Origin of the sequence: Pseudomonas sp. SHLD1, from assembly GCF_028640935.1 — a bacterium.
Lineage (GTDB): Bacteria > Pseudomonadota > Gammaproteobacteria > Pseudomonadales > Pseudomonadaceae > Chryseomonas > Chryseomonas aestiva.
The window spans coordinates 110,830-219,908 of record NZ_JAQZAD010000011.1 but is presented as its reverse complement, the minus strand read 5'-3'; the positions used below and the strand labels follow the sequence as shown (position 1 = coordinate 219,908).

General features: G+C 65.8%; 110 protein-coding genes, 1 other RNA gene and 2 pseudogenes (2 of these 113 only partly in view). 47 read left to right on the top strand and 66 right to left on the bottom strand.

Annotation, left to right across the window (positions count from 1 at the left end):
- A protein-coding gene (locus PVZ77_RS04330) for a TerC family protein (protein WP_273810027.1) crosses the window boundary here: on the top strand, positions 1 to 1,346 show its 3' portion. The gene continues 208 nt to the left of window position 1, outside the view; only the last 1,346 of its 1,554 coding nucleotides appear in the window; its start codon lies off the left edge, out of view; the stop codon is at positions 1,344 to 1,346.
- A gap of 213 nt (positions 1,347 to 1,559) precedes the next feature.
- Here PVZ77_RS04330 and mscL read toward each other — a convergent pair whose 3' ends face one another.
- Entirely contained in the window at positions 1,560 to 2,009 is a 450-nt protein-coding gene (gene mscL, locus PVZ77_RS04325) for a large-conductance mechanosensitive channel protein MscL (RefSeq protein ID WP_273810026.1), read from the bottom strand.
- 224 nt (positions 2,010 to 2,233) lie between these two features.
- Between mscL and PVZ77_RS04320 the strand changes: the two genes are divergently transcribed.
- From PVZ77_RS04320 to PVZ77_RS04300, 5 genes are all read left to right on the top strand, one after another.
- The gene (locus tag PVZ77_RS04320; RefSeq protein ID WP_007162691.1) at positions 2,234 to 2,473 is read left to right on the top strand and encodes a YdcH family protein; all 240 of its coding nucleotides are present in this window, start codon (positions 2,234 to 2,236) and stop codon (positions 2,471 to 2,473) included.
- 93 nt (positions 2,474 to 2,566) lie between these two features.
- The gene (locus tag PVZ77_RS04315; protein WP_183633565.1) at positions 2,567 to 2,776 is read left to right on the top strand and encodes a hypothetical protein; all 210 of its coding nucleotides are present in this window, start codon (positions 2,567 to 2,569) and stop codon (positions 2,774 to 2,776) included.
- A gap of 142 nt (positions 2,777 to 2,918) precedes the next feature.
- On the top strand, positions 2,919 to 3,188 hold the full coding sequence (locus PVZ77_RS04310; RefSeq protein WP_133862128.1) for a hypothetical protein: 270 nt from the start codon (positions 2,919 to 2,921) through the stop codon (positions 3,186 to 3,188).
- A gap of 115 nt (positions 3,189 to 3,303) precedes the next feature.
- Positions 3,304 to 4,665 (top strand): DNA repair protein RadA, encoded by a 1,362-nt coding sequence (radA, locus tag PVZ77_RS04305; protein WP_017639095.1) that lies wholly within the window; start codon positions 3,304 to 3,306, stop codon positions 4,663 to 4,665.
- A gap of 86 nt (positions 4,666 to 4,751) precedes the next feature.
- Positions 4,752 to 5,462: a copper resistance protein B gene (locus PVZ77_RS04300; RefSeq protein WP_158895664.1), complete on the top strand. Its 711-nt coding sequence runs from the start codon at positions 4,752 to 4,754 to the stop codon at positions 5,460 to 5,462.
- Positions 5,463 to 5,927: 465 nt separating this feature from the next.
- Here PVZ77_RS04300 and PVZ77_RS04295 read toward each other — a convergent pair whose 3' ends face one another.
- The 3 genes from PVZ77_RS04295 to PVZ77_RS04285 all read right to left on the bottom strand — a co-directional run bounded on the left by PVZ77_RS04295 (position 5,928) and on the right by PVZ77_RS04285 (position 8,446).
- Complete coding sequence (locus tag PVZ77_RS04295) at positions 5,928 to 6,293, bottom strand: PilZ domain-containing protein (protein ID WP_273810023.1); 366 nt, start codon at positions 6,291 to 6,293, stop codon at positions 5,928 to 5,930.
- A gap of 144 nt (positions 6,294 to 6,437) precedes the next feature.
- Complete coding sequence (locus tag PVZ77_RS04290) at positions 6,438 to 7,076, bottom strand: response regulator (protein WP_273810022.1); 639 nt, start codon at positions 7,074 to 7,076, stop codon at positions 6,438 to 6,440.
- Complete coding sequence (locus tag PVZ77_RS04285) at positions 7,073 to 8,446, bottom strand: cache domain-containing protein (RefSeq protein WP_273810021.1); 1,374 nt, start codon at positions 8,444 to 8,446, stop codon at positions 7,073 to 7,075. Before PVZ77_RS04285 ends, PVZ77_RS04290 begins: the two co-directional genes overlap by 4 nt.
- Before the next feature lie 310 nt (positions 8,447 to 8,756).
- Between PVZ77_RS04285 and PVZ77_RS04280 the strand changes: the two genes are divergently transcribed.
- From PVZ77_RS04280 to yjiA, 3 genes are all read left to right on the top strand, one after another.
- The gene (locus PVZ77_RS04280; protein WP_273810020.1) at positions 8,757 to 10,814 is read left to right on the top strand and encodes a carbon starvation CstA family protein; all 2,058 of its coding nucleotides are present in this window, start codon (positions 8,757 to 8,759) and stop codon (positions 10,812 to 10,814) included.
- A 12-nt stretch (positions 10,815 to 10,826) separates the two neighbouring features.
- Positions 10,827 to 11,030, top strand: coding sequence for a YbdD/YjiX family protein (locus PVZ77_RS04275; RefSeq protein WP_007162682.1), 204 nt, complete (start codon positions 10,827 to 10,829; stop codon positions 11,028 to 11,030).
- A gap of 201 nt (positions 11,031 to 11,231) precedes the next feature.
- Positions 11,232 to 12,224 (top strand): GTPase, encoded by a 993-nt coding sequence (gene yjiA / locus PVZ77_RS04270; protein ID WP_273810016.1) that lies wholly within the window; start codon positions 11,232 to 11,234, stop codon positions 12,222 to 12,224.
- Between the two features lie 4 nt (positions 12,225 to 12,228).
- Here yjiA and PVZ77_RS04265 read toward each other — a convergent pair whose 3' ends face one another.
- Positions 12,229 to 12,687 (bottom strand): DciA family protein, encoded by a 459-nt coding sequence (locus PVZ77_RS04265; protein ID WP_273810014.1) that lies wholly within the window; start codon positions 12,685 to 12,687, stop codon positions 12,229 to 12,231.
- 234 nt (positions 12,688 to 12,921) lie between these two features.
- Here PVZ77_RS04265 and secA point away from each other — a divergent pair, with 234 nt between their 5' ends.
- The 4 genes from secA to PVZ77_RS04245 all read left to right on the top strand — a co-directional run bounded on the left by secA (position 12,922) and on the right by PVZ77_RS04245 (position 18,734).
- Complete coding sequence (gene secA / locus PVZ77_RS04260) at positions 12,922 to 15,663, top strand: preprotein translocase subunit SecA (RefSeq protein ID WP_187981174.1); 2,742 nt, start codon at positions 12,922 to 12,924, stop codon at positions 15,661 to 15,663.
- A 188-nt stretch (positions 15,664 to 15,851) separates the two neighbouring features.
- Positions 15,852 to 17,069, top strand: a complete 1,218-nt coding sequence (argJ, locus tag PVZ77_RS04255; RefSeq protein WP_273810012.1) for a bifunctional glutamate N-acetyltransferase/amino-acid acetyltransferase ArgJ — start codon at positions 15,852 to 15,854, stop codon at positions 17,067 to 17,069.
- Between the two features lie 82 nt (positions 17,070 to 17,151).
- The gene (locus PVZ77_RS04250; RefSeq protein WP_273810011.1) at positions 17,152 to 17,790 is read left to right on the top strand and encodes a glutathione S-transferase family protein; all 639 of its coding nucleotides are present in this window, start codon (positions 17,152 to 17,154) and stop codon (positions 17,788 to 17,790) included.
- Entirely contained in the window at positions 17,787 to 18,734 is a 948-nt protein-coding gene (locus tag PVZ77_RS04245) for a Nudix family hydrolase (protein ID WP_273810009.1), read from the top strand. The genes PVZ77_RS04250 and PVZ77_RS04245 overlap by 4 nt, the downstream gene beginning before the upstream one ends.
- Positions 18,735 to 19,185: 451 nt before the next feature.
- On the opposite strand, the gene PVZ77_RS04240 is transcribed toward PVZ77_RS04245, so the two are convergent.
- From PVZ77_RS04240 to PVZ77_RS04230, 3 genes are read right to left on the bottom strand one after another with little or no spacing between them, the layout of a single operon-like run.
- A complete protein-coding gene (locus tag PVZ77_RS04240; RefSeq protein WP_133862116.1) occupies positions 19,186 to 20,235 on the bottom strand; it encodes an alkene reductase in 1,050 nt (349 codons plus the stop codon).
- Between the two features lie 15 nt (positions 20,236 to 20,250).
- On the bottom strand, positions 20,251 to 21,414 hold the full coding sequence (locus tag PVZ77_RS04235) for an MFS transporter (RefSeq protein WP_273810007.1): 1,164 nt from the start codon (positions 21,412 to 21,414) through the stop codon (positions 20,251 to 20,253).
- A gap of 16 nt (positions 21,415 to 21,430) precedes the next feature.
- Positions 21,431 to 21,721, bottom strand: a complete 291-nt coding sequence (locus PVZ77_RS04230; protein ID WP_273810005.1) for an ArsR/SmtB family transcription factor — start codon at positions 21,719 to 21,721, stop codon at positions 21,431 to 21,433.
- 195 nt (positions 21,722 to 21,916) lie between these two features.
- On the opposite strand from PVZ77_RS04230, the pseudogene PVZ77_RS04225 reads away from it, so the two are divergent.
- The 4 genes and pseudogenes from PVZ77_RS04225 (at position 21,917) to PVZ77_RS04210 (ending at position 27,760) form a co-directional block, all read left to right on the top strand.
- Positions 21,917 to 22,635 (top strand): annotated as a pseudogene (locus tag PVZ77_RS04225) (OmpA family protein).
- A gap of 250 nt (positions 22,636 to 22,885) precedes the next feature.
- Positions 22,886 to 25,024, top strand: coding sequence for a putative bifunctional diguanylate cyclase/phosphodiesterase (locus tag PVZ77_RS04220; protein ID WP_273810002.1), 2,139 nt, complete (start codon positions 22,886 to 22,888; stop codon positions 25,022 to 25,024).
- A gap of 182 nt (positions 25,025 to 25,206) precedes the next feature.
- Positions 25,207 to 26,361, top strand: a complete 1,155-nt coding sequence (locus PVZ77_RS04215) for a phospholipase D-like domain-containing protein (RefSeq protein ID WP_273810000.1) — start codon at positions 25,207 to 25,209, stop codon at positions 26,359 to 26,361.
- A gap of 94 nt (positions 26,362 to 26,455) precedes the next feature.
- A complete protein-coding gene (locus PVZ77_RS04210; RefSeq protein WP_273809999.1) occupies positions 26,456 to 27,760 on the top strand; it encodes an acyltransferase family protein in 1,305 nt (434 codons plus the stop codon).
- Here PVZ77_RS04210 and PVZ77_RS04205 read toward each other — a convergent pair.
- Positions 27,687 to 28,103 (bottom strand): putative quinol monooxygenase, encoded by a 417-nt coding sequence (locus tag PVZ77_RS04205; RefSeq protein WP_273809997.1) that lies wholly within the window; start codon positions 28,101 to 28,103, stop codon positions 27,687 to 27,689. The genes PVZ77_RS04210 and PVZ77_RS04205 overlap by 74 nt on opposite strands.
- A gap of 74 nt (positions 28,104 to 28,177) precedes the next feature.
- On the bottom strand, positions 28,178 to 28,579 hold the full coding sequence (locus tag PVZ77_RS04200; protein WP_273809996.1) for a ketosteroid isomerase-related protein: 402 nt from the start codon (positions 28,577 to 28,579) through the stop codon (positions 28,178 to 28,180).
- A gap of 105 nt (positions 28,580 to 28,684) precedes the next feature.
- On the opposite strand from PVZ77_RS04200, the gene PVZ77_RS04195 reads away from it, so the two are divergent.
- Complete coding sequence (locus PVZ77_RS04195; protein WP_273809995.1) at positions 28,685 to 29,272, top strand: GNAT family N-acetyltransferase; 588 nt, start codon at positions 28,685 to 28,687, stop codon at positions 29,270 to 29,272.
- Positions 29,269 to 30,153, top strand: a complete 885-nt coding sequence (locus PVZ77_RS04190) for a carbon-nitrogen hydrolase family protein (RefSeq protein WP_273809993.1) — start codon at positions 29,269 to 29,271, stop codon at positions 30,151 to 30,153. Before PVZ77_RS04195 ends, PVZ77_RS04190 begins: the two co-directional genes overlap by 4 nt.
- Positions 30,154 to 30,199: 46 nt before the next feature.
- Here the strand turns inward: PVZ77_RS04190 and PVZ77_RS04185 are convergent, their stop codons facing one another.
- From PVZ77_RS04185 to yaaA, 5 genes are all read right to left on the bottom strand, one after another.
- Positions 30,200 to 31,720 (bottom strand): fumarate hydratase, encoded by a 1,521-nt coding sequence (locus PVZ77_RS04185; protein ID WP_273809991.1) that lies wholly within the window; start codon positions 31,718 to 31,720, stop codon positions 30,200 to 30,202.
- A gap of 230 nt (positions 31,721 to 31,950) precedes the next feature.
- Positions 31,951 to 32,925, bottom strand: a complete 975-nt coding sequence (locus tag PVZ77_RS04180; RefSeq protein WP_273809990.1) for a 2-hydroxyacid dehydrogenase — start codon at positions 32,923 to 32,925, stop codon at positions 31,951 to 31,953.
- Positions 32,926 to 32,953: 28 nt separating this feature from the next.
- On the bottom strand, positions 32,954 to 33,817 hold the full coding sequence (locus PVZ77_RS04175) for a TIGR01459 family HAD-type hydrolase (protein WP_273809989.1): 864 nt from the start codon (positions 33,815 to 33,817) through the stop codon (positions 32,954 to 32,956).
- A gap of 117 nt (positions 33,818 to 33,934) precedes the next feature.
- Entirely contained in the window at positions 33,935 to 35,395 is a 1,461-nt protein-coding gene (locus PVZ77_RS04170; RefSeq protein ID WP_187981188.1) for a mannose-1-phosphate guanylyltransferase/mannose-6-phosphate isomerase, read from the bottom strand.
- A gap of 397 nt (positions 35,396 to 35,792) precedes the next feature.
- Positions 35,793 to 36,572, bottom strand: coding sequence for a peroxide stress protein YaaA (yaaA, locus tag PVZ77_RS04165; protein ID WP_273809988.1), 780 nt, complete (start codon positions 36,570 to 36,572; stop codon positions 35,793 to 35,795).
- Between the two features lie 353 nt (positions 36,573 to 36,925).
- Here yaaA and PVZ77_RS04160 point away from each other — a divergent pair, with 353 nt between their 5' ends.
- The 4 genes from PVZ77_RS04160 (at position 36,926) to moaE (ending at position 39,589) form a co-directional block, all read left to right on the top strand.
- Positions 36,926 to 38,317, top strand: coding sequence for a PhoH family protein (locus tag PVZ77_RS04160; protein WP_273809987.1), 1,392 nt, complete (start codon positions 36,926 to 36,928; stop codon positions 38,315 to 38,317).
- Positions 38,318 to 38,403: 86 nt separating this feature from the next.
- On the top strand, positions 38,404 to 38,883 hold the full coding sequence (gene moaC, locus PVZ77_RS04155) for a cyclic pyranopterin monophosphate synthase MoaC (RefSeq protein WP_273809986.1): 480 nt from the start codon (positions 38,404 to 38,406) through the stop codon (positions 38,881 to 38,883).
- Positions 38,880 to 39,131, top strand: a complete 252-nt coding sequence (locus PVZ77_RS04150; protein WP_133862102.1) for a MoaD/ThiS family protein — start codon at positions 38,880 to 38,882, stop codon at positions 39,129 to 39,131. Before moaC ends, PVZ77_RS04150 begins: the two co-directional genes overlap by 4 nt.
- A 2-nt stretch (positions 39,132 to 39,133) precedes the next feature.
- The gene (moaE, locus tag PVZ77_RS04145; protein ID WP_273809985.1) at positions 39,134 to 39,589 is read left to right on the top strand and encodes a molybdopterin synthase catalytic subunit MoaE; all 456 of its coding nucleotides are present in this window, start codon (positions 39,134 to 39,136) and stop codon (positions 39,587 to 39,589) included.
- A 143-nt stretch (positions 39,590 to 39,732) separates the two neighbouring features.
- Here moaE and rhlB read toward each other — a convergent pair whose 3' ends face one another.
- The 3 genes from rhlB to PVZ77_RS04130 all read right to left on the bottom strand — a co-directional run bounded on the left by rhlB (position 39,733) and on the right by PVZ77_RS04130 (position 43,128).
- Complete coding sequence (rhlB, locus tag PVZ77_RS04140; protein ID WP_273809984.1) at positions 39,733 to 41,238, bottom strand: ATP-dependent RNA helicase RhlB; 1,506 nt, start codon at positions 41,236 to 41,238, stop codon at positions 39,733 to 39,735.
- A 95-nt stretch (positions 41,239 to 41,333) separates the two neighbouring features.
- Complete coding sequence (locus PVZ77_RS04135) at positions 41,334 to 42,284, bottom strand: GGDEF domain-containing protein (RefSeq protein WP_133862099.1); 951 nt, start codon at positions 42,282 to 42,284, stop codon at positions 41,334 to 41,336.
- Positions 42,285 to 42,483: 199 nt separating this feature from the next.
- A complete protein-coding gene (locus tag PVZ77_RS04130; RefSeq protein WP_273810343.1) occupies positions 42,484 to 43,128 on the bottom strand; it encodes an alpha/beta hydrolase in 645 nt (214 codons plus the stop codon).
- Between the two features lie 383 nt (positions 43,129 to 43,511).
- Here PVZ77_RS04130 and PVZ77_RS04125 point away from each other — a divergent pair, with 383 nt between their 5' ends.
- The 7 genes from PVZ77_RS04125 (at position 43,512) to PVZ77_RS04095 (ending at position 50,120) form a co-directional block, all read left to right on the top strand.
- The gene (locus tag PVZ77_RS04125; protein ID WP_187981194.1) at positions 43,512 to 44,540 is read left to right on the top strand and encodes an amino acid ABC transporter substrate-binding protein; all 1,029 of its coding nucleotides are present in this window, start codon (positions 43,512 to 43,514) and stop codon (positions 44,538 to 44,540) included.
- 100 nt (positions 44,541 to 44,640) lie between these two features.
- Positions 44,641 to 45,828 (top strand): amino acid ABC transporter permease, encoded by a 1,188-nt coding sequence (locus PVZ77_RS04120; protein WP_273809983.1) that lies wholly within the window; start codon positions 44,641 to 44,643, stop codon positions 45,826 to 45,828.
- A gap of 9 nt (positions 45,829 to 45,837) precedes the next feature.
- Entirely contained in the window at positions 45,838 to 46,938 is a 1,101-nt protein-coding gene (locus tag PVZ77_RS04115; protein WP_187981196.1) for an amino acid ABC transporter permease, read from the top strand.
- A 10-nt stretch (positions 46,939 to 46,948) separates the two neighbouring features.
- Positions 46,949 to 47,716 carry an amino acid ABC transporter ATP-binding protein gene (locus tag PVZ77_RS04110; RefSeq protein ID WP_039976153.1) on the top strand — a complete coding sequence of 256 codons (768 nt, stop codon included), beginning with the start codon at positions 46,949 to 46,951 and terminating at the stop codon, positions 47,714 to 47,716.
- 462 nt (positions 47,717 to 48,178) lie between these two features.
- Positions 48,179 to 48,871 (top strand): phosphatidylcholine synthase, encoded by a 693-nt coding sequence (gene pcsA, locus PVZ77_RS04105; protein WP_133862217.1) that lies wholly within the window; start codon positions 48,179 to 48,181, stop codon positions 48,869 to 48,871.
- Positions 48,872 to 48,873: 2 nt separating this feature from the next.
- Positions 48,874 to 49,194: a GIY-YIG nuclease family protein gene (locus tag PVZ77_RS04100; protein WP_273809981.1), complete on the top strand. Its 321-nt coding sequence runs from the start codon at positions 48,874 to 48,876 to the stop codon at positions 49,192 to 49,194.
- On the top strand, positions 49,182 to 50,120 hold the full coding sequence (locus PVZ77_RS04095; protein WP_273809980.1) for a glutathione S-transferase family protein: 939 nt from the start codon (positions 49,182 to 49,184) through the stop codon (positions 50,118 to 50,120). Before PVZ77_RS04100 ends, PVZ77_RS04095 begins: the two co-directional genes overlap by 13 nt.
- 59 nt (positions 50,121 to 50,179) lie before the next feature.
- Here PVZ77_RS04095 and PVZ77_RS04090 read toward each other — a convergent pair whose 3' ends face one another.
- From PVZ77_RS04090 to PVZ77_RS04070, 5 genes are all read right to left on the bottom strand, one after another.
- Entirely contained in the window at positions 50,180 to 50,800 is a 621-nt protein-coding gene (locus PVZ77_RS04090) for a flavin reductase family protein (RefSeq protein ID WP_273809978.1), read from the bottom strand.
- A gap of 10 nt (positions 50,801 to 50,810) precedes the next feature.
- Positions 50,811 to 51,302: a metallophosphoesterase family protein gene (locus PVZ77_RS04085; RefSeq protein WP_273809977.1), complete on the bottom strand. Its 492-nt coding sequence runs from the start codon at positions 51,300 to 51,302 to the stop codon at positions 50,811 to 50,813.
- Between the two features lie 251 nt (positions 51,303 to 51,553).
- Positions 51,554 to 52,675, bottom strand: coding sequence for a hybrid-cluster NAD(P)-dependent oxidoreductase (locus PVZ77_RS04080; protein WP_273809976.1), 1,122 nt, complete (start codon positions 52,673 to 52,675; stop codon positions 51,554 to 51,556).
- Between the two features lie 3 nt (positions 52,676 to 52,678).
- Positions 52,679 to 53,935 carry an aromatic ring-hydroxylating oxygenase subunit alpha gene (locus PVZ77_RS04075; RefSeq protein WP_273809975.1) on the bottom strand — a complete coding sequence of 419 codons (1,257 nt, stop codon included), beginning with the start codon at positions 53,933 to 53,935 and terminating at the stop codon, positions 52,679 to 52,681.
- A 125-nt stretch (positions 53,936 to 54,060) separates the two neighbouring features.
- A complete protein-coding gene (locus tag PVZ77_RS04070) occupies positions 54,061 to 54,984 on the bottom strand; it encodes a LysR substrate-binding domain-containing protein (protein WP_273809974.1) in 924 nt (307 codons plus the stop codon).
- Between the two features lie 144 nt (positions 54,985 to 55,128).
- Between PVZ77_RS04070 and PVZ77_RS04065 the strand changes: the two genes are divergently transcribed.
- On the top strand, positions 55,129 to 55,845 hold the full coding sequence (locus PVZ77_RS04065) for a TetR/AcrR family transcriptional regulator (RefSeq protein ID WP_273809973.1): 717 nt from the start codon (positions 55,129 to 55,131) through the stop codon (positions 55,843 to 55,845).
- A gap of 46 nt (positions 55,846 to 55,891) precedes the next feature.
- On the opposite strand, the gene PVZ77_RS04060 is transcribed toward PVZ77_RS04065, so the two are convergent.
- Positions 55,892 to 57,928: an NADH:flavin oxidoreductase gene (locus tag PVZ77_RS04060; RefSeq protein ID WP_273809972.1), complete on the bottom strand. Its 2,037-nt coding sequence runs from the start codon at positions 57,926 to 57,928 to the stop codon at positions 55,892 to 55,894.
- Between the two features lie 178 nt (positions 57,929 to 58,106).
- On the opposite strand from PVZ77_RS04060, the gene PVZ77_RS04055 reads away from it, so the two are divergent.
- The 3 genes from PVZ77_RS04055 to PVZ77_RS04045 all read left to right on the top strand — a co-directional run bounded on the left by PVZ77_RS04055 (position 58,107) and on the right by PVZ77_RS04045 (position 60,750).
- The gene (locus PVZ77_RS04055; protein ID WP_273809970.1) at positions 58,107 to 58,856 is read left to right on the top strand and encodes an electron transfer flavoprotein subunit beta/FixA family protein; all 750 of its coding nucleotides are present in this window, start codon (positions 58,107 to 58,109) and stop codon (positions 58,854 to 58,856) included.
- Positions 58,856 to 59,782, top strand: coding sequence for an electron transfer flavoprotein subunit alpha/FixB family protein (locus PVZ77_RS04050; protein ID WP_273809968.1), 927 nt, complete (start codon positions 58,856 to 58,858; stop codon positions 59,780 to 59,782). The genes PVZ77_RS04055 and PVZ77_RS04050 overlap by 1 nt, the downstream gene beginning before the upstream one ends.
- An 86-nt stretch (positions 59,783 to 59,868) precedes the next feature.
- The gene (locus PVZ77_RS04045; RefSeq protein WP_273809966.1) at positions 59,869 to 60,750 is read left to right on the top strand and encodes a glycine betaine ABC transporter substrate-binding protein; all 882 of its coding nucleotides are present in this window, start codon (positions 59,869 to 59,871) and stop codon (positions 60,748 to 60,750) included.
- Between the two features lie 57 nt (positions 60,751 to 60,807).
- Here PVZ77_RS04045 and PVZ77_RS04040 read toward each other — a convergent pair whose 3' ends face one another.
- The 3 genes from PVZ77_RS04040 to PVZ77_RS04030 all read right to left on the bottom strand — a co-directional run bounded on the left by PVZ77_RS04040 (position 60,808) and on the right by PVZ77_RS04030 (position 63,758).
- Positions 60,808 to 62,337 (bottom strand): apoptosis inducing factor family protein, encoded by a 1,530-nt coding sequence (locus tag PVZ77_RS04040; protein ID WP_273809964.1) that lies wholly within the window; start codon positions 62,335 to 62,337, stop codon positions 60,808 to 60,810.
- An 81-nt stretch (positions 62,338 to 62,418) separates the two neighbouring features.
- The gene (locus PVZ77_RS04035) at positions 62,419 to 63,333 is read right to left on the bottom strand and encodes a cation diffusion facilitator family transporter (protein ID WP_273809962.1); all 915 of its coding nucleotides are present in this window, start codon (positions 63,331 to 63,333) and stop codon (positions 62,419 to 62,421) included.
- Positions 63,333 to 63,758 (bottom strand): hypothetical protein, encoded by a 426-nt coding sequence (locus PVZ77_RS04030; protein WP_017639149.1) that lies wholly within the window; start codon positions 63,756 to 63,758, stop codon positions 63,333 to 63,335. The genes PVZ77_RS04035 and PVZ77_RS04030 overlap by 1 nt, the downstream gene beginning before the upstream one ends.
- Positions 63,759 to 63,885: 127 nt before the next feature.
- Between PVZ77_RS04030 and PVZ77_RS04025 the strand changes: the two genes are divergently transcribed.
- Together PVZ77_RS04025 and hrpB are read left to right on the top strand one after the other, a co-directional pair.
- A non-coding RNA gene (locus tag PVZ77_RS04025) (sX9 sRNA) lies at positions 63,886 to 63,961 on the top strand.
- Between the two features lie 43 nt (positions 63,962 to 64,004).
- A complete protein-coding gene (hrpB, locus tag PVZ77_RS04020) occupies positions 64,005 to 66,509 on the top strand; it encodes an ATP-dependent helicase HrpB (RefSeq protein WP_273809960.1) in 2,505 nt (834 codons plus the stop codon).
- Between the two features lie 88 nt (positions 66,510 to 66,597).
- On the opposite strand, the gene PVZ77_RS04015 is transcribed toward hrpB, so the two are convergent.
- Positions 66,598 to 67,101 carry an Lrp/AsnC family transcriptional regulator gene (locus PVZ77_RS04015; RefSeq protein ID WP_273809958.1) on the bottom strand — a complete coding sequence of 168 codons (504 nt, stop codon included), beginning with the start codon at positions 67,099 to 67,101 and terminating at the stop codon, positions 66,598 to 66,600.
- A 138-nt stretch (positions 67,102 to 67,239) separates the two neighbouring features.
- Between PVZ77_RS04015 and PVZ77_RS04010 the strand changes: the two genes are divergently transcribed.
- Positions 67,240 to 68,175, top strand: coding sequence for a DMT family transporter (locus PVZ77_RS04010; protein WP_273809957.1), 936 nt, complete (start codon positions 67,240 to 67,242; stop codon positions 68,173 to 68,175).
- An 84-nt stretch (positions 68,176 to 68,259) separates the two neighbouring features.
- Here PVZ77_RS04010 and PVZ77_RS04005 read toward each other — a convergent pair whose 3' ends face one another.
- On the bottom strand, positions 68,260 to 68,523 hold the full coding sequence (locus PVZ77_RS04005) for an NPP1 family protein (RefSeq protein WP_273809955.1): 264 nt from the start codon (positions 68,521 to 68,523) through the stop codon (positions 68,260 to 68,262).
- 55 nt (positions 68,524 to 68,578) lie between these two features.
- Here PVZ77_RS04005 and PVZ77_RS04000 point away from each other — a divergent pair, with 55 nt between their 5' ends.
- From PVZ77_RS04000 to PVZ77_RS03990, 3 genes are all read left to right on the top strand, one after another.
- Complete coding sequence (locus tag PVZ77_RS04000) at positions 68,579 to 69,409, top strand: oxidoreductase (protein WP_273809954.1); 831 nt, start codon at positions 68,579 to 68,581, stop codon at positions 69,407 to 69,409.
- A 12-nt stretch (positions 69,410 to 69,421) separates the two neighbouring features.
- Entirely contained in the window at positions 69,422 to 70,360 is a 939-nt protein-coding gene (locus tag PVZ77_RS03995) for an AraC family transcriptional regulator (RefSeq protein WP_273809952.1), read from the top strand.
- 112 nt (positions 70,361 to 70,472) lie between these two features.
- A complete protein-coding gene (locus PVZ77_RS03990) occupies positions 70,473 to 70,901 on the top strand; it encodes a pyridoxamine 5'-phosphate oxidase family protein (RefSeq protein WP_273809951.1) in 429 nt (142 codons plus the stop codon).
- Positions 70,902 to 70,913: 12 nt separating this feature from the next.
- On the opposite strand, the gene PVZ77_RS03985 is transcribed toward PVZ77_RS03990, so the two are convergent.
- The 8 genes from PVZ77_RS03985 to PVZ77_RS03950 all read right to left on the bottom strand — a co-directional run bounded on the left by PVZ77_RS03985 (position 70,914) and on the right by PVZ77_RS03950 (position 77,975).
- A complete protein-coding gene (locus PVZ77_RS03985; protein WP_273809949.1) occupies positions 70,914 to 72,122 on the bottom strand; it encodes an amino acid deaminase in 1,209 nt (402 codons plus the stop codon).
- Complete coding sequence (locus PVZ77_RS03980; RefSeq protein ID WP_273809948.1) at positions 72,119 to 72,892, bottom strand: IclR family transcriptional regulator; 774 nt, start codon at positions 72,890 to 72,892, stop codon at positions 72,119 to 72,121. Before PVZ77_RS03980 ends, PVZ77_RS03985 begins: the two co-directional genes overlap by 4 nt.
- A gap of 14 nt (positions 72,893 to 72,906) precedes the next feature.
- Positions 72,907 to 73,293, bottom strand: coding sequence for a RidA family protein (locus tag PVZ77_RS03975; RefSeq protein WP_273809947.1), 387 nt, complete (start codon positions 73,291 to 73,293; stop codon positions 72,907 to 72,909).
- Positions 73,294 to 73,321: 28 nt separating this feature from the next.
- The gene (locus PVZ77_RS03970; protein WP_273809945.1) at positions 73,322 to 74,086 is read right to left on the bottom strand and encodes an amino acid ABC transporter ATP-binding protein; all 765 of its coding nucleotides are present in this window, start codon (positions 74,084 to 74,086) and stop codon (positions 73,322 to 73,324) included.
- The gene (locus PVZ77_RS03965) at positions 74,083 to 74,745 is read right to left on the bottom strand and encodes an amino acid ABC transporter permease (protein ID WP_160924018.1); all 663 of its coding nucleotides are present in this window, start codon (positions 74,743 to 74,745) and stop codon (positions 74,083 to 74,085) included. The genes PVZ77_RS03970 and PVZ77_RS03965 overlap by 4 nt, the downstream gene beginning before the upstream one ends.
- Positions 74,746 to 74,755: 10 nt before the next feature.
- The gene (locus tag PVZ77_RS03960) at positions 74,756 to 75,418 is read right to left on the bottom strand and encodes an amino acid ABC transporter permease (RefSeq protein WP_273809943.1); all 663 of its coding nucleotides are present in this window, start codon (positions 75,416 to 75,418) and stop codon (positions 74,756 to 74,758) included.
- A 48-nt stretch (positions 75,419 to 75,466) separates the two neighbouring features.
- Entirely contained in the window at positions 75,467 to 76,246 is a 780-nt protein-coding gene (locus PVZ77_RS03955; protein WP_273810341.1) for a transporter substrate-binding domain-containing protein, read from the bottom strand.
- Positions 76,247 to 76,511: 265 nt separating this feature from the next.
- Entirely contained in the window at positions 76,512 to 77,975 is a 1,464-nt protein-coding gene (locus tag PVZ77_RS03950; RefSeq protein ID WP_273809941.1) for an N-acyl-D-amino-acid deacylase family protein, read from the bottom strand.
- Between the two features lie 175 nt (positions 77,976 to 78,150).
- Between PVZ77_RS03950 and PVZ77_RS03945 the strand changes: the two genes are divergently transcribed.
- The 3 genes from PVZ77_RS03945 (at position 78,151) to PVZ77_RS03935 (ending at position 81,961) form a co-directional block, all read left to right on the top strand.
- Positions 78,151 to 80,169 (top strand): methyl-accepting chemotaxis protein, encoded by a 2,019-nt coding sequence (locus tag PVZ77_RS03945; RefSeq protein WP_273809940.1) that lies wholly within the window; start codon positions 78,151 to 78,153, stop codon positions 80,167 to 80,169.
- Between the two features lie 96 nt (positions 80,170 to 80,265).
- Positions 80,266 to 80,697, top strand: a complete 432-nt coding sequence (locus PVZ77_RS03940; RefSeq protein WP_273809938.1) for a LexA family protein — start codon at positions 80,266 to 80,268, stop codon at positions 80,695 to 80,697.
- Positions 80,690 to 81,961 carry a Y-family DNA polymerase gene (locus tag PVZ77_RS03935; RefSeq protein ID WP_273809937.1) on the top strand — a complete coding sequence of 424 codons (1,272 nt, stop codon included), beginning with the start codon at positions 80,690 to 80,692 and terminating at the stop codon, positions 81,959 to 81,961. Before PVZ77_RS03940 ends, PVZ77_RS03935 begins: the two co-directional genes overlap by 8 nt.
- A gap of 15 nt (positions 81,962 to 81,976) precedes the next feature.
- On the opposite strand, the gene cycA is transcribed toward PVZ77_RS03935, so the two are convergent.
- Positions 81,977 to 83,359, bottom strand: a complete 1,383-nt coding sequence (cycA, locus tag PVZ77_RS03930; protein WP_273809935.1) for a D-serine/D-alanine/glycine transporter — start codon at positions 83,357 to 83,359, stop codon at positions 81,977 to 81,979.
- A 734-nt stretch (positions 83,360 to 84,093) separates the two neighbouring features.
- On the opposite strand from cycA, the pseudogene PVZ77_RS03920 reads away from it, so the two are divergent.
- Both PVZ77_RS03920 and PVZ77_RS03915 read left to right on the top strand, forming a co-directional pair.
- Positions 84,094 to 85,782: pseudogene (locus PVZ77_RS03920) on the top strand (ATP-binding protein); the annotation flags it as partial.
- Positions 85,783 to 86,074: 292 nt separating this feature from the next.
- Positions 86,075 to 87,271 (top strand): tyrosine-type recombinase/integrase, encoded by a 1,197-nt coding sequence (locus PVZ77_RS03915; protein WP_115946726.1) that lies wholly within the window; start codon positions 86,075 to 86,077, stop codon positions 87,269 to 87,271.
- Between the two features lie 10 nt (positions 87,272 to 87,281).
- Here PVZ77_RS03915 and PVZ77_RS03910 read toward each other — a convergent pair whose 3' ends face one another.
- The 15 genes from PVZ77_RS03910 to PVZ77_RS03840 all read right to left on the bottom strand — a co-directional run bounded on the left by PVZ77_RS03910 (position 87,282) and on the right by PVZ77_RS03840 (position 95,128).
- Complete coding sequence (locus tag PVZ77_RS03910; RefSeq protein ID WP_115946727.1) at positions 87,282 to 87,485, bottom strand: helix-turn-helix transcriptional regulator; 204 nt, start codon at positions 87,483 to 87,485, stop codon at positions 87,282 to 87,284.
- Positions 87,466 to 87,675 (bottom strand): DUF7696 family protein, encoded by a 210-nt coding sequence (locus PVZ77_RS03905; RefSeq protein ID WP_273809932.1) that lies wholly within the window; start codon positions 87,673 to 87,675, stop codon positions 87,466 to 87,468. Before PVZ77_RS03905 ends, PVZ77_RS03910 begins: the two co-directional genes overlap by 20 nt.
- Positions 87,675 to 88,334, bottom strand: a complete 660-nt coding sequence (locus tag PVZ77_RS03900; RefSeq protein WP_273809930.1) for a 3'-5' exonuclease — start codon at positions 88,332 to 88,334, stop codon at positions 87,675 to 87,677. Before PVZ77_RS03900 ends, PVZ77_RS03905 begins: the two co-directional genes overlap by 1 nt.
- On the bottom strand, positions 88,331 to 88,804 hold the full coding sequence (locus PVZ77_RS03895; RefSeq protein WP_273809928.1) for a hypothetical protein: 474 nt from the start codon (positions 88,802 to 88,804) through the stop codon (positions 88,331 to 88,333). Before PVZ77_RS03895 ends, PVZ77_RS03900 begins: the two co-directional genes overlap by 4 nt.
- Positions 88,801 to 89,061, bottom strand: coding sequence for a hypothetical protein (locus tag PVZ77_RS03890; protein WP_273809926.1), 261 nt, complete (start codon positions 89,059 to 89,061; stop codon positions 88,801 to 88,803). Before PVZ77_RS03890 ends, PVZ77_RS03895 begins: the two co-directional genes overlap by 4 nt.
- 73 nt (positions 89,062 to 89,134) lie before the next feature.
- Entirely contained in the window at positions 89,135 to 89,503 is a 369-nt protein-coding gene (locus PVZ77_RS03885; protein ID WP_273809924.1) for a hypothetical protein, read from the bottom strand.
- Positions 89,500 to 90,090, bottom strand: a complete 591-nt coding sequence (locus tag PVZ77_RS03880; protein ID WP_273809923.1) for a hypothetical protein — start codon at positions 90,088 to 90,090, stop codon at positions 89,500 to 89,502. The genes PVZ77_RS03885 and PVZ77_RS03880 overlap by 4 nt, the downstream gene beginning before the upstream one ends.
- A 25-nt stretch (positions 90,091 to 90,115) precedes the next feature.
- Positions 90,116 to 92,836, bottom strand: a complete 2,721-nt coding sequence (locus PVZ77_RS03875) for a toprim domain-containing protein (protein ID WP_273809921.1) — start codon at positions 92,834 to 92,836, stop codon at positions 90,116 to 90,118.
- A 2-nt stretch (positions 92,837 to 92,838) separates the two neighbouring features.
- A complete protein-coding gene (locus PVZ77_RS03870; protein ID WP_133863228.1) occupies positions 92,839 to 93,057 on the bottom strand; it encodes a hypothetical protein in 219 nt (72 codons plus the stop codon).
- Positions 93,057 to 93,332 (bottom strand): hypothetical protein, encoded by a 276-nt coding sequence (locus PVZ77_RS03865; RefSeq protein WP_273809919.1) that lies wholly within the window; start codon positions 93,330 to 93,332, stop codon positions 93,057 to 93,059. The genes PVZ77_RS03870 and PVZ77_RS03865 overlap by 1 nt, the downstream gene beginning before the upstream one ends.
- A complete protein-coding gene (locus PVZ77_RS03860; protein ID WP_273809918.1) occupies positions 93,329 to 93,574 on the bottom strand; it encodes a hypothetical protein in 246 nt (81 codons plus the stop codon). The genes PVZ77_RS03865 and PVZ77_RS03860 overlap by 4 nt, the downstream gene beginning before the upstream one ends.
- A 74-nt stretch (positions 93,575 to 93,648) precedes the next feature.
- Positions 93,649 to 94,005, bottom strand: coding sequence for a hypothetical protein (locus tag PVZ77_RS03855; protein ID WP_273809917.1), 357 nt, complete (start codon positions 94,003 to 94,005; stop codon positions 93,649 to 93,651).
- A gap of 2 nt (positions 94,006 to 94,007) precedes the next feature.
- Complete coding sequence (locus PVZ77_RS03850; RefSeq protein WP_273809915.1) at positions 94,008 to 94,301, bottom strand: ogr/Delta-like zinc finger family protein; 294 nt, start codon at positions 94,299 to 94,301, stop codon at positions 94,008 to 94,010.
- Between the two features lie 90 nt (positions 94,302 to 94,391).
- On the bottom strand, positions 94,392 to 94,874 hold the full coding sequence (locus PVZ77_RS03845; RefSeq protein ID WP_273809913.1) for a YmfL family putative regulatory protein: 483 nt from the start codon (positions 94,872 to 94,874) through the stop codon (positions 94,392 to 94,394).
- A gap of 29 nt (positions 94,875 to 94,903) precedes the next feature.
- Positions 94,904 to 95,128, bottom strand: a complete 225-nt coding sequence (locus PVZ77_RS03840) for a DNA-binding protein (protein WP_273809911.1) — start codon at positions 95,126 to 95,128, stop codon at positions 94,904 to 94,906.
- Positions 95,129 to 95,262: 134 nt separating this feature from the next.
- Between PVZ77_RS03840 and PVZ77_RS03835 the strand changes: the two genes are divergently transcribed.
- Together PVZ77_RS03835 and PVZ77_RS03830 are read left to right on the top strand one after the other, a co-directional pair.
- Positions 95,263 to 95,547, top strand: coding sequence for a helix-turn-helix domain-containing protein (locus PVZ77_RS03835; RefSeq protein WP_273809909.1), 285 nt, complete (start codon positions 95,263 to 95,265; stop codon positions 95,545 to 95,547).
- A 120-nt stretch (positions 95,548 to 95,667) separates the two neighbouring features.
- On the top strand, positions 95,668 to 96,123 hold the full coding sequence (locus PVZ77_RS03830; RefSeq protein WP_273809907.1) for a hypothetical protein: 456 nt from the start codon (positions 95,668 to 95,670) through the stop codon (positions 96,121 to 96,123).
- Between the two features lie 366 nt (positions 96,124 to 96,489).
- Here the strand turns inward: PVZ77_RS03830 and PVZ77_RS03825 are convergent, their stop codons facing one another.
- The 13 genes from PVZ77_RS03825 to PVZ77_RS03765 all read right to left on the bottom strand — a co-directional run.
- Entirely contained in the window at positions 96,490 to 97,764 is a 1,275-nt protein-coding gene (locus PVZ77_RS03825; RefSeq protein WP_273809905.1) for a phage late control D family protein, read from the bottom strand.
- The gene (locus tag PVZ77_RS03820; RefSeq protein ID WP_133863219.1) at positions 97,761 to 98,204 is read right to left on the bottom strand and encodes a phage tail protein; all 444 of its coding nucleotides are present in this window, start codon (positions 98,202 to 98,204) and stop codon (positions 97,761 to 97,763) included. The genes PVZ77_RS03825 and PVZ77_RS03820 overlap by 4 nt, the downstream gene beginning before the upstream one ends.
- Before the next feature lie 6 nt (positions 98,205 to 98,210).
- On the bottom strand, positions 98,211 to 101,411 hold the full coding sequence (locus PVZ77_RS03815) for a phage tail tape measure protein (protein WP_273809902.1): 3,201 nt from the start codon (positions 101,409 to 101,411) through the stop codon (positions 98,211 to 98,213).
- Complete coding sequence (locus PVZ77_RS03810; protein ID WP_027599411.1) at positions 101,401 to 101,520, bottom strand: GpE family phage tail protein; 120 nt, start codon at positions 101,518 to 101,520, stop codon at positions 101,401 to 101,403. The genes PVZ77_RS03815 and PVZ77_RS03810 overlap by 11 nt, the downstream gene beginning before the upstream one ends.
- An 8-nt stretch (positions 101,521 to 101,528) precedes the next feature.
- Entirely contained in the window at positions 101,529 to 101,834 is a 306-nt protein-coding gene (locus PVZ77_RS03805; protein WP_273809900.1) for a phage tail assembly protein, read from the bottom strand.
- 61 nt (positions 101,835 to 101,895) lie between these two features.
- The gene (locus PVZ77_RS03800; protein WP_273809898.1) at positions 101,896 to 102,411 is read right to left on the bottom strand and encodes a phage major tail tube protein; all 516 of its coding nucleotides are present in this window, start codon (positions 102,409 to 102,411) and stop codon (positions 101,896 to 101,898) included.
- A 54-nt stretch (positions 102,412 to 102,465) separates the two neighbouring features.
- A complete protein-coding gene (locus tag PVZ77_RS03795) occupies positions 102,466 to 103,632 on the bottom strand; it encodes a phage tail sheath protein (protein WP_273809896.1) in 1,167 nt (388 codons plus the stop codon).
- A gap of 112 nt (positions 103,633 to 103,744) precedes the next feature.
- Positions 103,745 to 104,440, bottom strand: coding sequence for a tail fiber assembly protein (locus PVZ77_RS03790; RefSeq protein ID WP_273809895.1), 696 nt, complete (start codon positions 104,438 to 104,440; stop codon positions 103,745 to 103,747).
- Between the two features lie 11 nt (positions 104,441 to 104,451).
- Complete coding sequence (locus tag PVZ77_RS03785; protein WP_273809893.1) at positions 104,452 to 106,755, bottom strand: tail fiber protein; 2,304 nt, start codon at positions 106,753 to 106,755, stop codon at positions 104,452 to 104,454.
- Positions 106,755 to 107,321, bottom strand: a complete 567-nt coding sequence (locus PVZ77_RS03780; RefSeq protein WP_273809891.1) for a phage tail protein I — start codon at positions 107,319 to 107,321, stop codon at positions 106,755 to 106,757. The genes PVZ77_RS03785 and PVZ77_RS03780 overlap by 1 nt, the downstream gene beginning before the upstream one ends.
- Positions 107,314 to 108,216 (bottom strand): baseplate assembly protein, encoded by a 903-nt coding sequence (locus PVZ77_RS03775; RefSeq protein WP_273809890.1) that lies wholly within the window; start codon positions 108,214 to 108,216, stop codon positions 107,314 to 107,316. Before PVZ77_RS03775 ends, PVZ77_RS03780 begins: the two co-directional genes overlap by 8 nt.
- Complete coding sequence (locus PVZ77_RS03770) at positions 108,213 to 108,557, bottom strand: GPW/gp25 family protein (RefSeq protein WP_039976470.1); 345 nt, start codon at positions 108,555 to 108,557, stop codon at positions 108,213 to 108,215. The genes PVZ77_RS03775 and PVZ77_RS03770 overlap by 4 nt, the downstream gene beginning before the upstream one ends.
- Positions 108,557 to 109,079, bottom strand: the 3' portion of a protein-coding gene (locus PVZ77_RS03765; protein ID WP_273809888.1) for a phage baseplate assembly protein V. 35 nt of this gene lie beyond the right edge of the window; only the last 523 of its 558 coding nucleotides appear in the window; its start codon lies off the right edge, out of view — the gene reads right to left on this strand; the stop codon is at positions 108,557 to 108,559. Before PVZ77_RS03765 ends, PVZ77_RS03770 begins: the two co-directional genes overlap by 1 nt.

Below are 109,079 nucleotides of genomic sequence, written 5' to 3'. Positions count from 1 at the left end.
CCCTCACCGAACCGCTGTTCGAGGTATTCGGCAAGGCCTTCTCCGGCCGTGACCTCATCATGCTGTTCGGCGGTATCTTCCTGCTGTTCAAGGCCACCACCGAGTTGCACGAACGGATCGAGGGCCATACCCACAAGACCGGTGGCAATCGTGCCTATGCGGCCTTCTGGCCGGTGGTCGCGCAGATCGTGGTGCTCGACGCCGTGTTCTCGCTGGACGCCGTCATCACCGCCGTGGGCATGGTCGAGCACCTGAGCGTGATGATGATCGCCGTGATCATCTCCATCGGTCTGATGCTGGTGGCGAGCAAGCCGCTGACCGCCTTCGTCAACGCCCACCCCACGGTGATCATGCTGTGCCTGGGCTTCCTGATGATGATCGGTCTGAGCCTGACCGCCGAAGGCCTGGGCTTCCATATCCCCAAGGGCTATCTCTATGCCGCCATCGGCTTCTCGATCCTTATCGAGTTGGCCAACCAGGTGGTGCGCTGGAAGCGCAAGCGCCAGTTGCACGAGCGCCTCGGCATGCGCGAGCGGACCTCCCAGGCCGTGCTGCGCCTGCTGGGCGGTCGCCTGCGCGAAGACGAGGTGGACGAGGACATCGCCGAGTTGATGGACGGCGAGAAGGGCGAAGGCCCGATCTTCGATCGCCGCGAGCGACTGATGATCAGTGGCGTACTGCAACTGGGCGAGCGCCCGGTGCGCACGGTGATGACCGCTCGCGCCGACGTCGACATCCTCGATGCCGACGCCGCCCCGGAGCGCCTGCGCGAGCAGTTGCTGGCCTCGGCCCACTCGCGCCTGCCGCTGGTGGTCAACGGCAATATCGATGAACCGTTGGGCTACGTGCACAAGAAGGAGCTGTTCACCGACATCCTGCAGGGCCAGACGCCCGACCTGCGCAATCGCGTGCGCACGCCCATCCATCTGCCGGCCCAGGCCTCGGTACTCGGGGCCCTGGAGCAACTGCGTGCGGCCTCGACTCACGTGGCCTTTGTGGTCAACGAATTCGGTGGCTTCGAAGGTCTGCTGACCCTGACCGACATCCTCGAGGCCATTGCCGGCGAGATGCCGGACGCCAGCGAGGAAAGCCTGCCGGAGCTGGAGAAGGTGGAAAACGGCTATCGCGCCAGCGGTGGCCTGACGCTGCATCCCCTGGCCCAGCGCACCGGCTTCCAGATCGCCGAAAACGAGGACTATCAGACCCTCGGCGGCCTGGTGGTGGACCTGCTGGGCCGCCTGCCGGTGGCCGGCGATCGCCTGGAATACCAGGGCTGGCAGCTGACGGTGGAGTCGGTCAAGGATCGGCGGATCGGCTGGATCCGCCTGGAGCGACCCGCCTCCTAGCGAGGCGGGCGTTCTGAAAGCCTGTTCAAAGGCTGCGAGCTAGAGTCAAACAAGGCCTAGGCGGCCCCGCGAAAATGGCTGAGGAAGCGGATCGGACCCGCGCTCGGGTTTACAAGTGGTAAATGAGCATTCCGACGGGGCCGCCCAGGCCGGGCTGGCGACCCAGGCCATTTTCAACGCAGGTTGGCCGACGCGCAGCCGCCTTTGAAAGGCTTACAGCGGGTTGATCGGCGGTTCCTGCTTCACTGCAGGGGCCACGGTCGCCTGGCTGTTCTGCTCCTTCAGCAGGTCACGGATTTCGGTCAGCAGCACCTGATCCTTGGTCGGGCCGGACGGAGCGGCCTCCTGGTGCAGACGCAGGCGATTGAGCACCTTGATCGCCATGAAGATGGCGAAGGCGATGATCACGAAGTCGAAGATGGTCTGCAGGAACTTGCCGTAGGACATGACCACGGCCGGCTGGTCACCCACGGCGGCCCTCAGGGTGATCGCCAGTTGCGAGAAATCCACGCCCCCCAGCAACAGGCCCAGCGGCGGCGTGATGATGTCGGCCACGAAGGACGACACGATCTTGCCGAAAGCCGCGCCCAGGATGATGCCGACCGCCAGGTCGACCACGTTGCCTCTCATGGCGAATTTCTTGAACTCGGCAATGATGCTCATGCTGCACTCCTTTGGATGGTTTCGAAGAGACGATAGACGATTGTGCTCGCTTCGCTCGGGTTTGGAACCCTGCGAACGGTCCTGAGGTTCCCCGGCAGCGGCAAATCGCCGCGAAATCGGTAGCTGGTCGTGGCTGTCGCACTTTGTCGAAAGGGCCGGGTCCACCCTGTACGTCGAGGGCTGCAACCCTCGCGACTTCCACCTCTCGCCCCTAGGAGCCCCTGATGGTTGCCAAACACGACCTGCACAAAGACTTTCCCGAATACGCCGAGCAGCTGGACAGCCGTCCCCAGACCGATGCGGCCTTTGCCAAACTGCTGGAAGACTACGCCAAGCTCGACCAGCAGATCCTCGATCTGGAGGAGGTCGAAGAATCCAGCGGCGACGAGGAACTGGGTCGCCTGCGGCGCGAACGGGTCCTGCTCAAGGACAAGATCGCTCAGCAGCTGAAATACCCGTCCTAGCCGTGCCGGGCTCGGCGCGTGACGCCGAGCCCACGTTTATGCGATTGGCAAGGGCCGCTGGCGTTGCCATCATGGTCTCCCAGGAGAGGACCGATGACCGACGAAGTGGCGATGTACCAGCAGTGGCACCTGTGGATCACCGAGGCGGCCGTGGAAGCCCAGCGTCGTCGGGTGCAGCTGGAATTTGCCGAATACAGCCGCCTGCTGGCCAATCTGCAGCTACTCGAACAGGAGCGCTGGCAACAGGCATTGCCGGTCTGGTTAAGGGGCGATGTTGAGATGGTGTCCACGCTCAAGCACTAGCGCCAGAACCTCGCAGCAGACCCGGATGATCAAGCGCTGAACGACCGGCGGTACCTGGCGGTCAATGGGGTACCCCAGGCGAATTTCGCGGGGTGAGCGAGGTTTATCCGGCCTACCTGGCCCTCCCAACGAGGATGTCCCCATGAAGCGTACCGCCCTGATCGCCCTGATGATGTTCGCCGCTGCACCCGTATTCGCCAAGGATCTGTGCGCGGTCCAGCTGCAGAAGCTGGACGATGCCAGCAAGATGAAGACCAACATGATCGGCCCGGGCAGTTCCCAGGCCCAACAGATCGCCAGCTTCCGCAAGAGCGCCATGGAGGCCCAGAAGGCCGGCGACGAGAAGAAGTGCATCGCCCAGGCCAACCAGGCCCTGACCATGCTGCGTCAGCCGGGTGGCGAGGGCAACTAACGCTCAAGCCCGCTAGTGAGAGAGGCGCGCTCCCCCGGGATCGCGCCTTTTTACTGTCTATGCATCCAGTCGTGATATGCTGGGAACCTTCCTTTCTCGACTGGAGAATTCCGCCATGGCCAAGGCCAAGCGTCTCTACGGCTGCACCGAATGCGGCGCCACCTTTCCCAAGTGGGCGGGTCAGTGCGGCGAGTGCGGTGCCTGGAACACCCTGGTGGAAACCGTCGTCGAGACCTCGGCCGTCCCTTCCGGTCGCGCCGGCTGGGCCGGGGCACAGGCGACCATCAAGACCCTGGCCGAGGTCAGCGTCGAAGAAACCCCGCGCTTCACCACCGACTCCACCGAACTCGACCGGGTGCTGGGTGGTGGCCTGGTGGATGGCTCCGTGGTGCTGATCGGCGGCGATCCCGGCATCGGCAAGTCCACCATCCTGCTGCAGACCCTCTGCCACCTGGCGGCGCGCATGCCGGCACTCTATGTCACCGGCGAGGAATCCCAGCAGCAGGTGGCGATGCGCGCTCGACGCCTGGGGCTGCCGGAAGACAAGCTCAAGGTCATGACCGAGACCTGCATCGAGACCATCGTCGCCACCGCCCGCCAGGAAAAGCCGCGGGTCATGGTGATCGACTCCATCCAGACCATCTTCACCGAACAGCTGCAGTCCGCTCCCGGCGGTGTGGCCCAGGTGCGCGAGAGCGCGGCCCTGCTGGTGAGATTCGCCAAGCAGACCGGCACCGCCATCTTCCTGGTCGGCCACGTCACCAAGGAGGGCGCCCTGGCCGGACCGCGGGTACTCGAGCACATGGTCGACACCGTGCTCTATTTCGAGGGCGAGTCCGACGGCCGTCTGCGCATGCTGCGAGCGGTCAAGAACCGCTTTGGTGCGGTCAACGAACTGGGCGTGTTCGGCATGACCGACAAGGGCCTCAAGGAGGTCTCCAACCCCTCGGCGATCTTCCTCAACCGCGCCCAGGAAGCAGTGGCCGGCAGCGTGGTCATGGCGACCTGGGAAGGCTCGCGGCCGATGCTGGTGGAGGTGCAGGCCCTGGTGGACACCAGTCACCTGGCCAATCCGCGCCGGGTCACCGTGGGCCTCGACCAGAATCGCCTGGCCATGCTGCTGGCGGTACTGCACCGCCACGGCAGCATTCCCACCTACGACCAGGACGTCTTCATCAACGTGGTCGGCGGGGTCAAGGTGCTGGAGACGGCGGTGGATCTGGCGCTGATGTCGGCGGTGATCTCCAGCCTGAGAGACCGCGCCCTGCCGCATGACCTACTGGTGTTCGGCGAGATCGGCCTGTCCGGCGAGATCCGCCCGGTGCCCAGTGGCCAGGAGCGCCTCAAGGAAGCCGCCAAGCACGGCTTCAAGCGCGCCATCGTACCCAAGGGCAATGCCCCCAAGGATCCGCCGCCCGGTCTGCAGGTGGTGGCCGTGACCCGCCTCGAGCAGGCGCTGGATGCGCTCTTCGAGTAGCCTTGGGCGGCATTTGTAATATTTTTTAAAACTCTCGGTGGGGCAGGGTGGTCTATCAGGCGCTTCCACGAACCCGGATACCTGCCATGCCTCGTCTGCTCCCGCTTTCCCTGTTCCTTGCCGGCCTTGCCACCAGTGCCCTGGTGCAGGCCGCCGATCCCAGCAGCTCCGCCCCGGCCAGCCTGGAGGTGGATCAGCTGGAGTGGCAGCATGCCGACGAAGGCAGCGTCTTCAACTGGGATCTGGAAGGCTGGGCCCTGGGCGGCGGCGCCAATCGCCTGGATTTCCGCAGCCAGGGCGAGCGTACCAACGGCCACACCGAGCAGGCCGAGGTGCAGGCGCTCTGGGGACACAGCCTGGCCAAGGGCTGGGGCAGCGTGGCCGGCATTCGCCAGGATTTCAAACCCGGCTCGCCACAGACCTGGGCGGCCCTGGGCATCCAAGAGCACGATCCCGAGGATCTCGACATCGAGATCACCGCCTTCTTCGGCGAGAACAGCCAGACCGCCCTGCGCCTGGAAGCCGAATACGACTGGGCCCTGACCCAGCGGCTGATCCTCCAGCCCCATACCGAGCTCAACTTCTACGGCCGCAACGACGAGTCTCGCGGCCAGGGCGCCGGCTTTGCCGAAAGCGAGGCGGGCTTGCGCCTGAGATACCAGGTGACCCCGGAGGTCGCGCCCTATGTCGGCGTATCCTGGAACGCCACCCACGGCAATACCGCCGCCATGGCGCGCGAAGAGGGCGAGGACACCCACGACGCGCGCCTGGTGGTGGGTCTGCATCTGGAGTTCTAAACCTCATTGGGCTTCGCTGCGCTACGAGGCTAATTTCGCCGTCGGTTGGGTTGAGACAGCCTCATCGTCGAAGCCCAACAGCCAGGGCTGAACTCGCCCTGTTGGGCTTCGCTATCGCTCAACCCAACCTGCGAAGCTACCGATACCGTAGGTTGGGTCGAGACGGCTTCATCATCGAAGCCCGACAGCCAGGGCTGAACTCGCCCCGTTGGGCTTCGCTTTCGCTCAACCCAACCTGCGAAGCTACTGATACCGTAGGTTGGGTTGAGACGGCTTCATCATCGAAGCCCGACAGCCAGGGCTGAACTCGCCCCGTTGGGCTTCGCTATCGCTCAACCCAACCTACGAAGCTACCGATACCGTCGGTTGGGTTGAGACAGCCTCATCATCGAAGCCCGACAGCCAGGGCTGAGCTCGCCCCCTTGGGTTTCGCTTTCGCTCAACCCAACCTACTGCTTAGGTCGCTCAAGGCGTGCCCAGTGCCGCCAGCTCGCGCTCCAGCAGGGTCTCGTCGCCCAGGTTCAGCTCCACCAGGCGGCGCAGGTGGCTGATGGAATCCAGGTCGATCTGGCGGCAGGCGAAGGCCAGCTGCTCGGGAGTTTCCCGCACCAGCTCCACGCCCATGGTCACCTGGGCCTCGTCGTTGAGCAGGATGCGCAGTTCATAGGCGGCGCTTGGCTGGGCCGACCAGTCGGCGGGTCGTGCCAGCAGCACACCCTTGAGCGAGATGTCGTCCACGGGCGCCGCCCACTGGCGCTCACCCTGGTGCAACTGCGCAGGGGCATCGAAGGTGAAGCGGGTAAAGCGGCGACGCTCGTTGGTGTCGTTCATGGAAAGGCTTCCTGAGGTTTCCTGATCACTGTAGACGACCGTGGCCGTCCCGTATCGACTGCGCCTGGAAGGGTAGCCGGCTGCGGCCAGCGGAGCCACAGCGAGGGCGCTCATTGGTCGCCAGGGTGCGAGCAGTGGCCTTTGTCAGAAGCTGGACGTGCCCTCTGGGCGCCAGCCGTACTCGCGCGCATGGCGGACCAGGTCGGCCGGCTTCTGGATGTCCAGCTTGCGGCGAATGCTCAGGCGATGGGTCTCCACCGTGCGCACGCTGAGCCCCAGCTGCTGGGCCATGGTCTTGTTGTTGAGGCCCTGAGCCATCAGCAGCAGCACCTGGCGTTCCCGCGGGGTGAGGTCGCCCTCGCTGGCGCCTCCTTCACCCAGGCGGGCGGCGATGGCGCTGCTGTAGAAGCGCCCGCCGACCGCCAGGGCTTCCACCGCGGCGATGATCTCCTCCGAGGGTGCATCCTTGAGCACATAGCCGGCCGCGCCGACCCGCAGCGAGGTGCTCACGTACTCGCGATTGTCGTACATGCTCAGGATCAGTACCCGGGCGCGGGGCGCGCGCTCGGCGATCAGGGCGGTCAGCTCCAGGCCGTTGATGTCCTTGAGGCCGATGTCCACCAGCAGGATGTCCGGATCGAGGCGCGCCAGCAGTTCGAGGGCCTCCGCGCCGCTGCCGGCCTCGCCGACCACGACGAAGCGCTCGATGGTGCCCAGCAGCGCCCGCACGCCGGCGCGGACCAGGGCATGGTCGTCGACCAGGAGGATGCGGATGGGCGTCATGTCGGGCTTTCCTCGTCGGCCGGGAGGTCCGAGCGTAGCAGAACCACGTCGAGGGTCGTGCCACCGGGTCCGGACTGGATGGCGCAGCGACCCCCGAACAGCTCCACGCGCTCGCGGATGTTGCGCAGGCCGATGCCACCGCTGAGGCGCTCCACCTGGCCGGTATCGAAGCCGCGGCCGTCATCGTGCACGGTCAGGCAGATCCAGCGACCGCGTCGTTGCAGGTCGATGACCACGCGCCGGGCCGCGGCGTGGCGCTCGATGTTGGTCAGGGCCTCCTGGACGATGCGAAACAGGGCGACGTCCATGTCGCCGCCGGCGGGATTGTCGTCCAGGGTCTGTCGATAGTCCACGTCCAGGCCGCTGCGCTGGCGGAATTCCTCCACCAGCTGGCCGAGCGCGGCAGGCAGACCGAGGGTGTCCAGCAGGGAAGGGTGCAGGTCGTGGGAGATGCGGCGGATCTCGCCGATGGCGGCGGCCAGGCGCTGGGTGCCCTCGCGCAGGGTCTCGCCGGCACTGGGCCTGCCCGCACCCAGCTCGCGGCTGGCCAGTTCGAACTGGAACTTGATGGACACCAGCAACTGGCTGATGCCGTCGTGCAGCTCGCGTGACAGCCGCGACCTTTCCTCTTCCTGGGAGGTGATGAGGCGTTGGGTCAGCTGCTTGAGCTTGCGATCGGCCAGGCGGTGCTCGCTGACGTTGAGCGTCAGGCCGCCGGCGAACACCAGCAGCACCGCCACCAGGGCCACCCCGGCGCTGGCCAGCAGGGTGGTGCGGATGCCGGCGGCCACGTCGTGGCGGACCTGGGCGAGGGCGGCGTCCACGTCGTCCAGGTAGAGGCCGGTGCCCAGCACCCAGCCCCAGCGTTGCAGCTGGGTCACGTAGGCGAGCTTTTCCGCCATCTGGCCGCTGGAGGGTTTCTGCCAGCCATAGCGCTGGAAGCCATCGCCTTCCCGGGCGCTCCTGAGCAGCGCCTGGATGACCAGCAGGCCGGTACCGTCGGTCAGTTGCCAGAGATCCTGGCCGACCAGTTCGGGCTGGCGCGGATGCATGAGATTGTGGCCATGCTGGTCGTAGACGAAGAAGTAGCCGTCGCTGCCGAAATTCAGACTGGCCAGCAGCGCCAGTACCCTGGCCTTGGTTTCCTCGTCGTCGCGACCGCTGCCGTACAGCGGCTGGATGGCACTGACGCCCATCTCCACATAGTTGCGCAACTCGGTCTTCTTGCTGCCGAGGATGCTGTGTTCGAGCAGCCGGGCCTGCTGCTCGCCCAGGCGCTGGCTCTGTTCCAGTACCACCAGGCAGACCGCGGCCACCGCCAGCAGCAGGGGCAGCAGTCCGAGGGCAACCATCTTGTATTTGAGCTGCATCGGCACCTGTCCGGACTGTCCGCTACGTAGAACTACGTAGCGGGCCTTGGGTAGTTCTGCGAATTTCGCTGTCGCGTCGAGCCGCCGATAGTAATATGGCTCCGCTATGGGCTCTCAGAGCCTGTTCAAAGGCTGCTGCGCGTCGGCCAAACGGCGTTGAAAATGGCTTCGGAATGCTCATTTACCACTCGTAAACTCCGCTTCCTCAGCCATTTTCGCCTTGTTTGGCTCTAGCTCGCGAGACTTTGAATAGGCTCTCAAACAATAACAAGTATCGCCGCGGCCACTGGCGCGCGGCAGGAGAACAAGCATGACCCGAATGGCCAGCCATCTAGCCTGGTTCGCCGTTGCCGTACTGGGCGCCTTCGCGCTGGGTACCGTGGCGCTGAGTCGAGGCGAAGCGATCAACGCCCTCTGGATCGTGGTCGCCGCCGTGGCGATCTACCTCGTTGCCTACCGCTACTACAGCCTGTTCATCGCCACCAAGGTGATGGGGCTCGACGCCAAAAGGGCCACGCCTGCCGTCCTCAACAACGATGGCCTGGACTACGTCCCCACCAACAAGCACATCCTCTTCGGCCACCACTTCGCCGCCATCGCCGGCGCCGGTCCGCTGGTCGGCCCCGTGCTCGCCGCCCAGATGGGCTATCTGCCCGGCACCCTCTGGCTGATCGCCGGGGTAGTCTTCGCCGGCGCGGTCCAGGATTTCGTGGTCCTGTTCCTCTCCACCCGCCGCAACGGGCGCTCCCTGGGCGACATGGTGCGCGAGGAGATGGGGCGCATCCCCGGCACCATCGCCCTGTTCGGCTGCTTCCTGATCATGATCATCATCCTCGCGGTGCTGGCGCTGATCGTGGTCAAGGCCCTGGCCGAGAGTCCCTGGGGCATGTTCACGGTGATCGCCACCCTGCCGATCGCCATGTTCATGGGCGTCTACATGAGATACATCCGCCCTGGTCGCATCGGCGAGATCTCGCTGGTCGGCGTGGTGCTGCTGCTGGCCTCCATCTGGGCCGGTGGCGTGGTCGCCGCCGATCCGGTGTGGGGTCCGGCCTTCACCTTCACCGGCGTGCAGATCACCTGGATGCTGATCGGCTACGGCTTCGTCGCCGCCGTACTGCCGGTCTGGCTGGTGCTGGCGCCGCGTGACTACCTGTCCACCTTCCTCAAGATCGGCACCATCATCGCCCTGGCCATCGGCATCCTGGTGACCATGCCGATGCTCAAGATGCCGGCCCTGACCCAGTTCGTCGACGGCACCGGTCCGGTATGGAAGGGCACCCTGTTCCCCTTCCTGTTCATCACCATCGCCTGCGGCGCGGTGTCCGGCTTCCATGCCCTGATCAGCTCGGGCACCACGCCCAAGCTGATCGCCAAGGAAACCCACGCTCGCTATATCGGCTACGGCGCCATGCTGATGGAATCCTTCGTCGCCATCATGGCCATGGTCGCCGCCTCGGTGATCGAGCCGGGCGTCTACTTCGCCATGAACAGCCCGGCCGCCGTGGTCGGTGCCGACGTGGTGTCGGTAGCTGCCAAGATCAGCACCTGGGGCTTCGTGGTAACGCCCGAGATGCTGCAGGCCACCGCCACCGAGATCGGCGAGCACACCATCCTGGCCCGTGCCGGTGGCGCTCCGACGCTGGCGGTGGGCATTGCCCAGATCATGCACAACGTGCTGCCGGGCGAGAACACCATGGCCTTCTGGTACCACTTCGCCATCCTGTTCGAGGCGCTGTTCATCCTTACCGCAGTGGACGCCGGCACCCGCGCCGGGCGCTTCATGCTGCAGGATCTGCTGGGCAGCTTCGTGCCGTCCCTGAAGCGCACCGACTCCTGGACCGCCAACGTCATCGGCACCGCCGGTTGCGTCGCCCTCTGGGGCTGGCTGCTGTACCAGGGCGTAGTCGATCCGCTGGGCGGCATCAACACCCTCTGGCCGCTGTTCGGCATTTCCAACCAGATGCTCGCCGGTATCGCCCTGATGCTGGGTTCCGTGGTACTGATCAAGATGAAGCGCCAGCGCTATGTCTGGGTCACCCTGGTGCCGGCCGTCTGGCTGCTGATCTGCACCACCACCGCCAGCCTGATCAAGCTGTTCGATTCGAATCCGGCGGTCGGCTTCCTGGCCCTGGCCAAGAAGTACAGCACCGCCATGGCCCAGGGGCAGGTGATCGCCCCTGCCAAGAGCATGGAACAGATGCAGCACATCGTCTTCAACGCCTACACCAACGCCACCCTGTCGGTGCTGTTCCTGGTGGTGGTGATGAGCATCCTGTTCTTTTCCATCAAGGTCGGTCGCGCCGCCCTGGCCAAGCCCGAGCGCAGCGACCGCGAGACCCCGTTCCAGCCGGCTACGGGCGTTTAAAGGAGAGTCCTCATGTTCAATGACCTGGGTCGCATGGGTAAGTACCTGGGGCAGGCCGCCAAGATGCTGGTGGGCATGCCCGACTACGACACCTATGTCGAGCACATGCGCGGCAAGCACCCGGACCAGCCGGTGATGAGCTACGAAGCCTTCTTCCGCGAGCGCCAGGAAGCGCGCTACGGTGGCGGCAAGTCGGGCGCCATACGCTGCTGCTGACCCAGGGTCACTCTCAGAACCTGTTCACGAGCTGCTGCGCGTCGGCCAAACCGCGTTGAAAATGGCTTCGGAATGCTCATTTACCCTTCGTAAACTCCGCTTCCTCAGCCATTTTCGCCTTGTTTGTCTCTAGCTCGCGAGATCGTGAGCAGGTTCTAAGGCCGGGCTCCATGCCCGGCCTCTTTCTGTCTGGAGTTTTCCATGCGTGAAGCTATTCCCGTAACCGTCCTGACCGGCTTTCTCGGCGCCGGCAAGACCACCCTGCTCAAGCACATCCTGCAGGCCGAGCACGGCCTCAGGATCGCGGTGATCGAAAACGAATTCAGCGCCTTGGATGTCGACGGCGAACTGCTCGAAGACGCCGGCGCCGTGCAACTGATGAAGGTGGCCAACGGCTGCGTCTGCTGCACCGGCAGCAAGGACCTGGCCTATGCCCTGACCGTGCTGCTGGAGCGGCTGGACAGCGGTGAGCTGGACTTCGAGCGCCTGGTGGTGGAGTGCACGGGTCTGGCCGATCCCGGTCCGGTGGCCCAGACCTTCTTTACCGACGAGCTCTTGCGCGAGCGTTATCTGCTCGACGGGGTGCTGACCCTGGTGGACGCCGTCCACGCCAGCGAGCAACTGAGCGATCCGCTGCTGCAGGCGCAGATCGGGTTCGCCGACCGCCTGCTGCTGACCAAGCTCGACCTGGCCGAACCGGCGGCCGTCGAGGCGCTGGAGAACCGCCTGCAGCGCATCAACCGCCGCGCGCCAATCCGCCATGTCGACCATGGCCGCATCCACCTGGCCGAGTTGCTGGACATCCGCGGCTTCAACCTGCACGACGAAGACCTGGCGCCGCCCACGCTGTTTCGTCCGCTGCGACCGGTATCGGAAGCCGTCAGTCTCACCGAGCGCATCCAGTCCATCGCCATCCGCGAGTCGCGTCCCTACGACCAGGACAAGATCGGCAAGGTTATGGAGATGCTGCTCGACACCCTCGGCTGCGACCTGCTGCGCTACAAGGGGCTGCTCAACATCGCTGGCGAGGAGCGCCGCCTGCTGTTCCAGGGCGTGCAGCAGATCTATGCCGCCGACTGGGAACGCGACTGGGCGCCGGACGAGGAGCGCGAAAGCCGCGTGGTGCTGATCGGCATGGACCTGCCGGAAGAGCGCATCCGCGCCGCCTTCGAGCGGGCGGTGGCCAAGACCTAGGGACTTACTCGGTGGACTGGCCAGTGCGACTGGCCAGCCGCTCCAGGGCCGCCTTGAGCTTGGGGTCGCGGATGCCGGCCGCGACTTCGCGCAGGCTGTCGGCGCCCACCTGACTGACCTGACGCAATGGCCGGGTACGGGTGGCGACGCCAGGACTTGGCTGCATCTTGAACTGCAGGCGCAGCAAGCCGGCGAATTCCGGTGCCTGCTGCAGCAGTCTGAGCAGGCGCCGCTGCTGATAGCGCAATCGCGTCGCCCAGTGGGCGTCGTTGACCACCAGCAACAGCGTGCCCTCGCGCCAGCTGGCCACCCGGCAATGAGGTCGGGCGGCGGGTTGCAGCTGCTCTTCCAGCAACTGTTGCAGCCGTCCCAGCCGCTCGGCCTCGCGAAACAGCGCCTTGAGCGGTTTGGCCTGGCGCAGCAGGGCGGCGGGAGCGACGGCGGAGAGGGGGCGAAAGGCCATGCGCAGGACTCGCGATGGGCGAAGAGAGGACGCCGATGGTAACAGATCGCTCTGGCGTCCTGGCGGCCGGGGGGCCGTCGTTCTTTCCTCATCGGCATTTCCGAGTAGAATGCCCGATTACCATCGCGGGACACCGCGGGTTTCAACCCCCGCGCCCAGGCGTCTGGCCAGGCTCTGCAGAGGCCTTGCCGCCCGTTTCGCTCCCCTCATTCCAGCGGAAGAATTCCAGTCGATATGTTTGCGCCTTTGTTGAAGAAATTCTTTGGAAGCAAGAACGAACGAGATGTCAAACGCCTAGGCAAGGTCGTGGTGGCCACCAATGCGTTGGAATCCCAGATTGCCTCCCTGAGCGACGAGCAACTGCGCGCCAAGACCGAGGAATTCAAGCAGCGCGTCGCGCAGGGCGAGTCCCTCGACGTGCTGATGCCCGAGGCCTTCGCCGTGGTCCGCGAGGCCGGCAAGCGGGTCATGGGCATGCGTCACTTCGACGTCCAGCTGATCGGCGGCGCCGCGCTGCACGAAGGCAAGATCGCCGAGATGCGTACCGGTGAGGGCAAGACCCTGGTGGGCACCCTGCCGGTCTATCTCAATGCGCTGTCCGGCAAGGGCGTCCATGTGGTCACGGTGAACGACTACCTGGCCCGCCGCGACGCCAACTGGATGCGGCCGCTGTACGAGTTCCTCGGCCTGTCGGTCGGCATCATCCTGCCGTTCCAGCCGCCGGAAGAGAAACGCGCCGCCTACGCCTCGGACATCACCTACGGCACCAACAACGAATTCGGCTTCGACTACCTGCGCGACAACATGGCCTTCAGCATGGCCGAGAAGTACCAGCGCGAGCTGAACTTCGCGGTGGTCGACGAGGTGGACTCCATCCTCATCGACGAAGCCCGGACCCCGCTGATCATCTCCGGCCAGGCCGAAGACAGCTCCGAGCTCTACCAGAAGATCAACCTGCTGATCCCGCGCCTGCAGCAGCACATCGAGGAAGAGGAAGGCAATCCGACCCAGGTCGGCCACTACACCATCGATGAAAAGACCCGCCAGGTGGAGATCACCGAGCTGGGTCACCAGTTCATCGAGGAGATGCTCACCGAGACCGGTCTGCTGGCCGAGGGCGAGAGCCTCTACTCCGCGCACAACCTGGGCCTCCTGACTCACGTGTTCGCCGGCCTGCGCGCCCACACCCTGTTCCATCGCAACGTCGAGTACATCGTCCAGCAGGACCAGGTGCTGCTGATCGACGAGCACACCGGCCGGACCATGCCGGGCCGCCGCCTCTCCGAAGGCCTGCACCAGGCCATCGAGGCCAAGGAAGGACTGCCGATCCAGCCCGAGAGCCAGACCCTGGCCTCGACCACCTTCCAGAACTACTTCCGCCTGTACAACAAGCTCGGTGGCATGACCGGTACCGCCGACACCGAGGCCTTCGAATTCCGCCAGATCTACAACCTCGACGTGCTGGTGATCCCGACCCACCGCGAGATCGCCCGTAAGGACTTCAACGACCTGGTCTACCTGACCCAGGCCGAGAAGTACCAGGCCATCATCGAGGACGTGAAGCAGTGCCAGGCCGAAGGCCGTCCGGTGCTGGTGGGTACCGCCTCCATCGAGAGCTCCGAGTACGTCGACCAGCTGCTGACCCAGGCCGGCATCGAGCACAAGGTGCTCAACGCCAAGTACCACGAACGGGAAGCCGAGATCATCGCCCAGGCCGGTCGTCCGGGCGCCGTGACCATCGCCACCAACATGGCCGGTCGTGGTACCGACATCCTGCTCGGCGGCAACTGGGAAGTGGAAGTCGCGGCCCTGGAGAATCCCACCGAGGAGCAGATCGCCGCGATCAAGGCCGCCTGGCAGGCGCGCCACAAGCAGGTCATCGATGCCGGCGGCCTGCACGTGATCGCCTCCGAGCGCCACGAATCCCGGCGGATCGACAACCAGCTGCGCGGTCGTGCGGGTCGCCAGGGCGACCCGGGTTCCAGCCGCTTCTACCTGTCGCTGGAAGACAGCCTGATGCGCATCTTCGCCTCCGACCGGGTAAAGAACTTCATGAAGGCCCTGGGCATGCAGGGCGGCGAGGCCATCGAGCACCGCATGGTCACCAACGCCATCGAAAAGGCGCAACGCAAGGTCGAAGGCCGCAACTTCGATATCCGCAAGCAGCTGCTGGAATACGATGACGTGGCCAACGAGCAGCGCAAGGTGATCTATCACATGCGCGACACCCTGTTGGAGAACGAAGACGTCGGCGACACCATCAAGGGCTTCCGCGAGGAGACCCTGACCCAGGTGGTCAACGAGCACATCCCGCCGCAGTCGCTGCCCGAGCAGTGGGACGTTCCCGGCCTGGAAGCCGAGATCTACAGCGTCTTCGGTCAGCAACTGCCCATCGGCCAATGGCTGGACGAAGACGACAAGCTGTACGAGGACACCCTGCGGGTGAAGATCCTCGAGCAGCTCGAAGCGGCCTACCTGGAAAAGGAAGACATGGCCGGTCGCGAGGCCCTGCGCAACTTCGAGAAGCAGATGCTGCTGCGGGTGGTCGACGACCTCTGGAAGGACCACCTCACCACCATGGATCACCTGCGTCACGGCATCCATCTGCGCGGCTACGCCCAGAAGAATCCCAAGCAGGAATACAAGCGCGAGTCCTTCAACCTGTTCCAGGAACTGCTGGACAGCATCAAGCGCGACACCATTCGCGTGCTGTCCCACGTCCAGGTACGCCGGGAAGATCCGGCCGAGGAAGAGGAGCGCATGCGCCGCGAGGCCGAAGCCCTGGCCGAGCGCATGCAGTTCCAGCACGCCGAGGCGCCTTCGCTGGTCGACCCCGAGGTGCTCGAGGATGAGCAGGGCGAAGACACCGTGGTGCCCTTGCAGCCCCAGCGCAATGACCAGAAGATCGGTCGCAACGAGCCGTGCCCCTGTGGCTCCGGCAAGAAGTACAAGCAGTGCCACGGCAAGCTCGACTGAGGGCCGGCCCGGGCAGCCGTGGCGACGGCAACCTGTCGGCATAGCCGCCGACAGGTTGTAAACTCCACCCGCTAGGCTGTCTGCGCCCCTTGCCCAGGCTGGGCGAGGCGGGCGCGGGAAGGCTGCTTTCCACGCCGCGACCGGTTTTCCGCTCGCGGCGTTTCCTTTTCTTTCACTGGAGTTTTCCCATGGCTGTCGGTCTCGGTCCGCTCTCCACGCTGCACCCGGTTCCCGGTTTCGAACTCGGTATCGCCTCCGCCGGCATCAAGCGTCCCGGGCGCAAGGATGTGGTGGTGATGCGCTGTGCCGAAGGCTCCAGCGTGGCCGGGGTCTTCACCCTAAACGCCTTCTGCGCCGCGCCGGTGATCGTCGCCCGCCAGCGCTTCGCCGGTCCCGTGCGCTACCTGCTGACCAACACCGGCAACGCCAACGCCGGTACCGGGCAGCCCGGTCTGGCCGCGGCCGAGCGCACCACCAAGACCCTGGCCACCCTGGCCAGCGTCGGCGAGGAGGCGGTGCTGCCGTTCTCCACCGGGGTGATCGGCGAACCGCTGCCGGTGGAAAAGATCGAAGCCGCGCTGCCGGCCGCCCTGGCCGATCTGGCCGAGGACAACTGGGCCGCTGCCGCCACCGGCATCATGACCACCGACACCCTGCCCAAGGGCGCCAGCCGTCAGTTCCAGGTGGACGGCGCCACCGTTACCGTGACCGGCATCAGCAAGGGCGCCGGCATGATCAAGCCGAACATGGCGACCATGCTCGGCTATGTGGCCACCGACGCCAAGGTCGCGCGGGGCCTGTTGCAGGATCTGCTGGCCGATGCCGCCAACCGCTCCTTCAACCGCATCACCATCGATGGCGACACCTCCACCAACGACTGCTGCATGCTGGTGGCCACCGGCCAGGCGGCCATGGCGGAAATCACCCAGCCCAGCGGCACGGCCTTCGAGCAGCTGCGCGATGCGATCTTCGCGGTATTCGCCGAACTGGCCCAGGCCATCGTGCGTGACGGCGAGGGTGCCACCAAGTTCGTCACCGTGCAGGTCAATGGTGGCGGCAATGCCCAGGAGTGCCTGGACGTCGGCTATGCCGTGGCCCATTCGCCGCTGATCAAGACCGCGCTGTTCGCCTCCGACCCCAACTGGGGCCGCATCCTCGCCGCTGTCGGCCGGGCTGGCGTGCCCCAGCTGGATGTCAGCCTGATCGACGTCTTCCTTGGTGGCGTGCAGATCTGCCAGCAGGGCGGTCGCGCGGCCACCTACACCGAAGAGCAGGGCGCGCGGGTCATGGCCCAGGCGGAGATCGAGATCCGCATCGAGCTGGGTCGCGGCAGCCACAGCGAGACCATCTGGACCACCGATCTCTCCCACGACTATGTGAAGATCAACGCCGAGTACCGTACCTGACGGCTACCCGGCGCCTGGGCGTCCGCTCCGGCGGGCGCCTGCGGCGGTCCTCGCGGGCCGCATCGTTTCGAGGAATCCCCGCATGTCCCAGCTGCAACTCATGATCGGCAACAAGAATTTCTCCTCCTGGTCGCTACGGGCCTGGCTGGCCATGGAGCTCAGCGGCGCTGCCTTTGAAGAGGTGTCGATCCCGCTCTATACCCCCAACAGCCGCGCCTTGCTCAAGGCCCAGTCGCCTACCGGCAAGGTGCCGGTGCTCAAGCTGGCCGAGGGCACCATCTGGGATTCCCTAGCCATCGTCGAGTATCTCGCCGAGGCCTATCCCGATGCCGGGCTGTGGCCGACGGACACCCTTGCCCGCGCCCATGCCCGGGCGCTGTGCGCCGAGATGCACAGCGGCTTCCTCGCCCTGCGCCGCGAGCTGCCCATGGACCTGCGTCGCCGCCAGCGGCTGAAGTCGACCACCGCGGAGGCGGTGGAAGACATCCAGCGCATCCAGCGGCTGTGGCGCGAATGCCGCGAGCGTTACGGCCAGCAGGGTCCTTACCTGTTCGGCACGCCGACCATTGCCGATGCCTTCTATGCCCCGGTCGCCAGCCGCTTCCGCAGCTACGGGGTGGAACTGTCGGTCGAGGCGGCCGCCTATGTCAAAACCGTCTACGCCTGGCCGGCCTTCCAGCGCTGGCTGGCGGAGGCTGAAACGGAGGAGCAGAGCGCATGACTCGTCTGCATGTCGTCGCGGCGGTGATCCGCGACCCCCAGGGGCAGATCCTTATTGCCCAACGCCCCGCGCACAAGCACCAGGGCGGTCTCTGGGAATTTCCGGGAGGCAAGGTGGAGGCCGGTGAAGCGCCGGCCGTGGCCCTGGCGCGCGAACTGGCCGAGGAGCTGGGTATCCAGGTGACAGCGGCTCGCCCGCTGCTGCAGGTGCGCCACGACTATCCCGATCAGGCGGTGCTGCTGGATGTCTGGCAGGTGGACGCCTTTACCGGCGACGCCCATGGCGCCGAAGGCCAGCCGCTGGCCTGGGTGGCCCCGCGTGATCTGGTCAACTACGACTTCCCGGCGGCCAACCGACCCATCGTCCAGGCGGCGCGTCTGCCAGACCGCTACCTCATCACTCCTGGCGAATTGACCACCGCGGAATTGCTCAACGGCCTGCACCGGGCTCTGGACAGTGGCATCCGCCTGGTCCAGCTGCGCACGCCGGACAACTTCGATCCGCAGTACCGCGACCTGGCGGGCGACGTCCAGGGGCTCTGCACCGGGCGCGCCCAGCTGATGCTCAAGGGGCCGCTGGAATGGCTGGGCGATTTTCCTGCCGCCGGCTGGCATCTGACCGCCGAGCAGTTGCGCCGCTATGCGCCCAATGGCCGGCCCTTCCCGGAGCAGCGCCTGCTGGCGGCTTCCTGCCACGACGCCGAGGAACTGGCCCTGGCCCGGCAGATGGGCGTGGATTTCGTCACCCTGTCGCCGGTGATGCCCACCGCCAGCCACCCCGGCGCCCCGACCCTGGGCTGGGTCAAGGCCCAGCAACTGCTGGCCGACTGCGACCTGCCGGCCTACCTGCTGGGAGGGCTGGGCGATGACGACCTCGCCGGCGCCTGGCAGGCCGGCGCCCAGGGCGTGGCGGCGATCCGGGCGTTCTGGCCTACACCGGCGTAGGTTGGCGCTAAGCGCAGCGAAGCCCAACAGGGATGCATCGTGCTCGTGCCTGTTGGGCTTCGACGATAGGGCCGTCTCAACCCAACCTACGATTCTCGGCGTAGGTTGGGTTGAGCGCAGCGAAGCCCAACAGGGATGCATCGTGCTCGTGCCTGTTGGGCTTCGACGATAGGGCCGTCTCAACCCAACCTACGACTCTCGACGTAGGTTGGCGCTGAGCGCAGCGAAGCCCAACAAGGATGCATCGTGCTCGTGCCTGTTGGGCTTCGACGATGAGGCCGTCTCAACCCAACCTACGATTCTCGACGTAGGTTGGGTTGAGCGCAGCGAAGCCCAACAGGGATGAACTGTGCTCGTGACCCTGGGCTTCGACGGTATGGCTGTCACAGCCGTCGGTGAAGGCCACAAAAAAGCCCGCCAATTGGCGGGCTTTTCCTATCGGCGGAGAAAATTACAGCCGCGGATAGTCGATGTAGCCCACCGGCCCCTTGCTGTAGAAGGTATCCGGGTGCGGCTCGTTCAGCGCGGCGTCCTGCTCCAGCCGTTGCGGCAGATCCGGGTTGGCGATGAAGGGCACGCCGAAGGCCACGGCATCGGCCTTGCCTTCTTCCAGCCAGGCATTGGCCTTGGCCTTGTCGAATTTCTCGTTGGCGATGTAGACGCCACCAAAGGCTGCCTTGAGGTCCGGGCCCAGGCTGTCGCTGCCAGCCGCTTCGCGGATGCAAATGAAGGCGACCTGGCGCTGACCCAGCTCGCGAGCGACATGGCCAAAGGTGGCGGCAGGGTCGCTGTCGCCCATGGTGTGCATGTCGCCACGGGTGGACAGATGCACGCCGACGCGATCGGCGCCCCAGACATCAATGCAGGCATCGGTCACTTCCAGCAGCAGCCGGGCACGGTTCTCGATGGAGCCGCCATAGTTGTCGGTGCGCTGGTTGGTGTCGCTCTGCAGGAACTGGTCGAGCAGATAGCCATTGGCCCCATGGACCTCGACGCCATCGAAGCCGGCGCGCTTGGCGTTCTCGGCGCCATGCCGATAGGCGGCGACGATGCCGGGGATTTCGGCGGTTTCCAGCGCCCGCGGGGTGACATAGTCACGCTTGGGACGCAGCAGGCTGACGTGACCCTGAGCGGCGATGGCGCTCGGCGCCACCGGCAGTTCGCCGTCGAGGTAACGGGGATCGGAGATGCGCCCCACATGCCAGAGTTGCAGCACGATGCGGCCACCAGCCTTGTGCACGGCGGTGGTCACGCGTTGCCAGCCGGCCACCTGCGCGTCGGACCAGATGCCGGGGGTGTCGGGATAGCCCACGCCCATGGGGTCCACCGAGGTGGCCTCGGTGATGATCAGACCTGCCGAGGCGCGTTGCACGTAGTACTCGACCATCAGATCGCCCGGGACCCGGCCCGGTTCGGCGCGGCAGCGGGTGAGGGGCGCCATGATGACGCGGTTGGGCAGTTCCAGGGCGCCGATCTTGATCGGCTCGAACAGCTGAGTCATGGCTAGCTCTCTTGATTAGCTGGCGGTCGCCAGGCCGCTCTTGCGGGCCTGGCTGGCAGTCAGCAGGGTGGCGATGAGCGCCAGCAGGGCGAGCCCGCTGGCGGCGAGGGGTACCGCGGTAAGACCCAGGCCGTGGTCGATCACCAGGCCGCCGACCCAGGCGCCGAGGGCATTGCCCACGTTGAAGGCGCCGATGTTGAGGGTCGAGACCAGATTCGGCGCGTCCTTGCCGAAGGTGACCACGTTGATCTGCAGGGCCGGCACGGCGGCGAAGGCGGCCGCGGCCCAGAGGAAGAGGGTGATCTCGGCGGGCAGGAAGGCATGGCCGGTCCAGCGTAGCGCGGCGGAGGTCAGCGCCAGGGCGACGAAGATGCCCACCAGGCTGGTGGCCAGGCGCCAGTCGGCCAGCCGGCCGCCGATGAAGTTGCCCAGGGTCAGGCCCAGGCCGATCAGCAGCAGGGTACCGGTGACGCCTCGCGGCGAGACACCGGTGACTTCCTGCAGCAGCGGCGCCACATAGGTGAAGAGGGCGAACATGGAGGCGGCGAAGAACACCGTCATCGACAGCGCCAGCCAGAAGCCCAGGCCGCGCAGGGCGAGCAGCTCCCGGCGCAGGTCGGCGCGCGGCTGGTTGCGGTCGGCCGGCAGTACCCGCCAGAGCCCAACCAGGGCGACCACGCCGATCATCACCACCGCCCAGAAGGTCGAGCGCCAGCCGGCCGCCTGGCCCAGGGCGGTACCCAGGGGCACGCCCAGCACATTGGCCAGGGTCAGGCCGGTGAACATCAGGGCCACCGCCGAGGCGCGGCGATTCTCCGGGACCAGGCTCGCGGCGACGACCGCGCCGATACCGAAGAAGGCGCCATGGCAGAGGGCGGTGACCACCCGCGCCAGCATCAGCATGTTGTAGCCGCTGGCGACAGCGCAGAGCAGGTTGCCGACGATGAAGATGCCCATCAGGGCGAGCAGGGCGCGCTTGCGCGGCCAGTGGGCCGTGGCCAGGGCCATGAAGGGCGCGCCGACGGCCACACCCAGGGCATAGCCGGTGACCAGCCAGCCGGCGCTGGGGATGGACACGCCGAGATCGGCGGCGACGTTGGGCAGCAGCCCCATGATGACGAATTCGGTGGTGCCGATGGCGAAAGCGCTCAGCGCCAGCACGATGAGAGAAGCGGGCATCAGGATTCCTTGCAGACTAGAGTTCGCGAGCGAGACGTTGCAGAAAGGCCTGGATGGCGGCCTCGTCGCGTTGGTAGAACACCCACTGACCGATGCGCCGCGTGGTGACCAGGCCGGCTCGGGTCAATACCGCCAGGTGCGCCGAGACCGTCGATTGCGACAACCCGGCACGGGCCTCGATTTGCCCGGCGCAGACGCCGGTGTTCAGGTCATGGTCCTGGTGCGGAAAGTACTGCCGGGGATCGCGCAGCCAGTCGAGGATCTGGCGACGCAGGGGATTGGCCAGGGCTTTGAGGATCTCGTCCATCACGGTCGCATCGTCATATTGGGTTGTAGCGAACCTTAGATCGTAAAAAATCGATATGCAAGCTATCCATCTTCGATTCTGCCTATCGTGGGCTTAGAGGCTCACTATCGCGATAAGTGTCCAGAGGCGCCGCTTCGTTCAGTTGCGATTCAGATCACGCGGCTAGAATTGCCGGGTGCGGCCCCGTTCGCCGCAATGGATCTTCAAGGAGTAAAGACATGGCGCTGCCCACCCGTATCCTTCTCGCCAGCCTGGCCCTGGCCACCCTGGCCGGATGCGCTTCCCCCAATCCCTACGAAAATCAGGGTCAGGCCAGCGGTGGCACCTCCAACACCGCCAAGTACGGTGGCCTGGGCGCTCTTGCCGGCGCCGTCGCCGGTGCCGCCATCGATCACAATCATCGGGGCAAGGGTGCGCTGATCGGCGCCGCGGCCGTGGGTGCGGCGGCAGCGGGCTACGGCTACTACGCCGACCGCCAGGAAGCCGAATTGCGCCGGCAGATGGAAAACACCGGCGTCGAGGTGCAGCGCCAGGGCGATGACATCAAGCTGATCATGCCCGGCAACATCACCTTCGCCACCGATTCGGCCGACATCGCCAACAGCTTCTACAAGCCGCTGAACGACCTGGCCAATTCCTTCAAGCAGTTCGACCAGAACAGCATCGAGATCGTCGGCTATACCGACAGCACCGGCAGCCGCGCCCACAACGTCGAGCTGTCCCAGCGCCGGGCGCAGAACGTCGCCGGCTACCTGACCGCCCAGGGCGTCCCCGCGGCGCGGCTGAGCACCCGGGGCGCCGGTCCCGATGCGCCCATCGCCAGTAACGCCACCGCCGATGGCCGGGCGCAGAATCGTCGCGTCGAGGTCAATCTGCGGCCCCTGCCGGGAGCCACCGGCACCCCGGCCCAGTAACGACCGCTCGTCGCCTGCGACCCGCAGTTTCCGCGCCCTCGTGAGGGGCGGCGGAAACTGCTTTTCCATTTTGCGCTCTGATAGACGTCGTAAAGGGAGCCTCCCGCCGATTGGCAGGAGGCATGCTCCTGTCCGGCTGCTACGCTAGTAGGGTTGGAGCGACACATCGCATAACGGACACGAAGGGAAGGGGTAGCCAGCCGCACATGGCTGCTGCACGGCGGCAGAGGCCGCGGGGAGAAAAGGCTTGATGGAGTGCCCGTTGCCGCAGACAGAGCAAGGTCCGGTATTGCTGGTGGTGGACGACCGCCAGGAGAACCTGTTCGCCATGCAGGCGGTGCTGGAGGTCGGGAACTGGCGGGTGATCACCGCTGCCTCGGGTGAGCGTGCCCTGCAATACCTGCTGGACGAAACCGTGGACCTGGTGCTACTCGACGTCCAGATGCCGATCATGGACGGCTTCGAGGTGGCGCGCATCATGCGCAGCAACCTGCGCACCCGCTTCACCCCGATCATCTTCGTCTCCGCCGAAGCCCACTCCTACGAATCGGTGTTGCGTGGCTATGCCACCGGCGCGGTCGACTATCTGCTCAAGCCCGTCGATCCCAATATCCTCCGCCACAAGGTGCGCTCGCTGCTCGATCACGAGCGCAATCGTCGCGAGTTGCTGCAGGCCACCCAGCAGCTGGAACTGGCCAAGTCCTTCAGCGACTCGCTGCTCGACAATGCCGCCGAGGGCATCCTCACCGTCAACGAGCAGGGCCGGGTGACCTTCGCCAACGCCGCCATCGCCCGCATGTTGCGCTGCAGCGTCAGTGACCTGGTGCATGCCAACTTCCTCGACTTCCTCGAAGGGGGCAGCGGTCTCGACGACTGGCAGACCTCGCCCTTCATGGAGCACTACGACCGTCGCGAGACCTATCGCCTGCATGACGCCCGCCTGCGTACCAATCGCGGCGACAGCCTGCCGGTGGCGCTGTCCTGCGCGCCGCTGCCGCGCATGCAGCGGGCCATGGTCATCATCGCCCTGGACATGTCGCGCATGCGCGAGTTGCAGGACCAGCTCGAATCCCAGGCCGTCACCGATGCCCTGACCGGGCTGCTCAATCGCCGCGGCTTCAACCAGACCCTGGAAGCGGCGCTGGCGCGCAGCGGTCGCAACGGCAAGCGCATGGCCGTGCTCTACATCGACCTCGACGGTTTTAAGCGCATCAATGATTCTCTCGGCCACGAGGCCGGGGATCGGGTGCTGTGCATCGTCGCCGAGCAGCTCAAGAGCTGCATGCGGCCCTACGACATCCTGGCCCGCATGGGCGGCGACGAATTCACCGCGCTGCTCGATTCCCTCGAGCATCCCGAGGATGCCGCCCGCGTCGCCGAGAAGCTCCTGGAGCTGCTGGCCACGGTGCATCGCATCGACGGCATGGAGGTCAGCCTGGGCGCCAGCATCGGCATCGCCAGCTATCCCGATTGTGGCCATACCGTGGACGGCCTGCTGAGATCCGCCGACATTGCCATGTACGAGGCCAAGCGCGGCGGACGCCAGCAGTACCGCTTCTTCTCGCCGGAAATGAATGGCCGTGCGCGTTCCCGGCTGATGCTCGAAGAAAGCGTGCGCAATGCCATCGACAACAAGGATTTCGTCCTCGCCTACCAGCCGCAGGTCTATCTGCGCGATGGCCGCCTACGCGGCTTCGAGGCGCTGCTGCGCTGGGAGCACACGGTGGCCGGCAAGGTCTCGCCCAGCGTCTTCATTCCGCTGCTGGAAGAGACCCGGCTGATCAACCGCATCGGCGACTGGATCTTCCGCGAAGGCGCCACCAAGCTGCAGTCCCTGCAGGAGATCTACGGCGACGAACTGTTGCTGAGCATCAACCTCAGTCCCGTGCAGTTTGGCATGCCGCAATTGGCGGAGAGCCTGCGCCAGATCATCGAGACCCATGGGTTGCAACCCAGGCAGATGGAAATCGAGGTGACCGAGTCGGCGCTGATGCACGACATCGACTACACGCGGGCGCAGCTGTCGCAACTGCGGGCCCTCGGTGTGCGCATCGCGGTGGATGACTTCGGCACCGGCTATTCCTCGCTGGCATACCTGCGCCACTTCGAGCTGGACACCCTCAAGATCGATCAGTTGTTCATCGCCAACATGCTGGACTCCTCGCGCGACGCCGCCATCGTCAGCACCATCCTCGAGCTGGGCCGCAACCTGGATCTGGAAGTCATCGCCGAGGGCGTGGAGACCCTGGAGCAGCGTGACTGGCTGATCGAGCACGGCTGCGAAATCATGCAGGGCTTCCTGGTCTCCCGACCGCTGAGCGCCGAGGTGACCGGACGCTTCCCCCAGCAGGTGGACTGGGCCGCCAAGCGGCCCGAGCCAACGCTCTAAGCGCCCTGCGGCCTGCGCCAGCGGCGAGCCGCCGTCCATCGGCGCAGGCCGCGAGCCAGGTGGCGGGCCAGGGCCGCCAGGACCTCCCGGGCCGGCACCTGGCCAGCCAAACCACGCACGCCACTGAACGAACACTCGTCCGTGCCTTCTTATGCAATGGCCACAGGCACGGAGTAGGAAGCATGCGGGGCGCCGTCTTTCCATGGCGGGAAAACAACAGGTTCGAATTGCTGGTGGACGGCGGTCGGTTCTTTCCGGCCATGCTCGAATCCATCGCTGGTGCCAGTCGCCAGATCGATGTCGAACTCTATCTGGTGGAAGCCGGCAGCTGCTCCGAGCAACTGCTCGTGGCCCTGACCGAGGCGGCCCGACGGGGCGTCGCGGTACGTTGCCTGTTCGATGGCTTCGGTACTCTGCGGATGGACGCCGCCTTGCGCCGTCAGCTCGAGGAAGCCGGCGCCGAGCTGCGCGTCTTTAATCCCGTGCGCTTCGGCCACGGCCTGCATAACCTGCATCGCGATCATCGCAAGATCTTCATCATCGACGGCGAAGAAGCCTTTGTCGGTGGTAGCGGCGCGACTGACGACTTCTGGGATCCGGCCAAGAGCGACTGCAACTGGCACGAGGTCATGGTGCGCATCCAGGGTCCGCTGGTGGAAGACTGGCTGGCCCTGTTCGAGCGCCAATGGGAAGCGGTCGGTCGCCGCCGCGCCTGGAAGCCGCGTCCGCGGCGGGGACGCGAGCGTCCACCGCCACCGCCCGCTGCCCAGGAAGGGCAGGGCCGGGTCGCCTATGCCGATGCCCGGCAGCACCGTGACATCCTCCAGGCACTGATTCGTGCCCTGGTGGGTGGCCAGGAACGCATCTGGTTCGCCACGCCCTATTTCCTGCCGACCTGGCGCGTGCGCTGGGCGCTCAGGCGCGCGGCGCGCCGCGGCGTCGACGTGCGCCTGCTGCTCACCGGCCGGCACACTGACAATCCGCCGGTGCGTTTCGCCGGGCAGCGCTACTACCGCAGCCTGTTGCGCGCCGGTGTACGCATCTACGAATACCAGCCGAGATTCATCCACGCCAAGATGGTGCTGGTGGACAACTGGGTCAGTGTCGGCTCCTGCAACTTCGATCACTGGAATCTGAGGTTCAACCTGGAGGCCAATGTCGAGGCAGTGGATCGCGGCCTGAGTCAGGCGGTGGCGGCCAGCTTCGTCAAGGATTTCGCCCAGAGCCGCGAGATCACCCTGGAGTTCTGGCGCAGTCGCCCCTGGTGGAGACGGGCGCGCGAATGGCTGTGGGGTTCCCTGGATCGGCTGGTGATCGGTGTACTGGGTCGCGGTTAGCAGCCCCGGTTGTCAGGTGCGGGTAACATAACCGATCCGGCGCTGTTGGCCGGACCCATCGTCCCGTGGACGAGGCCAGACGAGTAACGCCTTAGTGCAGACTTTAGATAAACACCGCTTCATCGGTCTGGAGTGGCTCAGGTTCCTGATGGGTTTCTATGTGGTCGTCTACCACACCATCCATTTCTATCCCGAGCGCAAGACCATCCCCCTGCTGGACGAGATCACCAGCATGGGCTTCTTCGCCACCAGCACCTTCTTCGTGCTCTCCGGCTTTCTGCTCGCCCATGTCTATTGCGGTCGCGGCAGCCTGCGCGAGCCGGCGCGCAGCTTCTGGGTCAAGCGTTTCGCCAATCTCTATCCGATCCACATCTTCGCCCTGCTGCTGGCGATGGCGGTGGTGACCTGGATCGGCAGTCTGGGTATTCCGCCGGGCGCGGCCACGGCCAGTGTCCGCTTCGTGGTGTTCGACACCAACGAACCCCTGGCGCGAACCAACCCCGAACTGTTCCAGCACTTCATGACCAACGCGGAGCTCGCCTTCAACGCCGTGTTGCAGCTGTTCATGCTGCAGGCCTGGAATCCCTATTACCTCACCTTCAACGCGCCCCTCTGGTCGATCTCGGCGCTGTTCTTCTTCTATCTGACCTTTCCCAAGCTGGCCCCGCGGCTGATGACCAGCGAGCGTCCCTGGCAGCTGTTGCTGCTGGTCTGGGTGCTCTATCTGATTCCGCCGCTGCTGGTGATCGCCAACCAGAACTATGGCATGCCCTTCACCGGCCTCCTGCAACGGGTGCCCCTGTTCCGCTTGCCGGAATTCCTCGCCGGCATCCTGCTGTATGCCGTCTTTCGCCGCCAGCACGCGCGGGGCTGGGCGCCGTCGGAAAGGCAGCGGCTGTTGCTGGCGAGCTACCTGATCCTGAGTTTCGCCCTGGGTACGGCACTCTTCACCCATGGGCCCAAGTTCTGGTACTTCCTCTTTCACAACGGCCTGTTCCTGCCGTCGCAACTGATCCTGGTCTACCTGGCCGCGCTGGCACGGGAACCGGTCAGCGAGCGCATCCGCCACTGGTCACCGCGGCTGGGAGCGGCGTCACTGTCGATGTTCGCCCTGCATGTGCCCCTGTCGGGCATCTACATGACCCTGGAACAGCTGATCGGCGGCGATCTCAAGGCCTGTATGAGCGGCAATCGCGAGGTCTGTATCGCCGCCGCCGGGGCCTATACCAACTCCATCGAATGGTACTGGCTGTTCCTGCTGGCGGTGGTGGTGCTCTGCGTGCTGTTCCAGGAGCGGCTGGTGGTGCCGACGCGCAAGCGCATTCTCAAGGTGCTGCTGCCGCGCCTGGCGCCGCAGCAGAAGCCGACCCAGGCCAGCGGCGGAAGCCTTCGGCCATGACGAAGAAGCGCGCATTCAGCGCCGCCAGCGGCTCACGCAGCTGCTCCAGCTGATCGGCCGCCCCGAACACCTCGAAGCGTTCCAGGGTGGCGATGGCCTGGGCCTGCTCCAGCAGATCGCCGACGTTGTCCAGGTGGGCCAGCAGCGCCTGGGCATCGCGATAGCCTTCGCGGCAGCGCGCCGTGGCGCCGTCGTAGCAGAAGCCATAGTAGAGGCAGCCGGGTTCGCTCTGGGTGCGTTGCAGCATGGCCTCGCCCAGGCGCCTGAAGGCCTCGACCTGATCGGGCTGGATGGCGAAGACGGGGGCCAGGCTACAGACGGAATCGCTGGGAAGAGTGGGCATGGAAACTCCTGGGTCAGGGGTGATCTCCATGCGACCCCTGCCGAGGGGACGGCGCTCCCGTGAACTGACGGACGTCAGCCACCGACCTGGGCGATCCAGTCGTTGAGGTTGTAGTAGTTGGTCACCCGCGCCACCTTGTCGTCGCGGATCTCGAAGAAGGCTCCCACCGGCAGGTGGTAGGTCTGGCCGCTGGCCGGCGGCAGGCCTTCGTCGCTGGCCAGGTACTCGCCATGGATGACGAATTCGGCGGCGGCGCGGCGCCCGCTGGGTTCGGCCATGACGACCAAATCGGTCAGGCGTTCGCGATAGCAGCGATTCATGTGTGCCATGAAGGCCGCGAAGGCGGCTTTGCCCACCTGCCGCTCGCCCTGGTTGATGTCGTGGACCACATCATCGGTGAGCAACTCCAGAAAGATGTCCATGTCGCCGGCATTGAAGGCGGCGTAGTAGGCGTCGATGAGGTCGGTCGTGGTCATGGCGGTTCCTGTCGTGAACGAAAAAATGGCATTGCCCGCGCATGGTAGGGTGCCGCTACGAGGCCGACATAGCCATTCACGTCTCCTGCTTAACCAGAAGAGTCCATGGACATCCAACTCCTCCACGGCGCTGCCATCGCCCCGCTGATCCCCGAACTCGCCACCCTGCGTATCACGGTCTTTCGCGAATTTCCCTATCTCTACGACGGCACCCCGGACTACGAGTCCCGCTATCTGCAGACCTACGCCCAGTCGCCGGACAGCCTCTGCGTGCTGGTCCGCGATGCCGGCCGGGTAGTGGGCGCTGCCACCGCCCTGCCGCTGGCGGACGAGACCACGGAATTCCAGCAGCCCTTCCTCGCCAGTGGCTGGCCAGTAGAGCGGATTTACTACTTTGGTGAGTCCCTGCTACTGCCGGCCTACCGCGGCCAGGGACTTGGCCGGCGCTTCTTTGCCGAACGCGAGGCCCGGGCGCGGCAGCTGGGGCGCTTCGCCTGGTGTGCCTTTTGCGCCGTGCAGCGTCCGGACGACCATCCCCGGCGGCCGCCGCACTACAAACCGCTACACAGCCTCTGGCAGCGTCAGGGCTTCACCGAACGGCCGACGCTGACCACCCAGTACCGGTGGCAGGATCTCGACGAAGCATTCGAGTCGCCCAAGCCCATGACCTTCTGGCTAAAGGAGTTGCCATGATCCGCCTCGCCGCCTGCCAATACGCCATCGACCTGCTGGAGTCCTGGGACGCCTACGCTGCGCACCTGACCGATCTCTGCGAGGAAGCCGCGGCCGAAGGCAGCCAGCTGCTGCTATTGCCTGAATACGCCGGCCTGGTGCTCAGCGGCCAGCTGCCTCCCGACGAGCGCAGCGACCTGCAGGGCTCCATTGCCGGCATCCAGCCACTGATTCCGGCTTGGCGCGACCTCTGTGAAAGTCTGGCACGCCGGCTGCGGTTGTACCTGTTGCCCGGTTCGCTTCCCGTCCTCGATGACGATGGCCGGTACCGCAATCGCGCCTGGCTGTTTGGTCCCGAAGGCTGCCTGGGCCATCAGGACAAGCTGATGATGACCCGCTTCGAGCGAGAGGAGTGGGACATTTCCGGCGGCCGCCAAGGTTTGCGGACATTCGATACGGCCCTCGGGCGTCTCGGCATCCTGATCTGCTACGACAGCGAATTCCCGCTGCTGGGCCGCCACCTGGCCGAGGCGGGCGCGGACCTGATCCTGGTGCCGAGTTGTACCGATACCGTCGCCGGCTTCCACCGGGTGCGGGTCGGTGCCCAGGCCCGGGCGCTGGAAAACCAGGTCGCCGTATTGCAGTCACCGACGGTGGGGTTGGCATCCTGGTCGCCGGCGCTGGACGAAAATGTCGGCCGCGCCGGGCTCTTTGTCCCGCCGGATCGTGGCATGCCCGCGGACGGCGTGATCGCCCAGAGCGCAGAACTCTGTCCGGACATCGGCCAGTGGCTCTATGCCGACCTGGACCTGGACGAGGTGCGACGAGTGCGGACCCAGGGCCAGGTGTTTATCCGCCATGACTGGCTGGAGCAGTGGCAAGTGCTGGAACCCAGGCGCTGAATGAAAAAAGCCCAGCACTGAGCTGGGCTTTTTCGTGGGACGGAACCTAGATCTCGACGGCGAGGCTGTCGGCGATCTTCTTCTGCCACACCTGCGGGCCAGTGATGTGCACCGACTCGCCACGGGTATCGACGGCCACGGTCACCGGCATGTCCTTCACCTCGAACTCATAGATGGCTTCCATCCCCAGTTCCGGGAAGGCCAGCACCTGGGAGCCCTTGATGGCCTGGGCCACCAGGTAGGCAGCGCCGCCCACGGCCATCAGGTAGACCGCCTTGTGGTCCTTGATCGCCTCGATGGCGATGGGGCCACGCTCGGACTTGCCGATCATGCCCAGCAGACCGGTCTGGTCGAGGATCTGGCGAGTGAACTTGTCCATGCGGGTCGCCGTGGTGGGACCGGCCGGGCCGACCACCTCGTCGCCCACTGGATCGACCGGGCCGACGTAGTAGATGAAGCGGCCCTTGAGGTCCACCGGCAGCGACTCGCCCTTGTTGAGCATGTCGACCATGCGCTTGTGGGCGGCATCGCGACCGGTCAGCATCTTGCCGTTGAGCAGCACGGTCTCGCCGGGCTGCCAGCTCTGCACCTCTTCCGGGGTCAGGGTGTCGAGGTCGACGCGACGAGCGCTCGGACCGGCTTCCCAGACGATTTCCGGATAGGCGTCCAGCGGCGGGGCCTCCAGGGCTGCGGGACCGGAGCCGTCGAGCACGAAGTGGGCGTGACGGGTGGCGGCGCAGTTGGGGATCATGCACACCGGCAGCGAGGCGGCGTGAGTCGGGTAATCCTTGATCTTGACGTCGAGCACCGTGGTCAGGCCACCCAGGCCCTGGGCGCCGATGCCCAGCTGGTTGACCTTGTCGAAGATCTCCAGGCGCAGCTCTTCCAGGCGACTCTGCGGGCCGCGGGCCTTGAGCTCATGGATGTCGATCTCGTCCATCAGCGATTCCTTGGCCAGCACCGCGGCCTTCTCGGCGGTGCCGCCGATGCCGATGCCCAGCATGCCCGGCGGGCACCAGCCGGCGCCCATGGTCGGCACGGTCTTGAGCACCCAGTCGACGATGGAGTCGGACGGGTTGAGCATGGCCATCTTCGACTTGTTCTCGGAGCCGCCGCCCTTGGCCGCGACATCGATCTCCACGGTGTTGCCGGGGACGATCTGGTAGTGGATCACCGCCGGGGTGTTGTCCTTGGTGTTCTTGCGAGCACCGGCCGGGTCGGCCAGGATCGAGGCGCGCAGGACGTTTTCCGGCAGGTTGTAGGCGCGACGGACGCCCTCGTTGATCATCTCGTCCAGGCTCAGGGTGGCGCCGTCCCAGCGCACGTCCATGCCGACCCTGGCAAAGACGGTGACGATGCCGGTGTCCTGGCAGATCGGCCGATGGCCGGTGGCGCACATCCGCGAGTTGATCAGGATCTGGGCGATGGAGTCGCGCGCGGCGGCGGATTCTTCGCGCAGATAGGCCTCGTGCATGGCCTGGATGAAGTCGACGGGGTGGTAATAGGAGATGAACTGCAGGGCGTCGGCAACGCTCTGGATCAGGTCATCCTGCTTGATCACGGTCATGTACGCGCTCCTCTTGGCGGTTTCTTGCGTCTCGGCCACGGACGGTGGCGAGACGGGCGCGCAATTCGGGTCGCACGGACCGGGCCGCGAAGGAGCCCGATCGGAGGGGTGGCCTGACACACTGAGAGAGGCCCACCCGGCCAGGGCGGCCGACCCGAGAGCGGCGCGGCAGTATAGCCTTTAAGCGGCCGGACGGCACGCCACCTGGGTCGACGGTGGGCGATCGGCGCCTAGCGGCGGTCCAGGGCCGCCGGATTGACCAGATCGGTCGGCTGCTTGCCTTCGAGGGCCGCGATCAGGTTGTTCACCGCGCGTTCGGCCATGGCGTAGCGGGTCTCGTGGGTGGCCGAACCTATGTGCGGCAGGGTGACCACGTTGGGTAGTTCGAACAGCGGCGAGGCCTCCAGCGGCTCACGGGTATAGACGTCCAGGCCCGCGCCACGGATCTGGCCCTGGCGCAGCGCCTCGATCAGCGCCGGCTCGTCGATGACCGGGCCACGCGCCAGGTTGATCAGGATGGCGCTGGACTTCATCAGCCCCAGTTCGCGTGCCCCGATGAGGCCTTCGGTAGCGGCTGACAGGGGCACCACCAGGCAGACGAAGTCGGCTTCCCCGAGCAGGTCGTCCAGTTCGCGGCGCTGGGCACCCATCTGCTCTTCCAGCTCGGGCTTGGCGCTGTTGGCGGTATAGAGAATCGGCATGTCGAAGCCGAAGTGGCCGCGCTTGGCGATGGCCGCGCCGATGCGGCCGGCGCCGACGATGCCCAGTGTACGGCCATGGATGTCGGTGCCGAAGTGTTCTTCGCCGATACCCTTGCGCCAGTGTCCGGCCTTGACGAAGGCATCCAGCTCCGGCACCCGCCGGGCGGCGCTCATCAGCAGGGTGAAGCCGAGATCGGCGGTGGTGTCGGTGAGCACGTCCGGGGTGTTGGTGAGCAGGATGCCGCGCTCGGTCAGGTAGTCCACGTCATAGCTGTCGTAGCCGACCGAAACACTGGCGATGGCTTCCAGGGTGGTGGCCATTTCCAGCTCTTTCTCGCCCAGCTTGCGACTGGCGCCGATCAGACCCTGGGCCTTGGCTGCGGAAGCGGCGAAGAGATCGATGTTGGCACTGAAGGGAATCACCTCGACCGTGAAGTGTTCGCGCAGGCGTTCCACCAGCTGTTCGGGCAGGCGGTTGAAGACCACTACGTGCTTCTTGCTCATCGATACCTCGGCATGTGGGAAAAGGGGGTCAGGCCAGACCGGCTGCCGCGAAGCGCGGCAGCGCGGGATGCTGCTCCAGCAAGGCGGTAAGACCTTCGCGGGTGGGCTCCTGATTGAAGTCCAGGCCCAGGGCCTCGCGGTGGATGCCGGTGGCGGCCAGCCACAGACAGTCGATGTCCGCCGCCACCGCACCAGGGACGTCGGTCACCAGGGAATCCCCCACGAACAGCAGGCGCTGGGCACCCCGTTCGGCCAGCGCCCCTGCCGCGCAATGGAAGGCATAGGGATCGGGCTTGCCGTACCAGGTGACCGCGCCACCCAGGGCGGCGAAGCGATCGGCCAGCTTGCCGGCCGCATAGAAGGGTAGACCGCCGGATACCACGTTGCGATCCGGATTGGCGCAGAGAAAGGGCTTGTCCAGGGCGGTGGCCAGGGGCGCGAAGCGGGCTTCCAGCTCGTCTTCCGGAAAGCTGCCGACGCCGAGGATGATGGCGGCCTGGTCGATGTCCTCGACGAAACGCGCGCGGATCTCCGCGGGCCAGCCCGCCTGGCCGGTGCCAGGACCGGAGAGGTAGATACTGCCTGTGCGGAATTTCGGGTCCTGCTGAAAGGCGTCGATGGCCAGCTGGCCCGAGGTGGTGATGCCGGCGAAGAGTTCGCGTGGCACGCCCAGCTTGCCCAGTTCTTCGACCATGCCGTCCGCATCGCGCGAGGCGTTGCTGAGGAACCACACCGGCTTGCCCTCGGCGGCGCGACGCTGCAGCCAGGCGCGGGCACCGGGAAAGGTCTCGTAGCCGTCGATCAGCACGCCCCAGAGGTCGAGGATGAAGCCGTCGTAGGCGGCCAGCGCCTCGTCCAGTTGATCGAGGCGGAGCAGGGTGGGAGCGGTCATGCGGCGGATCCGATGGCGAAAAGGGGAAACGACAAGCCTAACCCGTTTTGCCGAGCGGCTGCCGAAAACACAGACACCGGCCTGAGCCGGTGTCTGTTTGGTGCCTGCTGGCAGTGCTTAGCGCGTGGGCGCCTTGCCGGCCTTGGCGACTTCCAGGGCCTGGGTGTCGACGCGGCCGTAGATGTCCTCGAAGCGGACGATGTCGTCTTCGCCCAGGTAGCCACCGGACTGCACTTCGATCAGCTCCAGCGGTACCTTGCCGGGGTTGGCCAGGCGGTGCACGGAGGTCATCGGCAGGTAGGTGGACTGGTTCTCGGTCAGCAGGAAGACCTTGTCGTCACAGGTGACCTCGGCGGTACCGGAGACCACGATCCAGTGCTCGGCACGGTGGTGGTGCATCTGCAGCGACAGCTGAGCGCCCGGCTTGACGGTGATGCGCTTGACCTGGAAGCGCTGGCCCATGTCGATGGAGTCGTAGGAACCCCAGGGACGGAAGACCTCCTGGTGCGCCTTGACCTCGTTGCGGTTCTGCTTCTCGAGGGCATTGACCAGCTTCTTGACGTCCTGGACCTTGTCCTTGTGGGCGATCATGACCGCGTCCTTGGTTTCCACCACGACCACGTTTTCCAGACCGACCAGGGTCACCAGCTTGCCGTTGCCGTGTACCAGGCAGTTGCGGCTGTCATGCAGGACGACGTCGCCCTTGATGACGTTGCCGTTGTTGTCCTTGGCATGCACGTCCCACAGCGCGGACCAGGAACCGACATCGTTCCAGCCGGCGCTCATGGGCACCACGCAGGCGCGGGTGGTCTTTTCCATGACGGCGTAGTCGATGGAATTGTCCGGGCAGACGGCGAAGGTGGCGGCATCGATGCTGATGTTGATGCCGTCGATGCTGCTGCGCTCCAGCGCCAGCAGGCAGGTGTCATAGATGTCGGTATCGTGCTTCTTCAGCTCTTCCAGGAAACGGCTGGCGCGGAACAGGAAGATGCCGCTGTTCCAGCAGTAGTCGCCGGAGGCCACGTATTCGGTGGCGGTGACGGCATCGGGCTTCTCGACGAAGCGCTCGACGCGGGACACGCCCTGGGGCAGACCGTCGTTGGAACCGGTCTTGATGTAGCCGTAGCCGGTCTCGGGCGCGGTGGCCGGAATGCCGAACAGCACCATCTCGCCACGCTCGGCGGCGGCGGCGGCCTGTTGCAGGGCGGCCTTGAATTCGGCTTCGTCCTCGATCACGTGATCGGCGGGCAGCACCAGCATCAGGTCGTCCTTGCCGTCAGCGACCAGTTGCATGGCAGCGATGGCCACGGCCGGCGCGGTGTTGCGACCGAAGGGCTCCATGATCAGCGCCTGCGGCTTGCACTCGACGGCCTTGAGCTGCTCTTCCACCAGGTAACGGTGTTCGGCGTTGCAGACGATGATGGGGCAATCGATGCTGCCCTCGCAGCCCAGGCGATTGATGGTCTCCTGGAACATGGTCTGTTCGCTGGTCAGGGCCAGGAACTGCTTGGGGTAGAGCTTGCGCGAGAGGGGCCAGAGTCGCGAGCCGCTACCACCGGACAGGATGACGGGAATCATGGGCGTTACTCCTTCAGCGTCTGCTGATTTGTGGCCGCTGTCCCTGAGGTCGGGACGAAGCGTCCATGCTTCGAAAGATCAACCGGCCGAAAGGTCGGCCGGTACAAATTGAACGTGCGGACTGATTGCCATTGGCCAGCATGACCCGGGGCAAGGACCAGACAAAGACAGAATCAAACGAAAGTGGTTCTCAGCGAATTTTCCTTTTTTCGGAAAGGCAGCGGTTTTGAGAGGTCCGGCAACTTTTCGCGCCTGGAACGTCTCCGCTACGGGGCTGAAACCTTTTTTATTGGAGGGAGATGACAGTCTTTCACGGATGGCAGGCACCGAATGTGACCCTCTAGCCAGTTCGATGGCCCCGCGTGCGGGCAATTGTGCCATCCGTCGATTCGCTCGGCTAATTCGGCGGTGTATCGCGCAGAAACACCAGCTTGTCGGTCGAGGAACGCTCGGTCGAGTAGCGATAACCCTGGTCACCGAAATCGCGCAGGTCGTCCACCGTGGGGACGCGTTGCCTGATCACGTGCCGCGCCATCAGGCCCCGTGCCTTCTTGGCGTAGAAGCTGATGATCTTGTAATCGCCATTCTTGAGATCGCGAAACTCCACATCCACGATCCGGGCCTGCAGGCGCGTGCGGCGCACCGCGCTGAAATACTCGTTCGAGGCCAGATTCAGCAGGACCTCGTCACCCTGGGCCGCAAGATCCGCCTTGAGCCAGTCACTGATAAGGTCGCCCCAGAAGGCATAGAGGTCCTTGCCGCGCGAATTGGCGAACTTGGTGCCCATCTCCAGGCGATAGGGTTGCATGAGGTCGAGAGGGCGCAACAGGCCATAGAGTCCGGACAGCATGCGCAGGTGCCGCTGGGCGAAGTCGAAGTCGTCTTCCTGGAAGTCCTCGGCGGCAAGGCCGGTGTAGACGTCGCCTTTGAACGCCAGCAACGCCTGCTTGGCATTCTCCGGCGTGAAATCCGGGGTCCAGCTGCCGAAGCGGGCGACATTGAGCGTGGCGATCTTGTCGGACACCCCCATGAGCGCGGCGACCTCAGCCGGGGCGAGCAGGCGGAGCCCGTCGATCAGTTCGCGGGAATGCTCGAGGTATTGCGGCAGGGTATGGCGGGACGTGCTCGGCGGTGTGCTGTAGTCCAGCGTCTTGGCGGGTGAAATCACCATCAGCATCGGCTTGGCTCCTCTTGGCGAGGCGCCATTCTAGAAGTCTCCGTCGCCGGGCTCCAGTGGGCCTTGCCGATGGGATCGATAGGTATTGACCACGTTCCCGAGGCGAGGTTGCCGGGTCAGGAGGCAGGAAATAGGGGCGCGCGAAAAAAATCGGGTACGGCCAAAAAAAGCTTTTGTGCCTCAGGTCTTTTGCGTTATTACCGAAGTGTCCGTCGCATCTCCCGGGTCCCGTGCCCTCATGTTGGCCGGTCCGTGAACCCGTTGTTGGAGCGACGGCACCTTTCGCAGCGGAGCGTCGTCTGGCGCTCCGTCGACAGGCTTGCGAGTCAAGCGTTTCTACGAGGTGACCGAGTATGGATGATCACGGACGTTCCCGCCCCACCCAGCCCACCCTCTATGTGCTCGACACCAACGTACTGATCCACGACCCCAACGCGCTGCTCAACTTCGAGGAGCACCACGTTGCCATTCCCATGACGGTCCTGGAGGAACTCGACAAGCTCAAGACCGGCAAGCACAACGTTGCCGCGGAATGCCGGCAGGCGATCCGGCTGATCGACAGCGTGCTCGCCGAATCCTCACCCGAGGACGTCGAGCGGGGCGTGCCCATCCCCCGCGGCAAGGGCGAGGCCAAGGGGCGGTTGTCCATCCTCATGAGCCGCCGCGCCGGGCCCATGGCCTGTCTGCCCGACGACATCAACGACAATCGCATCATCAACCAACTCGTCGAATTGCGCACCCAGCATCCCCAGGAGCGGGTCGTGCTGGTGACCAAGGACATCAACATGCGCCTCAAGGCGCGTGGCTGCGGCATCGCCGCCGAGGACTACCAGACCGACCAGTTGCTCGACGACGTCTCCCTGCTGTCCCAGGGTTATCACAATCTGCCGGGGTCCTTCTGGGATAACGTGAGCAAGGTGGAAAGTCGGCAGGAGCTGGGTCGCGTCTGGCACCGGGTGCAGCTGTCGGCCGAGATGCCACCGTTCAACGTCAATGACTTCGTGCTCGACGAGCAGGGCTTCGTCGGCTGGGTCAAGGCGGTGCGCGACGGCGAGGTCATCCTGCTCGACATGCACCAGGAACCCCTGATGCACCAGGAGGCCTGGGGGCTGAAACCGCGGGACATCTACCAGGCGCTGGCGCTGTTCGCCCTGCTGGAGCCCGACATTCATCTGGTCAACCTGACCGGCGCGGCAGGCTCGGGCAAGACCATCCTGGCGCTGGCCGCGGCCATCGAACAGACCATGGTCACCAAGAGATACCGGCGGATCATCGCCACCCGCAGCGTTCAGGGCCTGGACGAGGACATCGGCTTCCTGCCCGGGACCGAGGCCGAGAAGATGGAGCCCTGGCTGGGTGCCATCACCGACAACCTCGAAGCCCTGCACATGGACGACCACAACCCCCACGGCAGCGTGGACTACATCCTGAGCAAGGTACCGTTGCAGTTCAAGTCGCTGAACTACATCCGCGGTCGCAGTTTCCAGCAGAGTCTGATCCTCATCGACGAATGCCAGAACCTCACCCCGCACCAGATGAAGACCATCATCACCCGTGCCGGCAGCGGCTCCAAGGTGATCTGTCTGGGTAACCTGGCGCAGATCGATACGCCCTATCTCTCGGCCACCAGCTCCGGCCTCACCTACCTGTCCGAGCGCTTTAAGGGCTTCAACCACGGCGTGCACATCACCCTGCAGGGCGTGCCCCGGTCCATCCTCGCCGAATACGCAGAGTCCCATCTGTAATGCCCTCGATCCCCGTCCGGTCACGGGCGGGGATCAAATCCCCAGCCGCAGGTCTACAATGGCAGGTCCTTTCCAGGAGTCATGCCGTGCTGACCCATCTCGATTCCCAAGGCCGTGCCAACATGGTCGATGTCACCGACAAGCAGGTGACCTTCCGTGAAGCCACCGCCGAAGCCCGGGTGCGCATGCGTCCGGAAACCCTCGACCTGATCCAGAGCGGCGGTCACCCCAAGGGCGACGTCTTCGCCGTGGCGCGTATCGCCGGCATCCAGGCAGCCAAGAAGACTGCCGACCTCATCCCGCTCTGCCATCCGCTTATGCTGACCGGCGTCAAGGTCCAGCTGGTCGCCGAAGCCCCCGATGGGGTGCGGATCACCGCCACCTGCAAGCTGTCCGGTCAGACCGGCGTGGAGATGGAGGCCCTGACCGCCGCCAGTGTCGCGGCCCTGACCCTTTACGACATGTGCAAGGCGGTCGATCGGGGCATGACCATCGAGGCGGTGCGGCTGCTGGAAAAGCATGGCGGCAAGAGTGGCCACTTCCGCGCCGAGGAGCAACCGGCATGATCCGCGTGCAATTCTTCGCCCGCTATCGCGAAGTGCTGGGCCTCGCCGAGGACAGCCTGGCCTGGGAGCCTGACCTGGCCACCGTGGGCGACCTGCGTGAACACCTGGTCCAGCGCGGCGGGATCTGGGCCGAGACCCTGGGCGAGCGCGGTCTGATGTGCGCCCGCAACGAGGAGCTCTGCGGGCTGGCCGAGCCGTTGCGCGAGGGTGACGAGGTCGCCTTCTTTCCGACCGTGACTGGGGGTTGAGCATGACTATCCGTGTGCAGGCCGAGGCCTTCGATCCCGGCCAGGAACTCAATGCCCTGCATGCCGCCAACACCGGCATCGGTGCCGTGGTGGGCTTCGTGGGTTACGTGCGGGATTTCAATGACGGCCGGGACGTCGGCGGGTTGTTTCTCGAGCACTTTCCCGGCATGACCGAAAAGGCCCTGGCGCGCATCGTCGAAGAGGCGAACCAGCGCTGGCCGCTGCTCAGGGTCGATATCCTGCATCGCATCGGCCGACTGGAGCCAGGCGAGCCCATCGTCTTCGTCGGCACCGCCAGCGCCCATCGCCAGGCTGCCTTCGACGCCTGCAATTTCGTGATGGACTACCTCAAGACCCGCGCCCCCTTCTGGAAGAAGGAAGATACGGCCGAAGGCCCGCGCTGGGTGGAAGGTCGCGCTAGCGATCAGGATGCTGCCGGCCGCTGGTCGAAGGGGTGACAAGTAGGGTGGAAAACCGCGTCAGCGTTTTCCACCTGGCACGCAACGTTGCAGGTGGATAGGGCCGCGCCGCTATCCACCCTACAGAGGTGCCGGCTGTTCTTGGGAGGCCGGCGGACAACCCTGCGGCAGTGGAGCTGGCCTCAACGCTGCCGCGGCACCGGCTTGAGCAACTCGGCTGGAGGCATTTCGCAGGAGATCTTGCGGCCCAGCAGGGTTTCGATGGGCGGCAGGGCGAAGGCGTCGTCCTCGCCAGCGAAGCTGATGGAGGTGCCGGTGGCGCCGGCGCGACCGGTACGGCCGATGCGGTGCACGTAGTCGTCCGGGTCTTCCGGCAGGGTGAAGTTGATCACGTGGCTGATGCCGTCGACGTGGATGCCGCGGCCGGCCACGTCGGTGGCTACCAGCACGCGGATCTTGCCGGCACGGAAGCCTTCCAGGGTCTTGATGCGCTTGTGCTGGGGCACGTCGCCGGACATCTGGGCGGCGCTGATGCCGTCCTTGGTCAGGCGCTCCTCGATGCGGCGCACCTCGTCACGCCGGTTGGCGAACACCATCACCCGCTCCCAGTTGTTCTGGGCGACCAGGTTGTAGAGCAGGCGGTACTTGTCGCTGGAGGACACCGCATAGACGTGCTGCTCGACGGTGTCGCTGGCCACGTTTTCCGGCTCGATCTCGACGATGGCCGGATCGGTGGTCCACTGCCGCGCCAGATTCATCACGTCGTCGGTGAAGGTGGCGGAGAACAGCAGGGTCTGGCGTTCGCTCTTGGGCGGGGTCTGGCGAATGATCTGGCGAACCTGGGGGATGAAGCCCATGTCCAGCATGCGGTCGGCCTCGTCCAGCACCATGACCTCGACCATGTCCAGGTGCACCTCGCCGCGCTGGTTGAAGTCCAGCAGACGGCCCGGGGTGGCAACCAGGATGTCGCAGTAGCGCGCTTCGAGCTGCTTGAGCTGCTTGTCGAAGTCCATGCCGCCGACAAAGCTCATGACGTTGAGCCCGGTGTACTTGGCCAGGTCCAGGGCGTCGTTGGCGATCTGCACCACCAGTTCGCGGGTCGGCGCGATGATCAGCGCCCGCGGCTCGCCCATGTATCTTTCCTTGGGCGGCGGAGTGGTCAGCAGCTGGGTGATCGTCGAGATCAGGAAGGCGGCGGTCTTGCCGGTGCCGGTCTGGGCACGGCCGATGGCGTCCTTGCCCTTGAGGGTGAAGCCCAGTACTTCCGCCTGGATCGGCGTGCAGTAGGGAAAGCCAAGGTCATGGATGCCGTGCATCAGCCGCGGATCCAGCTTGAAGTCATGGAAGCGCGTCTTGCCTTCCTGCGGTTCGACCGCGAAGTCTTCCAGTTTCCAGGTGTCGACCGGCTTGGGCTTGCGCGGGCTGCGCTCGCGGCGCGGCTTGGCGGATTTTTCCGCCTGGGCGCGAGGTTCCTGTTTTTCGACCTGGGCACGAGGCTCCTGGCTACGGGATTCGCCTGGGGTGCGCGGTTTGCGTGGCACACGCTCGACCTGAGGCTCGGGCGCGATGGGTGCAGGAGAGGCGGGGGCTGCAGGAGCGACGCTGGGGGTAGCTTGGGGCGCAGGGGAGGGAGTCGGCTGAGCGACCTCCTGATCCTTGCCCAGAAATTTTTTGAGTGCCTTGAGCACGGAGGGTCTCGATCATCGAAAGCGGAATGAGACCGCAGTGTAAAGCAACCTACGTGCCCGGCAACAACTACCTGCCGAACGCAGGCGCAATCCGGTCAGCCACTGATCCGATTGCGCCCGGCATCCTTGGCCTGGTAGAGCGATTTGTCCGCACGTCCGACCAGTTCATCCAGGGAGTCGGCCTTGCGCATCTGCGCCAGGCCGATGGAGACGGTAACCCCCGGCAACCTGCCGCAGGGCGAATAGAAATCCTTGATCTCCGCCAGACTCTGGCGCAGGCGCTCGGCGATGGCGATCGCTTCGTCGCGATCGATTTCCGGCAGTAGGATGACGAACTCTTCACCGCCATAGCGCGCCATGCTGTCCTTGGGCCGCAGCTGGTCACGCAGGGTGTTGGCGACCAGGCACAGGGCGTAGTCACCCGCCAGGTGGCCATGGGTATCGTTGTAGCGCTTGAAGTGATCGACATCCAGCATCAGCAGGCTCAGCGGCTGCCGGTTGAAGGCGCAACGGGTGCTTTCGCGCTCGAACAGCTGCTCGAGACGCCGACGGTTGAAGAGGCCGGTCAGGGTGTCGACGTTGGCGTTGCGTTCGGTGTCGACGATGAGCTGATTGCCGCGGCGCATCCGCTCGCAGAGGATGCCGAGCAGGTTGTGCATGGCCTTGGAAGAGCGTTCGATCAGCTCCAGCACCAGATCGCGATGCAGGCAGAGCACCAGGGTATCGGCTTCGGCGATGACGTGGGCGCTGGGCCGCTCGCTGTCCATGAAGCTGATTTCGCCCGAGCACTCACCCGGACCGAGCAGATAGATGGGCGGATTTTCCGGCGAGCCCAGGTGGACCCGCAGGCGACCTTCCAGAACGAGGTACATGTACTGGTTGATCACGGCGGGCGAGAGCAGGCACTCACCAGCGACCAGGCTGCGGGTGGCCGAGCGGGCGATCAGGGCTTCCAGCAGATGGGTCTCCACGCCCTTGAACAGGCGCAGGTCCTTCAGGGAAGCGACCGGGACTTCGGCCAGCCAGGCCGACAAGGGGGCGGCCATCAAAGGATCACCCCGGGGGCTGAAAGGAAAACTCGGGCCATAGCTGCTCCATGCACATCACGACCTTCAGGCACCCCTACTGGACCGGATGGGTACCCCAAAGTTCGTTCGCTTTGCCCTTTCCGGGCCTCCATTCGCCCCCAGATTCCGCAAATTGTCGACCGGTTTCCAAAAACGAAGCGGTCCGGTGATTCGCGCTTTATTTTCCGCCGAGACGTGCCAGCAGCCAGTCCTGGATATCCTGGATTTCCGCCGGAATCACCTCGTGGCGCATGGGATAACTGTGCCAGAGCGCTTCCACGCCCGCGGCCACCAGCGCCTCGTAGGCTGCGCGCCCGAGGGCTAGGGGAACCACATCGTCCTGGTCGCCATGCAGGCACAGCGCCGGGGTCGCCCCACCGCGATTGACCTGGGCGTCTTCGAAGCTGGGCGCGTAGGTCGACAGCGCCATGACACCACCCAGGGTGGGGCAGGAGGTGTTGTAGGCGGTATGCAGCACCACGGCACCACCCTGGGAGAAACCGGCCAGCACGATGCGTTCGGCGGGAATGCCCTGGGCCTGCTGGCTCTCGATCAGGGCCCGTACCGTGGCGGCCGATGTTTCCAGCTGGGCGCGGTCGATGGCCCGGGCCGGATTCATGGCCAGGATGTCGTACCAGGAGGGCATGGCCCAGCCGCCATTGATGGTGACCGCCTGGGTCGGCGCCTGGGGCAGCACGAAACGGGTCGAGATCAGGCTGCGCTGCAACAATTCGGCAACGGGTTCGAAGTCATGCTGGGTTGCCCCCAGGCCATGCAACCAAATGACGCAGCTATCGGCGGTTCCGCTGGGCGATTCCAGCACAAGAGGCGAATTTTCCAAGGCTTTGCTCCAGTTTGGTGCCACTAAAAATGGGTGTGGTAACAGATGGTGCACAAAATGCGTGTCGCATTTTCGTAATTTAGTTGTCCGGCTTTTTGCTCGAAGTCTCGCGATTGCCGGGTTTGAGCCAAGTGAGCATCTGTCGCATTCACTGGTCCGCAAATTGCCTCATCTAGGCTGCGGCCAGGTAGTGCACTAACAGGTAACACTGACTCACTGCTTCGTCATGCCTTCCAGTGCGTCTCCTTCTTCCCTTGATGGAGGACGCCCAGGGATCGGGTGGGCGGGTTCCACGGCAATCAGGCGAGAGACATCGTGCTGCCGTGCGACTGGAACGTAATTCATAAACAAAGTGGAGCTTATCGATGAAGATGGTGAAGTCTACCCTGGCAATTCTGACCACCGCCGCTGCTCTTGGCCTGTCCGGCATGGCTCACGCAGGCGCTACCCTGGATGCGGTGAAGAACAAAGGTTTCGTGCAATGCGGCGTCAGCGATGGCCTGCCGGGCTTCTCCTACACCGATTCCAAGGGTGACTACAAGGGCATCGACGTCGACGTCTGCCGCGCCGTGGCCGCTGCGGTCTTCGGTGACTCCACCAAGGTTCGTTTCACTCCCCTGACCGCCAAGGAGCGCTTCACTGCGCTGCAATCCGGCGAGATCGACGTGCTGTCGCGCAACACCACCTGGACCAGCTCCCGCGATGGCGGCATGGGTCTGATCTTCGCCGGTGTCACCTACTATGACGGCCAGGGCTTCCTGGTGAACAAGAAGCTGGGTGTGAAGAGCGCCAAGGAACTGGACGGCGCAACCGTGTGCATCCAGGCCGGTACCACCACCGAACTCAACCTGGCCGACTACTTCCGTTCCAACGGCATGAAGTTTACCCCCATCACCTACAGCACCTCGGACGAGAGCGCCAAGTCGCTGGAAGCGGGTCGTTGTGACGTCCTGACCTCCGACCAGTCGCAGCTGTACGCCCAGCGCAACAAGCTGTCCAAGCCCGACGACTATGTCGTGCTGCCCGAAGTGATCTCCAAGGAGCCCCTGGCGCCGGCCGTCCGTCGTGGTGACGAGGACTGGCTGACCGTGGTCAAGTGGTCGCTGTTCGCCCTGGTCAACGCCGAAGAGCTGGGTCTGACCTCCGCCAACGTCGAGGCCCAGGCCAAGGACTCCAAGAACCCTGATGTTCGTCGTCTGCTGGGTGCCGATGGCGAATTCGGCAAGGATCTGAAGCTGCCGAAAGACTGGGCGGTGCAAATCGTCAAGCAGGTCGGCAACTACGGCGAAGTCTTCGAGCGCAACGTCGGCATGGGCAGCGATCTGAAGATCAAGCGTGGCCTCAACGCCCTGTGGAATGCAGGCGGTCTGCAGTACGCCCCGCCGGTCCGTTGATCTCGGCGCCTTAGTCGCCGACCACCTTCCGGATGTGCAGATTCTCGCCCTGCAGCGCTCCCCGCGCTGTGGGGCGAGAATTTAATGAGGCTTCTAGTAGATGCAAAACGTTAGCAAACCGTCCTCGCCGGTCCGTGGGTCTCTGCTCACCGATCCGCAGGCACGCTCCTGGCTGTTCCAGATCGTGGCCGTGGTCGCCGTCGTGGCCTTCGGCTGGTTCCTGTTCAGCAACACCCAGGCCAATCTCGCCAACCGGGGTATCACCTCCGGCTTCGGCTTCCTGAACAATACCGCCGGCTTCGGCATTCCCCAGCACCTGATTCCCTACAGCGAAGGCGACACCTACGGGCGGGTCTTCCTGGTCGGACTGCTCAACACCCTGCTGGTGTCGGTCATCGGTATCTTCCTGGCGACCATCATTGGTTTCACCGTGGGTGTGGCCCGGCTGTCGAGCAACTGGCTGCTTCGCAAGGTCGCCACGGTCTACATCGAGACCTTCCGCAACATTCCACCGCTGCTGCTGATCTTCTTCTTCTATTTCGCCGTGCTCGCGCCCCTGCCGGGTCCGCGCCAGAGTCTGAGCCTGGGCGAAGCCTTCTTCGTCAACAACCGCGGTCTGTACATGCCCGCGCCGATCGCCGATGCCGGGTTCCTGCCCGGCTTGATCGCGCTGCTGATCGCCATCGTCGCCAGCGTGGTGGTGGTGCGCTGGGCGCGCAAACGGCGGCATGCCACGGGCCAGCGCTTCCCGGTGCTGTGGACCGTGCTGGCGCTGGTGATCGGGATCCCGTTGCTGGCGGCCCTGATCTTCGGCCGGCCGTTGCACTGGGAAGTGCCGGAACTGCAGGGCTTCAACCTTCGCGGCGGCTGGGTGATCATCCCCGAGCTGGTCTCCCTGGCGCTGGCCCTGTCGGTCTACACCGCGGCCTTCATCGGCGAGACGGTGCGCGGCGGCATCCAGGCGGTCAGCCATGGTCAGACCGAGGCGGCCAGTTCGCTGGGGCTGCGTCCGGGTCTGACCCTGCGGCTGGTGATCATTCCCCAGGCCTTGCGGGTGATCATTCCGCCGCTGACCAACCAGTATCTGAACCTGATGAAGAACTCGTCGCTGGGTGCTGCCGTCGGCTATCCGGAGATGGTGGCGCTGTTCGCCGGCACCGTTCTGAACCAGACCGGTCAGGCCATCGAGACCATGGCCATCACCATGAGCGTCTACCTGGCCATCAGCATCAGCATCAGTATTCTGATGAACTGGTACAACAAGCGCATCGCGCTGATCGAGCGTTAAGGAGCGCGTATGAGTAACCAGACCCATACTTTCAAACCGGACCTGCCGCCGCCGCCTTCCAGCGTCGGTGTCCTGGCCTGGATTCGGGGCAACCTGTTTTCCAGCATCGGCAATACCCTCCTGACCCTGTTCGGTCTCTACCTCGTCTGGCTGATCGTGCCACCGGTGGTGAACTGGGCCTTCATCAATGCCACCTGGAGCGGCAGCACCCGTGCCGATTGCGTGCCAGGCGGTGCCTGCTGGGTGTTCATCAAGGAGCGCTTCGGGCAGTTCATGTACGGCTTCTACCCTGGCGATCAGCGCTGGCGCGTGGATCTGACCGTGGTGATCGCCGTGATCGGGGCGATTCCGCTGTTTCTCGACAGCTTCAAGCACAAGGCCCGCTACGGTCTGGCCCTGCTGGTGATCTATCCGCTGGTGGCCTTCTGGCTGCTGTATGGCGGTCTCGGTCTGCGCGTGGTGCCCTCCAGCGAGTGGGGCGGCCTGATGCTGACCGTGGTGATCGCCGCGGTAGGCATCGTCGGCGCCTTGCCGCTGGGCATCCTGCTGGCCCTGGGGCGCCGTTCCAAGCTGCCGGCGATCAAGGTCATCTGCGTGACCATGATCGAGTTCTGGCGGGGGATCCCGCTGATCACGGTGCTGTTCCTGTCGTCGGTGATGCTGCCGCTGTTCCTGCCCGATGGCATGAACCTCGACAAGCTGTTGCGCGCCATCGTCATGGTGATCATCTTCGAGGCGGCCTATATCGCCGAGGTGGTGCGGGGTGGCATGCAGGCCATTCCCAAGGGGCAGTACGAAGCCGCCGCGGCCATGGGCCTGGGCTACTGGCGGACCACTGGCCTGGTGATCCTGCCGCAGGCGCTCAAGCTGGTGATCCCGGGCATCGTCAACACCTTCATCGCGCTGTTCAAGGATTCGAGTCTGGTGGTCATCATCGGCCTGTTCGACCTGCTCAACAGCATCAAGCGCGCCACCTCCGACCCGGCCTGGCCTGGTCTGTCCACCGAAGGCTATGTGTTCGCCGCCCTGGTCTTCTGGATTTTCTGTTTCGCCATGTCCAGCTACTCCGCCCGTCTGGAGCGCAAGCTGAACACCGGCCACAAGCGTTAGGAGTCAACAGATGAATGTAAGCAACAAGCAGCCGGTCGACAGCAGCAAGGTCATGATCCAGCTCAAGGACGTGAACAAGTGGTACGGCCAGTTCCACGTGCTCAAGGACATCAACCTGACCGTCACCCAGGGCGAGCGCATCGTGCTGTGCGGACCGTCCGGCTCGGGCAAGTCCACCACCATCCGCTGCATCAATCGCCTGGAAGAGCACCAGAAGGGCCAGATCATCGTCGACGGTACCGAGCTGACCAACGATCTCAAGCAGATCGAGACCATTCGCAGCGAAGTCGGCATGGTGTTCCAGCACTTCAACCTCTTCCCGCACCTGACCGTGCTGCAGAACTGCACCCTGGCGCCCATGTGGGTGCGCAAGCTGCCGAAGAAGCAGGCCGAAGAAATCGCCATGCACTACCTGCAGCGGGTGCGCATTCCCGAGCAGGCCAACAAGTTTCCGGGCCAGCTGTCCGGTGGCCAGCAGCAGCGCGTGGCCATCGCCCGGGCGCTGTGCATGCAGCCGCGCATCATGCTGTTCGATGAGCCGACCTCGGCGCTCGATCCGGAAATGGTCAAGGAGGTGCTGGACACCATGATCGGCCTGGCCCAGGACGGCATGACCATGCTCTGCGTGACCCACGAGATGGGCTTCGCCCGCACTGTGGCCAACCGGGTGATCTTCATGGACAAGGGCGAGATCGTCGAACAGGCCGCGCCGGACCAGTTCTTCGACAACCCGCAGAACGAGCGCACGCGGCTGTTCCTCGGGCAGATCCTGCACTGAGAACCTGTCCAAAGCCTGCTGCGCGTCGGCCAAACGGCATTGAAAAGACCCTGGGTCGCCAGCCCGCCCTGGGCGGCCCCGTCGGAATGCTCATTTACCAGGCGTAAACCCGGGCGCGGGTCCGACCCGCTTCCTCAGGTCTTTTCGTGGGCCGCCTAGGCCTTGTTTGGCTCCAGCTCGCGAGACTTTGAACAGGTTCGATATGTCTGGGCGGACTCGCTCCGCCCCGGTCGTCCTGCGAACCCAGTCACGGGCGTTCGGCGGGAAGGCGGGCAAAGGACGGCAAGGCGCGGTATCCTCGATGTTTGGCGCCCGGTTTCCGGGGTCGGCGGTCAAGGCCCGCCTTGCCGTTCACCGGCTTCATTGTCGATTTCGTAGCGTATTGCCAGAACAGGCGGTGCGCTGGGCAGTCGAAGCCGTCATCATAGAGAGACGCCCGTGAACTCCATTTCCCATCCGCTCATGCTGACAAAAGCCAAGGCCTGGGGCGCCCATGCGGTGACCTCCAGTGGTGTGATCCTCGCGCTTCTGGCGCTGCTCGCTCTGGTCGACGGTCAACCCAAGGGTTGCCTGATGTGGCTCGGCATCGCCCTGCTCGTCGACGGGCTCGACGGCACCCTGGCGCGCAAATTCGAAGTCAAGCGGGTACTGCCCCATTTCGACGGCTCGGCGCTGGACCTGGTGGTCGACTACCTGACCTATGTGTTCATTCCGGCCATCTTCATCTATCGCTTCGTGCCCCTGCCGCCGCACTTCGAGCTGGTGGCGGTGGGCATCATCCTATTGTCGTCGCTGTTCTGTTTCTGCAATGTGAACATGAAGAGCGCCGATAACTATTTCGTCGGCTTTCCCGCGGCCTGGAACGTGGTGGCGCTGTATTTCTACGTGCTGGACCTGGCGCCCTGGTTCAGCATGGCGGTGGTGCTGGTGCTGGCCGCCCTGACCCTGACCCGGGTCAAGTTCCTGCATCCCTTCCGCGTGCGTCAGCTGATGGCGCTGAATATCGCCGTGACGTCCATCTGGCTGCTCAGCAGCGCCATGATGGTGTTCGTGCATCCCGACAAGCCGCTGTGGCTGATGGTGCTCTGGTTCGCCAGCGGCATCTACTTCGTCGGCGTGTGCGTCTGGCGTACCGCCCGGGAGTGGTTCGCCTGACGGTGAGCGACGACCCCCTGCCACCCGCGCGCACCTGGTATGTCTACCTGGTGCGCGCCGAGAATCAGGCGCTCTATTGCGGCATCAGCGATGATCCCGCGCGCCGGTTCGCCCAGCACCGCAGTGGCCGCGGTGCCCGCTTCTTCGCTTCCAGCCCGGCCCAGGCGCTGGTCTACGTGGAAGCCTGCGGCGACAAGTCGGCCGCGCTGCGCCGCGAGATCCAGATCAAGAAGCTACCCAAACGAGCCAAGGAAGCCCTGGTGCTGGCCCGGTCCGGCACCTTGCCCATGGCTAATTCAGGAGTGCTGTCATGTCCGAGCTGATTCTGCATCACTATTGGCAATCGCCCTTCGCCGAGAAGGCGCGCCTGCTGCTGGGCTTCAAGGGGCTGGCCTGGCGTTCGGTGATCATTCCGCGGATGCTGCCCAAGCCCGAGCTGGTGGCGCTCACCGGCGGCTATCGCAAGACCCCGGTGCTGCAGGTGGGGGCCGATGTCTATTGCGACACGGCGCTGATCGCCCGGCGGCTGGAGGCGGAGAAGGCGGTACCGGCGCTGTTTCCGGAAGGTCAGGAAGCGGTCGTGGCCGCCTTTGCCGGCTGGGCGGATTCGGTACTGTTCCAGCATGCGGTGGCGCTGATGTTCCAGCCGGAGATCATGGGGCCGCGCCTGGCCAGTCTGCCGCCGGAGCAGGCCCAGGCCTTCATGGATGACCGCAAGGCGCTGTTCAGTGGTGGCAGCCTGAGTCGTCTGACACCCGAGCAGGCCCGGCAACAGCTGCAGACCCTGCTGACCCGGCTGGAGACCCAGCTCAAGCGCAGCGCCGGCGAATTCCTGTTTGGCGCGCCTTCGGTGGCCGACATCGCCCTGGCGCACAACTTCTGGTTTCTCAAGAGCACGCCGCAACTGGCGCCGCTGATCGACGAGCGTCCCGAGATCGCCGCCTGGTTCGCCCGGGTGCTGGGGTTCGGTCATGGTACCCATGAGGAACTCGGCGCCGCCGAGGCGCTGGAGATCGCCAGGGCCGCGGAGCCGCTGGCCTTGCCGCGCGACCAGGCCGTTGCCGTGGAAGGCTTCGCCTGGGGTGACCGGGTGAGCGTGGCGGCGACCGACTATGGGGTGGATCCGGTGGTGGGCGAACTGGTGCATGCCGACAGCGAGGCCCTGGTGATCCGTCGCCACGACGCGCAGCTGGGGGCGCTCCAGGTGCATTTCCCGCGACTGAATTTTCGCGTCAGCGCAGCAGGCTAGGAAATCTGCAATGCAAAACGGCGCCCTGGGGCGCCGTTTTGCATTGCAGGGCCGACCACTCAGTCGGGGCGACGCATGCGGAACAGCGCGGCCTCGGTGATCTCGAAATAGTCGGCCGGGCCACCGCCGCGCACGATGGGGCGAGCGGCCGCGGTCTGGAAGATGCCATCCTTGAGCAGGCGCTTGTCGATATGGGCGGCTACCACCTCGCCCAGCACCAGCCACTGATCCAGTTCATCTCCGGCAGCGGTCTTGAGGCGGACGATCTGGCTCAGCTTGCACTCGAAGGCCACCTGGGCCCGGGCGACTCGCGGCACCTTGACGATCGTCGAGGGGGCAGGCTCCAGGCCAGCCAGGGCGAATTCGTCCACCTCGGGTCCGACCATGGCACTGCTGGCGTTCATCTCCTCGGCCAGTTCACGGGTAGCCAGATTCCAGACGAACTCGCCGGTGCGCTCGATATTGGCCACGCTGTCCTTGTAGCCCTGGCTGGAAAAGCCGATCAGCGGCGGCTTGTAGTTGAAGGCATTGAAGAAGCTGTAGGGCGCCAGGTTCAGCACACCGCTCTCGCTGTGGGAGGAGATCCAGCCGATGGGACGGGGCGCGATGATGGCGTTGAAGGGGTCATGGGGCAGGCCGTGGCCCTGGCTGGGTTCGTAGAAGTGGTAATCGATGCTCATCGGGATTCCTTCAGGGGGTGAGTTCCAGGATCTCGGCCTGGATCTGGCCGGCATCGAGGGTCAGGCGGCCGACGCTGATCGGCAGCCGAAAGCGCCGTGGGCCGGCGCTGCCGGGGTTTATGTAGAGTACGCCATCGCGCTCTTCGATCAGCGGCTTGTGCGAGTGGCCGCTGACCACTACCCGCACCGTGGCGCCGGCGGCCGCCAGATCCAGCTCGGGCAGGATGTGCAGCATGTGGATGTCGACGCCGGCCAGGGTCAGGCTGACGCGCTCGGGGATGTCGTCGGCCCAGGGCAGGTCGTCGTTGTTGCCCCGGACCACCGCCAGCGGCGCTATCGCGCGCAGGGCGTCGAGGATTTCGGGCTTGCCGATGTCACCGGCGTGCAGGATGAAGTCGCTGTCGGCCAGGGCTTCCAGCGCCTGGGGCCGGAGCAGGCCATGGGTATCGGCGATCAGGCCGACGCGATAGGGGCGAGGCGCGGTGGCTAGGGGGGCATTCATGGGGCTCGGTGTCTCTCAAGGCCTTCAGCGGGATCGCCATCGATCACGGGGCTGACGCTTCAGTTGAGAGGTGTCCGGACACCCAGGAGTTCTACGCGGAAGCGAAACGCTGGGCGGTGGTCCGCGCGAATCGAGGCGTGGCTCTCCTCACCCATGCCCGCGGGCCGCTGCGCACGGCCGAGCAAAAGGCCGGCGGCAGAGGCGCCTCGTCGAGGAGCGTCCGGTAGGGCGCCTTCACGGGACCGAAGCCGCTAGAGGTCGAGCACCAGATTGGACGTGGGCCTGCTGCAGCACAGCAGTCGCAGCCCGCGCTCGATCTCGCGCTGGCGAATGCCACCGGCATGCTGCATCTCCACCTGGCCTTCGAGCAGAGCCGTCTTGCAGGTACCGCAGAGGCCTTGTCCGCAGGAGGAGGGCACGATGGCGCCCGCGCGCCTGGCGGCGCTGAGCACAGTCTGGTCGCCCGCCATGCTGAATACCTTGCCCGAGCGCGCCAGGGTGACGGTGAACAGGGCCTCGCCGACCGCGGTCGGCGAGGCTTCGGCAGGGGCCGCCGGACGGCCGATCGAGAAGCTCTCCTGGTGCGAGTGGGCAAGATCGAAGCCGCCTTCCTGCAGGGTGCGCTGGACGGCGTCCATGTAGCCCTGGGGGCCACAGATGAAGACCTCCCGTTCGCGGAAGTCCGGCACCAGTCGTTCCAGCAGGGGCAGATCCAGGCGGCCGAGCGGGCCTTGCCAGTCCCCTTCGGCGCCGGGTGCCTCGCAGATGGCGAAGACCTTGAGGCCAGGTTGTGTGGCCTGCAGTTGCGCCAGTTCGTCGCGGAAGATGATGTCCCGGGGGGTACGGGCACTGTGGACGAAGGCGATGTCCGGATCGCCACCCAGGTCGAAGGCCGCGCGCGTCATGGCCATCAGCGGCGTGACCCCCGAGCCGGCGGACAGATAGAGCAACCTGCGTACCGGATGTCCGACCGGGGTAAAGATGCCTGCCGGTCCGAAAGCCTGCAGCCGGCTGCCGACCTCCAGCTGATCGTGCAGCCAGTTCGACACCGGCCCGCCGGGTACGCGCTTGACGGTGATGGCAAGGCTGAAGGGGCGGGTCGGCGTGGAGGAGAGGGTGTAGCAGCGCGACAGCCGCTGGCCGTCGATGGTCAGCGACAGGGTGATGAACTGACCAGGCTCGAAGGCGAGGGCCACGAAGTCGGGACAGCGAAAGGCGAAGGTCTTGACGTCGGCGGTCTCGAGCCGAATGGCGCAGCATTCGAGGGTCTTCTGCTCGGCACTGCTCCAGGCCGCGCCGAACGCCGACCAGGTCCGGGCGTCGTTGAGGCGGCTGCCTTGGGCGGGTAAGGGGATGAGCGCAGTCATGGTCATTTCTCACACCCCGTGGGCCGCGAGGCGGGCGGCGTACCAGCGGGTGAATTGCTCGACGTAGGTCTCGGTGAAGGGCGAGAAGGGGCCGGGCACGTAGGCAGGATCCTGGGTACCGCGCTGGGTGAGGGCGACGAGCCCGGCGTCCTGCAGATTGGTCGCCTGCCAGACCTCGATCAGGGTCTGGAGGTCGTAGTCGACGCCTTCCACGGCCTCGGCATGGACCAGCCACTTGGTCCTCACCAGGGTCCGGTCCGGCCCGAGCGGGATGAGGTAGGAGACCACGGCGTGATCGCTCATCACGTGGGTCCAGGAGTTATGGGTCCAGAAATGCACGTCGCCCAGGTCGCGGCGCTGCAGGTCGCCCAGCAGGCGGGTGCAGGCCACCCGGGTGGTCAGGGTCTGGGATTCGCCGTGGTTGGCGATGACCAGGCGCTGCGAGCGGAACTGGGTGACGCTGTCTTCTTCCAGATGCTCCACGGCGGCGCAGAGATGGCCCTGATCTTCCCAGTCCTGCCGGGCCGCGGCATTCTTCGCCTGATACTCCGCCAGGGCCTGGAGCGATTCCGGACTCATGCCGTCGGTGCAGACGCCGAAGTCTTCCGGCAGGAAGGAGGCGTTCAATTCCGGATGGCCCGCGGCACAGTGATAGCACTCGCGATTGTTCTCGATCACCAGCTTCCAGTTGCCGTTCTCGATGATCTCGCTCTCGTGGGCGATCTTGCTGAGCTGCAGGGCGTAGGGCGCGAAGCGGGACGCCATCTCGGCCGCGAGCGTATCGATGTCCTGGGGCGAGTCTTCGCTCAGGCAGACCAGGATATGGGCACCTACCACCCGTACCGCTACCGGCAGGAGGCTGCGACAGCTGGCGTCGAAGGCCCGGCCCATGTGCGCCGCGTGTTTCAGTTGGCCGTCGAGGTCGTAGGTCCACTGGTGATAGGGGCAGACCAGCATGCCCACGGTGGACTTGCCCGCCTCCCTGAGCCGCGCGCCGCGATGCCGGCAGACGTTGCGAAAGGCCCGGATGTTCTCGTCGTCATCGCGCACCAGGATGATGGAGGCCTTGCCGATGTCGAGGGTGGAGACATCGCCCGGCTCGGGGATGTCCGCGGTCACGCCGACCACGATCCAGTGCCGGTTGTAGAAGATCTCGAGGTCCGTGGCGAAGACGTCTTGCCGGCCATACAGCTCGCCGGGCAGACCATGACCCGGCTGGCGCTGGGCGAGCAGGTCGCGATGGCTCTTGGCAGGGGCGTTGTCCATGGGTGCACCTCGGGGAGACATTGGCCGGGGGTAGGTGGCCGCAGTATCGAAGCGCCCCTGGAAGGGGTCAACGCGCTTTATTGTTACGCTGGCATGAGTCTGGGTTATGCGATGAAAACCTTGTGCTAGAGCGGTCTGCAGGCGCCTGGCTCGTCGCGCAGCCAGGTCGGCAGCAGGTCGCCCACCACCGACTGGCGACCATGGGGTACCACCAGGTAATAGGCATCGCGCGGCTTGACGATGAAGTCCGTCACCCGGACCAGTTGGCCGTCCGCCAGCAGTGGGGCGACCAGACGCTGCCAGCCCAGGGCAATCCCCAGGCCCTGGGTCGCCGCCCGGATGGTGTCGGCATAGTGGGTACAGCGCAGGCCGATGCGCAGCCGCGGTGGGGTATGGTCCAGGGCGCGGAACCAGGTGCTCCAGGTCATCCAGCCTTCCAGCGTGGCGTCCGAGTCGATCAGCGGACTCTGGTAGAGGTCCGCGATGGAGTGCGGCGCGGCATGGCTCACCAGCCACCCGGGTGCGCAGACCGGAAAGACCTCTTCGTCGAACAGCAGGGTGGCCGTGCCATCATCCCAGCTGCCATCGCCGTAGCGGATGGCCAGATCGGCCTCGCGATGCAGCGGCGGGACCAGCCGCAGCTGGAGATCGGGCAGCAGTGCCTGCAAGGCCGGCAGGCGGGGCATGATCCGCAGATGGGAGAAGGCGCTGGTACAGGCCAGGACGATTTCCTGCTCGGCCTGGCCGTCGAGGATCTTGTCGAAGGTCGCCGCGATGCGCTGCAGCGAATCACCCATGACCAGAAACAGCGCGCTGCCGTCGGGGGTGAGCTGGATGGCCCGGTGCAGGCGGTGGAACAGGCGGGTATCCAGCAGTTCCTCGAGGAAGCGGATCTGCTTGCTGACTGCGGCCTGGGTCACCCCGAGTTCCTGGGCGGCCAGGGTGAAGCTGCCGAGGCGAGCGGCAGCCTCGAAGACCAGCAGGGCATTCATGGACGGGATGAGCCGGCGATAGCCTTTGGAACGTCGCATGGATTCGGAGCGCTGCATGGGAGCCTGCCTTCGCCGGGGCTATGCCTTCAGTCCCGATTCATCACGGCGGAAGCCGTAGAGAAGCGGGCATCCACCTGGATGCGCAGAGAAAAGCGCGGTGCTGTACAGTTGCTGGACAGTATTGCACGGGACAAGCGGTCGATGGCGCGACAGAGCAAGGCGCGGGACAAGGAAAAGGACGCCGACAGTGGCTGGCGCGGCTCGGCCGATGGCTGGCTGGAGGCCGCCTACGAGGCCCTGAAGGAATCCGGCATCGATGGCGTCAAGGTGATGCCGCTCGCCAAGCGGCTGAAGCTGTCGCGTACCAGCTTCTACTGGTTCTTCGAGGATCGGGAGCACCTGCTGGCCGCACTGCTTGATCGCTGGCGCGACAAGAACACCGGCAATCTGATCCGGCAATGCGAGAGCTATGCTGAGAGCATCGCCGAGGCGATCCTCAATGTCTTCGAGTGCTGGTTGAACGCCGAGCTGTTCGACTCCCAGTTCGAGTTCGCGGTCCGCAGCTGGGCGCTGCAATCCGCCGAAGTGGCGGAGGCCATCGCCCTTGCCGATCGCACGCGCATGGCGGCGCTTTCCAGCATGTTCCAGCGCTTCGGCTACGACGCCGATGCGGCCGACACCCGGGCGCGGACGCTGTACCTGACGCAGATCGGCTATATCTCGATGAAGACCGCCGAGGGGCTGACCGAACGCTTCCGGCGCATCCCGCACTACACCAGCATCTTTACCGGTGAGCGCCCCACCCGGCGTGAACTCGACCGCTTCTTCGGCAAATTCGGTTATGCCGAAGCCGAGCCCGGGGTCTTCGTGACGCTCAGCGAGACCTTCCGCCAGGCGCCGGCAGCGGACGAGCTCTAGGTCTGCTGGCAGCTGCCCCGGCCTGCGACCAGGGCAGCTCGCTGGGCTACAGATCCTTCACCAGGCGCAGCGCATCGTAGATCGCCGCATGGGTATTGCGCGCGGCCACGGCATCGCCGATACGGAACAGCTGGAAGCGCCCGGCCGGGTTGGTGACGATGTTCTGCGGCTTGCCGGCGATCAGGTCCTGGTGCTCCACGGCGCCGTCGTTCCTCGACTGTGGCCGCAGCTCGAAATAGAGATCGTCCAGTGGCACGGTCCCGTGGTTCACCACCACCTGATCGACCACGCGTTCCTTGTGCACCGGGCCATAGTCGCTCTTGAAGGTGGCGACCAGCCGACCTTCGCGCCGCGCGACCCGGTCGACGCGGTAGGTCACCGTGAAGGTCACGTCGAGGTCCTGCAGCGTCCTCATGTAGGGCACCAGGTTCATGGCCATGACTTCCGCGGAAAAGGCCCGATCCGGGGTGACGATCTCCACCTGGGCTCCGCTCCTGGCGATGACCTCGGCGGCCTGCAGGGCAGCATGATCGCCGGCGTCGTCGAAGATCAGCACCTGACGACCGGGTTTGACGTCGCCGGAGATGATGTCCCAGGTCGAGACGGTGAGGTCGTTGCCCTGGCTGAGGATCTCGGTGTGGGGCAGGCCGCCGGTGGCGACGATCACCACGTCGGGTTCTTCCGCCAGTACCGTGTCGGCCTCGGCCCAGGTGTTGAAGGCGAATTCGACGCCCAGGCGTTCGCACTGGGCCATGCGCCAGTCGATGATGCTGATCATCTCGCGCCGCCGTTCGCTCTGGGCGGTCAGGCGGATCTGCCCGCCGGGGCGATCGGCGGCTTCGAACACCTTGACGCGGTGGCCGCGCTCCCCGGCTACCCGCGCCGCCTCCAGACCGGCCGGGCCGGTACCTATGATCACCACCTTGCGCGGCAGCGCCGCCCTGGGGATGTCGTGCGGCATGCTGGTCTCGCGGCCGGTGGCGGCGTTGTGGATGCAATAGGCCGCGCCTCCCTGGTAGATGCGATCCAGGCAGTAGTTGGCGCCGACGCAGGGGCGGATCTCTTCTTCGCGCTTCTCGATGATCTTGCGCACGATGTGCGGATCGGTCATGTGCGCCCGGGTCATGCCGATCATGTCGACCTTGCCCGAGGCGATGGCGTGGCGCGCGGTGGCGACGTCGGGAATCTTCGCGGCGTGGAAGGTCGGAAAGCCGGTGGCCGAGCGGATTTCACCGGCGAAATCCAGGTGCGGCGAATTGCGCATGCCCTGAATCGGGATGACGTCGGTCAGGCCGGCATCGGTTTCGATATGGCCGCGGATCACGTTGAGGAAATCCACCAGGCCGCTGTCCTTGAGCAGCCGGGAGATGGTCATGCCGTCGTTGGCGTCGATACCGCCGGGGAGGGTCTCGTCGCCGGTGTAGCGAATGCCTACCAGGAAGTCTTCGCCGCAACGCTGGCGAATGCCGCGCAGGATCTCGAAGGTGAAGCGCATGCGGTTTTCCAGCGAGCCGCCATAGGGGCCGTCCAGGGTATTGGTCAGCGGCGACCAGAACTGATCCATCAGATGGCCGTAGGCCTGCAGTTCCAGGCCGTCGAGGCCGGCGTACTTCATGCGCTCGGCGGCGTCGACGTAGTCCTTGATGATGCGCTCGATATCCCAGTCTTCGATCTGCTTGGGGAAGGCCCGGTGCGCCGGCTCGCGCTCGTGGGAGGGCGACACGACCGGCAGCCAGTCCGCCTTGTCCCAGCGGGTGCGGCGGCCCAGGTGGGTGAGTTGGATCATCACCGCGGCGCCGTGCTCATGGCATTCGTCCGTCAGGTCCCGCAGCCAGCCCACCACCTCGTCCTTCCAGGCCAGCACGTTGTTGAACACCGGCGGGCTGTCGCGGGAGACGGCCGCCGAGCCGGCCGTCATGGTCAGGGCGACCCCGGCCTTGGCGCGCTCGACGTGATAGGCGCGGTAAAGCGCCTTGGGCATGCCGTCCTCGGGATAGGCCGGCTCGTGGGACGTGGTGATGATGCGATTGCGCAGGGTCAGGTGCTTGAGCTGGTACGGCTGCAGGAGCGGATCGGTGGACATCTCGGGCTCTCCGGGCTGACGACATCAGGCGTGTTTTCACTCAATCTGGGTTGAATGTACATCGGTGTCAATAAATAAATCTATCGTGTACATTTCTCTTGCCGACGACGTCGAGCCATGGCTAGGATTGGCCCATCTCAGGTGGTAGCCACGGCCCCGAGGGGCCCCAGGAGAGACGATGAAAGTGCTGGTCGCGGTGAAGCGCGCCATCGATCCGAACATCAAGGTTCGGGTGAAGACCGACGGTTCCGACGTCGAGCTGGCAGGCGTCAAGATGGCCTTGAATCCCTTCTGCGAAATCGCCGTCGAGGAAGCCATCCGCCTCAAGGAGAGGGGCATCGCCCAGGAGGTCGTGGTGGTGACGGTCGGCGGCAGCGCCGCGCAGGAGCAATTGCGCGTGGCCTTGGCCCTGGGGGCGGATCGAGCGCTGCTGGTGGAGCTGCCGGGCCCCCTGGAACCCTTGAACGTGGCCAAGGCTCTGGCCCGCGTCGTCGAGCGTGAGCGTCCGGACCTGGTGCTCTTCGGCAAGCAGGCCATCGACCAGGAAAACAGCCAGACCGGCCAGATGCTGGCGCAACTCGCCGGCCTGCCGCAGGCCACCTGCGCCTCGGCGCTGAGCCATGCGGGGGGTGAGTGGATCGTCGAGCGCGAGATCGATGGCGGGCGCCAGACCGTCGCGCTGCGCTCGCCCGCGGTCGTGACCTGCGATCTGCGGCTCAACGAGCCCCGCTATGCCTCGCTGCCCGCGATCATGAAGGCCAAGAAGAAGCCGCTGGAGGTGCTTGACGGCACGGCGCTGGGCATCGCGACCAGAACGCATACCCGCCTGCTGGGCGTGCAGCCTCCAAGCCAGCGCTCAGCCGGCATCCGGGTCCAGTCCGTCGATGAACTGGTGAGTCACCTCAAACAGCGTGCAGGAGTGCTCTGATGACTACTTTGATCCTCGCCGAACAGCACCAGGGCCAGCTCAAGGCTGGCACGGCGAACGTCGTCATGGCGGCCAGGGAGCTGGCGCAGCCCATCGAGTTGCTGTTGATCGGGCCAGGCGCTGCCGCGGCGGCGGAGCAGGCGGCGGCCCTGGTCGGGGTGGACCGGGTGCTGGTGGTCGAGACCGCGGCGCCGTGCGCCCCGGAAAGCCAGGCCGAGCTGATCGCCGGGCTGACGGGCCGGCGGCCCGGGCAGTTGTTGGCCGAGGCCAGCGTCCAGGGGCGTAGCGTCCTGCCGCGGGTGGCTGCCTTGCTCGATGTGGGGATGATCGCCGAGGTCATCGGCATCGACAGCCCGACGGTGTTCCGCCGGCCGATCTATGCCGGCAATGCGATCGCGCGGATCGAATCCCTCGATGAGGTGCAGGTCCTGACGATTCGCGCGTCCGCCTTCGCCCCGGCGGAGCAGGGCGAGACGCCTTGCCCGATCGTGCGACTGGAGCAGGCGTTGATACCGGCGGCGAGCCGTGTCGTCAGCGAGGTGCTCAGCACCAGTGCACGGCCCGAGCTGGGCAGTGCCCGCGTGGTGGTGTCCGGCGGGCGGGGTCTGGGCAGCCGGGAGAACTTCGCCCTGGTAGAGCGGGTGGCCGATCGGCTGGGCGGCGCCGTCGGGGCCTCGCGCGCCGCGGTGGATGCCGGCTTCGCCGGCAACGACCTGCAGGTGGGCCAGACCGGCAAGCATGTCGCGCCCGATCTCTATGTGGCCGTGGGGATCAGCGGCGCCATCCAGCACCTGGCGGGCATGAGCGGTTCCAAGGTCATCGTCGCCATCAACCAGGATGCCGAGGCGCCCATCACCCAGGTGGCCGACTACACCCTGGTGGCCGATCTGTTCCAAGCCCTGCCGGACCTGGAGCGGGCGCTCTAGCGGACGCTTCCTACCCCAACAACAACACGTTCTTCACCTTGAGACTGCCAGCAACAACAACACTACAAACGCCGGAGATAGAGCTGATGAATGTTGCACAGAACATGAAGCGCAAGGTGCTGGGTCTGGTCGCCGTGGTGGGCCTGACGATCGCCAGCCAGGTAATCCAGGCCGCCCAGGGACCGGTCCGCATCGGCTGGGTCAACTGGTCGGACGCGGAAATCACCGCGAAGCTCGCCCAGGTCGCCATCGAAGACCAGCTGAAGCTGCCGGTGAAGCTGGTGCAGGCCGACATCGGCATCCAGTTCCAGGCCTTGGCCAACGGCAGCATTGATCTCATCCCCATGGTGTGGTTGCCCACCACCCATGCGGTGTTCGTCGACAAGCACAAGGACAGACTCACCGATCTGGGCGTGCTCTACGAGGGCAAGCTGGGCATGGCGGTGCCGGAGTCCGTTCCCCAGAGCGAGCTCTCCAGTATCGAGGACCTGCAGAAGCCGGAAGTACGGGCCAAGCTCGACGGCAAGATCCTGTCCTCGGAAGTCGGCAATGGCCAGTACAAGCTCACCGAGAAGGCCTTCGACATCTACCAACTCAAGGGCTACAAGATCGTCGCTTCGTCCGAAGTCGGCATGCTCACCGAGATGGAACGCAATCTGAAGCGCGGCAAGTGGTCGGTGATCAATGCCTGGAGTCCGCACTGGATGTTTTCCAAGTGGAAGCTGCGCTATCTCGACGATCCCAAGGGGGTCTTCGGTACGGCGGAGCAGATCCATGCCATGGCGCGCAAGGAGTTTCCGGCCGAGTACCCGCAGGTCGCCACCTTCTTCGCAGACTACCACCTGCCGGCCGGCGACTTGCAGCAGCTGATGCTCCAGGCGCGTGACAGTTCCGCCGACAAGGTCGTGGCCGATTACTACGCGGCCCACAAGCAGCTGTTCACCGAGATGTTCAACGCAAGGAACTGAGGCGCCACGGACCGACCGGACGCACCTGTCCCTCGGGTGCGTCCGGGTCGTTCCCGCTCAGGACGTTGCCAGGACGTCCAGGGCGCGGGCGCGCGACAGTGGCTGGCGCATGAGCTGGCTCAGCACCGCGGTGGCGCGTTCTCGCTGGCAAGCCACGACGCCGACCACCCGCTCTGCGGCCAGCAGCAGGGCGACGAAGGTCTGGTCGCCCAGGCTGCCGTCGAGGTGCATGTCGTCCCACTGGCCGGGATGGCCGAGGTATTCGTAACGCTTGCCGTGATGCAGGGTCCAGAAGAAGGGCACGTCCGCGTAGCTCTCGGCGTGGCCCAGCAGATTGCGCGCCGCCAGGCGGCCGTGTTGCTGGGCCAGACGCCAGTGTTCGATGCGGGTGGGTTGGCCGGCATAGGGAAAGGTGGCCAGATCGCCAACGGCGTAGAGGCCCGCGGCGGCCTGGAGCTGGGTATCCACCGGGACGCTGCCGTCATCCGCCAGGGGCAGATTGGCCAGGAAGGCGGTCGCCGGGGCGATGCCGGTACCCACCAGGACCAGGTCGGCGGGCAGGTGGGTACCGTCCTTGAGGCTGACCTGGCGCACCTGGTCGTCGCCGGCAAAGCCCACCACCTCGTTGGGAGCATGGAAGGTCACGCCATTGGCTTCATGCAGGGTCTTGAAATGCTGGCCGAGGGTCTCGCCCATCTGCTTGACGAAGGGCAGGGAAGCGGGGGCGACCACGTCCACCGCCAGGCCCTGCTTGCGCAGGGCGGAGGCGGCTTCCAGGCCGATGAAACTGGCACCGACGATCACCGCGCGGCCCTCTGCAGGCAGATCGGCGAGGATCGCGGCCGCGTCGGCGCGGGTCCGCAGCAGGTGGACGCCCTTGAGCTCGGCACCGGGCACCTCAAGGGGCCTGGGTTCGCCGCCGGTGGCGAGCACGCAGCCGGCGTAGCTCAGGGTCTGGCCGTTGGCGAGTTGCAGCTGGCGGAGCTGGGGATCCAGGTGCGTCACCTCGGCGTGCAGGCGTTCGATGCGCTGCTGGCGGAAGAAGTCGGCCTCGCGCAGCGGTGGGGCTTCATCGGGGGCCTTGTCGCCCTGGAGGACGAATTTGGACAGGGCGGTCCGGTCATAGGGCTCACCCGGTTCGCGGCCGATCAGCAGCAGGCGGCCGCCAAAGCCGAATTCGCGCAGGGCCGCCGCTGCGGCGGTGCCCGCGGCGCCCGCACCGACGACGATGAACAGGCGATCGTCGGACTGGGGCTCCGCCGTCTGCGCGGGCAGGGGCTCGGTCCCGACCAGCACCTCGCCGTCGCGCACGTCCACCGGATAGCGTTGCAAGGCATCCAGCGCCGGCGGTTCGCAGAGGCGGCCATCGTCGACGGCGAAACTGGCCTTGTGCCAGGGACAGACCAGGCGGCCCTGGCAGACCGCGCCCTCGGCCAGCGGCGCGCCGGCGTGAGGGCACTGCGCCTGGAAGGCACGTACCTCGTCACCGACGCGCAGCAGCAGGATTGCGGTGCCTTCGATCTCGACCGCGGTACCGCGGTCTTCGCGCAGGTCGGCAAGGTGCGCGACCGGGTGCATGGTTTTCATGGTGGACTCCGGCGCCGTCTGGGGCGCTCTCTCGAATCAGGCTCAGCAGATTCGAGAGAGCGCAGCGGCGCCAGGTTCCGCTCAGGGGGCGGGCGGCAACGGATGACGGTGCGGAACGTCGGGTGCGTCCAGCGGATCGGCGTGGACCAGCACCTCGGCCTGGGGATACTCGGCGCGGATGGCGGCTTCCACTTCGTCGCACAGCACATGGGCACGGGACAGGCTCATCTCGCCCGGCAGCTCCAGGTGCATTTGCACGAACCAGTGATTGCCGGAGAGGCGGGTGCGCAGGTCGTGGGCACCTTCCACCCCCGGGACTTGGCAGGCCAGCTGCAGCATGTGTTCGCTGATGTCGGCGGGCAGTTCCTGGTCCATCAGCACGCCAAAGGAATCGCGAGCGATGCCGTAGGCGCTCCAGAGGATATAGAGGGCGATGGCCAGGCCGAACAGCGGATCCAGCCAGTACCAGCCGAAGCCGGTCAGCGCCAGGGCGATCAGGATGCCGACATTGAGCAGCAGGTCGGAGCGATAGTGCAGGGCGTCGGCGCGGACCACTGTGGAGTCGGTGAGGCGGATGACGTGCTGCTGGTAGGCCACCAGCACGGCGGTCAGGGCCAGGGAAAACAGGGTGACGGCGATGCCCAGGGCATGGGCGCCCAGGGGTTCGGGTTGCTGCAGCCGCCCGATGGCCTGCCAGGCGATGAGCACGGCGCTGACGCCGATGAAGACCGCCTGGGCGATGCCGGCCAGGGACTCGGCCTTGCCATGGCCATAGCGGTGGTCGTCGTCCGCCGGCTTGAGGGCGTAGTGCACCGCCAGCAGGTTGAACACCGAGGCCAGGCCATCAAGCAGCGAGTCGGTCAGGCCGGCGAGCAGGCTGACCGAGCCGCTGAACCACCAGGCCACGGCCTTGGCCAGGATCAGCGTCGTCGCCACTGCCACCGAGGCGGCGGTGGCGCGACGCAGGAGCCGCTCGGTGCCGTGCGGGTCGCTCATCAGGCGCGCGGGGCGAGGCCCAGGCTGGCGAGCTGCTCGTTGCTGCCGCTGCGCTGCAGCAGGCGCGGATCGTCCAGCGGCAGGTTGTGGCCGGTGGCCTGCTGGATAATGGCCTTGAGGCGCGCGCGATCAACGCTGCCATCCGGGTTGACCGCCTTGTTCAGCTCGCTGGGATCAACCTCGGCGCGCTTGTTGTCGGGCAGGTAGATGGCGCCGGTGGCGAAGTCCACGCCAAAGGCGATCAGGCCGGGAATGATGTAGAACAGCAGGCCGATGGCATCGAGGGCGACGATGCCCGGATCGATCCGGCCACTGCCGGTGATCTGGCCGCGGCGCTCGGGATAGAACAGCGAACCGCAAGCGGTCAGCTGGGTGAACAGGGCTGCGGCGAGGACGCCACACACCGCGCGGGTACGCATCGACATAGACAACCTCCGGTTGGATGAGGCCGCCACTATAGCGGCCGGAATCACGGCGGGCGAGACGCTTTAGAGCGACAAACAAAACTACTGCGCGTCTGCCATACAGGCGCGTGCAGTGCTCGGAATCCTCATGTACCACTCGTACACTGCGGTTCCTGCGCGCCGCGCGCACCTGCCTGACAGCCGCTCGCTACATTTTGTTAGCCGCTCTTATACTGCCCGCCCCGTTGAGACCACCGGCTGTGCCCAATGACGCCCTTGCCCATCGATGTTGTCCTGCCCGAGCTGCGCCAGGCCCTCGCCCACCGCGATGACTGCGTGCTGGAAGCGCCGCCGGGGGCCGGCAAGACCACCCGGGTGCCCCTGGCGTTGTTGCATGAGCCCTGGCTGGCCGGTCAGCGCATCCTGCTGCTGGAGCCGCGCCGGCTGGCGGCGCGCGCCGCCGCCGAGCGCCTGGCCGCGGAGCTGGGCGAAGGCGTTGGCGAGACGGTGGGCTATCGCATCCGCCTGGAAAGCCGGGTGGGCCCGCGCACCCGCATCGAGGTGGTCACCGAGGGCATCCTCACCCGACGGCTGCAGGACGATCCGGCGCTGGAGGGCGTCGGCCTGGTGATCTTCGACGAATTCCACGAGCGCAGCCTGGACGCCGACCTGGCCCTGGCGCTGACCCTGAGCGGCCGCGAACTGCTGCGTGACACCCCGCTCAAGCTGCTGGTGATGTCGGCCACCCTGGAAGGCGAACGCCTGGCTGCCTTGCTGGGCGGAGCGCCGGTGGTGCGCAGCGAAGGGCGCATGTTTCCGGTGACGACCCGCTGGAGCCGACCGCTCGGCCAGGACGAACGCCTGGAGGCGCGGGTGGCCGCCTCGGTGCTGCAGGCACTGGACGAGGAGACCGGCAGCCTGCTGGTCTTTCTGCCCGGCCAGGCGGAGATCCGCCGCACTGCCGAGCGCCTGGCGGAGCAGCTGCCCGCGGGGGTATTGCTCTGTCCGCTGCACGGCGAGCTGGAACTGGCCGCCCAACGCGCGGCCATCGAGCCGGCGCCGGCGGGTAACCGCAAGGTGGTGCTGGCCACCAACATCGCCGAGACCAGCCTGACCATCGAAGGGGTGCGGGTGGTGGTGGACGCGGGCCTGGCGCGCGTGCCGGCCTTCGATCCCGGCAGCGGCATGACCCGCCTGACCACCCGCCGCATCTCCCGTGCCTCGGCGACCCAGCGCCAGGGCCGCGCCGGCCGCCTGGAACCGGGGGTCTGCTATCGACTCTGGTCGGAAGAGCTGCATCAGCAGCTGCCGGCCTATGACAGCGCCGAGATCCTCCAGGCCGACCTGGCCGGCCTGGCCCTGCAACTGGCGCGCTGGGGCATGAACGCCGAGGAGCTGGCCTGGCTCGATCCCCCGCCCGCTGCCGCCCTCGCCCAGGCCCGCGATCTGCTGCTGCGGCTGGGTGCCCTGGACGACCAGGGCGTGCTCACGCCTCACGGCCAGGCCATGAGCGGCCTGCCGGCCCATCCGCGGCTGGCCCACCTGCTGTTGCGCGGTCAGGCCTGGGGCCTGGCCGAGCGCGCCTGCGAGATCGCCGCGCTGCTGGGCGAGCGCGACCTGACCCCGGGGCAGGGCGCCGATCTGCACACCCGTCTCCTGCTGCTGGCGGGCGAAGGCCGGGGTCCGCGCGGCGGCGTGGCGCGCATTCGTCAGCTGATCCGCCAGTATCGCAGCCTGTTGCGCGGCCCGGCCGGGCAGCCGGTGGCCGATCCCGAACACCCGCGCTGGACCGGGGCGCTGCTGGCCTGCGCCTATCCGGATCGCATCGCCCAGCAGCGCAAGGCGGGTGGCCAGGACTACCGCCTGGCCAATGGCCGGGCCGCCAGCTTTGGCGAGCCGGATGGATTGATGAAATCGCCCTGGCTGGTGGTGGCCGACCTGGGCAGTCGCCAGGGGCAGCGCGAAGAGCGCATCTACCTCGCCGCCGAACTGGATCCGGCGCTGTTCGAGGGGCCGCTGGCCGAGCAGGTGGTGCGTCACGACGAACTGGATTGGGACGAGCGCGAAGGCGTGCTACGCGCCGAACGCCAGCGGCGGATCGGCCAACTGGTGCTGAGTCGCGAGCCGCTGAAGAATCTGGACGCCGCCGCCCGCAGCCGGGCGCTGCTCGGGCTGGTGCGGCGCAAGGGCCTGGAGTTGCTGCCCTGGACGCCGGAACTGCGCCAGTGGCAGGCCCGGGTGGCGCTGCTGCGCCAGCTGGACCTGCAGCAGAAGCAGACGAGCGACTGGCCGGAGGTAAGCGACACGGCGCTGCTGGCCAGCCTGGAAGACTGGCTGCTGCCCTATCTGGAGCGCGTCACCCGGCTGGCCCACTTCGCGAATCTGGATCTGGCCGCCATGCTGCAGGGTCTGCTGCCCTGGCCACTGCCGCGCCAGCTGGACGAACTGGCGCCGCGCAGTCTGGCGGTGCCCTCCGGCTCCAGCATCCGCCTGGATTACAGCGAGCAGCCGCCGGTGCTGGCGGTACGGCTGCAGGAGCTGTTCGGCCTGGCCGACACCCCACGCCTCGCCGGGGGGCGGCTGGCGGTCAAGCTGCACCTGCTCTCGCCCGCGCGGCGACCGGTGCAGGTCACCCAGGACCTGGCCAGCTTCTGGGCCAATACCTATGGCGAGGTGAAGAAGGATCTCAAGGGCCGCTATCCCAAGCACTACTGGCCGGACGATCCCTTGATCGCCGAACCCACGGCGCGAGCCAAGCCGCGGGGGACCTGACCGAAACCCCGGAGCGGGCAAGGCTTTGGCTCTCGGGCGGAGCCGCCTGGACGCGGGCCCGACCTGGCTGGACGGGTGCTCCGAACGCTCAACCGTTGCTGCCGGCCGGACGTTTTCGCAGATGATTGGTGGGCAGGGCCGTGGTGTATTTCACCTGGCTCAGGGCAAAGCTCGATCTGATGCTGGCCACGACGGGGATGGAGGTCAGGCAGTCGAGCAGGAGCGTCTGGTATTTGCTCAGGTCTTCGCTCACCACCCGCAACATGAAGTCCGCCTCGCCGCTCATGAGGTAGCACTCCATCACTTCCGGGCGCTCCTTGATCGCGTTGGTGAAGATCTCCAGGGACTGCTTGTCCTGAAGTTTGAGCGACACATGCACGAAGACGTTGATGGCCAGGTTGAGCGCTGCCGGATCGACCAGCGTCACGGCGCCGCGCAAGACGCCACGCTCCTTCATTTCCGCGACGCGTCGCCAACAGGGTGAAGCGGAAAGGCCCACGATATCGGCCAGCTCCGCATTGCTGAGCTCCGCATTTTCCTGAAGCGCATCGAGGATACGCAGGCTGGAATCGTCGAGCGTTGCTCGGCTCATGGTGAGATTTTCCTGTGATTATCTATTTATAGGTAGAACTTACTCATCTTCCCTTTTTGAAGGAACAGATAGGTGCATTTTTCCGCTGGTATCGCCGCATCATGACCCTGGGCAATCTGCTTGCGACGGGGTGGCATCATGGGCGTTTCAATCCAGCATCTGGCGAAAAGCCGCATCAAAGGCCGGGGAATCTCCTCCACCTACCTGTGCCTGGGACTCATGGTGCTGCTGTGGGGCAGTAGCTGGCCGGTGACAAAGCTTGCCCTGCACAGCGTGCCGCCGCTCTGGCTGGCGACCCTCAGATTCGCCAGCGCCGCGCTCTGTCTGTTCGCCTATCTCGGCGTGCGAGGGCAGCTCAGGCGGCCCACCCGGCAGGACCTGCCCATCGTCGCCAGCGTGGGCCTGCTGCAGATGATGACCTTCACCGGACTCGGCATGGTGGCGATGGTGCATGTCGACACCAGCAAGGCCGTGCTCCTGGCCTACACCACGCCGCTGTGGTGCGTGGTCGTGGCCTGGGTGCTGTTTCGTGAAGTGCCGACCCGGCTGCAGCTTGCCGGGCTGCTGGTGGGGATGGCGGGGGTCGTCGCGGTCTGCTCCCCTGGAGAGCTCGACTGGACGCAGCGGGACACCCTCGTGGGGGCGGCCTTCCTGCTGCTGGCGGCGGTGAGCTGGGCGATCGTCATCCTGCATGTGAAGCGCCATTACTGGGTGACCCCGGCGCTGCTCCTGGCACCCTGGCAGATGCTGTTGGCCACCATCCCCCTGGCGATTGCCGCCTACCTCGTCGAAGGGCCGCCGATCGCCATCGTCTGGGATCGAACGCTGGTCGAGGCGCTGTTGTTCATCGGTCCGGTCGCGACGTCGGCCTGCTTCGTCATCTCGGCGGAACATGGGCGGAGGATCTCCACGTTCGGCATGTCGAATTTCACCCTGGGGGTGCCGCTCGTGGGTACCGCCTTCTCCTGTCTGGCGTTTGGCGCGACCGTCTCCCCGCTGTTTCTTGCCGGGCTCGGGTTGGTGATCCTGGGGGTCGGCGTCTCGGCCCTGGCCACGCGAACCGGGCGTCGCTAGCGGGCTGTTCCCGCAGCCAAGGTTACAGCCTTGGTTGGACGCCTGCGGCGACGCCGCCAGCGAGCCCCTGCTACCCCAGAACGGTCACGGGGCCTGCCGGGCCTTCTGCAGGTTGGACCAGAAGGCCCCGCCAGCCTTGAAGCGCACATTCGCCGCGCCGAGGTCGTTGCCGTTCAGGGTGTTCCTGGCGGGTACCGGCAAGCGGCTCCAGCTGATCAGCGCCTGGCTGCGCCCCACGTCGTGGGTGGCATCGGGGGAGTGGCCGGCGAAGCCCTTGTAGGTCGTCTGATAGGCGCCAGGAGGGTAGCGGTCGAGAGGATTGGGCAAGACCTCCAGACGATCCGGCAACGAAGGCGCCAGGCACCGGCGCTAGCATGGCCGCTTCCAACGAGGGGAGTGGACCATGAACGAGCACAAGACCCTTTTCATCACCGGGGTGAGCAGCGGCCTGGGCAACGCCCTGGCGCGGGAGGCCCTCGCGGCCGGCCACCGCGTCATCGGCACGCTGCGCCGGGAAGCCGATCTTCAGGCCTTCGCCGCCTTGTCGGACCGGGCTCATGGCGTGCTGCTGGATGTCACGGACCATGCTCGCCTGGCAACGGTGGTGGCCGAGGTTCAGGCAGCCCACGGTCCGGTGGATGTCCTGGTCAACAATGCCGGCTACGGCCATGAGGGCATTCTCGAAGAATCGCCGCTGGAAGAGCTGCGCCAGCAATTCGAGGTCAATGTCTTCGCGGCGGTCGCCGTGACCAAGGCCTTCCTGCCGTCCTTCCGCGAGCGGCGCCGCGGTCATATCATCAACATCACCTCGATGGGTGGCACCATCACCCTGCCGGGTATCTCCTACTATTGCGGCAGCAAGTTCGCCCTCGAAGGCATCTCGGCGGCCCTGGGCCAGGAGTTGGCACCCTTCGGCGTCTGGGTCACCGCCGTGGCACCCGGTTCCTTTCGCACCGACTGGGCGGGTCGCTCGATGCGTCGCAGCGCCCGCGGCATCGCCGACTACGATGAGCAGTTCACGCCGATCCGTGCGGCGCGGGAGGCCAAGAGCGGCAAGCAGCTGGGCGATCCGCGCAGGGCGGCCCAGGCCCTGCTGCAGCTGATCGCCCTGCCGGCGCCGCCTGCGCAGTTGCTGCTGGGGAGCGATGCCTTGCAGCTGGTGCGCGAACGTCTGGCCACGGCCAGCCGGGAGATCGAGCGCTGGGAGGCCCTGACCCTTTCCACCGATGGCTGACGCGGAGGCCCCATGAATCCGAGCGATCCCTTTGCCAGCCGGGTGGTGGCGCTGCTGGGCAGGCTGGCGCCCCAGGAAGGCTACAACCTCAGCCCTCTGGAGGATGTGCGCTTCCTGCGCTCGGATCGCCCGCTGACCGGCGTACCCGTGCTCTATGATCCCGGGGTCGTCATCGTCTGCCAGGGCGGCAAGCGCGGCTACTTCGGTGACCGCGTCTATCAGTACGATGCCCAGCACTACCTGGTGGTCTCCGTGCCCGTGCCCTTCACCATGGAGACCGATGCCAGTCCGGAGGCACCGCTGCTGGCCATCTATCTGCGGCTGGATTTCGGGCTGCTCGGCGACCTGGTCCTGCAGCTCGACAGCGAACTGGGACCGGCGCTGGAGGCGCCCCGCGGGCTCTATGCCTCGCCGCTCGATGAAGCGCTGCGCGCTTCGACGCTACGCTTGCTGGAGGTCTTGAGCGTGCCGACGGACGCCCGGCTGCTGGGGCCGGCGCTGCTGCGCGAACTCTACTATCGGATCCTCACCGGCGCCCAGGGCGGATCACTGCGTGCGGCCCTGGATCGCCAGGGTCGTTTCGGCCGCATCGCCCGGTCGTTGCGCACCCTGCATGCCCGCTATGCCGAGCGGCTGGACGTCGCCGCGCTGGCGCAGGAAGCGCGGATGAGTCAGCCCAGCTTCCATCGCCACTTCCGCGACGTCACGGGTACCACGCCCATGCAGTATCTGAAGTCGACCCGTCTGCACCAGGCGCGGCTGTTGATGCTGCGCGACGCCCTCCCGGCGGCGAACGCGGCCTTTGCCGTAGGCTACGAGAGCGCCTCCCAGTTCAGTCGCGAATTCAAGCGGCTGTTCGGCCGGACACCGCTGGCGGAGATCGACTGGATGAAGGCCACCTATGCACTGCCGGCGCCGCCTGCGACGGCGGTCTATGTCTCTTCGCACTAGGGCTGTCCGTCCGAAAAGCCCGGTCGCGGCCGCCGCGCCGGAACCAAGCGGCAGCCGTCCCCGGTCTGAATGCAGACGGGCACTGCCTGCCCGCCCAACCGGAGCGACCCCCATGGCCGACAAGACCCTGCACGACCTTTCCAAAGCGATGCGCGATTTGGATTTCTGCATGCTGACCACCGGCACCGGGCGTTTGACCAGCCGGCCGATGAGCAACAACGGCGACGTCGAATACGACGGAGACTCCTGGTTCTATGCCTACGAGGACTCGGCCAAGATCCGTGACATCGAGCAGGATCCGGCGGTGGGGCTGAGCTTCAGCGAAGGCAAGAGTCTGCTCGGCAAGCCCGGCATCTTCATCGGCATCGAAGGGCATGCCGAGCTGATCCGCGACAAGGCGCAATTCGAGGCGCACTGGACCAAGAGTCTGGATCGCTGGTTTCCCCAGGGCACCGACACGCCCGGCATGATCCTCATCAAGGTGCATGCCGAGCGCGTTCGTTACTGGGATGGGGAGGAGCAGGGCGAGTTGCGGCCCTAGAAGGCTGCGCCGCTAAAAACAGGTGGCGAAGGTCTCCACCACCCGTAGCTCGCTGTCGACGATGCAGCCCTGGCGCCACTTGTCGAAGGTCAGGCAGGGGTGGGAGGTGCCCAGCGCGATGATGTCGCCGATGGCCAGCGCGGTCCCTGGGGCCACGACCATGAAGGCGTGCTGGTCCATGATGGCCGTGACCGTGCAGCCGCTGACGTCGACGGCGTCGGCAGCGGTCCGACCCGGCCGGTAGCGGCGCAGTGGCAGCGGCAGGCCGGCATCGTGGGCGATGTCGCGCTTGCCCAGCGCCAGGATGGCGAAACCGGGTTCGGGCATGGACTGCACGTGAGCCCAGACCTCCAGCGCCGGTTGCAGGCCCTCGTTCAGACCGGTGCGGGCCAGGACGCCACACTGGGCATCGCGATAGATCCCGTGGTCATGGACCACATAGCTGCCGGGGCGCATGACGGCGATAAAGCGCTCGCGCACTTCCAGCTGGTCGAAGGCGGCGGCGATCAGGTCGTACCAGGCTGACCCCGAGGCGGTGACGATGGGCCGGTCGAGGGCAAAGGCGCCCTGGCCACGCAATTCCTCCGCCAGGCGCACCAGGGAATCGGCGAAGGCGCGGATGTCGGTGGCCGCCTCCGCGCCATGGATCACTCCCTCGTAGCCTTCGATGCCGGTCAGGCGCAGCGCCGGTTGCCCGACGATGGCGCGGGCCAGTTCACGCACCTCGGATTCGCTGCGGCAACCGCAACGGCCGCCGGGTACGCCATATTCGATCATCACCTGCAGCGCCAGGCCGCGTGCGCCAAAGAAGGCACCCAGGGCGGTGACCTGGTCGGGATGATCCACCAGGCAATGGAAGTCGAAGTCCGGATCGGTGGTGAGCAGTTCGGCGATCAGCGCCATGTTCGGCGCGCCCACCAGCTGATTGGCCATCAGTACCCGGCGCACGCCATGGGCCTGGGCGGCACGGGTCTGCACCGCGGTGGCCAGGGTCATGCCCCAGGCGCCTGCGGCCAGCTGTCGCTGGAACAGCGCCGGCGCCATGCTGGTCTTGCCGTGGGGCGCCAGTTCGGCACCGCGCTCGCTGGCGAAGGCCTGCATCCAGGCGATGTTGTGGTCGAGGGCGTCCTGGTGGATGACCAGGGCGGGCAGGGCGATGTCGCTGAGCAGGCTGGCGCCAGGACTGGCGGCGCCTTTATCGGGAGCATGTAGAGCGGTCATGGATTCTCCTGGCCGCCCAGGCGCTGGGACAGGCGGCGCGCGCTGTCGACCAGCACCTGGCGGTACTCGGCATGGTGGGCCTGGGCGTCGGCGCGGGGCGCCACGATGCACAGGGTGGCGATGCTCAGGCCGCTGGCATCCCGCACCGGGGCGGCGAAGCAGTGGGTGTAGGTGTCGGCGATGCTGTCGAAGGAAAAGAAGCCTTCTGCGCAGGCGCTGCGGATCTCGGCGATAAAGGTCGCCGGGGGCAGGCGGCTGCCGTCGGGCAGGATGAAGTCGTCCGGATCGATCAGGGCGAGGATCTCGGCATCGCTCAGATGACCGAGCAGCAGTCGCCCGGACGCGGTCCAGGGAATGGGCGCGTCCTCGCCGACATTGGAGGAGATACGAAAGGCGCGGGCGCCTTCCTTCATCAGCGAGACGGTGTACTTGCGGCCGTTGAGCTGACACAGCTGGGCGGTCTCGCGGGTCTGGGCGACGATATCGTCCAAGAGCATCCCGGCCTCGCGGGCCAGATCGAAGTGGCGCAGGTGCGCCTGGCCGAGAAAGTACAGCTCGCGGCCCAGGTAGACCTGACCGTCGCGGCCCACGGCATCGAGCATGTGCCGCTCCAGCAACAGGCCGACCAGGTCGTAGACGGTGGACTTGGGAATGCCCAGGCCGGCGGCGATCTCGTTGGGTCGCAGCGGCCGACCCACCCGCTTGAGGTGATCGAGGATATCGAAGGCGCGGTCCAGGCCGCGGGCTCGTTGGCGGGTAGGTTCGGTCATCTGTGCGGTTTGTCTCAGGCCTTGGGTTTGTAGGCGATGCAGTCGATCTCGACCTTGCAGTCCACCATCATGGAGGATTGCACGCAGGCGCGCGCTGGGGCGTTGCCGGCGAAGTACTCGGCGAACACCTTGTTGAAGCTCCAGAAGTCGCGCGGATCGTCCAGCCAGACGCCGGCACGCACCACGTGCTCCAGACCGTAGCCGGCTTCGTGGAGGATGGCGATCAGATTCTGCATGGTCTTGTGGGTCTGGGCGACGATGCCGCCGTCGATGATCTCGCCCTTCTCCATGGCCACCTGGCCGGAGACGTGTAGCCAGCCATCGGCTTCCACCGCGCGGGCGAAGGGCAGGGGTTGGCCACCTGCGCCGCGTTCGCCGGCGCCGTATCGAGTGATGCTCATAAGGTTGCTCCTGTTACGGGGGAAGGATTCAGAAAGAGGTCCGGCCGAGGAATTCGGCGAGACGGGTGGAGCGCGGCCGCTCGAACAGCTCGCGGGGCGGACCCTGCTCCTCGATGCGGCCCTGGCTCATGAAGACGATGCGATCGGACACCTCGTAGGCGAATCTCATCTCGTGGGTAACCAGCAGCATGGTCATGCCGTCCTGGGCCAGGTCCTTGATCACCGCCAGCACCTCGCCGACCAGCTCCGGGTCCAGCGCCGAGGTGGGTTCGTCGAACAGCATCAGACTGGGATTCATGGCGATGGCCACCCGCTGCTGCTGCCCGCCGGAAAGCTGGCCGGGATGATAATCGCGGCGCTCGATCAGGCCGACTCGGCGCAGCCACTGCTCGCCGATGGCCACGGCTTCGTCCTTGCCCAGCTTCTTGACCTTGCGCAGGCCGAGGGTGACGTTTTCCAGGGCGGTGAGGTGGGGAAACAGATTGAATTGCTGGAAGGCCATGCCGGTGAGCGAGCGCTGGCGGGCGATCTCGCGCTCCGGCAGGCGCTGGCGGCGACCGCCTTCCTCGCGATAGCCGATGGCCTCGCCGGCCAGCCGGATGCTGCCGCCCTGGAAGTCTTCCAGCAGGTTGACGCAGCGCAGCAGGGTGGTCTTGCCCGAGCCGCTGGAGCCGATCAGGGTGACCACGTCACCGCGATCCAGGGACAGGTCGATGCCCTTGAGCACCTCCACGGCGCCAAAGCTCTTGTGCAGGTCGTTGATGCTCAGCAGGGGGACGTTGGAATCGGTCATGGCAGGGTCACCCGTTTTTCCAGATAGCGGCCGAGCCGCTCGATGGCGAAGTTGATGAGAAAGAACAGCAGCCCGGCGAACAGATAGAACTGCAGGGTCATGAACGTGCGGGCGATGACCTGTTGGCTGCTCAGGAGCAACTCGGCCACGCCGATCACCGAGAGTAGGGTGGAGGCCTTGACGATCTCGGTGGAGGCGTTGACCCAGGTCGGCAGGATCTGGCGCAGCGCCTGGGGCAGGAGCACCTCCTTGAGACTCTGGGCGAAGGTCAGGCCGATGGCCTTGGCCGCCTCGTGCTGGCCACGCGGAATGGCCTGCAGGGCGCCGCGGACGATCTCCGCCACATGGGAGCCGCAGAACAGCAGCAGCGCCGCGGTGCCAGCCTGGAAGGGCGTGGGCCGCAGGCCCAGGGCGGGGGCCATGTAGTAGCAGGCCAGCACCAGCACGAACACCGGGGTGCCGCGGATCAGGTCGGAGTAGAGACGGAACGGCAGGCGCAGCGGCCAGCGGCCATAGGTCAGCGCCAGGCCGCCAAGGGTACCGAGCAGGGTGCCGCCCAGCACCGCCAGCACGGAGCACGCCAGGGTGGTGGCGAAACCGGCGGCCAGGGTCTGGCGGGCGTTCCACAACTCCAGGAACCAGGAGGGGGCTTCGTACACGATCGGGCTCCTAGCGGTTAAGGCTCAGCCGTCGCTCCAGCTGGCGCAGCAGCAGGGCGATGACGTAGCAGGTGAGGATGTAGAGGGCGCTGGTCACCAGCCAGGTCTCGATGACCCGGTAGCTTTCCAGGTTGATCTTGCGCGCCTGGTAGGTCAGTTCCGGCACGGCGATGGCCGCCGCCAGGGAGGTGTCCTTGAACAGCGAGATGAAGCTGTTGGAAAGCGACGGCAGCACGTTGCGCAGCATCACCGGAATGATGACGTAGGCCTTGATCTGCCATTCGCGCAGGCCAATGGCCAGGCCGGCCTCGCGCTGGCCCTTGGGAATGGCCATGAGGCCGCCGCGAAACACCTCGGCCAGGTAGGCGCCGGCATAGAGCGCCAGGGTGATCAGAAAGGAGCTGAGCTTGTCCAGGCGGATGCCGATGCTGGGCAGGGCGAAGTACAGCAGGAGGATCAGTACCAGGATCGGGGTGTTGCGCACCAGGGTGACGTAGCCCGCCGCCAGCCAGCGCAGCGCCCGCACCGGCGAGAGCAGGGCGAAGGCCGTGGCCAGGCCGATCAGGCAGCCGATGGCGATGCCCACCAGCGCCAGCTGCAGGCCGAGGGCGAGCCCGGCCAGCAGGTGGTCCAGGTTCTGCCACACGGGGGCGAAGTTGAGGGTGTAGTTCATGCTCGACGTCTACCTAGAGGGCGCGGACAGGCCGCGCCGGGGCCAGGATCACTTGAACTCGACGGGGAAGCCGATCGCCGGGGATGGCAGCTCGACGCCGAACCACTTCTTGAAGGAGGCCTGGTAGGTGGGGAATTCCACGCCGGTCATGGCCTCGTGCAGGGCGGTGTTGACGAAGTTCAGCCAGTCCTGGTCGCCGCGCTTGACCGCGCAGGCGTAGGTCTGGGGGCTCCAGGCGTAGTCGGGCGAGCGATAGCGACCGGGATTCTGGGTCATCAGGTACTTGACCGAGGACTGGTCGGTGGCCACGGCGTCGGCGCGGCCGGTGCCCAGGGCCTGGTAGAGCAGGTCGACGCTGTCGTACTGGTCGACCTTGGCGCCGGGCAAGGCCTGGTGCACCAGTTCCTCGGCATAGACGTTCTGCAGCACGGCCACGGTCAGGTCGCCCTTGGCCGCCTTGAGGTCATCGATCTGCTGGTAGCGGCTGTTGGCCGGCAGGAGCAGGGCCACGCCCTCGCGGTAGTAGGGCAGGGTGAAGGCCACCTGCTGGGCGCGGCTGGCGGTCACGGTGATGAACTGGCAGCTGATGTCGACCTTGTCGGTGAGCAGGTTGGGGATGCGCGCATCCGAGCCCTGGACCACGAACTCGACCTTTTCCGGATCGTTGAACAGGCCCTTGGCGATGACCTTGGAGATATCGATATCGAAGCCGTGCAACTTGCCGTCGGCGCCCTGGAAGTGCCAGGGGGCGTTGGTGCTGCCGGTACCCACGACCAGATGGCCGCGCTTGAGTACGTCATCCAGCTTGGCCGCCTGGGCGCCGGTCATGGCGACCAGGCCGACCAGCAGCGCCAGCGTTTTCCACCCCTTCGTCTTGCCTGTCATAGCGTCTCTCCGTTTCCGTTGTAGCGGAATTATGTTCATAACAACGGAATCGATTGCAGTGACTGTGCCAGCTATTCGCCCGGCGTTGCAAATCAACGGCTTGGCTCGAGCGACGGGCAGCGGAGGGTGCTCCCGGTGCGCCAGGGGGCACCGGGAGGTGGCGGAAGGTAACGGCGGTGCACCAGGGCGAGGCGTTACCTGGTAGCGCTTAGCAGGGGCGCGGGAAGCCGTGCCGCAGATCGCCGGCGCGTGGCAGGAAGCGGCCATGGCGTTCGCCAATGGCCTGGTCCGGGGCATAGGCCAGGCGGCCATTCACCCAGACGGCGTGGATGCCTTCGGCCGGCCGTTGCGGGTCGCTGAAATCGGCCACGTCGCGGATGCGCCGGGGATCGAACAGCACCAGGTCGGCCTGGGCGCCCGGCTCGATCAGGCCGCGGCCGCTGAGGCCGAAGCGGGCGGCGGACAGGCCGGTCATCTTGTGCACGGCGGTGTGCAGCGGAAAGAGGCCGAGGTCACGACTGAAATGACCCAGCACCCGCGGGAAAGCGCCCCAGAGCCGCGGATGGGGAAAGGGATCCTCGGGCAGGCCGTCGGAACCGATCATGCTCAGCGGATGGGCGAGAATCAGCCGCACATCGGCCTCGCTCATGCCGTAGTAGACGGCACCCGCCGGTTGCAGGCGGCGGGCGGTTTCCTGCAGATCCAGACCCCAGTCGGCGGCGATGGCGGCCAGGTCGCGGCCGCCGCAGTCGGGATGCGGGGTGGACCAGGTGATGGTGATGCGGTGGCGATCGGTGACCTGCCTGAGGTCCAGGGTGGAGGAACTGGCCGCATAGGGATAGCAGTCGCAGCCGACCGGCTGACGATGGGCGGCCCGCTCCAGGGCGCCGAGCAATTCCGGTGCGCGGCCCCAGTTGTCCACCCCGGCGCACTTGAAGTGCGAGACCACCACCGGTGCCCGTGCCTGCCGACCGATGTCCAGGGCTTCGTCCAGGGCCTCGTGCACCGCGGCGAATTCGCTGCGCAGGTGGGTGGCATAGAGTCCGCCCACGGCGTCCAGCTCCGCGGCCAGTTCGGCCACTTCTGAGGTCGGCGCCGCCGCGGCGGAGGCATAGGCCAGCCCGCTGGAGAGCCCCAGGGCGCCAGCCGCCAGGCTGTCGCGCAATTCGAGGCGCATGGCGGCGATTTCGGCCGGAGTGGCGGCACGCTGGAGATCGTCCAGGTGGTTGCTGCGCAACGCCGTGTGGCCGACCAGGGCGGCCACGTTGACGCCGGGCCGCGCCTGCTCCACCGCCGCGCGGTAGGCGGCGAAGGTGGGATAGCCGAAGGCCGCTGCCGGGCCGAGCAGATTCAGCGGATCCGGCGGCTCGCCACGCAGCCGCACCGGGGCGGCGCTGATGCCGCAGTTGCCGACCACCACGGTGGTGACCCCCTGGCTGAGCTTGGGCAGTTGCTGCGGCCGGCGGATGACCATGGTGTCGTCGTGGGTATGGACATCGATGAAGCCGGGGGCCAGTACCAGGCCGCTGCCGTCGCGGACCTCCCGTGCCGGTTGGCCGGCCAGCTCGCCCAGCGCCTGGATGCGCTCGCCGGCAATCGCCACGTCGAGTACCCGGCCCGGACGGTCGCGACCATCCAGCACAAGGGCATTGAGAATCACTACATCATGCATGCTAGAGCCATCCTGCAACCGTTGAGGAGCGCCTTTTGACCGTCGGGTGGCAAAGCGCCATATAAGCGAAGCGGCAGGCCGATAGCGAGAGAACTGTTACAGAAAACTCTGTCTATTACGTCACAAATTGGGCGGTACAGCCCGAGTGACCCTTCCTGCCGCCCGTGAGCTCGCCATGAATCTGTTGACCCCAGTCGTAAGTCTAATGAATCGTCTGAGATTCCCCGCCAAATTCGCCTGTCTGGCGGCCATCGTCCTGGTGCCCCTGGTGTTTCTCAGTGTCTACCTCTATCAGGATATCCAGGAACAGCGGATCGGCCTGGTCCAGGAAATCGACGGTCAGCGCTATCTGACGCAACTGACCCCGGTCGCCCGCCTGAGCATGTTGCAGCGCGCCCTGACCAAGCGGCTCCAGGATGGCGATGCCTCCGCTCAGCAGGATTGGCAGAACAACCGCGACAACCTGCTCAAGGCCTATGACGATCTGGGCCGGCTGGATCGCGAACTCGGCACCCAGCTGGAAACCGGGGATCGCCTGAGCCAGCTGCGGCGGGGCGCCGAGCGCCTGATGCAGGGAGCCACGGGCACCCCGCTGGAGGTGTTCGAGGCCTGGAACGAGCAACTGACCCAGACCCTGAACCTCTTCTATTACGTCTCGGCCACCTCCGGCCTGGCGCTGGACTCGGATTACACCAGCCTCTTTCTCATCGACATCACCTCCGTGCGCCTGCCGCGAGAGATCAACCTCATCGGGCAACTGCGCGGCCTGGCCACCGGTCTGAGCGCCACCAACAGATTCGATCCGGCCAGTCTTAACCTGGCGCGCAGCGTGGTGAACCAGGAACGGCAGAGCGCCGACGAACTGGAGCAGGGCCTCAGACTCCTGGCGCGTCAGGCGCCGGAACTGGCCCAGCGGCTCAAGGGCTCCCTGGCCCAGGCGGCGGACGACTATGCCAACTTCCGCCAGGGCATGCAGGCGGCCATGACCAACGAGGGTACGGTTTCCGGGCGCGCCCTGGGTACCCAGGGCAATGCCGTGGTCGCTCGCTACTACAAGGTGCAGGACGAGGCGCAGGGCCAGCTCTCCCAGTTGCTGGCCGAGCGACTGGTCCATGCGACCACGCTGCGTAATCTGGTCATGGGCATGATCCTGGGCGCCCTGCTGCTGCTGGCCTACACCTTCGCCGGCATCTACCAGGCGCTGCGCCTGGGGATCGCCGAACTGGTCGGGGTGACTGCCGCCGCCGCCCAGGGCGATCTGAGTCGCCGCGCCGCCCTGCACGGGCGTGACGAGATCGCCGACATCGGCCGTAGCCTGAACGCGATGCTGGAGGCCTTCGGTCGCTCGCTGCGCGAGGTGGATCAGGCCTCCAGCGCGGTGGCCGAGGCCTCGGGATCCCTGGCCGGCTCCATCGGCCAGGCGCGTTCGACCATGCAGACGCAACAGGGCGAAACCGATCAGGTGGCCACCGCCATCACCGAGATGACCGCCAGCGTGGCGGACGTCGCCAACAACACCGAAGGCGCCGTGGCCGCCGCCCAGCAGGCCGATCAGGCGACCCGGGAAGGCACCCGGGTGATGCAGCAGACGCAACAGGCCATCGAGGCCCTGGCCGCCGAGGTGGACCTCAGCGCCACCAAGGTCGCAGCCCTGGAAAGCCACAGCCAGGCCATCGGCGGGGTCATCGCGGTGATCCGTACCATCGCCGAGCAGACCAACCTGTTGGCACTCAACGCCGCCATCGAGGCCGCTCGTGCCGGCGAGCAGGGTCGCGGCTTCGCCGTGGTGGCCGACGAGGTCCGCACCCTGGCCTCGCGCACCCAGACCTCCACCGAGGAAATCCGCCGCATCATCGAGCAGTTGCAGGCCGCCACCGGCGAGGCCGTCGGGCAGATGCAGGCCAGTCGCGGCCATGCCCTGACCGGCGTCGCGGCGGCCGAGCAGGCCAGCGTCAGCCTGACCAGCATCGGCGCCGCCGTGGAGCGCATCGTCGACGTCAACGTGCAGATCGCCAGTGCCGCGGAACAGCAGGCCGCGGTCTCCGAAGACATCAACCGCAACACCACCGGCATCCGCGCCAGCACCCTGCAGGTGCTGAGCGGTATCGAGTCCGATGCCGGTACCGCCGAACGGCTCGCCGGCCTCTCCCAGGACCTGCGCGGTATCGTCTCGCGCTTTCGCCTCAGCGCTTGAGGGCGCCGCTCATCGGCGAGGCTTAGGTCGGACTTTACAACCTGGCGGCTGCGGATGACTGTATAAATAGACAGTTATCCGCAGGAGCGCCTTGTCATGTCCGTTACCGTCCTGGGTTGCCTGGAGTCGTCCGAGACCCGGCTGCCGCTCTATGATTTTCGCCTGCCGTGCGGCTTTCCCTCGCCGGCCCAGGATCATCAGGAGCGCCAGGTCTCGCTGGACGAACTGGTCGACCTGCGCGCGCCCCACACCTATGTCATCCAGGTCAGTGGCGACAGCATGACCGGTGCCGGCATCTTTGCCGGCGATCTGGTGATCGTCGATCGCGCCCGGCCGGCACGGGTCGGCGACATCGTGGTGGCGGTACGCGATCGCGAACCCACCCTCAAGCGCCTCGGCCGGCGCGGCGCCCACTTCGTCCTGCTGGCGGAAAATCCCGCCTATGCCCCCCTGGTCATCGGCGAGCGCGACGACTTCGAGGTCTGGGGCGTCGCCACTCACAGCCTGCGGCGCTTCGGCCATGGCTGAGTCGGTGCTGGCGCTGATCGACTGCAATGCCTTCTATTGCAGTTGCGAGCGGGTCTTCCGCCCCGATCTCGCGCAGCGGCCGGTGGTGGTGCTGTCCAACAACGACGGCTGCGTGATCGCCCGCTCGGCCGAGGCCAAGCGCCTGGGCATCGTCATGGCCGCGCCCTGGTTCCAGGTGCGCGAACTGGCCCGGCGCGGCGAGGTGACGGCTTTCAGTTCCAACTACGCCCTCTATGGCGATCTCAGCGATCGGGTGATGCGCACCCTGGCGACCCTGGTGCCGCGCCTGGAGCGCTACAGCATCGACGAGGTGTTCGCCGATCTGGCCGGCCTGCCCGAACCCCTGGACGCCCTCGGCCATCGCCTACAGGCGCGGGTGCAGAAATGGACGGGCATCCCGGTCAGCGTCGGCATCGCCGGTACCAAGACCCTGGCCAAGCTGGCCAATGCCGCCGCCAAGCGCTGGCCGGCGCGCACCGGCGGGGTGCTGGATCTGCGCGACCCGGCGGTGCACGACTGGGTGCTCAAGCATTCGCCCATCGAAGACGTCTGGGGGGTCGGCCGGCGCCTGGCCGCGCGCCTGCGCGGGGAGGGCGTTACCACGGCCTGGGAATTGGCCGGGCAGGACGCCTGGTCGCTGCGCCAGCGCTACAGCGTGGTGCTGGAAAAGACCGCACGGGAATTGCGCGGACTGGCCTGCCTGAGCCTGGAGGAACTGGAAGCGCCACGGCAGACGATCTGCAGCAGTCGCATGTTCGGTCGCCGCCAGTACCAGTTCGGCGCCCTGGCCGAGGCGGTGGCCAGCTACACCGCCCGCGCTGCGGAAAAGCTGCGCGCCCAGGGCTCGCTCTGTCGCACCCTGAGGGTCAGTATCCAGACCGGCATGCACGGCGCCGACGAGGGCCGCTACGCCAATGCCGCCCTGCTCAACCTGCCGGCGCCCAGCGACGACACCCGGGTGCTCAACGATCAGGCCCAGGCGGGGCTGCGCGAGATCTTTCGCGACGGCTTCGGCTATGCCAAGGCGGAGGTGCTGCTGCTCGATCTCTGCGGCCGTAGCGAGGTGGCGGCGGATCTCTTCGCCGCCGTCCCGGATCCCGCCGCTGCGCGCCTGATGGCGACCCTGGACGCCATCAATGGCCGGTTCGGTCGCGAGACCCTGAGACCGGCGCGGATTCCGCGCGATCCCGCCTGGCAGATGCGCCGCGACCTGCTCAGCCCGCGCTACACCACCCGGCTCGATGAACTCTGGACGGTAGGCTGAGCGCCCAGCGCCTGTCTAGCCGGCGCGTACCGCCCGCCGCCCGCGCCACCAGTAGCCCACGCCCAGCAGCAGGAACCACAGCGGACTGGCCAGCAGCGCCTGGCGGGTGTCGTCCTGCAAGGTCAGCAGGACCAGTACCGCGGCGAAGAAGATCAGCACCCCATAGCAAACCCAGCGCCCGCCGGGCAGGCGAAAGGCCGAGGCGGCATGGCGCTCCGGACGGTTGCGGCGGTACGCCAGCCAGGCCAGCAGGATCAGCGACCAGACGAACATGAACAGCACCGCGGCCAGGGTGGTGACCAGGGTGAAGGCGGTGACCAGGTTGGGGATCAGGTAGATCAGCACCGTACCCAGCAGCAGGCACAGGCAGGACAGCACCAGTCCGCGCGCCGGCACCGCCGCCCGCGAAAGACGGGTGAGACCACGAGGCGCATGACCTTCGCGGGCCAGGCCATAGAGCATCCGGCTGGTGGAGAAGATGCCGCTGTTGGCCGAGGAGGTGGCCGAGGTCAGCACCACGAAGTTGATCAGGCTGGCGGCCATGGGCACGCCGGCCAGCACGAAGAGTTCGACGAAGGGGCTCTTGTCCGGCACCACCTGGCGCCAGGGCGTCACCGCCATGATCACCACCAGCGCCAGCACATAGAACACCAGGATGCGCAGCGGAATGGAGTTGATCGCCCGCGGCAGGTTGCGCCGGGGATCGGCGGTCTCGGCGGCGGTGGTGCCCACCAGCTCGATGCCGACGAAGGCGAAGACGGCGATCTGGAAGCCGGCGAAGAAACCGCCCAGCCCCATGGGAAAGACGCCGCCGTCGTTCCACAGATTGGCCAGGCTGGCGACGTTGCCCGAGGGCGACTGGAAGCCCCAGAGCACCAGGCCGAAGCCGGTGACGATCAGCGCGCAGATGGCGACGATCTTGATCAGCGCGAACCAGAATTCCAGTTCGCCGAACAGCCGCACGGTGACCAGATTGAGCCCCAGCAGGAGCAGCACGCAGAGCAGCGCCGGGATCCAGGGCGCGAGGCCTGGAAGCCAGAACTGGGCATAGGCGGCGATGGCGATGACATCGGCGATGGCGGTGACGATCCAGCAGAACCAGTAGGTCCAGCCGCAGAAGAAGCCGGCCCAGGGCCCGAGCAGATCGGTGCAGAAGTCGATGAAGGACTTGTAGTCCAGGTCCGACAGCAGCAGTTCGCCCAGGGCGCGCATGACAAAGAACAGGGCGCTGCCGATGATCAGATAGACCAGCAGGATCGAGGGGCCGGCCAGGGCGATGGTCTTGCCCGAGCCCATGAACAGGCCGGTGCCTATGGCGCCGCCGATGGCGATCAGTTGCAGATGGCGATTGGACAGGCTGCGTTGCAGCCCCTCGGGCGGGGTGGGAGACGCGGACATGACGAGCGGATACCTGACAGCGACAGCGGGGGCCACACGGTAAGAGATGCACGGCGGGCATGCCAGTCGTTTCACCGGGACAGCATGCCGCAGGGCCGGCCTGCCACTGATGGGGGCGGCGGCGCCGTCGGTCACCTGGAACTCTGGCAGGCCGGCTCGTACCTGCCTATCATGGCCATCCGGGCCCCTGCAACGGACCCGGACGGCCACGAGATCCCTCAGTGCCTCTGCCAGTGAGTCGTCCCTTGTCCTATCTCGAAAGTTTCGCCTGGGAAACCACGCCACTGGGGGCGCGCGCCAGCTGGCCCGTGGCCCTCCGGACCACCTACGACCTGCTGATGGCGTCCCCCTTCGCCATGTGCGCCACCTGGGGCGCGGAGCAGACGCTGATCTACAACCAGGCCTACGCCCCCTTTCTCGGTGCGCGCCATCCTGCCGCGTTGGGGCAGCCGATCGACAAGGTCTGGGCGGAACTGTGGGACGAGATCGCGCCGCTGATCGAGCGGACGCTGTCCGGCGAGGCGCTGCACTTCGTCGACAAGCACTTCGTGATGACCCGCAACGGCTATCCCGAGGACATCTACTGGAGCTTTTCCTACAGCCCGCTGCGTGACGGCGAGGCCATCGTCGGCATGCTCAACATCACCACCGAGACCACTGCCGGCGTCCAGGCCCACCATCAGCGCGATGTGGCCGAGGCCGCCCTGCGCCGGCACAACCTGACCCTCGAACGGGAACTCTCGGCGCGCATCGACGAGCGCGACAGTGCGCGCGCCGCGGAGAGCAGCGTGCTGGCCGCCGCCGAGCGTGTGCAACTGGCCCTCGCCGCCGGCGCCATCATCGGCACCTGGTACTGGGATCTGCCCACCGACAGATTCACCGTCGACGAGGCCTTCGCGCTCAATTTCGGCCTCGATCCGGCGCTGGGCCGCGATGGCCTGAGCCTGGCGCAGGTGGTGGCCACCGTCCACCCGGACGACCAGGCCGGCCTGGCCGCGGCCATCGCCGACGTCATCGGCCGCGGCGGGCGCTATGCCCACCAGTACCGGGTCCGCCGCGGTGACGGCCGCTACTACTGGCTGGAGGCCAACGGCCACGTCGAACTGGCGCCGGACGGCACGCCGCTGCGCTTTCCCGGCGTGCTGCTGGACGTGGATGCCCGCCGAGCCCTGGCCGACGAGCGCGACCGGGCCCTGGCGGAGTTGCGCGACCTCACCGCCACCCTCGAGCAGCGTGTCGAAGAGCGCACCGAGGAACTGCGCCGCTCGGAAGAGGCCCTGCGCCAGTCGCAGAAGATGGAAGCAGTCGGCCAGCTCACCGGCGGCCTGGCCCATGATTTCAACAACCTGCTCGCGGGGATCTCCGGCAGCCTCGACCTCATGAGTCTGCGCATCGGCCAGGGGCGCTTCACCGAACTGGAAAAATACCTGCTGGCCGCCCAGGGCAGCGCCAAGCGCGCCGCGGCCCTGACCCACCGGCTGCTGGCCTTCGCCCGCCGCCAGACCCTGGCTCCGGAGGCCACCGTCGTGAACCAGCTGGTGGGCGGCATGCTCGACCTGGTGCAACGCACCGTGGGACCGGCCATCCAGGTGCACTTCACCAGCCTGCCGGACGACCAGCCCTTGCTGGTGGACCAGTCCCAGCTGGAAAACGCCCTGCTCAATCTGTGCATCAACGCGCGCGATGCCATGCCCAAGGGCGGGCGCATCCTCATCGCCGCCAGTCATCGCACCCTCGGCGAAGCGGATAGCCGCGATTTCGAATTGGCACCCGGGCGCTATCTGCACCTGAGCGTGACCGACACCGGCAGCGGCATGACGCCGGAGGTCGCCGCCAAGGCCTTCGAGCCCTTCTTCACCACCAAGCCCATGGGGCAGGGCACCGGTCTGGGTCTGTCGATGATCTATGGCTTCGCCCGCCAGTCGGGCGGCCAGCTGCGGCTGCGCTCGACGCCAGGCGAAGGCACCACCGTCTGCCTATATCTGCCCCTGCGACCGGTGGAGCGACCGTGCGGTCTGCCCCTGGCAGAGGGCCGGCCCTGTCTGCTGGAAGGCGCCCATGCCACGGTGCTGGTGGTCGACGACGAACCCACGGTGCGCATGCTGGTGACCGATCTGCTGCGCGAACTGGGCTACGTCATCATCGAGGCCGCCGACGGCGCCGGCGGCCTGGAAGTGCTGCACTCCGATGCCCGCATCGATCTGCTGGTCACCGACGTCGGCCTCCCCGGCGGCATGAACGGCCGCCAGCTGGCCGACGCCGCCCGGGTCCAGCGTCCGGCGCTCAAGGTGCTGTTCATCACCGGCTTCGCCGAAACCTCGCTGCTCAGCGACGGCCACCTGGAACCCGGCATGGCGATCCTGACCAAGCCCTTCGCGGTCGAGGCGCTGGCGCAGCGGGTAAAGGGGCTGGTGGCGGGGTAGGTTTCGCGCGCGAACCCCCTTTGGCAGGGCCCGGAAACGCAACGGCCCCCAATCAGCGTGTCCGCAAGGACTGATTGGAGGCCGTCTGGATCTGGAGCGGGCGAAGGGAATCGAACCCTCGTCATGAGCTTGGGAAACTGCTCCGCCTAGAATCTCAAGTTGATTCATGGAGTGTCAGATTGGCGCTCGAAGCCAGTAGAATCGGGGGTTTCCATACCCTTGGGCTGTCTCACCTCGTCTCAGGTGAAACCACCTTGATTCCGGCGAACGGCCCCCAGAAACGGACCCCAAAATGCTCACGGAAAAGCAGATCCGCGCCCTCAAGCCGCGAGAAAAGGAGTACTCGGTTTCAGACGGTCGCACTGCCCGGGGCGAGGGTGTCCTGGTGCTCCGAGTGCGACCCAACGGCTCCAAGGAGTTCTATTACCAGCGCCGAATCGGCGAGCAGAAGAGCAAGCGCAAGCTGGGTAACTGGCCGGCATTGACGCTGACGGATGCGCGCGATCGCTGCCGGGACGAAAAGGAGCTGGTGGCTGCCGCTGGCACCTTCCAGGAGCTGCTGGATTCGTACCTGGCGAAGTTGGAAGGGGAGGGGGCGGCCTCGGCTGGCAATGTGGCATGGTCGTTTCGGCATTATGTCTGCGAGCCGTTCCCGGGGCTGGTGAAGCGGCCGGCGTCGCTGATCGGTCCTGCGGACATTCGGGACATCATCAGCCGTATGATCGATAACGGCGTCACTACCTACTGCAATCGAGTGCGATCGCAGCTGCACGCAGCGTTCCAGGCGGGACTTGAGCAGGAATACAACCCCCGTAGCTATCTGCAGGTGAAGGTGCGCTTTGGCCTGCAGAGCAATCCGGTGGCCAGCATCCCAGTGCAAGAGGACTGGGAGCAGCCTGGAGACCGGGCGCTGTCGAAAGTCGAACTCCGGACGCTCTGGCAGCTGCTGCCGGAGAAATTGTCTCTTACCACCGCCGAGCTGCTCCGCTTTCTCATCGCCGCCGGCGGTCAGCGACCAGAGCAGCTGCTCGCGTCTGATCGGTCGATGTACCACGACGACCACCTGGTGATTCGCAGCGCGAAGGGCCGGGTCCAGGGAGAGCGGCAGTTGCACGTGGTGCCGTTCAACGAGCCGATGCGGCAGGTGCTACACACGATGGCGGAGATCGATGAGCAGAGTCCCTATCCGTTCCAAGGCCGGGTCCAGGGCCAGCCGCTCAACGTGCAGTCACTATCTAGGGCGGTGACGAAGCTCTATCAGCGGCATGAGAAGGCATTCGCCGGGCCGTTCACGCTGCGCGACCTGCGGCGTACCTGCAAGACGCTGATGGCCAGCGCCGGGCTGAGCAAGGAATTGCGGGACCGGATCCAAGGGCACGCCTTCAACGACGTATCGTCGAAGCACTATGACCGCTATGACTACTTTGAAGAGAAGCGGGCCGGTCTGCAGGTGTGGGCTGAGTGGCTGGAGCGGAACGTCAGCAAGTAAAAGGGGCTGCTCACGCAGCCCCGCCTTGCCATCTCATTGGATCGCTCTGCCACCCGGCAATGGCGGACTCACGCCAGCCGACCCGGCCAGGGGTGATGTTGACCGGCGGCGGAAACTGGCTGGCCTTCACCAGTCGCCAGATGGTGGCGCGAGAGAGGGAGGTCACCGCGACCACCTCTTCCTCGCGCAGGAATCTATCCAGCTTGCTGGCCATTGGTCTCTTCCTCACGTAGGCGCCGGTACTGATGGCGCATCTCTTGAATCAGTTTCTCAGCCGCGGCTGCGCCGCGGTGCTTGGTTATGGTTGCCCGCAATTCTTGGATCCGCTCGGTCGAACTGTAGCCCTTGCGGATCCAGGTGCGCGCCTCGGCCTCGAGGAGCTGTTGGCGGTTGTCGATCGTCATTACCTAGACCTGCAGGTCTGTGGCTGTTCCAGCGATGCCACCCGGCTGGCTTCGGCCTTGGCGCAGTCCAGGCGCAGGGCATGGACGGACAGGGCCTGGATCAGCTGATGGGCTTCGTGCCGGGCATCGTGCAGGGCGTGGTGACGGATGCCCACGAAGTCACGCTGCTTGGCGGCGGGGTACAGGTCCAGCAGGGTTCGCAGGTCCCGCTCTTCCCGGTGATGCCAGGGCACCAGGTTGCCGCCGATGCGGTAGGCGTTGCCCAGGATGACGCAGTCAAAACTAGGGCTGTTGCCCCAGATCCGCCGTTCCACGTCGGCGAGATAGCCGTCCTGGTCGGGGTGAGGTGTCGACTGCTGGAGCAGCCAGTTGGAGAGGAGCACCAGGGCGGCCCGGATGTCGTCCCGATCGCGGCTGCCGTCGATCTCGGCCCGGGCCTCGGGTGACTGCTGCCACCACCATTCGATGGTTTCGCTATCGGGCACGGCGCCGCGGGCGATAGCGGATTCCAGATCGACGCGGCTGTAGAACTCGTCGGCGATCGCCGCTGTGGCAGTGCCGGCACCGATCACGGCAACGGCGCCGATGGACAGGATGGGGGCGTTGTTGCCCTGGCCGAGGGTCTCCAGGTCGATGACGATATCGATGCGGCGGTTCATTGGGGGGCCCTCACGGCATCCTGGGTGTGCGACTTCTCTGCCCATTGGACGGCCAATTCCCAGGCCGCTTCGTAGGTATCGGCGTAGATCCAGACGGTGCGCATGTACCCGAATCCGGACGCATAGGTGTCCTGGCCCATGTACTTGCGGACGGTACTGCCGAACTGGATGGCCAGGCCGAGCAACTGACGGCGGAAAAGTGCGTGTGCGTTGTCGTCCAAATGATCCTGCTCGGTGAATTGCTCCAGCGTGCAGGGGCGCCGCATGACCTCAACCACCGGCTGGAGCGAGGGATGTTGATGCCCCTCATCGTCGAGCAGCTCGTCGATCAGGTCGCGTATCGCCCCGTCCCAATGCTTCTCGGCGAAGGCTTCGGTAACGGTCGCTGCGGCCAGGTCGACAATCTGCAGAGTGCGCAGCTCGTGTTCTTCGGCCTGAGCCGAACGGGTAATGCCGGAATTGGTAGTCATACGGATGCTCCGGTGTGCTGCTGGGCCGGCTTGGCCAGGGTGGTTTCGATGACCTCGGCGTCCTCGGCGGTCAGGGCGCCGAGGGTGTTGGCCATGCTGGCCAGGGCGAGGAGGTGGATGCGATCGCCGCTGGAGCGGCTGACCTGGTAGCGGATGACCGCTTCGCCCAGCAGGGCGGTGGCCTGGCAGCGTTGCACCAGGGCCGGGTGGAGCGTGATAGGCTGAGCGCTGCCGCTGCTCTGGTTTACGTTCGGCATGATGTTTCTCCAGTGGTGGTGGTCGGCCTGGGCGAGTTACCGCTCCCCAGGCCTCTTTCTTTCCGGCGTCCCGTCAGCGGATCCGGACCTTCTTTTCTCCCTCAATTACGAATAGCTGGACGTCCTCGAGGCGGTATTGGCCGCCGGGGCCGCCCTGGACCACGTAGCCACCGAACTCATCGGGGCCGATCGACACAGGAAATGGCGATGGCCATCCGGCCCAGTTGCGCTGATAGGCGTACTGGCTGTCTTCCTGGATCTCGGCGTAGAGCTGCTGGCCGGTGGGTTCGGTCTCAGCGGCCTTCTGCCAGAACTCCCAGAGCAACTGCACCGGACGACTGACGTAGGTGCCGTCGACGTGCTCGATGTCAGCACCGCGGCCCGTTGCGATCTGTTCGAAGCGTGCGCGCAGCGCGGCCTGGTCCAGATGCTTGGCGCTCATGCGGCCTCCCGGTTGTAGTCACGGCGGGCGGCGTCGTAGTGGCTGGGCAGGATCTCCTCAGCGCCTTCGATCCAACCGGCGCTGGGCTTGCCCGCGGCGACGTTGGCCAGGTGCTCGGCATGGTCGATGCCGAAGCCCAGGCAGAAGTAGGCCGCGCCATGCTGGGTGAAGAACAGGCCACCACAGAGCAGCAGGTTTCCGGTGTTCACCCCTAGGCGATCCCAGAACGCATGCACGTCGAGCGACGCCGGGCAGCGCTCCTGCCACAGCTGGACCAGGCGCTGGTGCTCGACCTGGAGGGCTTCGCGCTCCGCCTTGGGCATGCCCTTAGCCGTCTTCGGCTTGACGCGCAGGCGGCGAAATCCCCACTGATCAGGCCGGCACCAGTGGACGTCCAGCTCCTGGCCACCCTTGAGCTTTATGCCGCCGGGCATGACGTCGGTCATGGTGCGCAGCAGGGCGACCTCACCGCCGAAGGCCTCGCCCAGACGATCGGCAGCGAGTCGCAGGGCTTGGCGCTGGTTGAAGCAGTCCTGGACGATGGCGACGACTGCAGGGTCTGTGGAGCGGTAGTGATATTGCTGCATGGTGTCTCTCCTTGGGTTGGGCGGATCAGGGCTTGAAGTGCCAGCACTTCACGTTGGGTTCTTTCTTCTCGCTCAGGGGGTTACGCCGCATTTCACGGGTGCGAATTTCACTGGACGTGGAAACGTTGATGCCCAGGAGCTGGTGCCGGCGGCAGTCGGGCAGCATGCGGCGCAGGGTGTTGAGGTCCGGGATCTTCTGCTTGTACTCAGCCGCCTTCTCGGCGAACTGGTTGAGGTTGATGGCGATGAGCTCGTCGGGCTTCTTGGCGTGATTGACCAGGGCGTGATCGCCGCGCGATTCCAGGTAGTCGTACACGGCCCAGAATTCATCCAGCTCGGCTGGGTCGGCGCTGATGGCGTTCTGGCGCTCCATGGCCATCTTCAACAGCTGCTGATCGCAGGCAGCCAACTGGGTGTCGCTGAGCGGAAGGATTAGGGCTAGGCAGTCCACCATCGCCAGGAGCATGGCGTGGTTCTTCACCACACGGGCCGAGCGAAGGGTGCTGATCTTGCGCAGTCGATCGCGGTGGTGGGGGTAGCGCTCGTTGAACAGGGCCATGACCTTTGGCTCGGCCTTGATGGCCTTGATCAGGAAGTGGCTCAGCTCCTCGACTTCCATCAGGCCCAGGGAGTCGGCGGCCGCGCGGCTGGCCTCGGTGGCGTTGGGCTTGGTGAAGTGCATCTTCACGATCCGCGACAAGATGGCCTCAGAGCCCGTTACTGGCGCGTTCTGACTGATGACGATGGTCCCGCGGAAGGGCGGCTCGTAGGTTTGGTTGGTGTTGTTCTTGATGCCTCGGGTGCGCAGCAGACCGCCCCCGAAGAAGTCCTTTAGCTCGTCCCAGTCGAAGCTTTTGGTGTTGGCGGCATCGCTGTTGCGATCGGACTCTAGGAGCACAACGGGCATGCCTGCTGCCTGGCCCATGGCGCGACTGCGACCGGAGGCCGAGCCCTTATTCGGGTCGAAGCCTTCGTAACCAGCCCGGCCTAACAGCTTCCAAAGGAAGATCAGCAGGGTGGACTTGCCGGCATCGGCCTCACCGGTCACTTCCAGGAAGGGAAAGCTCTGGTGTTGGGCTCGGACCTGCTCGGCGAACAGGGAGCCGAACCAAAAGGTGAGGGTGATCAGGCCTTTGGCGCCGAAGCATAGCCAGAGCTTGGGCAGCCAATCCTCGCAGTAGCTGGTGCTGTCCGCCTGGATCTGCATTTTCATCAGTGCCGGGGCCTGCACCCGGCGTTTGCCCAGCTCGAAGTAATCCTCGCTGTTGGCCTTGACCAGGTTGCCTTTGTGGCAGGCGATGTCGTTGAAGATGTAGGCCTGGTGGTCCTTGCTGTAGCCCATGAAGTCGATGGTTTCGACAGTCTTCACGCCCTCGGTCTGGGTGATGACGATCTGGTCCAGGTGCTTCTGGGTGCCGAGCCAGGTAGCGCCGGCGTGCAAGAGCTTGGCCTTGAATTCGCCGCTCGAGGCCATCTGCTTGGGCGTGAAGGCCAGCTTCTCGGCCGGACCGTCGTGGGGCGGATTGACGCGGAGGTAGTACCAGGCCTCACCGGTGGATTCGCTGGTCTGCTTGTAGAGCGTCTCGAAGTTGCAGTTGGCCAGCAGCTTGAGCGAGCAAACGTTCTCAAGGGCTTGGCGACGGGCGCTTCCGTCGTTGAGCATCCGATCCTCTGGCTCGTCGCTGTTCAGGATGGCGCGCTGCTCTTCGTCCACCTTGCTGAGATCGAACTTGGCCCAGTACATGCGGTTGCCGAAGTCGAAGTAGAACTCGCTGCTCGCTTCCTCGAAGCCGTAGATCCGCAGCGCCTTCTCCTTGGGAGAATCGGCTAGCAGCAGGGTGCCCTGGTGATGAGCGATCTCCAGGTCGCGCTTGATGCGGCCTTTGCGCTTGCCCTCTTCCTCGAACATCCAGCGCTGGTGCAGATCGTTCCAATCGACCTTGCGGTCACCTGGTTGCGGGATCTGTGCGGCTTCCTGGTTGCGATAGCCGAGGTCCTTGGCCTTGCGCACCCACTTGCGGATGTTCTCCCGGGCGGTCGGCTCGTTATCCAGGGCCCAGACCAATTTCGGCAGCTTGGGGCCGCGGGTACGGGCCAGCTCCTTGAGGGCTTCCTCGGGAAAGGGCGCGCTCGACATCATGGAGACGGCCTGGATGCCGTGATGCAGCAGGGCGATGGCGTCGAAGATACCCTCGACGATCCACAGCTCCTGGACCTGCAGCAGGTCGACGGTCGGTGGCACCCAGAGCTTGCCCTTGTAGCTCCAAGCCGGCTTGAAGCGGGCCTTCTTGCTGCCGAAGCGGTTCGGGCGATCGATCAGCCGTTCCCAGTAGCCGCCGGCGGGCATTTCGAAGCGCACGGTGGCCGAGCCGATGTCGAGGTCGCGGTCCCAGTAGTTTTCCTGGGTGTACCAACCCTTGATCAGGCCCAGATCGAAGCCGCGGGCGAACTGGAGGTAGCCATCGGCGCTAGCGGCCGGGGCGTCGTTGGTGGGCTTGAAGCGCTCGGACCAGTCCTCGAACAGGTCGCTATAGAGCTCCTTGACGTGCCAGGTCTGGCCACATTTAGCCTCGCGGCCGCACTTCACCACCCAAGGATTAGCGTGGCTGGTGAAGAGCTCGGTCTTGTGGCACGCCGGGCAGGTGCCCTTGCGCATGTAGTCGGTGCCGCTGATATGCCGCAGGCCGAGGTCAGCCTCGAGGCGCTGCAGCACGTCGGCGCGGAGCTGGTGATCCATTTGGTACATGCTCAGAACTCCGCCGCGCGGCCGGTACCGAGGTCGCGCACCAGACGCAGATCGCTGCCCTCATGGCGTTCGGCGTCGGTGGCCAGGATGTTCAAGGCGCGGGCGAGCTCGCGCAGCTCAGCGGGGGTCCAGAAGTCGATGACGCCCAGAACACCATCGTTCGAAACAACGGTAGAGCCGGCAGCATCGCGGGCGAGGGTCACGTCGAGTTGGCGGCGCATTAGATGTCTGCCTCCGCCTTGACGACTAGGTCAGCGTATTCGCTCAGGACCGCAAGCTCGTCGTAGAGCTCGTCGGCGGTTTTGGCTGCGAGCCGCTTGGCATCACTCAGCGCGGCGAGATAGCCCCTAACCAGCCCCTTCTCATAGGCACGGTCCTTGGTGTTGCCGCCACCAAAGCGAACTAAAGATCTCCAGATTGCTGGGTACTGGTCGGCGTAGGCGGAAAGCTTCGGGCAGGCAAGGACAACAATCGGGTTGAGCTCAGGCTTTCTCATGCGGAGGCCTCCGCAGCGGAGAGCTGAGCGCGGATCTGGGCAGCGGTCTGGTGAGCAGCAAGCATGGACGGGAAGCGCTGCAGGATGGAGGCGCGGCGCTTGTCGGTGTCCTCGATCCGGAGATAGCGCGGCTCGTTCCAGTGCTGGTTGACGATGAAGTCGGCGCGGCCCTGGAGCCAGCGGGCGTAGGTCTCAGCGACTGCCGGCGGCAATTCGATCTGGAGGGAAAGGGTGTTCGGCATGATGTTTCTCGCTGCAAAAAGGCGCAGTTCACCCATACCCACACAAGGCGGGCATGGATCAGGTAGTCAGGGGCTTAGCGGGAGGCGGTCTGTCGTGTGCCGGGGTCTTCGTCGATCAGAGCCTCGAAGATCTCCACGACCGGGATGCAGTAGCGCTGGCCTGTGGCTGGGTTGACCAGTACGACGACATCGCCAGTGCTGGCATCGATGTCGAGAAAGCGGTGGCCTTTGACGGCCTCGAGCTGATCACTGGCCCGGGCGACCAGGCGCTCGGAGGTGTGCTGCGGTACACCCATCTGCTTGAGGTAGTCGACCGTGCGGTCAAAGAGCTCCTGGCTGCGGCCTAGGTGCTCAGCCTCTCGGCGCTGCAGGAAGGCGAAGGCTGAGGCCTGCATGGCATCGAGGTAGTCGGTAGTGGTTCCGTTGCTCATGGTCAGAGGTCCTCGATTGCATCTAGCTGATCTAGAAGATCCGGCTGGTTGGAATTGGCGCCGAGCATGACTTCGCGGCGCATGGCGAGTGTCGCCTTCGGCAGGACAACACCGCGTCTGGGCATTGCGCTGGCAACTAGCTCATGCGTCATCTCGAACTGGGCTTTAACGCGAAAACCGCAGGCATCGTTGGTGCAGGTCATGTAGCAGAGCCGCAGGAAGATGTGTTTGCCGTCGCTAGTGCGGATTCGCAGCTTGCTATGGCAGTGAGGGCAGACGAGCTTGTAGCCGCTCATCAAATCACCTCACGGGATTGGCTTGGGCCGATTTCAGGTACGTACTTCATTCTCGATACCTAGTGGTGCTGGGCCGTGGGTAAGGGGTGTCTAGTGTTTTCGCCCTGGGGGCTTGGGGCTATGCAGAGCGATCATCGCGTGCAATCCAGCCAGGCTGCTGGACATGAACACGTGGTGCGCTGCGAGGATTTCCACGATCTCTTTCGGTGTCACGACGCCGTCTTCCAGCGCTCTGCCGATGATCTGGTCTAGGAGCCCGCGCTTGACGGCGGTATCCACCGACCGGGCGTATAGATCCAGATTGTCCAGTTCGCCTACCTCTACGCCACGCACGAAGAAGCCGCCGTATTGGGCTGCCAGGTAGTCGGCCAGGTACGTGGTGTCGGTCTCCTCCTCGAGCAGCAGGATCTGAGCATCGGTCAGAGGGCGACATCCGGCGGTTTCGTAGGCGTGGTTATCGAACTTCTTGAGCGGCAGGCCGAGGCGTGCTGCAGCGCACTCACGACCGCCTGGGTAAGCGCAGATCACGGCGCTGACTACCTGACGGCGTGTTTCTAGGGTGGGATGCTTCATCTTCCAGTTTCTCCCTGGTCCTGCTGGCCTTACTGTTCCGCCACGGCTGAGGTTTCACCTTCTTTCATTCCCAGCAGCACAGCCGCTTTGTGGGACTCACCGCGAAGACATTTCTTTTGGCCGTTGAGCACTGCATAAACAGTGCTGGGCGTTAGCCCGTTCTGCGTTGCCCAGTCCTTGGCACTTAACCCAAGGCGCTTTAGGCGGTCGCGTGCGGCGTCACAAGCTTGCTCAGTTGGGTATCCGTTCGGCATAGTTCGGTTTCGTGTGATTTAGTGTGGTTTCGTGTGACACAAGGCGGAGTCTTTACCACTCTGATGGTAAAGTCAAGTCCAGGATGGTGACAAAAGTGGGAATTGGGTCTCGGCTCCAAGAGGAGCGAAAGCGGTTGGGATACAACCAGACCGACTTCGCCGCGTTGGGTGGCGTAGCCAAAAACACCCAATGGTTTTACGAGAAGGACGAGCGCAGCCCTGATATCGCGTATCTGGCCGCTATCGAAAAGATTGGTGTAGATATTTGGTATCTACTGTATGGCGAGCGAAAGCCGCAAACAGTGTCTGACCTCAGCCCTTCGGAAACGAAAGTCATCCAGGAAATGCGTAAAATTTCCGAAGTTGATCGGGCATCTATTGAGCGTCTCGTTTGGGCTCTTTCGCAAGCTTCTGAATAAATATTAAGGATGGTTATGTTATCGGTTGGAAAGGTTGCTGCCCTTCCGGCGCTCTTTTTATTTGCGTCAATTTCATATGCAAATGATTTAGAGCCTCTTCAATACTCTGGTGTGAGAGAGATGATTGAGGACCTGGGCGACTTCTCCGAGGAGAACGGCACGTTCCGTGTGGTCAAGGAGGACCCGCTCACTGTGGAGATCTCGCCGAAGGTCTTCCCGAACGAGCCAGCGGATAATGCTGCCTATGAAGTGAAGCGTGCTGCGGTGTACGCGATATATCGTACCTTCATTCATACGAAAGCAAATAGCATAACCCTAACGGCGTTTCCGCTTCAGTTTACGCCAGGTAAGTCCGAGGTAAGCTATTTGAAGTCGCCGAAGGTTGCTATTAATACGACCCGGGAAAGAGCTCTATCGGTAATCAAAGGGCAGATAAAGGTAGATTCTTTCTCTGCCCTTGTCGCGCCAGAGAAGGCTGGAAGTATGCAGCTGGATCACTGGTCAAAGAGCTTTGAAAACGTTTATTACAAGGAGCCGCAACTTAACAAACTCGTTGATAGCCTAACGTCTGAGTGACTGCAAAGACCGCCTATCGGTAGACGGATGGCTTCGCTCATGCGCGATCTGGGCCAGCTGGATCACTCGTTGCCTGAGGCATAGCCGACCATTTGGCTTTGCGCATTGGCGTGATCGAGATCACAATGTACTGTATGCACATACAGCTATTGGGAGAGTCTATCGAATGGAGCAGGTGGTTTGGCAAGGCGCTATTGTGAATCGAGGTTCGGGCAGTCTTATGGTGGTCAGTAGCCGCGAAAAGCAGCTCCTGGATAGCTTTCGATCTCTGCAGGAGCGAGAGCAGTCGAGCATTTTGCGCTTCGCCAACGTCCTTCGTTTGGACCCTGGCGCGATGGGTGGGTCAGGGCCAAGCCGACAAATCGATCAGGCCTGAGCATTCGTAGCCTGTAGCTTCTTCCATTCCCGCTCCACGGCCCGCTTCGCCGTCGCCTTGGTCGCGTAAAGGTGCCGCAGCCGCCGCGGCTTGCTCTGGTCGCCCTCGGTGAGGGTGTGTTCCTTGCCGGTCTTGGGGTCGCGGTAGTAGGCGATGATGCCGGTGTAGTCACCCTGGATCTCGTCGACCAGGTCGGCGACCAGGTCCTCGGGCAGCTTGGCTTCCAGCTCAAGGCGCGTGGTGTAGCCGCCGTCTGCTGTGAGGCTGTGCTGCACGTTTCCCCCGTACCAGATGATGGCGTCGATCTCGGCCTTTACGCCCTGCAGGGTGTAGGTGAGCTCGGGTATGAGCTCCGGCCGGCCCAGGGCGAGCTGGTAGGTAAGGGTGGCGGTACCGCGCTGCAGGCGGTTCCACTCGGCCCGGGCGGCGCGTAGCGCGGAGAGCTGGTCGGCGTAGGTGTGGCGCAGGTCCTTCACGTTCTCTCCGCCGCCCGCGATGGCCTCCTGCTTCTTGGCACTGTTGACGTCGTAGTAGAAGGCGCGCACGGCGTCGTAGCTCTCGCGATCGGCCTGGAGGTAGCTGTGCTGGTCGCCGTCCTGGCGGGTGAGGGTGACGTGGCCCAGGTCGGCGCCGCTGACCGCCTTGCCGCCGCCGGCTGGGAGGAACAGCAGCCGGCCCGCCTTCACGGTGGCCACCGCGTCGTAGTCCTCGCCCAGGCGGGTCAGCAGGTTGGCGTCCGATTCGCTGGTCTGGTCCAGCTGTAGCACCTGCTGCGCCTCGAGGTCGGGCGCGATGAGCGGGGTGAGGCCCTGCCGTGCGGCCAGGACGCGCAGCACGGCGCCCAGGGTGGTGGCGCTGTAGCTCTGGTCCCGTTTGGTCTTGAGGCCCTTGCGCAGGTCGGCGCTGCGGGCGCGGATGCTGAGCACGTCGGGGGCGCCGCTGTGCTCGGTCTCGTCGACGATGTAGCTGCCCTTGTCGATCAGGCCGGTGGTGGACCAGCCCAGCCAGAGGCGGATCTTAGCGCCCCGGGGCGGGATGGCCAGCAGGCCGTCGTGGTCGGACAGCACCAGGCTGAGCTGGTCGGCCTCGAGGCCGCGGTTGTCCGTCAGATCCAGGCTGATCAGCCGCGGCGCGATGAGGGCGCTGATGTCCTTGCCGTCGACTAGGATCTGGTAGCGCGCTTGGGCATAGGCGGCGCCCTGGACCAGGTCGCGGCCGAGGGCGCGCAGCTGGCCGGTGGCTGTGTCGAGCAGCTCCTGGATCACAGCAGCTTCCTCAGCACGGTACCCATGCCGGCAATTCCGACGCCGAGCAGCTCCCGGCCGGTGTCGTCGTCGACGCGCTTGAGGGCGATGCTGAACTCGATGCGGCGCGGGGTACCGTCCTGGAAGAACAGGGTCTTGGTCTCGGTGATGCTCTCGATGACCCAGAGTCCGTAGATCCGTCCGCTGCCCTCAATTAGCGGCCAGGCGCCGCCGGTACCAGCCATGTAGCGCAGCACGTCCAGGCTGCTGGGCGTGCCGGCAAGCTCCGGCGCGAGCCAGCCGGGCAGGGTGATGCTGTCGTCGCCCTTGCCCAGGAACTGGCGCGCCGGCGCGGCGCCGACGCGGGAGCTGCTGGCGTGGCGGTAATCGGTCTGCCGCTGGAGCTCCTGGTAGGCGAGGGTGTAGAGGCTGAATATGAAATTGCCGAGGGCCATCATCATCGGTGGTCAGTCCTTGTCTCTGAGGCTGCTGCGGCCGCGGGCTGCTTTCTCAGCCTGGACCCGGGCCAGTTCGGCACGGACTTGGCGTGCGATAGCCTGCGGATCCTGGGCGGGGCCAGCGTGAATATGGATTTCGATGTGGTCGCCTGCGCTGGGGGGCACTGGTACCGCAGGCGGCAGCGCGGGACGGTCGTCGAAGGTAATGGGCTGGCTTTGCGTGCCGTTGAAGACCGTGGGTTGCGGTAGAGACTGGGCTAGCGCCATAGGCGCAGCGCCGATCCCGAGCGCTACCGCGCCGGCGGCAGTGAGTCGTTTCGCTGTCGACATCAGCTGGGCCAGCGGGCCGTCTTCGCCTTTGCCCAGGCCGACGGCCAGGCCCTGCATGGTGTACTCGCCCAGCGCTGCAAAGACGCGGGACGGCGAGTGAATGTCGAGCTTCTCCTTGAAGAAGTTGATCACACTTTCTCCAGCGCCCATCACGGCATCCTTTACTGCGCCCATGCGGCTGGTGATGCCATTGACCAGGCCATCCATGAGCATGCCGCCCATGGCCATGAATTGGTTCGGCAAGCCCGCGATCAGGTTGACCAGGCCGGCCAGCCACTGGCCGAAGACTCGCCCCTTACTGGTGGCGGTCTCGAGTTCGGCGCTGGTGGCCTTGAACGGCTCGAACAGGCGGCTGACCCAACTCCAGGCAGTGCCAAGGGCCGCGGAGATGCTGTCCCAGATGGGCGCCAGCGGAGCCAGGGCACCGCCCACGCCGGTAATCAGTGGCTGGAGTGGTGCCAGGCCCTCCTTGAAGCCCTGCCACATACCCGCGAAAAAGGCTTTCACCGGCTCCCAGTACTTGATGAGCGCAACGGCGCCAAGCACGAGGGCCGTCACCAGCAGACCGATGGGGTTGAGCAGAAGCGCGCGGGTCAAGAACAGCACTGCCTGTCCAACGAATCGCAAGCCCGCAGCAGCGCCACCAAGTATCCCGGTTGCTGCTCCACGGAGGACGCCTACCAGGCCCGTCCAGCCGCCGCGCAGTAAGTTGAGGCTGGTACCGAGCAGGCCGTTGGCTCTTACGTAGGCAATGGTGCGCGACGTCGCTGCAGCCAGGCCTTGAGCATTGGCTTTGGCTAGGTTGGCCGTCGCCTGGGCTGCCCCCTTGATGCCACTCGCTACCTGTCCGGCCATTGTCTTGCTCCACGTCAGTGAAGCGGTGACTGCCTGACCCATGCGGCTGGTCGTTGTAGAAATGCTGGAACCGAACTGCACCAATGACGCTCGAGCTCGCGTCCAGATCCCAGGCTGGATTGCAGCCGCTTGCCAGCTGGTGGCGAGGCGTTGGCCAATACCGGACAAGCTGCTTGAGACGCGGGCAAACAGTCCCATGGATTGAGTCGTGGCAGGAAGTTCGCGCAGTCCAAATCGTGTGAAGAGGCCGATGACATTCGGAAGCCTGATGCCGATCTGGCCCAGAGCGAAGCGCGTGATGAGCATAGGGCCAAGGATGCCGGCGAGGCCTAGCGCGAGGACGCCGAATGTCGCAGCCAGTGCCGCTGCGCCGGCGCCGACCTTGAGCAGGGTAGTGACCAGCTCCGGGTTGGCCTTGGCCCAGCCGGTGACCTTCTCCAGTACGCCGTTGAGGGTGTTCATCAGCTCGATCAGTGCCGGGCGCAAGGTAGAGCCGAGGTCGCTGGACAGGTTGAATGCCCGGTTCTGGCTCATCTTCCATTGCGAGGAGAGGAGGTCGCCCTTGATGTCGCCTTCCCGCTGCATAGATCCGGCGCCCTTGTCGCCGCGGACCAGGTCGAGCTGGCGCTGGTACTCCTTGAGGTTGTTGGCCAGCTTGGCGGCGTCGTCGCCGTACTCCTTGCCGAACAGCTCAGTGGTCACGCCGATCTGGCGGTCCTGGGGCAGCTTGTTGATAGCGGTGAGCACCATCTGGATGGTGCCGGTGGCGTCCTTGGCCATGCCTTTCTGGATCTTGCTGGCGTCCAGGCCCAGCACCTTGAGTGCCTTGCCGAAGCGCTTAGGCTGCTGCTCGGCGATAGCCAGCTCACGGATCATGGCGTTGGTGGCAGTGCCCGCGACCTCGGCCGAGGAGCCGAGCGACAGGAAAGTCGAGCCCAGGGCGGCGGCGTCCTTGTAGTTCATGCCCACACTGGCGGTGATGCCGGCGGTGCGCTTGAGGACCTCGATGATATCGCCACCCTTGGACTGGGCGTTGTCGTCCAGGTAGTTGATGGCATCGCCCAGCGCGGCGACGTTTTTGATAGGCAGCTTGTAGAGGCCGGCGATACGCGCCAGGTCCTCGCCGATCTGGTCAGCGGGCAGATCGAAGGCCGTGGCAGCGGTGGCTGCAGTTCGAGCGAAGGTGAGTAGGTCGTCCTTACCCTGGATGCCCATACGCGCAGCGCCCTCGACCAGGGCCGCGATGTCGGTGGTGGCCATGGGGATGGTCTCGGACATCTTCTGGATTGCCCGAGCCATGTCGTAGTAGGTCTGGGTGAGCTGCCCATTGTCGTCGCGAGCGCCATCCACCTGCTTGGCAACGCCGGCCATGGCGTCCTCGAAGGAGCTGTAGCTCTTGATCATGCCGAGAATGGGACTGCCAAGCGCCGCACCGGTTGCGGCCGAGCTGGCGCCCGCCACTGCAGCGTTGCCAGCGAATTCCTGGCCTTTGGCGAGCTTGGCGCGCACTGCTGCGCTGCGTTCCTGCAGGCGGTTGAGACTGGTCAGCCGGGCACGCTGGGCTTCGATAGCTGCATTCGCCGTGCCGAGTTGCGCCTCGAGGCGAGACTGGGCCGCGCCCAGGTTGCGGGTGTCGACGCCGGCCGAGCGCATGATCGGTAGCAGGCGCTGCAGCTCAGTGCGCTGGGCGGTGTGCTTGACCTGCAGCTTGTCGACGGCTGCGGCCGCGTTGGCGAAGGTCTTCTGGAAAGCGGCGGACGGGGCATCCATCGCCCTGAGCTGCTCGCGGTAGGACCGCAGCTTCTCCTGGCCCTTGGCCAGGGCCTCGGCGCTTTGGCGCACGGCCTCGCGCTGACGCTGGTAGGCGCTGATGTCCTGCTGCTGCTGGTTCAGCTCCTTGACCCGGTCGCGGGCAGCCTTGAGCGCCCGGGCGGTTGCGTTGCCGCCCCCGGCGATGCGTTTGAGGGGAGCCGTGACCTTGTCCAGGGCGGACAGGAGGACGCGGATCTGCAGATCATTGGCCATCGGGGGCGACTCGTTTGCGGGCGCGCTCGCGCCAGTCCATCAGTTCGGCCAGGCCCAGCTGGTCGAGCTGGGCTGGTTGCCAGTGGAAGGTGATGGCGAGATCCGCCATCGCTTCCTCTACGCGGACGGGGAGAGCTCCGCCCGGACCGACTTCTTGAGCAAAAAACCGGCGATCTTCCCGCCGACGTCGACCAGGTCGGCCGGATCCATGGATCGGACTTCGGCCTCGGTGAGGCTGGGGATGCTGATGCGCGGCGTCACGCGCATGATCGCGGCGACATCCAGCTGCAGGAGCTCGGCCAGGGAGACGCCACGCAGCTCGCCGGCATTGGGCTTGCGCAGGGTGATCTGGGCGATGGTGGTCTCGCCACGGGTGATGGGCTGATCGAGGACGACGACGTTTTCGGGGGTGTTATCGCTCATGGTGGTACTCCAGGTAATTGGCTAGGGCTGGCCCGCCGGAGCGGGCCGAAAAGGGGAGGGATCAGATGCCGAGGGCGGCGCGCTGCTTGGCCAGGCGGTCTTCACCGCCAACGATCTCGATGAAGTTGAGGAGGTCGATCTCGATCACGGTCGCACCGGCCACGATCAGCTTGTAGTAGCTGCAGGTGGTGGTGATCTTGTGCTCGGTGTCCTCGCCCGCTGCAGCCTCGCCCATCTCGATGGTCTCGTGACGGCCACGGACCACGATCTCGACGGCGACGTCCTCGCCGGTGTCGTCCTGCTGGTAGGTGCCGGTGAAGCGCAGGGGTACGGCTGCGGCGCCCACGGCGCCGAATTGCTTTAGGGCGGTGAGATCCAGTCCGCCCAGGGTCCACTCCAGCTGCAGGCCGTCGTCGGACATACCCAGGTCGACCTTGACGGGACCGTTCATGCCGGCGCCGCGGAAGGCTTCCATCTTGCGGCCGAGGGTCGGCAGGGTGCAGGACTTGGCGATACCCGCGTAGGAGTAGCCGTCGTTGAAAAGCATCATGTTCTTGAGTTTGCGGGGCAGGGCCATGGGGGCAGCTCTCCAGAGGGCGCCCCAGGGGGCGCCGGATGTTCAGGATGGGGATCAGGCGTTGACGCGGCTGGCGAAGTCGACCAGGAAGCGATCGGTGATGCGCTGGCGCAGGGTCAGGTCTTCCAGCGGCGGGACCGGGGTGTAGTCGTAGTCCAGGAAGAGCTTGCCGGCCTTGAGCGTCTCCTTCTCGTTGGCGTCGGCGTCGTACCAGCACTCGCCGCCGAGCAGGTAGCCCTGGCGGGTCAGCTCGCGGAACTTGGCGTTGATGCCCTCGACGATGTCGCGCACCAGGCTCGGGTGCATGGGGCGGTCATTGGCCCAGAAGTGCGCCTCGGCCATCGTGTCGGCCAGCACCTGGGCGGTGCGGGTGTAGTTCTCGAAGGCGAAGAGCGGATCCTCGCTGGTGGTGCGCGAGCCCCAGAAGCGATAGCCATCGTGGTTGATCAGCGTGGTGACCTCGTTGCCGTTGAGGTAGTCGCTGTCGGTCGCGGTGTTCTGCAGATCCCAGAAGACGTCCTTGCTGATGCCGGTCACGCCGTCCACGGCCACGTTGGACAGGGTCTTGTGCCAGCCGGTGCTCTGGTCCAGCTGGGCGCGCAGGCCCAGGGCCCGGGCGGTGGCGTTAGCGGTGACAGTGGCGTTCTGGGTGGTGGACCAGGCCAGGAAGTCGGGCCAGTGGAGCATGAGCTCGCGGGCGCCGAACTGGTTGCGGTAGGCGACAGCCTCTTCCTTGGTCGCGCAGGCGTTGCAATTGGCGTAGACGAAGCCTCGCAGCTGCTTGGCGATCGCCACCATGGCGGTGGTGACGGCCTGGGTGTCGAGCCCGGGCACGCCCAGGATGCGCGGCGTGATGCCCAGCTGGGCCTTGGCCGCGAGCAGCGCCTTCATGCCGGTGTAACGGCCATTGGCGACGCCGCCGATGATGTTGCTCTGCAGCTCGGCCGCATTGGCGCCATCGGGCACGCGCACCACGACGGTGACCGGCTTGGACTGGTCGGCGATCGCCTGCAGCGACTCGGCCAGGGTGCCCTTGGTGCCGGCTTTGCCGACAGCGCCCTGGACGTTGGTCAGCAGGACAGGGGTGTTGAGTGGGAAGGCGGCGGCATCGGCATCGCTGCCGGTGCAGACCATGCCGATAACGGCGGTGGAAACGGTGGAGATGGAGCGGGTGCCCTGATTGATCTCGAGGACACGCACGCCGTGATGGTAGTCAGCCATGAGGGATTGCCTGCGCAGGTGGGTAGGTGACGCTGCACAGGCTGGCGGATCCGCGCGCGCGGGTCGCGGGGCGGGAGTTGTAGCGGCGCCCGCTACAAAATGCCGACCGCCGTCAGGCGGCCGAATCTCCTTGCGCGGCCAGGTAGCTGGCCGTGGTGGCCGGATCTGGACTGTTGGGCCAATCGGCCTCGGCCGGCACGGCGTTGACCGTGTCCACGCGGTTGAGCAACACCCGGTAAGTCTTCCAGGCCTTGAGTGCCTTGGTCTCGGCCTCGGTAGCTATCTCCAGATCCACGGCGTCCTGCAGAGCACTGATCTGATTGCTGGCATATTGCAGCAGCAGGGCGCGCTGGCGGGTGGCGGTCTCTTTGAGTGCGGCCAGTTTCGCGGCTTCGTCCACGTGCCACTGGCCGTTTTCCCATTGGTCGTAGGCCGATTCGGGAGCGGTCACGGTGTAATCAGCCGGCAGCGCGCCCAGCAGCAACCAGGTGCGCGGCTCGCCGGTAGCGGTGTGGTAGACCGTGGCCCCGCGGTGGTCAGCGATTATGTTCCAGGTATCACCTTCACGCACGACCGCCTGGCCCTGGCCAGCGATGGGAGGAATGCTGGGGACGCTATGGGCTGGGTAGAGCCAGACGTCGGGCTCCAGCGGGCTGGGATCGGCCTTGCAGCTGCCCAGGTATTCGCCGGTGGCAGGATCCAGATTGTACGCCAGCGGCGCCGATAGGCCCGACCACCAGGGGCCCTCGTTGCTGGGGTACTCGGGGCCGATCAGCTCTTGAGAGGCTTGTTGATTGTCATCGCTCATGGTTGGACTCCTCAGTACTTGATGCAGGCCAGCAGGGCCAGGTTGCGCGGACGGGATTCATTGCCGCCGGATGTGCCGATGATGACGGAGTGGGTGTGCGAGCCCGCGGTGCTGGTGGTCATGGTGACCGTGCCATAGCGGTTTTCGTCGCCGAAGATGGAGTTGTCGTTGTTGCCCAGCTGGGCGCCGTCGTTGTTCCAGGTCATGGTGTGGTTGTGCGCGCCTGCCGTGCCGGTGGAGGCAGGGTGGTCGTGCAGCAGGTTCTGGCTGGCCTGGCCACTGGCGAAGGCCCGCCCACTATCCACGCCGCGACCGTCGTCCCAGCCGCGCAGGAACTCGCCCCGGATGTCCGGTAGGTTGAAGGTGGTAGAGCCATCACCGGCGCCGAAGGTGGTGCCGATCGCCGCGAACAGGGTGGCGTACGTCGTCCGGCTGACGGCGGCGCCGTTCGCCTTGAGGTAGCCCGCAGGGGCGCTGCTCATGGCGAAGAAGTCGATGGCGCCGGCACGGTCGCCGATGGCGTTGAGGACGTAGGCCGTGGAGGCCGCGTTCACGCTGCGATCACCTGCGCCCACGGTTTGGACTTCCACGCCGTGGGGCATGTAGCCCTTGCCGGTGGTGAGGTTGAAGGTCAGTGGGCGAAGGCTGTTCAGGTCGCCGTAGGGGCTGCCCTTGGCTGTAAACAGCAGATAGAGCCCGGCGCCGTCGTTGCGCCAGAAACTTCCGAAGTCGCCCCCGATCAGGCGGTAGCTGCTCCAGGACGTTGTCTGCACCTCGCCGAAGAAGCGCTTGTTGCCGTTGATACTCTGATCGCCCTCACTGGTGAGGATCTGGCCGGAGCGTCCTGCAGGCAGGGAGGCATTGCCGAGCTGGACCTCGCCCGCGGTAGAGATACCGAGCCAGCCGATGCGGCGGTCCTTGGCTGTATCACCTGGCGGCGTGTAGTAGAACCGCGCGCCCCAGCCACCGGCGCCGTCTTGTACGCCCTGGTAGGACAGCACGGTATAGCCGCCGCTGTTGGCCATCTCCAGGGATACGTTGCCGGTGGGCTCCTGGTTCTGCAGGTAGACGTTTTTCCAGCCGTTGGCGGCGGACTTGCCGGCCATCCAGTGGTAGATCTCGGTCGCAAGATCAGCAAACCGGCCACCTGTAGCCACTTTGGCCAGCTGGTCGGCGAAGGCGAATTCCCGCCAGGGGTACCAAGTGGTGTCGTGCCGCACGCGAACGAAGGTGCGGCCGCGGCCGCCTGTGCTACCGAAGATCTCCGTGGCGAACTGGGTCAGGCGAGCATAGGGCCCGGCCAGGCCGTGGGTGAAGACCTCGAAAGCAACCTGGGTGGTGTCGCCTGCCCCCGTTACGGGCCAGTTGTAGGTGGCCGAGTTGGACGCTGCGCCTTCGCAGCGCACCAGCCCCCCGAAGGGCGCATCGTTGAGGTTGAGGGTGTTGTTCTGCACCGGGGCATAGCCTGCCAGGCCATAGGCTGCCATCACAGCCTGTACGAACGCGGTGGTGGCGATCTGAGTCGTGTTGGTGGCGATGCCTGCAGTAGGCGCCTTAGGAAGGCCCGACAGTGTCGGCGACTCGCTGTTGGCTTTGAGCCCCAGCGCCGCGGCCATATCGGTGGCGTAGTTGGGGTTGTTGCCCAGGGCGGCCGCTAGCTCGTTGAGTTGGTTAAGCGCTTCGGGCGAGCCATTCACCAGCGTCGCGATTGCGGCCTGGACGAAGGCCGTGGTGGCAATGCTGGTGTCATTGTCGCCTGCTGCCGGTGTTGGCGCGCGTGGGTCACCGAGCAGCACTGGCGAGTTGAGCGGCGCTTTGCTGTCGTCGGTGATGGCGATGTTGGCCGTGCCGTCGAACGGGACGCCGTTGATGGTCCGGGCGGTGGCCAGCTTGGCAGCGCTGACCGCCTGGCCAGAGCCATTGCCGGTACCGCCGTTCGCGACGGGCAGAAAGGTGGTGGCGGCGATGGCGCGACCTTTCTTGTCGAGGGTGACGCCGCCATAGGTCCCTGCCGCGACGCCGGTGTCGGCCAGGGTCACGGTTAGCGACAGATCAGCGCTGCCGTCGAAGGTGCCGGTAGCGGTGGCGTCGCCGGTGAGTTTGACGGCGCGAGCGGTGGCTAGCTTGATAGCCAGTGCGGCCGTGCGAGTACCGTCCAGGATTCCGTCGATACGGGCTTTGAGCCAGCGGGTGCGGTTGGCCAGTTGCAGGCCTTGGCGGTTGGAGAGCCCTTCGGGGCCGCCGACTACCGGATCGGTTTTCTCGATCTGGTAGACGCCATCCTCCCACTGCTCTTTTTCGGTGAGGTTCGTCATCAAGCGACTCCGTAGGTAAAGGTCCCGTCGTAACGGAAGGTGCCGCTGTGATCGTTGAGCGCAGCGGTGAAGTTGAGGGCAATGAGCTCGCAACGCGCGGGGGCGACGTCGGCGAGGGTTTGGCGGATCCGCGCGGCCTGCGCCACGCTGATGGGCTGGGTGACGTACACGCTGTACTTGGCCCAGTGCTCGTCGTGGCCGTAGAAGTTGTCGCCGTTGTAGGTACGGCTGGCGTCGTGGAGGCCGCCCGTGGCGCCCTCGATGAGGGTGAAGGCCTCGGAGCCGAGCAGGTTGGTCAGGGCGCGGCGGACGGCGCCGCGGGTGCCCTTGTGTCGGTGGACGGTGACGGAATCCGCGATGATCTGGCGCTTGGCGTTTTCGCCCCAGTTGACGTCCCAGTCATCCACCGAGACCGCCCAGGCCAGCCAGGGCAGCACCGCGGCCGGGCACTTCCAAGGGTTCCACAGATCGCGGATCGGCACCGGCAGCGCATCGATGCCGGCACCGCTGGCAGCGATCGCCCGCTCCAGCGGCAGGCTGTTGGGTGGCAGCAGGACGCTACTCATCGGTGCCGCCCTGGGGCAGGGTGATGCCCGTGCAGTAGGCGGCCTGGTGCTCGGCGACCTCGAGGTCGGTGGCCGGGCTGGTCAGGATGACGTTCTGCACGCCGCTCTGATGCAGCGCGGCGAACAGGCCCGAGCGGGAGACGTCCTGGCCCATGGCGTGGCGCTCGGACACGTAGGCCGTCGCCTTGGCCAGGGCCGCGGCTTGCACGACGGCCATATCCGGGCCGCTGTAGAAGACCAGGGTGGCCGCCACCTGGTAGGGCAGAATCTCGGCGGCGACCACTTCGACGGTGTCGCAGAGCGGCCGGACGTCTTCGTCGTTAAGCGCCGCGGTCACGGTGGCCAGCAACGCGGCGCTCGGCGTGCCGTTGCCTTCGGTACTCAGGACGACGACCCGCACAGTGCCCTGGATAGGGCGCAGGATGGCCACGTCCTTGACTTGGGCTGAGGCGGACAGCGCGTGATAGCGGTAGGCGTTGCGCGGGCCGGCGGTGGTGAAGCCTTCCAGGGCGAGCTGAGTCCGGTACCGCAGGCGCTCGTCCGTCTCATAGACGGCGGGGATAGCTGGGGTGACGCTGGCGTCGGTAGGCGTCACCAGCAGGCGCTGGACGCCGTACCAGGCGGCGACGTTCTCCAGGTCCGCACCGGTGGCGTAAGCCAGCATCACCGCCTTGGCGCCATCGTTGATGCGTTGACGGAGGATGAGCTCGCGGTAGGTGTTTTCCTGGAGCAGCTTGTTCAGCGGCTGCGACTCTAGCTCCAGGCGCGCGGCGATGTTGGCCTGCTCGGCTGCCGGGTACAGGCTGACCAGGCGGGCCTTGCGGGCGGCCAGCAGGGTCTCGAAGTCCAGGGACTCGACGACGTCGGGCAGCGGCAGGAGGGAAAGGTCGATCATGCGAGGCCTCCAAAGACCAGGGGGGCGCGCAGGCTGACGGCGGCGTTGGTAACGGTGCTGTAGCCCTCCAGGTCGACGAAGGCCTGGCCCGGGGCGTCGCCTAGGGTGAGCGCGATGCGGGTGAGGTTGAGCCGCGGCTCCCAGCGCATGAGGGCGATCACGGCCACGGCCTTGGCCTGCAGCGCAGTGGCGTCGTTGAACGGCTGATCGATCAGGCTGAACAGGTCGCAGCCATAGGGGCGGCGCATCACGCGGGTGCCGATCGGCGTGGTGAGTATGTCGCCGACCGACTGCTGGAGCTCCTCGAGCTCGGTGACGGCCAGGCCCGTTTCGCGGCTCATCATGGAGAGGGCGCTCCGGTCTGGGCGTTGCCGACCTGGACGCCGCTATGGGGGTGCTTGACCAGGCTGATGCCGGCGGCGACGACGTCACGGGTCACGGTCACCAGGCCGTCGATGTCCACGTCGCCCTGCAGCGTGAAACCGCCCGGGGCGACAATCTCGACCCGGCCGCCGGCGGGCAGGGTGGCCAGCAGCTGGTGGGCCGCGCTGTCGTACTCGACGACGGTGCCGTCCGGGTAGGTGCGGCGGTGCAGGCCAGCGCGATCGCCGTTGGCAGGGATAAGCGCGCTGAACAGGCCGGTGATGGCGATGCCCTGGGCGGTCTGACCGCTGGGGCTGAGGACCAGGACCTGCTCGCCCACGGTGGGCGGATCCCAGTCGCGGGTGGTGCCGGCGCGCAAGGCGGCCCAGGGCAGCCAGCCGGTCAGCAGCTCGCCGCTCTGAACCCGAACGCGGGCAGGGCGCTTGTCTTGGAGACTGCCATGGTCAACCTCGGCAACGGTGCCGAGGCGGATCAGGTTC

Excerpts from the sequence above, each read along its gene's own strand:
- PVZ77_RS04190 (WP_273809993.1), top strand. The coding sequence starts at position 29,269 with ATGATCCGCCTCGCCGCCTGCCAATACGCCATCGACCTGCTGGAGTCC.
- argJ (WP_273810012.1), top strand. The coding sequence starts at position 15,852 with ATGGCTGTCGGTCTCGGTCCGCTCTCCACGCTGCACCCGGTTCCCGGT.
- PVZ77_RS04055 (WP_273809970.1), top strand. The coding sequence starts at position 58,107 with ATGAAAGTGCTGGTCGCGGTGAAGCGCGCCATCGATCCGAACATCAAG.
- PVZ77_RS03900 (WP_273809930.1), bottom strand. The coding sequence starts at position 88,334 with ATGAACCGCCGCATCGATATCGTCATCGACCTGGAGACCCTCGGCCAG.
- pcsA (WP_133862217.1), top strand. The coding sequence starts at position 48,179 with ATGCTGACAAAAGCCAAGGCCTGGGGCGCCCATGCGGTGACCTCCAGT.
- PVZ77_RS04085 (WP_273809977.1), bottom strand. The coding sequence starts at position 51,302 with ATGAATGCCCCCCTAGCCACCGCGCCTCGCCCCTATCGCGTCGGCCTG.
- PVZ77_RS04275 (WP_007162682.1), top strand. The coding sequence starts at position 10,827 with ATGTTCAATGACCTGGGTCGCATGGGTAAGTACCTGGGGCAGGCCGCC.
- PVZ77_RS04235 (WP_273810007.1), bottom strand. The coding sequence starts at position 21,414 with ATGCCCGCTTCTCTCATCGTGCTGGCGCTGAGCGCTTTCGCCATCGGC.
- hrpB (WP_273809960.1), top strand. The coding sequence starts at position 64,005 with ATGACGCCCTTGCCCATCGATGTTGTCCTGCCCGAGCTGCGCCAGGCC.
- PVZ77_RS04240 (WP_133862116.1), bottom strand. The coding sequence starts at position 20,235 with ATGACTCAGCTGTTCGAGCCGATCAAGATCGGCGCCCTGGAACTGCCC.
- PVZ77_RS04200 (WP_273809996.1), bottom strand. The coding sequence starts at position 28,579 with ATGACCACGACCGACCTCATCGACGCCTACTACGCCGCCTTCAATGCC.
- PVZ77_RS04160 (WP_273809987.1), top strand. The coding sequence starts at position 36,926 with ATGGATGATCACGGACGTTCCCGCCCCACCCAGCCCACCCTCTATGTG.
- PVZ77_RS03820 (WP_133863219.1), bottom strand. The coding sequence starts at position 98,204 with ATGATGATGGCCCTCGGCAATTTCATATTCAGCCTCTACACCCTCGCC.
- PVZ77_RS03945 (WP_273809940.1), top strand. The coding sequence starts at position 78,151 with ATGAATCTGTTGACCCCAGTCGTAAGTCTAATGAATCGTCTGAGATTC.
- PVZ77_RS04310 (WP_133862128.1), top strand. The coding sequence starts at position 2,919 with ATGAAGCGTACCGCCCTGATCGCCCTGATGATGTTCGCCGCTGCACCC.
- PVZ77_RS03855 (WP_273809917.1), bottom strand. The coding sequence starts at position 94,005 with ATGAGCAACGGAACCACTACCGACTACCTCGATGCCATGCAGGCCTCA.
- PVZ77_RS03950 (WP_273809941.1), bottom strand. The coding sequence starts at position 77,975 with ATGCATGATGTAGTGATTCTCAATGCCCTTGTGCTGGATGGTCGCGAC.
- PVZ77_RS04320 (WP_007162691.1), top strand. The coding sequence starts at position 2,234 with ATGGTTGCCAAACACGACCTGCACAAAGACTTTCCCGAATACGCCGAG.
- PVZ77_RS03795 (WP_273809896.1), bottom strand. The coding sequence starts at position 103,632 with ATGGCTGACTACCATCACGGCGTGCGTGTCCTCGAGATCAATCAGGGC.
- PVZ77_RS03880 (WP_273809923.1), bottom strand. The coding sequence starts at position 90,090 with ATGCAGCAATATCACTACCGCTCCACAGACCCTGCAGTCGTCGCCATC.
- PVZ77_RS03915 (WP_115946726.1), top strand. The coding sequence starts at position 86,075 with ATGCTCACGGAAAAGCAGATCCGCGCCCTCAAGCCGCGAGAAAAGGAG.
- PVZ77_RS04050 (WP_273809968.1), top strand. The coding sequence starts at position 58,856 with ATGACTACTTTGATCCTCGCCGAACAGCACCAGGGCCAGCTCAAGGCT.
- PVZ77_RS04150 (WP_133862102.1), top strand. The coding sequence starts at position 38,880 with ATGATCCGCGTGCAATTCTTCGCCCGCTATCGCGAAGTGCTGGGCCTC.
- PVZ77_RS03890 (WP_273809926.1), bottom strand. The coding sequence starts at position 89,061 with ATGCCGAACGTAAACCAGAGCAGCGGCAGCGCTCAGCCTATCACGCTC.
- PVZ77_RS04135 (WP_133862099.1), bottom strand. The coding sequence starts at position 42,284 with ATGGCCGCCCCCTTGTCGGCCTGGCTGGCCGAAGTCCCGGTCGCTTCC.
- PVZ77_RS03780 (WP_273809891.1), bottom strand. The coding sequence starts at position 107,321 with ATGAGTAGCGTCCTGCTGCCACCCAACAGCCTGCCGCTGGAGCGGGCG.
- PVZ77_RS03850 (WP_273809915.1), bottom strand. The coding sequence starts at position 94,301 with ATGAGCGGCTACAAGCTCGTCTGCCCTCACTGCCATAGCAAGCTGCGA.
- PVZ77_RS03910 (WP_115946727.1), bottom strand. The coding sequence starts at position 87,485 with ATGGCCAGCAAGCTGGATAGATTCCTGCGCGAGGAAGAGGTGGTCGCG.
- PVZ77_RS04045 (WP_273809966.1), top strand. The coding sequence starts at position 59,869 with ATGAATGTTGCACAGAACATGAAGCGCAAGGTGCTGGGTCTGGTCGCC.
- PVZ77_RS04230 (WP_273810005.1), bottom strand. The coding sequence starts at position 21,721 with ATGGACGAGATCCTCAAAGCCCTGGCCAATCCCCTGCGTCGCCAGATC.
- PVZ77_RS03885 (WP_273809924.1), bottom strand. The coding sequence starts at position 89,503 with ATGAGCGCCAAGCATCTGGACCAGGCCGCGCTGCGCGCACGCTTCGAA.
- PVZ77_RS03940 (WP_273809938.1), top strand. The coding sequence starts at position 80,266 with ATGTCCGTTACCGTCCTGGGTTGCCTGGAGTCGTCCGAGACCCGGCTG.
- PVZ77_RS04065 (WP_273809973.1), top strand. The coding sequence starts at position 55,129 with ATGGCGCGACAGAGCAAGGCGCGGGACAAGGAAAAGGACGCCGACAGT.
- PVZ77_RS04285 (WP_273810021.1), bottom strand. The coding sequence starts at position 8,446 with ATGCAGCTCAAATACAAGATGGTTGCCCTCGGACTGCTGCCCCTGCTG.
- PVZ77_RS03980 (WP_273809948.1), bottom strand. The coding sequence starts at position 72,892 with ATGACCGAACCTACCCGCCAACGAGCCCGCGGCCTGGACCGCGCCTTC.
- PVZ77_RS03775 (WP_273809890.1), bottom strand. The coding sequence starts at position 108,216 with ATGATCGACCTTTCCCTCCTGCCGCTGCCCGACGTCGTCGAGTCCCTG.
- PVZ77_RS04035 (WP_273809962.1), bottom strand. The coding sequence starts at position 63,333 with ATGAGCGACCCGCACGGCACCGAGCGGCTCCTGCGTCGCGCCACCGCC.
- PVZ77_RS04245 (WP_273810009.1), top strand. The coding sequence starts at position 17,787 with ATGACTCGTCTGCATGTCGTCGCGGCGGTGATCCGCGACCCCCAGGGG.
- PVZ77_RS04080 (WP_273809976.1), bottom strand. The coding sequence starts at position 52,675 with ATGACCATGACTGCGCTCATCCCCTTACCCGCCCAAGGCAGCCGCCTC.
- PVZ77_RS04180 (WP_273809990.1), bottom strand. The coding sequence starts at position 32,925 with ATGAGCAAGAAGCACGTAGTGGTCTTCAACCGCCTGCCCGAACAGCTG.
- PVZ77_RS03990 (WP_273809951.1), top strand. The coding sequence starts at position 70,473 with ATGGCCGACAAGACCCTGCACGACCTTTCCAAAGCGATGCGCGATTTG.
- PVZ77_RS04110 (WP_039976153.1), top strand. The coding sequence starts at position 46,949 with ATGAATGTAAGCAACAAGCAGCCGGTCGACAGCAGCAAGGTCATGATC.
- PVZ77_RS04010 (WP_273809957.1), top strand. The coding sequence starts at position 67,240 with ATGGGCGTTTCAATCCAGCATCTGGCGAAAAGCCGCATCAAAGGCCGG.
- PVZ77_RS04195 (WP_273809995.1), top strand. The coding sequence starts at position 28,685 with ATGGACATCCAACTCCTCCACGGCGCTGCCATCGCCCCGCTGATCCCC.
- PVZ77_RS04265 (WP_273810014.1), bottom strand. The coding sequence starts at position 12,687 with ATGGCCTTTCGCCCCCTCTCCGCCGTCGCTCCCGCCGCCCTGCTGCGC.
- PVZ77_RS04060 (WP_273809972.1), bottom strand. The coding sequence starts at position 57,928 with ATGTCCACCGATCCGCTCCTGCAGCCGTACCAGCTCAAGCACCTGACC.
- PVZ77_RS04090 (WP_273809978.1), bottom strand. The coding sequence starts at position 50,800 with ATGAGCATCGATTACCACTTCTACGAACCCAGCCAGGGCCACGGCCTG.
- PVZ77_RS03895 (WP_273809928.1), bottom strand. The coding sequence starts at position 88,804 with ATGACTACCAATTCCGGCATTACCCGTTCGGCTCAGGCCGAAGAACAC.
- PVZ77_RS04315 (WP_183633565.1), top strand. The coding sequence starts at position 2,567 with ATGACCGACGAAGTGGCGATGTACCAGCAGTGGCACCTGTGGATCACC.
- yaaA (WP_273809988.1), bottom strand. The coding sequence starts at position 36,572 with ATGCTGATGGTGATTTCACCCGCCAAGACGCTGGACTACAGCACACCG.
- PVZ77_RS04250 (WP_273810011.1), top strand. The coding sequence starts at position 17,152 with ATGTCCCAGCTGCAACTCATGATCGGCAACAAGAATTTCTCCTCCTGG.
- PVZ77_RS03870 (WP_133863228.1), bottom strand. The coding sequence starts at position 93,057 with ATGCGCCGCCAACTCGACGTGACCCTCGCCCGCGATGCTGCCGGCTCT.
- PVZ77_RS03770 (WP_039976470.1), bottom strand. The coding sequence starts at position 108,557 with ATGAGCCGCGAAACGGGCCTGGCCGTCACCGAGCTCGAGGAGCTCCAG.
- cycA (WP_273809935.1), bottom strand. The coding sequence starts at position 83,359 with ATGTCCGCGTCTCCCACCCCGCCCGAGGGGCTGCAACGCAGCCTGTCC.
- yjiA (WP_273810016.1), top strand. The coding sequence starts at position 11,232 with ATGCGTGAAGCTATTCCCGTAACCGTCCTGACCGGCTTTCTCGGCGCC.
- PVZ77_RS03955 (WP_273810341.1), bottom strand. The coding sequence starts at position 76,246 with ATGACCGGCGCCCAGGCGGCCAAGCTGGATGACGTACTCAAGCGCGGC.
- PVZ77_RS04280 (WP_273810020.1), top strand. The coding sequence starts at position 8,757 with ATGACCCGAATGGCCAGCCATCTAGCCTGGTTCGCCGTTGCCGTACTG.
- PVZ77_RS04040 (WP_273809964.1), bottom strand. The coding sequence starts at position 62,337 with ATGAAAACCATGCACCCGGTCGCGCACCTTGCCGACCTGCGCGAAGAC.
- moaE (WP_273809985.1), top strand. The coding sequence starts at position 39,134 with ATGACTATCCGTGTGCAGGCCGAGGCCTTCGATCCCGGCCAGGAACTC.
- PVZ77_RS03975 (WP_273809947.1), bottom strand. The coding sequence starts at position 73,293 with ATGAGCATCACTCGATACGGCGCCGGCGAACGCGGCGCAGGTGGCCAA.
- PVZ77_RS03810 (WP_027599411.1), bottom strand. The coding sequence starts at position 101,520 with ATGGCGGATCTCGCCATCACCTTCCACTGGCAACCAGCCCAGCTCGAC.
- PVZ77_RS03845 (WP_273809913.1), bottom strand. The coding sequence starts at position 94,874 with ATGAAGCATCCCACCCTAGAAACACGCCGTCAGGTAGTCAGCGCCGTG.
- PVZ77_RS04015 (WP_273809958.1), bottom strand. The coding sequence starts at position 67,101 with ATGAGCCGAGCAACGCTCGACGATTCCAGCCTGCGTATCCTCGATGCG.
- secA (WP_187981174.1), top strand. The coding sequence starts at position 12,922 with ATGTTTGCGCCTTTGTTGAAGAAATTCTTTGGAAGCAAGAACGAACGA.
- PVZ77_RS04290 (WP_273810022.1), bottom strand. The coding sequence starts at position 7,076 with ATGACGCCCATCCGCATCCTCCTGGTCGACGACCATGCCCTGGTCCGC.
- PVZ77_RS03970 (WP_273809945.1), bottom strand. The coding sequence starts at position 74,086 with ATGACCGATTCCAACGTCCCCCTGCTGAGCATCAACGACCTGCACAAG.
- PVZ77_RS04175 (WP_273809989.1), bottom strand. The coding sequence starts at position 33,817 with ATGACCGCTCCCACCCTGCTCCGCCTCGATCAACTGGACGAGGCGCTG.
- PVZ77_RS03860 (WP_273809918.1), bottom strand. The coding sequence starts at position 93,574 with ATGCCGAACACCCTTTCCCTCCAGATCGAATTGCCGCCGGCAGTCGCT.
- PVZ77_RS04300 (WP_158895664.1), top strand. The coding sequence starts at position 4,752 with ATGCCTCGTCTGCTCCCGCTTTCCCTGTTCCTTGCCGGCCTTGCCACC.
- PVZ77_RS03840 (WP_273809911.1), bottom strand. The coding sequence starts at position 95,128 with ATGCCGAACGGATACCCAACTGAGCAAGCTTGTGACGCCGCACGCGAC.
- PVZ77_RS04070 (WP_273809974.1), bottom strand. The coding sequence starts at position 54,984 with ATGCAGCGCTCCGAATCCATGCGACGTTCCAAAGGCTATCGCCGGCTC.
- PVZ77_RS04115 (WP_187981196.1), top strand. The coding sequence starts at position 45,838 with ATGAGTAACCAGACCCATACTTTCAAACCGGACCTGCCGCCGCCGCCT.
- PVZ77_RS03865 (WP_273809919.1), bottom strand. The coding sequence starts at position 93,332 with ATGAGAAAGCCTGAGCTCAACCCGATTGTTGTCCTTGCCTGCCCGAAG.
- PVZ77_RS03960 (WP_273809943.1), bottom strand. The coding sequence starts at position 75,418 with ATGAACTACACCCTCAACTTCGCCCCCGTGTGGCAGAACCTGGACCAC.
- PVZ77_RS04000 (WP_273809954.1), top strand. The coding sequence starts at position 68,579 with ATGAACGAGCACAAGACCCTTTTCATCACCGGGGTGAGCAGCGGCCTG.
- PVZ77_RS03935 (WP_273809937.1), top strand. The coding sequence starts at position 80,690 with ATGGCTGAGTCGGTGCTGGCGCTGATCGACTGCAATGCCTTCTATTGC.
- PVZ77_RS04220 (WP_273810002.1), top strand. The coding sequence starts at position 22,886 with ATGGAGTGCCCGTTGCCGCAGACAGAGCAAGGTCCGGTATTGCTGGTG.
- PVZ77_RS03875 (WP_273809921.1), bottom strand. The coding sequence starts at position 92,836 with ATGTACCAAATGGATCACCAGCTCCGCGCCGACGTGCTGCAGCGCCTC.
- PVZ77_RS03995 (WP_273809952.1), top strand. The coding sequence starts at position 69,422 with ATGAATCCGAGCGATCCCTTTGCCAGCCGGGTGGTGGCGCTGCTGGGC.
- PVZ77_RS03790 (WP_273809895.1), bottom strand. The coding sequence starts at position 104,440 with ATGAGCGATGACAATCAACAAGCCTCTCAAGAGCTGATCGGCCCCGAG.
- PVZ77_RS04120 (WP_273809983.1), top strand. The coding sequence starts at position 44,641 with ATGCAAAACGTTAGCAAACCGTCCTCGCCGGTCCGTGGGTCTCTGCTC.
- PVZ77_RS04295 (WP_273810023.1), bottom strand. The coding sequence starts at position 6,293 with ATGAACGACACCAACGAGCGTCGCCGCTTTACCCGCTTCACCTTCGAT.
- PVZ77_RS04215 (WP_273810000.1), top strand. The coding sequence starts at position 25,207 with ATGCGGGGCGCCGTCTTTCCATGGCGGGAAAACAACAGGTTCGAATTG.
- PVZ77_RS04170 (WP_187981188.1), bottom strand. The coding sequence starts at position 35,395 with ATGATTCCCGTCATCCTGTCCGGTGGTAGCGGCTCGCGACTCTGGCCC.
- PVZ77_RS03985 (WP_273809949.1), bottom strand. The coding sequence starts at position 72,122 with ATGACCGCTCTACATGCTCCCGATAAAGGCGCCGCCAGTCCTGGCGCC.
- PVZ77_RS04095 (WP_273809980.1), top strand. The coding sequence starts at position 49,182 with ATGTCCGAGCTGATTCTGCATCACTATTGGCAATCGCCCTTCGCCGAG.
- mscL (WP_273810026.1), bottom strand. The coding sequence starts at position 2,009 with ATGAGCATCATTGCCGAGTTCAAGAAATTCGCCATGAGAGGCAACGTG.
- PVZ77_RS04030 (WP_017639149.1), bottom strand. The coding sequence starts at position 63,758 with ATGTCGATGCGTACCCGCGCGGTGTGTGGCGTCCTCGCCGCAGCCCTG.
- PVZ77_RS04075 (WP_273809975.1), bottom strand. The coding sequence starts at position 53,935 with ATGGACAACGCCCCTGCCAAGAGCCATCGCGACCTGCTCGCCCAGCGC.
- PVZ77_RS03905 (WP_273809932.1), bottom strand. The coding sequence starts at position 87,675 with ATGACGATCGACAACCGCCAACAGCTCCTCGAGGCCGAGGCGCGCACC.
- PVZ77_RS04205 (WP_273809997.1), bottom strand. The coding sequence starts at position 28,103 with ATGCCCACTCTTCCCAGCGATTCCGTCTGTAGCCTGGCCCCCGTCTTC.
- PVZ77_RS03785 (WP_273809893.1), bottom strand. The coding sequence starts at position 106,755 with ATGACGAACCTCACCGAAAAAGAGCAGTGGGAGGATGGCGTCTACCAG.
- PVZ77_RS04185 (WP_273809991.1), bottom strand. The coding sequence starts at position 31,720 with ATGACCGTGATCAAGCAGGATGACCTGATCCAGAGCGTTGCCGACGCC.
- PVZ77_RS04125 (WP_187981194.1), top strand. The coding sequence starts at position 43,512 with ATGAAGATGGTGAAGTCTACCCTGGCAATTCTGACCACCGCCGCTGCT.
- PVZ77_RS03805 (WP_273809900.1), bottom strand. The coding sequence starts at position 101,834 with ATGAGCGATAACACCCCCGAAAACGTCGTCGTCCTCGATCAGCCCATC.
- PVZ77_RS03830 (WP_273809907.1), top strand. The coding sequence starts at position 95,668 with ATGATTGAGGACCTGGGCGACTTCTCCGAGGAGAACGGCACGTTCCGT.
- PVZ77_RS03815 (WP_273809902.1), bottom strand. The coding sequence starts at position 101,411 with ATGGCCAATGATCTGCAGATCCGCGTCCTCCTGTCCGCCCTGGACAAG.
- radA (WP_017639095.1), top strand. The coding sequence starts at position 3,304 with ATGGCCAAGGCCAAGCGTCTCTACGGCTGCACCGAATGCGGCGCCACC.
- PVZ77_RS03800 (WP_273809898.1), bottom strand. The coding sequence starts at position 102,411 with ATGGCCCTGCCCCGCAAACTCAAGAACATGATGCTTTTCAACGACGGC.